Source organism: Kordia sp. SMS9, assembly GCF_003352465.1.
Classification (GTDB): domain Bacteria; phylum Bacteroidota; class Bacteroidia; order Flavobacteriales; family Flavobacteriaceae; genus Kordia.
Map to the genome: position 1 here is coordinate 4,485,073 of NZ_CP031153.1, position 115,343 is coordinate 4,600,415.

The following is a 115,343-nucleotide window of genomic DNA, read 5'->3' on the forward strand; positions in this document are numbered from 1 at the left end:
CTTTTAAGCATTTGAAATCCAAAATATAAAGAAGTCATTGCTATGATTAAGAGCAATATACCTGCAATTACAACACCAATAATAAAGCTTTGAGGCTCTTCTGCTTCAATTTTAGAAGTGTCTTTAAGTTTTTCTATAGTAGATGGTATTTGCGTAAACAATGTAATAGCGATAAACCCACCAATGCTTAACAAAATAAAACCTAACCCTTTCTTCATACAATCAAATATAGCTAATTATTTGGAGTCAAATGCATTTTTATAGTTTAAACAGAAGTATCCTTTGTAAATATAAAAACGTATTAATCCTCAAATCTAATGAAGTTTTAAGTCATTAATATTGATGTTTCGCTACTATATATTTAAAACTAGCTTTGAAATTGTAAACAACTAATAATCATAAAATTAACAATAACTATATCAAGACTATAGTTGTGAAATTGTTTTAACACAAAAAAATTATAAATCTAGAAATTATGAAAAAAAAAATACTTTTACTGATCTTAATGATCAGTTTTCATTATGTATATAGTCAATCTTTTCAAAGAATGGCTATAGCTAAAGGTGTTTACAAATTAGCGCCTAGAGCAAGCAGTAAAGTAACTTCATACTGCTTAGATTTTTCTCGAAAAGCTCCAACACGAGGAATGGATTATGGAAATATATTAAGTGGTGGAACAGAAGCTATAGTTGAAGTTGTTTCTTCATCCAATAACATTACTAGAATGCCTTTATATGAGGCAATTAAAAAAGATATTATTGAGATTAAAGGCATGAACTATTTTGATGGTCGTGGTAAAGAAGCACTAACAGAAATCGTAAGTCATGGAAAACGTCAAGGTTACGATGTTAAAGAATATGAATTTACTTTAAACATGTGGGATTTCATGACAATTTTTGAAAAAAACCAGGTAGAAAGAAATTTAGCAATCATGTCAGGGTATTCAGATGCAGGAAGCAGTTCTAGCTTAAAGTTTGTAAACAAAATAGATGATGAAGTACGAATAAAACTAAGGGATAACATACAACTATCTTCTCATAAAAATGAAACAGCAATAAAAGGCATTAAGGATATCAACATCAGCTCAAATCCCAAAAAGCAAATTGAAGATCAGGGAAGAGTGTGGGCTTCGAATGAGCGGAATAACTTATTGAAGCTAAAAAAGGTAGGAGTATATGATGGTACTACTAATGTTAATTTTAATAATGATGGACTAACCATAGATACTAAAAAAATATATTCAATAATAAAAAACAAGTATGGAATCCCTTCCGATACAAATTCTAAAGATGTATTTGATAATAATTTAGAAAAATGGATAAATCAACGACAAAAATATATTGAATCTTCTTTGAAAGAAATAGGGCTTGATGGAAATTTTGACGAACTCGTTAAATCCTATCAAAAATTTAAAGGGGAGAAAATGACTGGTAATTTTTCTAACTCTTTGGAAGTAAGGATGAAAAGAGATCTTAATAAAGGGATTTTTATCAGTAAAAAAGGAAAAGTTTACACTACTAAAAAATTAAAAATATCAAATAAAACAGAACGTGTTTTTGTACTAGAAGATAATATATATGTAAAATTTTCTAATAAAACTCACATAGATAATCTTGATAAAATACTTTCTAACAGAAAATACCTAAAGGAAGAAATAGAAGTCATTTCGTTTGCCTATGATGGTACTACAAGAGATGCTTTGAAAGAGCTTTTTCCAAATAACCATCTTGATTTTAGCATAACTTCGATGCAAAAGTTTCGAAAGAAATTAAAAGCTAGTAAAAAGAAATCAATTTTTGTTATGGGCCATATTGAACACGACGCTTTTGTAGTAAAAAATCAGTCACTAGATGATTTTAAAATTCCCTTAGATGATCTACGAATGCTAGCAAAAGAATTGGATGTCAATATTTTTCCTTTAGGATGCAATTCTGGTTCCTCTGGTACAGGTTTAGGAAATACATTTAACTCTATTGATGCATTACATAGGTTAAAACCAGCTTTTGAAAATAACAAAACCATCAAAGGCTTGTTAAGAGATCTTTCGGGTGATGACCTTAGAATTGTAATTGATGATATTCCTTTTGAAAACAAAGGATATCTAAAAGCACAAATATGTAAAGAAATAAAACTAGTCGGAACTTCAGGCTTATTAAGCGGTGGAACTCTTGGTCTTATTATATATAAAACCTTAGTAGAGAGTGATGATGATGATGATGATGATGATGAAAAATAATATACTATGGGACTAACCAATAATAAAAACGCTCCTATTAATGAAATTGTAGGTTTTTTAGAAATATTTGGAAAAAAAGAAATTCAGAAGATTAGATCACAATATCCTAACTATGAAGATATTCTTAAACCAGGAATTCTAATGGGAGATAAAGATATAGATGATGAAATAGAAGAATTAAAAGTAAGAACTCACATAAGTAAAGTAGGTATAAATATCATGATTCAAAAAGCAGATAGTGTTTTACCTAAAATCAAATCAAAATTAAAAATTCATAGTAGGATTCAGTTTATTAGTCAAATTACCTTAGCAATCAGTAGCACATTAATTCTTATATATCCACTTGAAGAAATAAATCAAATTAGTAAGTTTCTTTTAGGTATTATTACATTAGTTCCCTCTTTACTAACCATATATGTCCAACATAAGTCAGGAATTACGGGGTATAATGAAGGAAATTTATCTAAAATATTTAATGATTTGGTAGATCATAAACTGAATGCAGAACATTATTTAAGAGAGCTCATTATTCTAGACAAACTAAAACCATCTACATCAATTAAATACGCTCAAGAAACAATCAAAAAATCAAATATCATAAGCATAGAAATAAAAAAAATCATTCAAAAATATATAATATCATGAAACTAAAAACAATCATTACATTCGCGCTTTTATCTATATTATTTATAAACTGTAAAAGTGAAGAGGAGAAAATGATAGAAAAATTTCTTCAGTACACAAAAAATACAAATATTAAAGAATTAAAAAAAATTAGTTCAAAAAATACTAGAAAATACTTGAAATTAATCTATGAACCTATACTAAGACTAGGAGATAAAGATGCCAAAGAAAAACTTCAAAAAATGGCTTCTTCCATAAAGTGTACCGTTGAAGATAAAATAAGTAAATGTAGTTATGCAGATCATCAAGGGAATAAACACTCTTTTAATATATCATTTGTGAATGGATACGATTCTCAAAAAAATGAAGACAGATTATTTATTGATATTGATAAAAAATACTTTTTCAATAGTACTAATTAAAAACTTTTATTTTGTGTAAAAATTAGGAATGCTTCAATAATCATGAACTTTCTATATCTTCGCTACAATGAATACACTCGATATTAGAACGGTAAACGTAGTTCAATACATAAAACCTTTGCGCGAAGGCGGATCACTTCCTGCCATTGTCAAAGCTGACGACGATTTTTTGTATGTGCTCAAATTTAGAGGCGCGGGACAAGGAACGAAAGCGTTGATTGCCGAATTGATCGGTGGCGAATTGGCGCGTGCTGTCGGTTTAAAAATTCCCGAATTGGTCTTTATGCAGTTAGACGATTCGTTCAGTAAAACAGAACCTGACGAAGAAATTCAAGATTTACTAAAATTTAGTGTCGGACTGAATTTAGGACTCCATTTCTTATCAAGTGCCATTACGTTTGATCCTTTGGTCACTACGGTAGATGCAATCACAGCTTCCAAAGTGGTGTTGCTAGACAGCATTATTAGTAATATTGACAGAACGGTGAAAAACACAAATTTGCTCCATTGGAACAAGGAATTGTGGGTCATTGATAACGGCGCAAGCTTTTATTTTCATCACAATTGGGCAACTTGGGAAAACCACTTAACACGCACATTTCCGTTGATTAAAGATCACGTATTATTGTCTCAAGCTACAAAATTGAACGAAATTGCGGCAAATTTTAAAACTATTTTGACGGATGAAAAATTGACAGAAATCATCAATACCATTCCAGAAGATTGGCTGCTTCATGAAGCTGACGACTTTTCGCCCAACGACATGCGAACAGCGTATAAAACGTATCTCAAAGCCAAATTGTCCATGATAGATTCACTCATAAAAGAAGCAGAACATGCAAAATAAAGTGACTTTCGAATATGCCATTATACGATTCATGCCCAAAGTAGAGCGTGAAGAATTCTTTAATATTGGGGTAATTGTATTTTCGAAACGGAAAAAATTTCTCGCGCTCAAATATCATGTAGACGTAAAAAAATTGGCTGCATTTTCATGCGAAATTACTTTGGAAGAACTCACACAATATCTAAAAGCTTGGGAAGCCATCTGCAAAGGTGCGCCGCATGGTGGAAAAATGGGAACTTTTGAACGCTCTGACCGTTTCCGTTGGTTGGCCGCTTCCAAAAGTACAATGATTCTTTGTTCGCCAACACATGCAGGTTTAACGGATAATCCACAGCAGGAATTGGATGCTATTTTTGAGGAGTATGTTTGTTAGCTGTTAGCTGTTAGCTGTTAGCTAAAATACTTTTTCTTTTTACATTTAGCGTTTTGTATTTTATATTTTGAGTTTTACATTTTACATTTCTTTTTTTTGATTGTTGTGAGTTGGTCGCTTAGCTTCTGTTATGAGTTGTTTTTCAATTTAAAATTTAATATTCACAATTCAACATTATAACTTCTTTATTTGTTGCGGGTTAAATCAAAACGTAAACTACTAAACTCATAAACTCATAAACCTATAAACTTCATAAACGCATTAGATTTACTATCTTAATCAAAAAGGTGAAAAACCTAAAACTACTATATGTATTATGAAGAAATATCTCTTTTTATTCGCCGTATATTTTAATGCGATTGTTCTCTTTGCACAAGAAAAGCCTACGGAATATCCTGATTTTATGGGACAAGAACTTGCTGCAATTGAAAAAAATGAAAAATGGCATATTCTAGAGAAAGCTACTGGCGATTTGAATAATGATGCCAAAGATGATGTTGCCATTGTGATAGAATCCAAAGAAGATTTTATCGAAATTCGATGCAAAGATTGTCCAACTTCACTGAGCAAAGCACGTATTCTATTGGTTTTATTTTGTGAAAATGACACATTCAAAGTACATACACAAAACAATGTATTTATTCCACGATCAGATGAAGGTGGCATGTCGTCCATGATTGAACCCGAACTCACTATTGAAGCCAATCAATTGAAGGTATCACAACAATATACACGTTCTAATGTTTCGTATCGCTTTGAATTGCAAGAAAATCAATTTATGATTCTTATAGCAGAAAGTAACAGTGTCCACGCTGCTTCGGGAGACACTGAACATTGTGTGTTCGATTTTACAAAAAGTGAAATTATCATTACCGAAGGAAATATTTCGAATGAAGAAGAAGCGTATGAAAATGAAGAAGAAGGCAAAAAAGAGAAAACTACGGTGATAAAATTTGATAAAAAACCAAAGTCACTTGGGGAGTTTGGAGTTATGCACGAATGGGAAATTGCCAAATACAGATATTTATAAACACCTATATGCGCACTAAAAAAGCGTTATCAAATGAAGAAACAATACCAAATTTTACACTGTCTCCTACTCTGTTTCTGTGCAAACACGCTGCTTGCGCAAATACAATGGGATGAAAAAATTCAACAAGAATTACCTGCAATTCTCAAGAAACATCGCGAATTGGTGAGTATTCCTAATGTCGCTTCTGACGAACCCAATATGATGAAAAATGTTGCTTGGGTAACCGACGCTTTTGAAAAGTTGGACTTTACGGTTTCTATCTTAAAAACGTCCACATTGCCTGTATTTTTCGCGGAAAAACAGGTAAATCCAACGGCAAAAACGATTTTATTCTATTTGCATTTGGATGGCCAAGCGGTCAATCCACAAAAGTGGAATCAAAACGATCCGTTTCAACCTGTATTAAAAAAACACACTGAAAACGGCGATTGGGAAACTATTGATTGGTCAAACATTGAAGGCAATATTGATCCTAATTGGCGAGTATTTGGTCGCGCTGCCGCAGATGATAAAGCACCGATTATCATGATGTTGACTGCGTTAGACTTCTTGCGAAAGCAGCAACAAAACCTACAATACAATATAAAAATTGTGCTCGATTTGCAAGAAGAAACACGTTCCAAAGGATTTTTAAGTACACTAAAAAAATACAAAGAAACCTACGCCGCCGATTATTTAATTATTATGGACGGACCAGCGCATCCAACCAACAAACCAACGTTGACTTTTGGCTGTCGCGGAATAGCTACTATGAACATTAGCATTTACGGCGCAAAATTGCCGCAACACAGCGGACATTATGGAAATTACGCGCCCAATCCTGTGTTTTCAATGTCGCACTTATTGGCAAGTATGAAAGATGCTTCTGGAAAAGTTAGTATTGAAGGTTTTTATGACGGAATTGACTTGAATGCGGAAACACAGCAATTGTTAGCACAAGTTCCTGATGACAATGCAGAAATTCAGGAAAATTTAGGCATTGCAAAAGCAGATAATGTTGGGAAAACCTATCAAGAAGCCTTGCAATATCCGTCGTTGAATGTACGTCATATTGAAACTTCTTGGAAAGGTCCAGGCTTGAAAACAATCATTCCTGAGATCATTACGGCGTATTTAGATGTGCGTTTGGTAAAAGAAACCGACGGAATAGTACAACTAGAAAAAATTAAAAAACACATTGAAAAACAAGGCTATTTAGTATTATTTCGTGAACCGACAGCTGCTGAACGTTTGAAACATCCTAAAATCGCATCTATAAAAACAAATCCTGGTGTCAACGCTTTCAGAACCGATATCAATTCGTTCATTGGTACGAAGTTGCGTGAAACCATTGCAAACGAATTTGGCGCTCCTCCAATCATGATTCGTACCATGGGCGGCACCGTTCCGATTACACCTGCCATACAAGTGTTAGACATTCCTGCGATTATTGTTCCGATGGTAAATATGGACAACAACCAGCACAATCCGAACGAAAATATTCGCATTGGCAATATTACACAAGGAATTAAAATGTGTTTGGCAATTTTGACGATGAAATTGTAATTTTTTAGTTGTTTGTTATTTGTTGTTTGTTTTTCGTAGTTTCAAACCTAAAACCAGACACCCAAAAACCCAACAAAAAATGCCCAAAATAGAATACCGCATTTACGTCGTTGAACTTTCCAAAAAAGTATTTACCGAAAATACAAAGTTTCGCTTGGCGAATCCGCAGTTTAATGGTGTATTGGAATGTTTGTATGTAGGCATGACGAGTAAAACACCCAAAGAACGCTTCTTGCAACACAAAACCGGTTTTCGCAACAAAAAAGGACACAAATTGTCTTCTAATATTGTTGAAAAATACGGTTTGTATTTACGTCCAAGTTTATACAATCATATAGATCCGTTGCCAACACGACACCAAGCTTTACAGGCGGAAAAATGGCTTGCCATGGAATTACGAAGAAAACGATATGCGGTATGGTTTAATTAGACGTGCTTTGCTGTTATACTTGTTCCTGCGAAGGCTGGAATTATACCAATTTACTTAGACACCATTTACTTTTAGGTTATTTTCCTTCGTTTTATGAATATAAAAAAACAGCTTCAACATAATTCACAATTTCAAAGATTTACATACCTTTAAAAAACAAAACTTAAAAACTATGAGCTTATTATATTCTTTACTAGTTGGCGGCGTTGCAGGTTGGCTTGCTGGAAATTTGATGAAAGGCGGCGGATATGGAATCGTGCTTAATATCGTGTTAGGTCTTATCGGCGGAATTGTAGCCGGATGGCTGTTTAAAGAATTTAATATCAATTGGTTTTCTGGCATGCACAGCATTCTTGCAGATATTTTAAAAGGCGCGGTTGGTGCGTCTGTCGTATTATTTGTAGCAGGTTTATTCAAAAAATAAAATACAAAAACCAATAGCACAGCTTCACTTTGCGTTGTGATATTGGTTTTTTGATTACAAAGATTTATAGCTATATTTTATAACTCCATAATTTTGTATGTAACAGGAAGTTCTTCAAAATGTTGTCCTTTAAAGTTAAAACCTGCAACTCCTTCACCGTCTGCTTCTAAGCCCATATTTGCATTAAAACCAAACTCAATAGGTGTAATTGGATTGTTTGATGGAATATATCCGTTTAAAGAAATTACTTTAACAAACTGCTTAAAACCAGTAGCATATAATGTTCCTGTAACGTTTCCTTTGTATGGCTTATCGCCTGGATTTCCTAAAGTAATTTCCACACTTCCATGAACTTTATGCGTTTCTGGATCAGCAGTTAAATTAAAATTTACAATTGGGGAATTTAAGTTTACAGTACTTCCCATAGTACCTCTAATAATTAATGTTGACATGATGATTTTATTTAAAACTCCTACTCTATTTAAAAACGGCTTTTCGGATGACGCCTTTGCAATCAAAAAATGGTAGTCACTCAATTTGAATTCTTTGTTTTTGATTACATTACAAATGTCTCACGAAATACATTTTTTTTTAAGGTAGAAATTACTTGCTTATGTAAAAACGTTAAAATTGTATATAATACGCGGATTAATACCTATATGTAAAACTAAGTAGTTTTCAGCTAGAAAAAGACTTCAGTATTTAGATATCAGAATTGGGCTTTTTTAATCAAAAAAATCCTAAATATGCAGGAACAATGAATACTGTTTGATTAAGAATCCTATTTGATTTACTTTTGATGAACTGATTAAGACTAAAATATGACATGAAATATACTACAGTAATACTCTTTCTATTGTTAGTAACTTCCTGCACGAATAAAGAGTTAGAGATTCAAAAAAGATCATTTAATCTTTTGAAAAGTTTGGACAGCTTGCAATTTGATGATTTCTTAAATTCATGTTTTTCTTTGGAAAACTACAAAGCATTGGCTGTCAAAAGTAATATTGCTCAAAAGTATAAAGACGAAATACTACCTTTAACAAACGAAGAATGGAAATTTTATAGACAAAAAGACTATGAAAATTTCTTAGATAGAACTGAAGAATTCCAGATTATTTGGAAACATATTAAATTTGAAGAATTTCACTATGTAAAGAATATATCTTTTGGGATGAAATGTTTAGACGGAACTATTTTTTTTACTTATAAAAATGAGCTTTATGAAGCTAGAGTCTATACAATTGATGATGGAAATCAATATCAAATTTTTTCTTTTAAAATGTAAGAAACTAAAAATACTTCATTAAACTGATCATCATGACTGAAAGAACATTTTTATTATTTGTGAAACTTTAGTCAATCCCTTACTTTTGATTGAATGAATTCAAACGTATTACAAACTCCTATTGATTACCTAAAAGGTGTCGGTCCCAACCGTGCCGATCTGTTGCGGAAGGAGTTGGGAATTCATACGTATCAAGACTTCATCAACCTTTTTCCGAATCGGTATATTGACAAAACACGCTATTTTAAGATCAATGAGTTGCAACGGAATTCTTCGGAAGTGCAAGTCGTTGGAAAGATTGTGCATCTTAAAATGGTACAGCAAAAACGCGGAAAACGCTTGGTGGCTACGTTTACCGACGGAACTGGCGAAATGGAACTCGTTTGGTTTCGCGGTCACAAATGGATTAAAGACAGCATCAAACTGAATACGCCGTATGTAATTTTCGGCAAAACGAATTGGTTCAACGGAATGTTTTCCATGCCACATCCTGAAATGGAATTGCTAAAAGAACACGAGCAAAGTCTGCGAACCGCCATGCAGCCTGTGTATCCTTCTACAGAAAAATTAAACAACAAAGGCATTACCAACAGAGTTATCAATAAGTTGATGCAACAATTATTTATAGAATCGCGTACGCAATTTTATGAAACCTTGCCTCCTACGATTTTGGAGGAACTCAAATTGATTTCCAAAAGTGAAGCATTGTTTAATATTCACTTTCCGAAAAATCAAGAATTGCTGGCAAAAGCACAATATCGACTGAAGTTTGAAGAGCTTTTTTACATTCAGATTCAACTCATTACCAAAAACCTCATCCATAAAAGTAAAATAAAAGGCTTTCCATTTGATCAAGTTGGAGAAAAGTTTAATGAATTTTATGCCAATCATTTACCGTTCGAATTGACCAACGCACAAAAACGTGTGATGAAGGAAATTCGAAACGATTTAGGCAGCAATGCACAAATGAATCGACTCTTACAAGGTGATGTTGGTTCCGGAAAAACAATTGTCGCACTGATGTCTATGTTATTGGCGATTGACAACGATTTTCAAGCCTGTATTATGGCGCCGACGGAGATTTTAGCCATTCAGCATTACAACGGAATCATGGAATTGGTAAAACCGCTAGGATTGAACGTAAAACTGCTGACAGGTTCCGTAAAAACGAAAGACAGACGCGTAATTCATGAAATGTTGGAAGATGGTTCACTACATATTTTGATTGGGACACACGCCATTTTGGAAGATAAAGTTCAGTTTCAAAATCTCGGTTTGGCAATTATTGACGAGCAACATCGCTTTGGAGTGGCGCAACGTGCTAAATTATGGCATAAAAACACCTTTCCGCCGCATATTTTGGTGATGACTGCAACGCCAATTCCGCGAACGTTAGCTATGAGTTTGTATGGCGATTTGGATGTATCTGTTATTGATGAATTGCCTCCTGGCAGAAAAACCATTAAAACCGTTCATAGGTACGATAGCAACCGTTTGAAAGTCTTTAAATTCATTCGTGATGAAATTGCCAAAGGACGACAAATTTATATTGTATATCCGCTGATTCAAGAATCAGAACAGCTTGATTATAAAGACTTAATGGACGGTTACGAAAGCATAGCGCGCGAATTTCCGATGCCTAATTACCAAATTTCCATTGTACACGGAAAGATGAAACCTGCGGATAAAGATTTTGAAATGAATCGTTTTATCAAAGGAGAAACACAAATTATGGTGGCAACGACGGTGATTGAAGTTGGCGTAAACGTTCCGAATGCTTCTGTGATGATTATTGAAAGTGCCGAACGTTTTGGCTTGTCACAATTGCATCAGTTGCGCGGTCGCGTTGGTCGTGGCGCGGAACAAAGCTTTTGTATTCTCATGACGAGTCACAAATTAAGTGCCGATGGAAAAACACGTTTGGAAACGATGGTTCGTACCAGTGACGGATTCGAAATTGCAGAAGTCGATCTCAAATTACGCGGTCCAGGAAACATCATGGGAACGCAACAAAGCGGCGTTTTAAATCTGAAAATTGCGGATATTGTAAAAGACAATGATATTTTAAAAACGGCACGTTATTTTGCGTTGCAAGTCTTAAAAGCGGATCCGAATTTAGCCTTACCAGAACACAAAGCCGTTCGCTATACTTATGCGCAATTAGTGAAACATAAGAATATTTGGAATTATATATCGTAGACTCGTTCCCGCGTAGGCGGGAATCTCTTAGACCGCTTTGCTGCTAGAATCTAGATCGCTCCTATTAGAATCTAAATTTTAAACGTCTTTGCGAGCGTTGTACATTGAGCTTCCCGAAATGTACAATGTGTGGCAATCTGTGACTTCAAAGAACAATCACGTTATACAATACACGGACTGCCGCTTCGTAAATGCCTCAGTAACGTTTCTGAAATGTTATTCTTGAAAATAATGTATGATTCCTCTTTGCGTGGAGAGTGGAAATCTGTTTCTTAGTATTAACAAATCCAAAAAAAACAAACAAAAAAATCGTACATTTAAAACAGTCTTAAAAATAACTAACACTATACATTATGAAATTAGGTGCATTTTCGGTGAGTCTTTCCGTAAAAGACATTCACCTTTCCAAAGCTTTTTATGAAAATTTAGGTTTTACCGTTTTTCACGGAGATATCAATCAGAATTGGTTGATTATGAAAAATGATCAAACTGTCATTGGCATGTTTCAAGGAATGTTTGAAGGGAATTTATTAACGTTTAATCCTGGTTGGAATCAAGACGCACAACCTTTGGAATCGTTTACGGATATTAGAGACATTCAAAAAGAATTGAAAGGTAAAAACTTCGAATTCTCGCGTGAAGCAGATGAATCTACAGAAGGTCCCACAAGTTTAGTGATTACCGATCCAGATGGGAATGTCATTTTGATTGATCAGCATGTCTAATAGTGCAGGGTTCTAACTCTCAAATAGCGGTCTGAGGCACTCGAAGACCAACTTATTATTAAATATGAAACGTTGTTTCGAGGAAACATGATGTGGCAATCTGTTTCTAATACCAAATATAGTTTGAAACAGATTACTTCACTATCGTTCATAATGACGATTCATAGTATTTGCACAAACAAATTCACAAATCGACAAACACTACGACTTCGATCAGTGTGAACAAAAAAAGCATCTACTTTACAAATAGATGCTTTTTATAGGTGATGAATGACGGTGATTGGTTCTCATTCATATCGCAATTTTCAATTTTTATTAATTGATATCTTCTCCTTTTTTTAGTTTGTCAATATTCGCCTGAACATTTGCCTTACTTTGAGGATTTGGTGCATTTTGCAACGCTTTTTCTAAGTGTTTTATTGCCTTTTTAAAATCACCTTTGGCAGCATAACCTCTTCCCAATCCGTAATGTACTGGCCAAGTTCCTTTATGTTTTTTAGCATTGTATTCAAAAATTTCCAACGCTTTGTCAGTCATTCCTTGTCCAATAAGTTGACGACCATAACGGTGAATTTCCAATACAGTAGCAACTGGCATTACTTCGTCCATCGCAGCCAACGCTTCCGCTTTTTTGTTCTGCTTCATCAAAATGGCTGCTTTGATTTGTGTGTTGTTAAATGTCTGTTTACTGTAAAATTGCCCTGCAATGGCATTGTTGATCCAAGTCAAAGCTTCCTCCAAATCGCCACCATTGCTCAACGCAAACGAAGCGGCTTGTTCCCAGGTTTGACGATTGAATCCAGGTTGATCTCGCATTTTGTTGCGAATATCTGTTAAGACAATATTGGTTACATCAAAACTAATCGTAAACGGAATTTCTTTCTTTCCCCATTGAAGCGCTAATGTAGCCGAATCTGCTGTTACTTGAATAAAATCGAACGTTAGCAATTCCTCGTGTGGAATTTCCGTAGAAGTCACATCAACGCGTAATACGTCTTCTTCAGGTTTGTAAAAGTAGCTTCCCCAAGAAGTACTATTACTCGATAAAATAACAGTTGCTTTGTTATTTTCGTTCACAATCATGTGCAATCCGTACGTTCCTGCTTTTATTGGTTTTCCGCCGATAGTTGCATCATGCGAAAGCGTAATAACCGTATTTTCATTCGCACCAGCACGCCAAGGCGATGCTGTTGCCGTTCCAAATCCGAGATTGTTCATTCCATACGGAACTAATTTTCCCCAAATTTCACGTTCTCTAACTTTCGGTCTGGAATATTCGATCGTAATTTCGGAGGTTCCAACGGTTTGAGAAACGGTTGCTTTTTGACTTCCACGAGGCGTTGTAATTTGTGAAAATGCAGTTGTAGTGAAGAGTAAGCATATAAAAATAGAAATGCTTACAATAGGTGTGGTTGTAAATTTCATAATTCAGGTGTGTTAATTAGGTATAGTAGCAAGGTAAAATTTCCAATGAAGATCGCTTGTTATAGCTTTGTTAATCTTCCCGTTAGGAATGTTAATTAACATTTGTAAGAAAGTTGCGTTCGTACTAAAATGTTTAGTATATTTCGGGCGTTTTTGAAATACGTTTTTGGTATGAAAAAGTTATGGTATTGTTTATTATTTTTCCCTGTATTCCTATCAGCACAAATCAACGTAAGTGATTCATTAAAGCTGAAAGCTGACTTATCCATCACAGGTTTTTGGCAAGGTGGAAATGTAGATACGTTTATTTTTAGAGCAAAGTCGGAAGTGGCGTTTGTGCCATTTCGAAAGTGGGTTTTTAAAACGAAAAATTCGTATGTATATCAAGAGTTTGGCAAGGAAAAAGCAGACGCTGATATTTTAAGTTTAAATTTTTTATACCTAAATCCTAAAAAACGATTCTATCCGTTGGCGCTTGCCTTTGTAAGCACAAATTTCCGTAGAGAAATCGAGTATCGTTATCTTGTAGGTGGCGGCGTTACGTATCAAGTATTAACGCATAAAAAACGCTGGCTCAAAGTATCACTTACAAGCGAATATGAACGTACGTATTTTTCCACGACCGATTTTAATTTTGATGATTTTGATGGCAGTAGTACAATTAACACCTTGCGCGGAACGGTTTGGATTAATGGAAAATATCATTTGTTTAAAGATAAAGTCATTTTGAGTCATGAAAGTTATTTTCAACCTTCAATTCGGTATGGAAATAATTTCCGCTGGCAAGCAGATTTGGGTGTAGAATTCCCAATTTGGAAATTTTTAAACTTTAAAATCAACTATTTACGTACGTTTGAAAGTGTCGTAGTTACCAATCAACAACAGGAAGATCAGTTTTTGACTTTTGGAATTACGCTGAAGAGTTATTGATTTTTGTTGTTTGTTGTTTGTTGTTTGTTGTTTGTAAAAACTGCCAATTGATAACTAATTTTTCTTTAGTTCACTTCTTCGCATGGGCATGGAATCTACTTTTTCGAAGAGTTCTTTTTTAGTCAACACCTTGGTTTGTTGCAGCTTGATTCCGCCATCTAAACCAATAAGAATGACCTCAAATAGTTCATCTTTGTCCAAAATCCTTGCGAGTTGTCCTGAGACTTTATCTGTTGAGAATACATTTTTTGATTTTTTATAATCTATTCGTGTAAATACGTTTCCTAGAATTGTGTAGACTGTAAACTTTCGCTCCATCATTTCCTTGTTTTCACCTTTTATTTCGGCTAATTGTGCCAAGAATTGTGCATCAGTGCCATCAAACGTTTTTATGATCAGGACTCTATTTTCCCATCGATGATTCTTTAAATCTTGCGCAACTGCATCTTTACAGCATATAAAACTGAAAAGAATCAGTACCGTTTGAAACGTCCATTTTTTTGTTTTCATCATTTTCTCAATGTATCAAAAAATTTTGTACTTACCCAATATATATCTTGATTGCTGGTGTAAAAGAAATACTTGCCATCGCTAGACACATAAGGACACAGTTCATGACCTTTGGTATTGATCGTGTTGCCCATGTTGATCGATTTCGTCCAGGTGCCATCCGTATTTTTAAAACTGATATATAAATCGCCTCGCCCCAATCCTTCTGGGCGATTTGCACAAAAAATGATATATGTTTCTTTTGGATCAATAAAAACATCTGCTTCGTAATATTTTGTATTGATTGCTTCACTCAAAACGACTGCTTCTTGAAACTTTCCATCTTTAAATTCTGAATAATATATATCAAAACTTTGCTGTTTTTTTGCTGCATTTTTTTTGTTAGATGAAAAATACATCGTTCCACTTTCCGTGAAGGAAATGTAATATTCATCATTTTTTGTATTAATATTCGATCCAGCGTTGATCGGTGCTGACCATGAATTTCCTTGTTTCTCTACGTACCAAATGTCATGATCGTTCTTTGAACCTTTCCCATCAAGCGATCGTTGCGATATAAAATACAAACGCTTTTCATCTGGTGATAAAAACGGATCGTTATAGCCAAATCGGGTGTCTGATAGAATCGTTTTAGGTTTGCTCCACGTTTTGCCTACAAGTTTTGTAAAACGTATTTCAGACGTATTGCCAGTGTCAACGCCATAGTAAAACTCAGTTCCAGCTTTGTTAAACACGGAACCAAATTCGTATTCTGATTTTTTAGAAATTAAATCGGGTGCAAATATTTCTGGAGTTGACGATGGTGTTTTTTGTTTCAGATATTTGAGATTGTTCGCTGTTGTTTGTGAATATCCAACAAAAGAAATCAATAGACAGACGAAGAGAGTTTTAGAAAATAATCGCATAATTTTTTTTTGATTGCTATTGAAAGTTATATAAATATGAACTAAAAACTGACCTATTTATTGTTTTTCAAATTTCGTTGACAAGATTGATGACAACGATTATTGTTAATGTGTGGTTTCAAGTATTGTAATAGGTTTTTTCTCAACGCCCGCATAAAAAACAATGATTTCTGCAGGTTCAGTACCTTTATTCTCTCCATAATGCCATGCGTTTACAATTTCTACAATAGGCTCGCCAGCTTTTAAATGCAAAGTATCATTGGCTTTACTAATCACAGTTAATGCTCCTTTTAGTAAAACACCTGCATTAATTACTGGATGCTTGTGCCAATTCAATTTGGTTTTGGGTGGAATCACAATTTTCAAAATTGTGACTTCGGGAGTTCCGTCTGGATATGTTGGCAATGGTGTATCATTCCAACTTTTGGTTGTTTTAGTGAGTGCCGTAACTTCTATTTTAGCGTTTGAATTCGTGGTACACGCCGTGAATAGGATACATAAAAGAAAAAATAATAGTGGTGATTTGTTCATTTTGAAATGATTAGTTGCGCTGATTAAGAAGCTAAATGTAAAGAATACAGATTGAATAAAAAATTTACACTAACAGTAGTCTGAACATTTCAAAATCAAAAAAGCCTTTCACGATGGAAAGGCCTTCTTTATATTTTATTTTTTTATGAATTATTTTTTTATGAATTTCTTGGTCAAGATTTCATCACCATCGTTGATTTGTAATATGTACATTCCTGCTTTTAAGTTACGCACATCAATCGTTTTGTTTGATAAGTCGCCTGTTTTTACAACTTGTCCAATCATAGAGTGAATTTGATAGGAAGCATTTTCTTCTACAAAAATTCGTACTTCCAATTCATTAACTGTTGGATTTGGATATACGGTAAAGTCTTCATGAGAAACTTCTTCTTCATTCAAGCTATATAAAAACTTAGTTTCTGCGGTATCTTTATCTCTAGAAGAAACGATAGCTTGTCTTGCTGCTGCTCCACTTGTAATTCCTTTGATACTTACTTGATCTATATAAATTTGATCAGCATTCGCTGAAGCATCACATTGGAATCTAAAGCTTGCGTTGTTTACAAAATTGTAGGAAGCACTGTCTAAGGTTACTTTAGAAGTATAGAAGTTGTTATTTTCAAAATCTGTTCCGCTAGCATACGCTTTTACCGTTTGCCATCCAGAACCATCATTGTAACGTAACCAGAAATCTTCGTTGGTTTCCATACTGTAGGAGTAGAAAAAGAACTCCACTTCTACCGTATCGTACGGACTTACATCCACATTATTCAATGTCATGGAAGAAGCGGTACCGGAGTTGTCACGTAAACGAATAGAAAAACTTCCTTCATACGAACGAGCTCCCGAATAACGCGCACAATCGCCGCCACCATCAACCCAGCCATCTAAACCAGATTCAAAAAATCCTTCATGCAATACGGTCGTTCCTCCAGGAGTTCCGTTTCCATCAATAGTAGGCAATCCTAAGTTGGTAAATGTATCCGTAGCATACACATCCCACTCTGCTTCTGTATAGCTCGTATTTGGTCCTGTGATGCTTACTTTTCTTTGTAAAGTGACATCTTGCGCAAAGTTTGCACTTCCACCATTAAAAGTACCAATGATATCAATCAACACATCGTTTTTAAATAATCCAACAGGATCGTTTCCGTTGAAAGTGATAATAGCGCTTCCAGTCGTAATATCAGCTTTACTTTGTACAGTAGCACTCGCTGAACTGTTTGCAACGACAAATACGTCACCATCCGTCAATACTCCTGATAAACTGTATGGAGAAGACCAATCGCCTGCACCATTAGTTTGTTTTTTAATGGTGTAAATAGATAAATCTACACTATTTCCTGTAAAGTTTGAAATCTCCAACGCTTTGTTATTGGAAGAGCCTTCTATGTATTCTGAGAAGAACAAATCGTCTTCACCAAATACAGGATCCGCTAATGTACTCACATTTACACTACTACTATTTGCAGACGTATTTCCAGCAGCATCTGTGGCGCTTATGGCAAATGAATATGCTGTGTTTGGAGTCAATCCTGTAACTTGGATTGAAGTTGAAGTCGTAGAAGTTACCAAGGCTCCTGAATTGTATATTTCGTAAACACTCACACCTACATTATCTGCAGAAGCTGCCCAATTCAAGTCAACGGTAGTTTGCGTAATGTTTGAAGCTACTATATTCGTTGGAACTGTTGGTGCTGTTGTATCAACCGTAGTTACGTTTGTTCCAGCACTAGCCGCAGATGTGTTTCCTGCTGCATCTTTTGCTCTTACGGTAAATGTATATGTGCTTACAACGGTAAGTCCAGAAACATTGTAGTTTGTTAGTGCCGTGCTTCCAACAAGTGTTCCATCTCTATACACCTCGTAAGCAGTTACACCTACATTATCGCTAGAAGCGGTCCAGTTTAACGTGACATTGTTTTGACCAATGCTTGATGCTATGATATTTGTCGGAATTGTTGGCGCTTCTGTGTCAGGAGTTGTTCCACCATCAATTGTATGCGTTCCTAGATCAGAAAAAGTATTACTCGCAAACGTATCCCATTCGGAGGTGGTATAGGTAGTATTCGGATTGGTAATAGCTGCTTTTCTTCGCAATGTCTTATCTTGTCCGAACGTAGCACTAGATCCAAACACACCAATAATATCAACTAATACATCATTTTTAAACAATCCTACAGCATCATTTCCATTAAAAGTGATGGCTGAATTTGTAGTTGTTGCATCGGCTTGAGAAGTGACTCCAGTAGTTGCTGAACTATGCGCTAACACAAATACATCTCCGTTAGCTAAGGTTCCACTTAATGGATATCCTGAAGACCAACTTCCAGCTCCATTGGTTTGCTTTTTGATGGTATACTCTGTTAAGTTTACAGTACTTCCTGTAAAGTTAGCAACTTCCAAAGCTTTGTTGTATGAAGATCCTTCTACATATTCTGAAAATAATAATTCAGTGGTCGCGCCAGCCATATTAGTGGTAACATTTACACCAACACTTGTGTTTGATGTATTTCCAGCTGCATCTCTAGCACGAACTGTAAATGTATACGATGTACCCGCAGACAATCCGGATACATTATAGGCTGTGTTTGGGGTACTTCCAATAAATACACTATTTCTGAATACATCATACGATGCTACCGAAACATTATCCGTAGATGCTGTCCAGCCTAGTGTAGTTGCCGTTGTTGTTGTATTGCTTGCTAGCAAGTTTTGAGGAACTGTCGGTGCTTCCGTATCATTTCCTAAATTAAATTTGTCTTCCGCTTGTGGTCCACCCCAAATTTGTGTAGCAAACGCCGGATTGTCAATAAATGGATTACGATTTCCTTGAATTCCCGCTAATACATTGTTACGATTTTCTTCATACGCAGAAACTGGATCGTCTACATTCCATTGCAAGAATAAATCAATCATATTCGCATCAACAGTTAAAGTGGCCCCTGATCCTACATTTACAGGTAAACATTGGTTTCCGTAACGCAGATACATAAACATCACAATTCGCGCTACATCTCCTCTCCATTCATCTCCAGGATACCAATTACCAATAGGATTTATATAACCCGCAGCGCCTGTTCCAGTTCCGAATTTACGATTGTTGCGTGTTGAATTTTGTTGAAAATCACAAGCACGCAAGTTATGGGCATCGGCTCCAGGACCTGAAGTTCCCAAATTGGGATTGGCTAGTGATTTTGCAAAAACATGCTCTCTATTCCAATCACCAACGTTTCCACCGTTTTGAAATTTGTCTCGCGTTCTATCATTGACAACGCTTCCATCGGTATCATTATGCCCGTAAATTAATAATACATTGGAATTGTTACTTAAATCTACATCCGATTGTTGCAGTGCATTCCAAACACCTGGCGTATACGATAAAAAAGTCGTGTGTGTTGAAATGATCTTAGTAGCGAGTTCGTCTTTTAAATTTGTACCCGATTGCGATAAATTCACATCGTTATAATACGATGGAACTTGCGCATACGCAGTAATGCTTACGGCTAAGAATAGCCAGAGTAATCGTTTTTTCATCTAGAGTATTTTTTGGGTGGTTAAATTTTCTACTTCCTAAAAATACTATTGTTTTTGGAACTATTTCTCTATTTTTATGTTAACAAATTGTTGGCTTTATACTTAAATAGCAATTTTACGTTTATACCTTACCAATCAAGCATTTAAACCGTAATTTTTTTGTTTTTTTGCCTTTATTTTAAGACTGCTTTACGAACCTTAAACTACTTTTCTGAATATTGTATTGATATTATCTCCAATACATTATAAAGTTTTTCTGATCTATGTCGTACAGTACTTTTTTTAGGTATTGAAAAATAGTTTCTAAATCAGATTTTCTTCTAGTTTCGATTGTTTTTTGCCAAAGATTGATGAATGCTTTGTCTGGAAATTCTTCAAATTCGTAATTTTCAATGTACGCTTTATCATTTAGCATTCGATCGAGTTTTGTGTCAAAATCCAATTCAATTTTCAATATTTTTGAATAATACATGATGGCAAGATTCATAAACAACATAAGATTGTAATGAAAAAAAGGAGCGTTTTCATCTGCTTCTTTTAGATATTCATATCGACTAAATAATGAATGGATCATGTCTTTTCGCGCTTCTAGAGAGGTTTCTGATTTGAGAAAAGGAGTTTTAAAATAATGTGCTGCAATTGCTTTTATTTTTTTGATAGTGTCATTTTGATCGTATAGAATTTGTCCTTTATGAAAGTTTCGAGCTTCTATTTTTGAATTGTTGAAATAGTCTGTATTAAATTTTTTAATGATTTTTTCTTTTGTTCTTCCTAAGTACGAAAAGGAAGTGCCATTAATTTCTTGAAGTCCTTTAAATTGAAGTTCTTGATCGTCATTTAACAACAGGCGAATGTCAACATCCGAATGTTTTTTACCCAATCCGACAGCGTAGCTTCCACATAAAAGAATTCCGTTTACTTCTTCTTTTTCTTTCCAAATGTTGATGAATGTTTGTAATGCTTCTTTCATGCTGTGGTTGTTAGTAATAGACACTCGTCCCAATTTGTCGAAAATTTATTTTCCATTTGTATAATACTTAATCCCACATGTGTTAAATGGTTCCAAATACCTACAGCTGTGCCTTCAATTTGGTATGAATTGAGTGCTTTTTTGAATTGATCTTGGTAAGCATCTCGCAATTTTTGGTAGTGTTGTTGTTGCGTTTTTTGAAATACGTATGCATACGATTGATAACATACATAATAATTAGATATTGAAGCTGAACTTTCAGCAAACTGGTTTTCATCAAATAGTTGTGCAGCTTTTTCTTTCATGGAAGCTATCGACATTTCAGTGCCTACTTTCCATAAACACAATGCAGTTGCAGCGTTTTGTTGCGTGTTTTGAGAAACTTCTTTCAGTAGCAACGCACTGTAATATGCTATTAATGGGCGAACTAGCGGATCAAATGTTTTTAGAGATAATAGCAGCAGCAGAAAGTTTACAGTATTGGTTAAAACCTCCGTTTTATTGTGTGTGTGTTTAGCAAATTGTTCTGATTCAAGCGTTTTACGGATTCGTTGATTTTCCATAAAGAAAATAACCTGCGTAATATAATCTTCATAGGTTGCTTTTAGCGCAGCCGATTGGGTATGTTGAAATCGTTTTACAAAATATAAACAAAAACCTAATACACCCGAATGATAGTCAAAGTTCCCTGCAATAGCAAACGCGTGCATGCTCTCATAAATATAGTCGTCAAAAGTATGGGCAAATGCTGCGTCAATATCTATGGCAATAAAATTATTTTCATTGAGATGCTCAAGTGTCCAACCGATTCCTGAAATGCCTTCGCGTAAGTTTACACTCGAAGTTGCATCTATTCCTTCAATAGTTTCTTGTAAGAGATGAATTGCTTTGTCCGCATAGGCTTCTTCTTGAAAAAATTTATAGTAATAAAAAAAGTACAACACAATTGCGGCTTTTCCGTTGAGTCCAATTGCAGAAGTATCTTTTATAGTACGATCCAACTCAAGAGCAATGTTGTGTAGTATTGTATCTGTTTGTATTGTGTTCATATTTCGTTAATGTGTCAGTAAACATGCATCCCAGTGAAGATCATCTTCTGCTAAGAAATCAATAATAACAAGTCCAATTCCGGCAGCTCCTTCTATGAGTGAACTAGTAGATTTCCAGTGGTCAGCGTTCATTTTCCATTCGCGAACACGCGCATCGTCTTTTCCGTAATGAATCATATTGAAACCAGTTTCAAACCAAAAATCGGCCGTTTCTTTAAAGATAGTTTCTTCCGTATGTTGGTATATTCTTTTAAAAAGTAAAGCATTTCCAAAGGCTCCGTGACAGCAGGCAGCATCATTTACCCAAGTTTCCGCTTCTGTTTTTCTTTTCGCCGCATGTCTTAGTATATCAAGTACTTCATTTTTTAAAGTCGCATCTTGTAATGCTTCTGAAGCTTTTAAAAGTAACGTTCCAATACCTAAATCACCATAACACCAAGCCAATCGACTTTTACCAGTTCCTTTTTCTTCTTGTTTGATTGAATTTGGAAAGTATGAAAAGACAACTTCTTCTTCATTTTTACAGGAAAGAATGTAATTGACCGTTTGTTTTAGCAAAGGTTGTGTTTTTGTCCTAAAATCGTTATGTTGATGCATTTTGGAGAGTATTCCAATAATCCCAGAAATTCCGTGCGCAACACCTAAATTGTATCCGTTAGCATTTGTGTTTGGATTCAGTATTGAATTCCAAACAATTTTATCATCATCAATTTGTATGGCTGTTTTTGATAACAGAGAAAGAAATTTGAGCAGTATTATTTTATACTGTTCTTTAGCAGCTGCGGTTTCAGTATTTTCATAACGATTCAAAAAATAATAGGCAGTTCCTAAAGCTCCGTACAGAAACTCATAGTTTTCATTTTCAGTACTTTTCATCATGAAAATTTCTAAATTCGCGTCAAATTGAGTTAGCAAACCATCTGCATCAATTCCTATAAAATCATGTTGCTTTAAATGATCTAAAACCCAACCAAAACCTGAGATTCCATTACAATACGCCAATTGACTGAATCCGTTATTGAGTTTTTCGACACAAGTCATCAAAACTTCTGAACCTTTTTCTACTTGCTCTGAATTGTTTAGGTATCTTGAATAGTAAAAGTGAAATAGTGAAATGCCCGAAAGTCCAGCAAGTACTCCAATATTGTCTTGTTTAGAAATTTCGATAGCTATGATACGGTCAATTTCTTGTAAAGTTTCTTCTAATTGTTCTTTGACCATATTATTGACATTATCCATAAAAGCAATAGTGATGTGTATTCATAATTGTAGACTGTTTAAATAATTGATTGCTTTTTCATCTTCTTCTGGCGTATTCAATTCTAACCGAAGAATCCCTTTCCAAACTCCTTTTCTGGTATGTGTAAAAAGCTGAATTAAATCACTCACAATATCTACATGAATTATATGACTTGGCGGCGCTACAAGAATAGGATACGAAGTTTGATCGATTTTGTATTTTTCTTTGGATAATGTATTCGACACAAATTCAGGAAATACTTTTTTCCAGTGTGCTTCATTTGTATCTGGCGGACCTTCGTAAAATGTAGCGACATCCATATCGTTCGGACTTCTATTTTCGATAGCTTCAATATTTTCTGTAAAACTTCCATATAACCACTGATATCCGAGCAGAATGTTGTGGTTAAACATTGCTTTTCGGAAAAAATAAAGTCCTTTCAATATCTCAACACGTTCTTTTGAAGTGGCAAATCGTTCGCACAATTCTAATAGGGTACATTTAAATGGTGATAGGTATTCATCATGAAAATTATCCATAACATCATACCTATCAGTACGATATGGAGGTAGCAAATTATTTTCATCGAATGGTGGTATGGATGGTGACGTATTTTCGGTAGATGTCATAAATTAAAAACACTTTAATGTTATGTTAAAAATAAGACTTTATCATTAGTAAAGAAGTAAATTTATTGAAATTTAAACCATTAAATTATTTATTATGAAAAAAAATGAATTAACACTTGATCTTAAAAAAGTTACGTTATCTAAATTAAATTCTATTGAAGAAATTAAAGGTGGAGGTTCTGCTTGGTGTGGAGCATCAGCGCACATGGGAGCTACCATAAGTCGTGGTTACCAACCAGCAGGATGGGATGCTGATACAAACCAATTATGGGAACCTTGTGATAGAGAATCATAAGCTATAGTATAAAAATTAAAAAGGCTTTCTTAGTAAGTAAGACAGCCTTTTTTTTGCTTTATTTTTTATATAATTATTCGCTTTCTAATGCTGAAACAAAACTTTCAAAGTCTTTTACAAATTCAGTGTATTTGTTGCCCGTAGCTGGTCCATTAAAACCTGTATGAATGCGTCGGACGTTTCCTTTTTTGTCTATAAAAATGGTTGTTGGATAGGATAATACATGATTCAACATTGGTAATTTTTCTTGTGCTTTTTGCTTGTCGGAAGTGCCAAATTGTGCCAAAACGATCGGATATGGAATATTGAGTCGTTTTTGTAATTTTTTAATGTTGTTGAATGCTTTTTCTTTCGTTTTTGCATATTCAAAAGCTACCGCAATAAATTTTACTTTAGGATTGTTTTTTGCATAGTTGGAATAGTAGGTTGATTCATCCAAGCAATTTGGACACCATGTTCCCATAATTTGTACAATGCGGACTTTATCTTTTAAATTTTCATCGGTTAAAGAAATCATGTTGCCATCAACATCTGGAAAAGAAAAGTTGAATTCGTCATAGCCTTCTTTAATGTACGTTAGACTTTTCGCATCAGGCAATTCATAGTTTTCATTTCGTTTTGCTGTAAACGGTTCTTTCCAGTGATTTCCAGATTGAAACTCGCCAATCATCGTACTATCCGTCACCGTTGCCGTGAATAGAAACGCATGCGCACCATCAAACGTAGACAGTTGTAGTTGATTGCCATTCAGTGTTCCTTCCAAATAGCGATAATCGCCTGTAGTGGTTCTAAATGTTCCTGTAACAGTGTTTCCGTTCTGTTGAAAAATACCTTTTGCAATGTAGCGATCCGCTTCTATATTGGGACTAAACACGGTTTCCCAATTTCCAGAAATATTAGCTTCTGCATTACCTTTTGCGGTTGGAAAACGTTTTGTTTCTCCAAAAGTTGCCGTAAACGGAACAAATCTATCTAAGGAAACTTTTGCAAATTCGCCTGTGATTGTATTTTTATCTGTAAATTTTCCTTTCAACACACCTTCATATACGTCCATTTTTATCGTGATCGAATCTTCTTTGATCGTAATATCCGTAATCGGAATGCGTTCATCTGCATTGTGAATTTCAATTCCTTTTGCTGTCGTCGTGAAAATAAACGGTAATTCTTTGGCATCTTGAACCGTCAATGATACATGCCAAGAACCTTCTTTTAAACTGTAATTTTTAGATTTCGTTTCTTTCTGTCCACAGGAAATGCAAAAAATGGTGAAGAGTAGAATATGAAGTTTATCTAGATGTTTCATGTTGAAATTGTAATTGTTAAATAATTGGTTCGAAATAGCCGTAGTAAATTACAATTAATCTTGGAGAAGTTTTGTTTTAGGATTGAATACTGCAAATTCTATATTTTTTGTCACGAATTCACGAATGGTTTTTTTTGGATTGTGTTTCTTGAAATTAATTTAGATAGCAGAAATTAATTTTTTTTTAGCTGTTAGAAACGTCTTTTGGGAATTTTATTAAAATTAGTGCCAATCTTTTTCAAACGGTCAACTGAATTTTCTTAGAATAAGACTACCATGTCGCTATGCTTCTCGCAAAGACGTATCTAACAATCTGCAATCTAAAAGTGCGTCAGCACGGTCTGACTTCTAAAAGCAAAGCGAGTCTAACCACCAATTCTCCCCTTTTCATCTTCCAAACTTCCATCACGTTTTTTGGCATTTTTCACATCGCTGTTTCCAAATGAATAGCGAACATAAAAGTTGATATTTCGGCTGTCACTTCCGCCGCGACCGTCAATACGTAAATCGCCAAATTGTGTAACTCCTTGCCAAGGAATGGTGTATAAAACATCGTTCATCGTGATTTTCCCTGTCCAGTTTCCCCATGATTTTTGTACAGCAATATTTAGCGAACCTAAACTTTGCGTTTCATACGTTCCGCCCCAAATGGATGGACTGCTGTACCAACCACTGACTTCAAGTTTGATTTCTTTTGGCAATGAAAACGTCGTTTGCGCATAAAATCCGAAAGTATTTTGGTCAATGGTAATAAACGCAGGATTTGTTGCTGTGAATTTGGTATATAAACCATACACATTGGCATACGCGCGCCACCAATTGTTAACTTTGAACGGATAGGAAATACTCAAATTATACACTTCCTGATCCGCTACGTTTCGAGTATTTAAAAAGTTTCTGTTTTCACCTTCAGCTTCCGTAACTTGCGCAAAGAAATCGGAAATGTACGAATAACTGAAACTTGTCGTTAAGGTATATTTATACGTGTGTGATATTTTAAAATTGTCCGTGTATTGTGGTTGTAAGAATGGATTACCACGACTAAAACTCAATTCATCCAACTGAAACTCAAACGGATTTAAGATTTGATAGTTTGGACGTTGAATTCTACGACTGTAACTTAACGCTAATGAGTTGGTAGCATTGGCTTGATAGGAAATTCCTGCCGATGGGAAAAAGTCTGTATATTGGCGTGAAACAACTTGGTTTTGATCGGTATTTTCTGCCGTCAATTCGCCTTGTGAATCCGTACGTTCCATACGCAAACCTGCTTGAAATTTCCATTTGTCGAGCGCAAAGTTATATTTGGCGTAGAGTGCGTAAATTTTCTCATCATATTCAAATTCATTGCTTCGGTTCATATTGAGATTGTTCACACCATTGATGACATCAAAAAAGTTAAACGTATTGTCTGTAATCACTTTGGAAACCTTTGCGCCTGCTTCAAACGATCCTTTTCCCAATTTTTGTCCATAATCTACTTTGGCGGCGTAAATATTGATGTCAATTGGTGTTTCTTGATAGGTAATATTTGCATTTAAAATTTCGCCCGTTGGTGTGGTGTAAAAGTTGGGTTGATTGTTAAAACGTTCCCGCGTGTAACGTCCGTAATCTAAATCGACACTAAAACTGGTTCCTAATGTATCTTTGTAGCGATAATTCACATTGGCATTTAGATTGAAACTGTTATTTTCCGAACTGTTTGGCGCGCGCAAAATGCTATCCGTAACGCGCGTATTTCGGTCAATAATTGGTGTAACACTGTTGGAAGTTGATGCTGCATCACGAAGATTTACGCTAACTACAGTTCCGATGACGCTTTCTTTGGAAAGATAATAATCGGCTCCTGTTCGGAAATTATTAGAAAAAGCATCGTTTTCAGAATCGGTTTGTGCATCAAAAATTTTATCGCCTTGCGTTCTAAATAAATTAATGAATCCTGTGGAACGCCCAAAAAAGTTAGAATAACTTCCAAAAAACGTCCATTTTTTAAAACGACTGTTGATGGAAACCGAATTGTTGGTTCGCGCATAATCTCCCACTGTAACTGTGCTTGACACACTTCCGCGCGTTCCCAACCCTTTTTCTCTTTTGAGTTTGATATTGATGATTCCTGCATTTCCAGCCGCATCATATTTAGAGGATGGTTGTGTAATGATTTCTATACTTTCAATGGTATCTGCCTGTAATGATTGTAAAAATGCTGTTAAATCATCGCCTGCCAAGAAACTTTGACGATCGTCAATGTAGATTAGTACACCTGCTTTTCCTTCTACTACAATATTGTTGTCATTGTCTAAACGTACGCCAGGCGCTTTTCGCAGAATTTCCAATCCGTTGTTTCCTGCACTTCCCACCATACTTGCTACGTTGAATACGGTTTTATCAGGCTCAACTTGAATGATTGGTTTTTCAGCCACAACTGTCACGGCTTCCAAAGATTCAGCAGAAACACTCATGATGATTGTTCCCAAATCATTTTTTTTCGTACCAAGTGTAATTTCTCGCGAAAGCGTAGTATATCCGACAAAAGAAATTTTTAACATGTAAGTTTTCGGTGCAATGTCTTTTAGTGTAAATAGTCCGTTTTCATTGGAAATGGTTGCTTTTACCAATGCACCATCAAGCGTATTGACAAGGACATTTACAAAAGGTAAAATTTCATTGGTTTCAGATACAATTTTTCCCGTAACAAGCGTTGTTTCTTGCGTTTGACTGTTCATCCTTAAAGAGAAAAACAATAAAGTGAGTAGTGTATAAAAAGTAGTTTTAGCGTACATAATTATTTAATTTTCAACAAATATGCAGCGATCGTTAGCGCGACACAATGCAAAAGTTACGAGTGGCCCCAAATGGTGTATGAGTTGCCCAAGGGCAGTTCGTGAATCTATAAGGCGACTCGTGGAATGTTTCTTTTGTATGTATGACAATGCATGTAGTTTTGATGCAAATTAAAAAAATATACATTATGAAAAAAATACTTATTACTTTTATGCTAGCTGTATGTACGTTGGGAATGCAAGCTTCGGAACTCGATAATAGATCGTATCTTAAAATTGAATTGAACGAACAAGAATACATTAGTTATCCGCCAAAAACTGACTTTTTAGCAAAAGATGTAGACGGAAAAGTCATCCTGAACCCTAGTACTTTAGAGAAATTGAAAGTGTATGCCATAGAAAAACCAATTACGTTATATGTGTTTCCTTCTTGGAGAGATGAACCTGATGTGTATACTTTGAAAAGTGGTACCTTGTACATGAAAAAGACGGATCGCGATTATACAAAAGTTGCTAAAAAGCAAAAACATTCGCCTTCTAATGATCATTTTAGTCGCCCGACAGATGGTTCTGAGCAACAAAAAGCTTCCAAACGTATGACGAGTAATGGCGTGTATTTGGTGGGAAAACGCTTTTATGATTATGATGCAAAAAACGGTTATGATGTAAGTTTAGAGTTTTCTAATGATGTGGTTTTTACCTATAAAAACGGCTTTGTAAACGCTTGGCAATATGGGGAAGAACTCGTTATTGAAAATAAATATTTGGTAAAAACCGAACAAGGAACGTTAAAAATTAGCTACAACCCAAAAACGAAAAAGGTTTGGTGGGTTTTTGATAAAGATAAATAAGATGAATAAACGTATTTTTGGTATTAAAGTTTTCGACATACTTGCGCTACTAGGCTTGTATTTAACGCTTTCCATCATATATCATGTAACACTCTGGTTTAACAGACTTCCTAAAAATAGAGATTGGGCTGATTTGTTTGGATTGAATAGTTGGTTTGATAATGAAGGCTTGCATTACACCGTTATGTTTGTAGCTACGTGTATTGTGTGGTTTTTTATCTTTAAACTTTTCGGACATTGGAAATTATGGCAGCGTTTGTTATTGCACATCCTTGGAATTCCTTTTTTTCTCTTCTGTTCGTGGAAAGTGTTCTATTTCATTTGTGAAACTTATGGATATTGGCACATGGGTGGCACTGGACAGGTTTGGGATATTTACATTCCATTACTCATTTATTTGATTCAATTTTCCATAATGCACGCGTATGAATATTATATAAAGAATCAACAAAAGATGCGCTATCAAGTAGAATTGAAAAATACCGCATTAAAAAGTGAATTGAGCGCGATAAAAGCACAATTGAATCCGCATTTTTTATACAATGTTTTCAATACTATCAACGCCAGTGTTCCCAAAGAAATGGAAGATACACGCGAAATGATTGCCGAATTGTCTGATTTGTTTCGCTATCAACTCAAAGCGAGTCGTGAAGATTTGGTAACACTCGAAGAAGAACTTGATTTTGTAAAAAAATACCTAAAACTAGAACAGCGACGTTTTGAAGATCGACTTGAAATTAATATCAATGTTCCTAATACGTTGCTTTCGCGAAAAATTCCGCCGATGTTACTACAACCGTTGGTAGAAAACTCGGTAAAGCACGGAATTTCACCGTTGGTACAAGGTGGAGAAGTTACCATTGCCATTAAAGAACAAGGTAATAAATTGATTTTTGAAATCAACGATACTGGCGTTGGTGTAAAAGATAAAGAGCGTATTTTTGATATAGGTGTCGGAATCAGCAACACACAAAAACGTTTGCAAAAAATGTACAATTCTACCTTGCAATTCTCTGATAATCTGCCATCTGGATTAAAAGTGTATTTTGAACTATAATAAAATTACATGAAAAAGGTAATCATTGTGGATGATGAGAAATCTGGAAGAACGCTCATCAAAGAGTATTTGGAGCATCATAAAGAATTGATTTTGGTCGGTGAAGCCAATAATGGTGTCGATGCGATTAAAATCATCAATAAATTTCAACCCGATTTGGTGTTTATGGACATTCAAATGCCAGGTTTGACTGGTTTTGATGTGTTGGAGCATTTACATGAATTGCCAACCATTATTTTTAGTACTGCGTATGATAAATATGCACTAAAAGCCTTTGAAGTACACGCGGTCGACTATTTGTTAAAACCGTACACCAAAGAACGTTTTGACAAAGCTGTGAGCAAACTCAAAGACAATTCTCCAAGTCAGATTGCGCCTTTGGCAAACGAACATATTTTATCCAAACCCAACTTTCCCGATCGGATTATTGTAGAAAAAGGTACAAAATACGTAACGCTTGCTACCGAAGACATTATGTACATTGAAGCGTATGGCAGTTATTCTAAAATCTTTGATTCGGATGCAGGTTATCTCAGCAATCGCGGGATTTCACAATTGGAAGAAAAGCTCAATCCCAAACAATTTATGCGCATTCACCGCAGTATTATTGTGAGTTTAACGGCGATAAAAGAAGTGTCTAAATACGGAAAAAGCTATATTTTAATTCTCAAAAACAACGAAAAACTAAAAGTAAGTCGTAGTTATGCCAATAAGATTAAGGAGCTTATTTTGTAGACAAATTTTATGTTTTTATAAATTGTTGTAAAATATCAATTAGTCTTAAAAAAAGATATAAGCTTCATTATTTAGTTATTTTCCCATTCTCTAATTGTTTTTTTGAGAACCCAATTATCATTAATATTTTCATATACCCTTACAAATCCTTTATTCTTTTTCGACGTAGGCATTGAAAAAAATCTGATCATTAAAAATTTTCCATTTTTAGATAGTAGCGGAAGCCCAAATTCTTGTATTCCACCAATCTTTTTATTGTATAATTTATCGTAATCAAATTCTTTTTCTTTGATGAAATCACTTTCAATTTTTGCTATGAAATTAACTATTTTTTTACGTTTTATAAATTTAAATTCCTTGAAAATTCCCTTTTTTAAAAGTTTAATCTTAGCATTTCTTTTTATTTGGTCTTTATAGTAATCTATATCTTCTTTTTTAAAATATGGAGCTAGTGGCTCGAAATTTTCATCATTAAAATAAAACTTTGCTGGTATCTGTAAAGCAGAGTTGAATCCGTTAACTAATTTTAATTTTTTGTCTAGTATTGAATTGTCACCTGAAACTACTTCCAGTAGGATATTATTGATAAGTAACTCATCATTTTTCTGTTTTTTTTGAAATGATGTTAGTAAAATAAAACTAAACAATATGAACAAAGGTTTTTTCATAATAAATTTTAATAAAGTTCTACGGATATAAAATCAAAACTACAATAATTTACTTAAAATTATTCTCTATTTAAGATGTTATTTATTAAGAAAAGTATCACTTTTTAAACTTAATAATTACTGTTCTGTCTGTAATTGAAAAGTTTGATTTTAGAAATTTTACCTTTTAGGTTGTAAATCCGATTCTATTCTACAGGATAAAAATCAACACTTTCAGAGTTTTTTAAGTCATTCTGCTTTTGTTATTTAGTTTTTATGGTTAAAAAGATTATTCATTCTAAAAATCTAAAAGCAAAGCAAACTCAAAAGCGAAGCAAGTCTAAAATCTAGTAGCAAAGAGCGATCTAGATTCTAACAGCGTCAGCGGTCTAAAAACTCATCCAACATTATTTGCCAACTCTAAGCATTATCTTATCTTTGCGGACTATTCAATACTAGAACTAATGAAAATATCTTACAATTGGGTAAAGCAATTTATTCAACTTGATTGGGATGCTGATAAAACAGGGGAACTCTTGACCGACTTAGGTTTAGAGGTGGAAGGCATCGAAAAATATGAATCTGTACCAGGTGGATTGGAAGGCATCGTAATTGGTCATGTTTTGACCTGCGTACAACATCCAAATGCAGATCGCTTGAAAGTTACTACAGTTGATTTGGGCGACGGCGAAGCTGTACAAATTGTCTGTGGAGCGCCTAATGTAGCAGTTGGACAAAAAGTGCCTGTAGCAACAGTTGGTACGACTTTATATGATGCTGAAGGCAAAGGATTTAAAATCAAAAAGGGAAAAATTCGTGGCGAAGTTTCTAACGGAATGATTTGCGCTGAAGATGAACTCGGTTTGGGTGAAAGTCACGACGGAATTATGGTGTTGGATGAAGAATTAACGCCTGGAACACCAGCAAACGAAGTGTTTGATATTGAAAATGATGCGGTTTTTGAAATTGGATTAACACCAAACAGAGCCGATGCAATGAGTCATCACGGAGTGGCAAGAGATTTAAAAGCTGGATTGCTTCAAAAAGATATCAAATTAGAACTCATTACACCTTCTACCAGTAGTTTTCGCGTGGATAACAGAACGTTAAAAGTAGATGTTGATGTGATAGATAAATCTTTAGCACCGCGGTATTGTGGGGTTACGATTTCTGGAGTGCAGGTAAAACCGTCGCCAGAATGGTTGCAACATCGTTTGAAAGCCATTGGTTTAACACCAAAAAATAATATTGTAGATGTAACGAATTATGTGTTGCACGAGCTAGGGCAACCATTACACGCGTTTGACGCGAATTATATTTCGGGCAATAAAATCATTGTAAAAACGTTGGAAACAGGCACTAAATTTGTCACGTTAGATGAAGTTGAGCGTGAATTGCATGAAGATGATTTAATGATTTGTGATGCAGAAAAACCATTGTGTATTGCAGGTGTTTTTGGCGGATTAAAATCTGGCGTGACCGAAAATACGACCAATATTTTCTTAGAAAGTGCTTATTTTAGCCCAGTTTCTGTGCGTAAAACAGCAAAACGTCACGGATTGAATACCGATGCATCGTTCCGTTTTGAACGCGGAATTGATCCAAATATTACGGAATATGCACTGAAACGTGCTGCTTTGTTAATTCAAGAATTGGCTGGCGGTGAAATTACCAGTGATGTTTCCGACAGTTATCCAACAAAAATTGAAGACTTTCAAGTGCGTGTGTCTTTCGATAATATTACGAAGTTAATCGGAGAAGAATTACCGCGTGAAACGATCAAAAATATTTTATCCTCTTTAGAGATTAAAATCAATTCGGTGACTGATGGCGGTTTAGGCTTGACCATTCCTGCTTTTAGAGTAGATGTGCAACGTGAAGCAGATGTCATTGAAGAAATTTTACGTGTTTACGGTTATAATAATATCAAGTTTGATGAAAAATGGCATACGTCCATTTCCAATACATCACGATTTGAAGATTACAAATTGCAAAATATAATCGCAACGCAATTGGTGTCGCAAGGTTTCTATGAAATTATGTCAAATTCCTTGACCAATACTTCATACATTGAACTTTCGGAGCAGTTAAAAACGGAGCATAATATTACGATGTTAAATCCTTTGAGTGGCGATTTGTCTGTGATGCGCCAATCGTTATTGTTTTCTGGATTGGAAGCGATTTCACACAACATCAACCGAAAAAATAGTGACTTAAAGTTATTCGAATTCGGAAAAACCTATCACGCTTACAGCGAAGAAAATCGTGAAGAACACAAGCATTTATCAGTATTCATTACTGGAAACGCTACAACGGAAACTTGGACGCAAAGCAAACCTGTTGCAACCGAATTTTTCTATGCGAAAGGAGTTGTAATGGCAATTTTATCTCGTTTGGGAATCAATTCGTTGAAAGTTTCGCCAATTAAAAACGATTTATTTTCTGAAGGAATTGTATTGAGTTTGGGAAAAATTAAGTTGGTTGAATTTGGAATTGTGAAACGAAAAGTTGTGAAGTCTTTCGACATTAAACAACAAGTAATTTTTGCGGATTTCAACTGGGAGAACGTGATTCAAGTCGTGAAAAATAGAAAAATCAAGTTTAAAGACATTCCAAAATTCCCGAAAGTTCGAAGAGATTTTGCATTGTTGATTGATGAGAAAACTACCTTTGCAGAAATTCATACGATTGCCAAACAAAGCGAACGCAACTTGTTGAAAGAAGTGAATTTGTTTGATGTATACGAAGGAAAGAATCTTCCAGAAGGAAAGAAAAGTTATGCGGTAAGTTTTACACTGCAAGACGAACATAAAACCTTGACAGACAAGCAGATTGATAAAATCATGAATAAATTGCAGCAAAGTTTTGAGAAACAATTGGGTGCGGAATTACGATAGTATTTACACTTCGACTTCGCCCAGTGTACGTAAATTTATATACCATAGGAACGCTTTTTACTTTTGTGAGGAGCGTTTTTTTTTATTTGATTGAAAGATTAAAGATTAAAAAACTTCAACGCTTCATTGCGAACAAAGTGAAGCAATTTGCTTCAAAGAAAATAATGCATTTCATTAGAAACAGATTACCACGTCGTAGACTCCTCGTAATGACATATCTATTGCTACATTTTAAAATATAAAATTGATACATTATTACATTAAAGAAATTGTTGCATCAAACAATCACCCTTTGTATTTCGGGTACAAAACCTCCGTCACCAACTCAAACGTGAGTTCTTTGGTTTTTCCATTGACTTCGTAACGTAAAATCATTTCGCCCCAAAAATCGCCATCGGTAAAACTGCAAATTACCCATTTGTGATTGATGACTTTTACTTTGTCTACAGACATGAATTTTCCGCCTGTACCATCAAACGGAACTAAAGGATTGTTTGCTGAAGCTGAATTTTGATCGTAAATCGCATCCGTAATAATTTGAGAAAGATTTTCTGTATCAATAGCTGTTCCTTCAAAATATTCCAAGGCTTCACCATTACTTTCGAGTGAAAAGTAGCGCAAATCTGAATTTTCATTAAATAGTACATCTGCTGAATCTTTATACGCCGTTACTTCTTTCTTTAAAGTTTCAATTTTTCCACGCAAATCTTCAATTTTAGTCGTTTGCAATTCGTATTGTTTGTTAGAACTCACATACAAATACATGACTAATAAGACTAAAAAAATGATGGTATATAATAAGATTCTCTTTTTCATTGCAATGCTAATTTTTTAAATAGTAATCGTTAGGGTATCATACGCCAAAAATACGTTTTCTGGCAATTCTTTGGAAACTTCTGCATGAAAACCTAACAAATGACTAATGTGTGTTAAATAGGCACGTTCTGGCTGAATTTCTGCAATAAACGCCAACGCTTCTTCCAATGAAAAATGTGAAATATGTTCCTGAATTCGCAACGCATTGACAACCAGCACTTTTAACCCTTTTAGTTTTTCTTTTTCTGCTTGTTCAATGGTTTTAACGTCGGTCAAATACGCAAAATTATTAAAACGATACCCAAATACTTGAACTTTATGATGTAGTACATCAATTGGAGTTACGGTTACACCTTCCAATTGAAACGAATGATTGTTTTTTACTTCATTTTGAATAACGACTGGCGCACCAGGATATCTATTTTCAGTGGCAAAAATATAATCAAAACGACGTTCAAGTTCGCCATAAACACGTTTGTGGGCGTAGGTATGCACATCGCCTTGGCGGAAATAAAACGGTCTAATATCATCTAATCCTGCGGTATGATCGGCATGTTCATGTGTAAATAAAATTCCGTCAATTTGAGTACATTTGGCACGCAACATTTGCTGGCGGAAATCGGGACCACAATCAATGACATACGTGGCATTTTCCCAAGAAATCAAAATAGAAACCCGCAAACGTTTATCACGCGGATCATCACTCAAACATACAGGATGTGTACTTCCTATAATTGGAATCCCTAGTGAAGTTCCTGTACCTAAAAAAGTTACATGCATAGTTATGATGATAAATTGTTAAGAATTAGACTGTTTAACATCTATATCAGTGTGTTTAAACGATAATTCTTCAAATTTAACTGATTATTTAACAAAAAACCTCAAATATATGGTTCAAAAAAAATAATGAATGTTTATTTTTGTGTGAAACAAATTTTATTCTCACATGGCTATTGTCTACAAAGGAGATAAGGTAATGGAAAATGTACCTTCTATCAAAGCGAAAGCATTACGAATTAACTTAAACAGTCAAATTTACGGAACATTCGCAGAAATTGGTGCCGGACAAGAAACGGTGCGCCATTTCTTTCGATCTGGTGGAGCTTCAGGGACAATTGCAAAAGCCATGAGTGCGTACGATAAGGATTTTAGTGATGCAATTTATGGTGTTGAAAACGATCGTCGTTATGTAACAGAAGCCCGGTTAAAGAAGATGTTATCGCACGAAATGTCGTTGATAGAAGCACGTATTACGCGTGAAAAACATCCTGACAAAATGTACTTTAGCTTTGCAAATACGGTAGCTACGATTGATTTTGCTAAAAAATATAAAGGCCACGGTTGGGTTGGAATTAAATATCAAATTGATCCATCGCAAGACTATAATGAAATAGTTTTGCATGTTCGCTTTCAAGAAAATGATGCCAAGTTGCAACAGGAAACACTTGGTACCATGGGCGTTAATTTGATTCACGGTGCTTTTTACATGCATGACAAACCTAAGCAATTATTAAAGAGTTTATACGATCATATTGATAAAGACAAAATTGAAATTGATACCATTAACTTTTCAGGACCACAGTTTGACGAAGTAGACAACCGATTGATGAGTTTACAACTGCTCAAAAATGGCATGACAGAAGCCGTAATTTTTGGCCCTGACGGAAATAATATTTTGCCTGCACGTTTGTTGTACAAAAAGAACATTTTGGCACTTCGCGGAAGTTTTAGACCTGTAACAAAGGTGAATATGGACATGTTTCAAAAATCGTATGATATTTTTATTCGTGAAAATAAAGTAGAAGTAGAAAAAACAGTGGTATTGTTCGAAATTACGCTTTCTAATTTACGTGCCGAAGGTGAAATTGACGAACAAGATTTTATGGACAGAGCGCAATTACTCGGTTCGCTTGGACAAACGGTGATGATTTCTAACTTTAAAGAATACTATCGTTTGGTAGAATACTTCTCTAACTATACCAAAGAACGTATGGCGTTGACTATGGGCGTTAACAACTTGGTGGATATTTTTGATGAGAAATACTATCGCCATGTCAGCGGTGGAATTTTAGAAGCGTTTGGAAAATTATTCTATAGAGACTTAAAAGTGTACTTGTATCCAATGAAACGCAAGGAAACGGGCGAATTGGTAAACAGCAACAACTTAAAAGTACATCCACGTATGAAAGAATTGTACAAATTCTTTAAATACAACGGAAAAGTGGTGGATATTTTTGACTTCGACAATAACATTCTAGATATTTTCTCTCGAAAAGTATTAAAAATGATTGCTGACAATGAAGATGGTTGGGAAGAAATGCTACCCGATGGTGTTGCCGAAATCATTAAAGAAAAAAACTTATTCGGCTATTTACTAGAAAGTGAAAACGAATTGATCGGAAATAAGTAATACAAGAAAAGCTCCTTTTTTGGGAGCTTTTTTTATGTGAAATATGAAAGAATGAACCAATTTTTAGTACTACTAACACTACTTATTACTTCCCAAATGATGATACTCTTTAAATTTTCTACAAAAAGCGATCTTTCCAATTGGTATGTTGTCAATGATGGCGTTATGGGCGGATTGTCTCAAAGTACTTTTTTGTTGAATGAAGCTGGAAACGGTGAATTTACAGGAAGAATTTCGCTTGAAAATAACGGCGGTTTCTGTTCAGTTCGTTATGGAATGGAAAAAACAGGTATTACCGGAAAAACTACCGTTGTCATTCACTTGAAAGGTGATGGGAAAACGTATCAATTTCGCCTTAAAGAAAATCGCAACGATCGGCATTCATATATTGCAGAATTTAAAACTTCTGGTGAATGGGAAACGATTGAAATTCCCTTAAATAGCTTATATCCAAGCTTCCGCGGTCGTAAGCTAGACATCGGTAACTTCTCTGCCAATCAACTAGAAGAACTTGGTTTTTTGATTGGAAATAAAAAGGAAGAAAGTTTTCATTTGGAGTTGGAAACTATTGCGTTGAAATAAAAAACAGACTCCACAAAGAAATTGTAAAGTCTGTTATATGTTAAGAATGCGGTTTGAAAAAAATTATCAAATCAACACATTTTCAAATCTTCAAATTATATAAGACGTCACTTCGAGTGATTTTCTGTCATTGAGCTTGTCGAAATAAAGAAAATTGTATCGAGAAGTACTTCGAAAACAGATTGCTTCAAAGCAGTTCTCGATACAACGAATCACAGATTCGCCACTCGAACAGACGATTGGTATTTCAAAGTGATCTCGACTGCGCTCGATCAGACAAATATATTTTTAAATCATCAAATCAACACATTTTCAAATCTTCAAATTATATAAGACGTCGCTTCGAGTAGTTTCTCAGAATGAAATAAAGAAAATTGTATCGAGAAGTACTTAGAAAACAGATTGCTTCACTGCGTTCGCAAAGACGTATCAAATAAAAACAGACTCCACAAAATTGTAAAGTCTGTTATATATTAAGAATGTGGTTTGAAAAAAATTATCAAATCAACACATTTTCAAATCTTCAAATTAACTCACAAGATCCAATATCTGCGCAGCATGATCTTTCGTTTTCACTTTATCAATCACATGATCCACGACACCTTCTTCATTGACTAAGAATGTTTTACGGTGAATTCCGTCATAGATTTTTCCCATGAATTTCTTTTCGCCCCAAACACCAAACGCTTCAATGACTTCTTTGTTTTCGTCGGCTAATAGCGGAAATGGAAATTCGTATTTATTCTTAAAATTGGTTTGTCTTTTCTCAGAATCGGCACTTACGCCTAACAATTCAAAACCTTTGCTTTGCAATTCGGCATAATTATCTCTTAAATTACACGCTTCTGCCGTACAACCTGGCGTGCTTGCTTTTGGATAAAAGAAAACTACTAATTTTTTTCCTGCATAATCGGTCAAGGAAACAGCATTTCCATCTTGATCGTTTACGGTAAAATTAGGTACTTTGTCTCCACTTTTTAATGTATTCATAGCGTATCTTTTAATATTGTTTTATTTTTGTTCAAAAATACTGAAAAATGACTAAACAAGAAAAGGTTCAGTTTGTAATTGATACTTTAGAAGCATATTATCCAGAAATTCCTGTGCCACTCGATCACACAGATCCGTATACTTTATTGATTGCCGTGTTGATGTCTGCACAAAGTACCGATGTTCGCGTGAATCAAATTACGCCATTATTGTTTGAGCGCGCTGACAATCCGTATGATATGATCAAACTTTCAGTAGACGAAATTCGAGAAATTATCAAACCAGTAGGCTTATCTCCTATGAAAGCAAAAGGAATTTACGGTTTGTCACATATTTTGATTGATAAACACGATGGAAACGTTCCTAAAACATTGGAAGAACTGGAAGAATTGCCTGCGGTTGGACATAAAACGGCAAGTGTTGTCATCAGTCAAGCTTTTGGTATTCCAGCATTTCCGGTAGATACACACATTCACAGACTCATGTATCGTTGGAATTTGACCAATGGAAAAAATGTGGTTCAAACAGAAAGAGATGCCAAACGTTTGTTTCCAAGAGAAAAGTGGAACGATTTGCATTTACAAATTATATGGTACGGAAGGGAATATTCGCCAGCGCGCGGTTGGGATTTGGACAAAGATATTATTACCAAAACGATTGGTAGAAAATCTGTTATTAACGAATATATAAAGCTAAAAACAAAAAAGACTCGCAGCTAACGAGTCTTTTTTCCAAAGTTTAGTTGAGAAGCGTTTCAAACTTCATCCTTTTGTAATTAATAACACTTAAAGCTTTCGAATAGTTCAACAAAAAGCTAATCGTTTCCTTCTTTGGAAGCATTTTTTTCATTTCTGGTGAACTGGTAGTGTAATTTTTTGCCATACGATGTGGGTTATATTTAAGACAACAACGTATGATTTTTAATTTTATTGTGCTAGTTTGTTAAAACTATGTTATGTTTATCAATAACTTTTCTCAGATTGATCAATGCGTAGCGCATTCTTCCTAACGCCGTATTAATACTTACACCTGTTTTTTCTGAAATTTCTTTAAAACTGAGATCTTGATACATACGCATCAACAATACTTCTTTTTGGTCTGCTGGCAATTCATCTACCAAGCGGCGTACATCATTTTCTACCTGAGTTTTAATAATTCTGTTTTCTGCATTTAAGTTGGTATCGCTCAACACGGAAAAAATATTAAAATCGCCTTTGTTATCATACTTAGGCATTCTATTATTCTTTCTAAAATGATCAATCACTAAATTGTGTGCAATACGCATTACCCAAGGCAAAAATTTTCCCTCTTCATTGTAGTTTCCTTTTTTCAATGTTTTAATCACTTTGATAAAGGTATCTTGGAAAACATCTTCCGTAATATCTCTATCCAACACTTTCGAATATATAAAACTATATATACGTTGTTTGTGACGCTCAATCAACACGCCTAAAGCGCACTCATCGCCATTGATGTAATTAGATACCAATACTGAATCTTGCAGGATCTGTTCCATAGCATTACTTTTTTACATTATAATTATCGAGGCTGATAATTTGTCCGAGTTTTTAAAAAAGTATTTTTATGCTATACGCAGATTTGTTTGTAGTAATTTGATTAATGATCCTCAAATATAACAACATTCGTTAAAAAAATGCAAATAAAATCCAATATTTTAACATTTTCTATGAATTTACTACGCTAAAGTGGTCATTTCAAAGTCACTATTTATAATAAAAACAAACAATTCTAAAATAATCATTCATTGAAAATGATTTTATTTCAACCTTTAAAAGCAGTATCTTTGCAATTATTTTTTCCCAATGACACAAGATCTCGCTACTGTAAATCCAAAAGAAAATATCATCATTAAAGGTGCTAAACTGCACAACCTAAAAAATATTGATGTGGTCATTCCGCGCAATAAATTGGTTGTAATTACTGGACTTTCAGGTTCCGGAAAATCAAGTTTGGCTTTTGATACTTTGTATGCAGAAGGACAACGACGTTATGTAGAAAGTTTGTCTTCGTATGCGCGACAGTTTTTGGGACGTTTGCACAAACCAAAAGTAGATTATATTAAAGGAATTGCGCCTGCGATTGCCATTGAACAAAAAGTAAATTCTACCAATCCGCGTTCTTCTGTGGGAACAACGACCGAGATTTATGACTATTTAAAGTTGTTGTATGCTCGTATTGGTGTGACCTACTCGCCTATTTCGGGGAAAGAAGTCAAAAAACATACAGTTACAGATGTCATCAATTATGTGAAAACTTTTGAAGAACGCAGCAAATTATTGTTGTTAGCGCCTGTAACGGTTCCAGAAGAGCGCAGTGCGTTTCATACCATAAAAGTATTAGCGCAACAAGGTTATGCAAGAATCAAGAAGAATAATGAAATTTTTCGTATTGATGAGATTCATGAAGACTTTACAGAAGATTTCTCATTAGTGATTGATCGTATTGTGGTTGCTCATGATGAAGATTTCTACAATCGTTTAGCAGACGCTGTACAAACAGCTTTTTTTGAAGGAAAAGGCGAATGTTATATTGAAACAGTTAGCGATAAAAAAGCCGTTCACTTTAGCAATAAGTTTGAAATGGACGGGATGAAATTCCTCGAACCAAACGTACATTTGTTCAGCTTTAACAATCCATATGGCGCGTGTCCAAAATGTGAAGGCTATGGCGATGTTATCGGAATTGACCAGGATTTAGTCGTACCAAATACAGGACTTTCTGTCTATGAAAATGCTATTTTCCCATGGCGTGGCGAAAGCATGAGTTACTACAGAAATGAACTGGTAAATAACGCCTATAAATTCGATTTTCCAATTCACAAACCTTGGTTTGAGTTGACACAAGCACAGAAAAAACTCGTTTGGGATGGAAATGAATATTTTGAAGGATTACATCAGTTTTTCACCTTTTTAGAAGAAAAAAGTTATAAAATTCAAAATCGTGTGATGCTTTCTCGCTATCGCGGAAAAACCAAATGTTCCGTATGTGAAGGGAAACGTTTGCGAAAAGAAGCGAATTATGTAAAGATTGGTGGAAAAACAGTCACCGATTTAGTCGTATTACCATTAAAGGAATTGGCGTTATTTTTTGACGAATTACAACTCAACGAGCACGATCTGCAAATTGCCAAACGTTTATTAAAAGAAATCAAAAATCGGCTACAGTTTTTAACGAATGTCGGGTTGGATTATTTGACCTTGAATCGGAAGTCGAATTCACTTTCAGGTGGCGAATCGCAACGCATCAACTTGGCAACCTCGTTAGGAAGTAGTTTGGTCGGTTCTATGTACATTTTAGATGAACCGAGTATTGGACTGCATCCAAAAGACAGCGAACGCTTGATTCAAGTATTGTTGTCCTTACGTGATTTAGGAAATACGGTCATTGTCGTAGAACATGACGAAGACATTATGCATGCAGCCGACGAAATCATTGATATTGGTCCTGAAGCGGGAACACATGGTGGACATGTCGTTGCTTTTGGCGATTACAAAACCATTTTGAAAGCAGATTCATTGACGGCAAAATACCTCAACAAATCTATGGAAATTGAAGTTCCTCAACAACGTAGAACTTCCAATCAATTTATAAAAATAATAGGTGCCCGCGAGAACAATCTCAAAAATATCGACGTTACGTTTCCGCTCAATATGCTCACCGTAGTCACAGGTGTTTCTGGAAGTGGAAAAAGTTCGTTGGTAAAAAAGATTGTCTATCCTTCCATGTTAAAAGAAACTGGCGGATATGGTGAAAAACCTGGTCAATTTACCAAATTAGAGGGAAAATATAGCAACGTTAAACATATTGAATTTGTAGATCAGAATCCGATTGGACGTTCTTCGCGATCGAATCCTGTGACGTATATCAAAGCGTATGACGACATCAGAGCCTTGTATGCAAGTCAGAAATTATCTAAAATTAGAAACTACAAAACCAAGCATTTTTCCTTTAATGTAGATGGTGGACGTTGCGAAACCTGTAAAGGCGAAGGACAAGTAACGATTGAAATGCAATTTATGGCAGATGTGCATTTGGAATGCGAAACTTGTGGCGGAAAACGTTTTAAGAAAGAAGTGTTAGAAGTTGCGTATGAAGGTAAGAATATCGACGATATTTTAACCATGACCATTGACGACGCGATGGAATTCTTCACGAAACATGAGCAAACAAAAATTTACCGTAAATTGAAACCCTTGCAAGATGTTGGTTTAGGGTATGTCACACTTGGACAAAGCTCTTCTACCCTTTCTGGTGGTGAAGCACAGCGAATTAAGTTAGCGTCTTTCTTGGTAAAAGGAAATACGAAAGAAAAAGCCTTGTTTATTTTTGATGAACCTACAACTGGACTGCATTTTCACGATATTAAAAAATTACTTGCTTCCTTTGATGCGTTGATTGAAAAAGGACATTCCATCATTGTGGTGGAACATAATATTGAATTGATCAAATGTGCAGATTATATCATTGATTTAGGACCGGAAGGCGGAAAAAATGGTGGAACGCTTGTTGCTTCGGGAACTCCAGAAGAAATCGCGCAGAACAAAAAATCGTTTACAGGCAAGTATTTGAAGGAGAAATTGTAATGTTTATAAATAAATTTTTAAATCAAATTGAATCAAGTGCTGTTTGACTGAATTTAGTTTTTTGATCAACTCAATACAAGAAAAACGACACAACCCACAACAGCACAAAGGTAAACGGCACAATAAAAATTAAATAGATAAGCGATAAAAAAACCGTTTTGAAAAATGTTTTTATATATCCTTGTTCGTAAAAATGTTTCAAACTGAGCATCAAGTAAATTAACATGGAAAGAATTAAAGTCACATCAATCCAATCGGGAATATCTACAATATAATTTGATAATATGATAATACTTGACGCCAAAAAGATAAAGGCAAAATAGTAAAAACTAAACACCATGTGATGCGCAAAACGTCCTCGTTTTCGGTAGAATAGTTTCAATAATAAAGCAAAAATTGGAATCAAGAAAAACATAGAAATCGGAATCGTATCCATAAACGCTTTGACAATCCCATCACCTCTTTTTTCTTTAAATCTAATAATTTGTCTCGCCATGAATTTTGAAAACCAACCATGTGTATCCTTATCATAACCTACAGCTTTTAATTTTTCACTCATCGGTGCTCCCACTTTGTAGAGCGAGTCAAGTTTTGACGTATCAAAATTAAAACCAAAAAAACTACCTTGAATTCCATCACTTTTTTTCTTTTTGGATACTTTCTTTTTTTGTGAGCTAGAATCTGTAGTTGTAGAATCTGTTTCAGACTGGGTTTCTGCTTGTAGCATCTTCTTCATTTTGTCGATTACTACGGAATCTTTATCAGTTACTTCCACTAAATCTTTTACAGAATCTGAAAATTTTACGACCTCTTTTATAATTTCTTCCTCTTTATTTAAGGTATTACGAATGTTTTTTTCAATCGCTTGCTGCGCATCACGCGTAGAAATAGAAAAAATAAAGAAAAACACAATCGAAGTAAATAAATAAAATTGTGCTGGATGCAAATACATTAAACGCTTGCCTGATACAAACTTTTTTGCCAAATACCCTGGTCGCGATAGTAATGGAATAAAACTTTTAAAAAAACGCGCGTCCACCGAAAAATAATTCATCACCGTATTGTGAAACAACACACGCATACTAAGTTTATCATCCACTTTTTGACCACAATTTGGACAATAGTTATGATATTGTGTGAGTTGATATCCACAATTTGAACACTGTTTCTTTTCGGTTGACATATATTGGTTGACTATATTCGGTGTTACAAATATGCTAAAATCTATTTACAATTCTCTAAAATGGCATCTATAGATTCATAATAATCTAGCAAAAGCTTTTGTTTCAACAATAATATTCTCTAATCGTTCCTAAAGTATTTTGTAGTTTTTTTGAATGTGTAAAATAGGTTTTGCAAAATGCTTCTCGCTAAGTTGATGTGATGTATTGATTGCTTCTTTTCATTACATAAAAACTCTTACAACAAACATACGCATCGGTCAAAAAACTGTTATACTTTTTTTCTCTTTGTGAATTTACTCAAAAAAAAGCAACTTCAAAACACACATAAACAACTGACTGTTAATTTATTACATTTTTGGCACGAAATTGGTTTTACTAAAGTCAAATAGCGCACGCCGAAAAGCTAAAGAGTAGGCATAACCCTAAAAGTACACAATATGAAAAACTTTTATCTTTTATTCGTAGGATTGTTACTAAGTGTAACAACTACACAAGCAAATGTTATGAGCGACCAAACACACGGAAGCGAAAACGGGTTAACCAATCGCTATCGTTATGCACAACCAATTCAGTTTGTAGCGCGAGGTGTTGAATTTTTTGTTTTCCTAAATGGAGAATTCGATTTTAATACACATCCTGTCAACTACAGAAGAGGCAGAAGAAGTGGAATCAACGCTACTCATGGCGCACCAAGAGTACGAACACGTGGAAACCATTTTAACACTAGAAACATTGGTGTTAGAGTTGAACATGATTTCAACGGAAGAGTTCGAAGAATTGGAAACTTATTCATCAATTATGACCGTTTTGGGAGAGTAAAAAGAATTGGTTCTATTTACATGCGTTACCATAATAGACATGGAAAACTGAGACAAATTGGTGGTTTACGATTAAAGTACAACCGTAGAGGAAGATTGATCAGACAGTTTGGAACGGTAACCCCAATCGTAGGCTATGGAAATGGACAAGGACAAGGACATGGACATGGAAATGCTCCTATAGATGACGATTTCCAAAATGGACATGATTTTCCAGCAGATGATGAAGATTTATATTATTACAGAAATAATAAAGGAAAGCAAACTAAAATTAAGAAAGGAAGTTAATATATCTATATACAAATCCCGCTTTACGCGGGATTTGTTGTTTTTACGCTTTTTTGAAATTATATCAAGCTTAGAAAACACTCTGTATCATTTAAAAAAATAAAACCTCGTGAACTTAACACAGTTCACGAGGTTATTTTGTATAGTATAAAGAAAACGCTCCAATTATTTCTTTGCTATGCTCATATCTTTTAAAACATAAAGAGCCAACTAAACTACAAAATTTATAATATCAAACGATTATAACTAAATTCTTCATGCAATTTTTTTTACGATCATAGCGCTACTATAACGATGCTAAAATTAGGTATTTGCCATCACTTCTAAGTATGGCAAAACCATACTTTACTTGCGTTAATAAACTCGTTTGTAACTCCAATATGTTAATTTCCAGTTTTTGGCACGCTGTTTGGTTATACTTATATGAATACTAAAATCGCACGTTATGAAAAAAATACTCATCACACTTATCGGATTGTTTTTCTTGACAGCTCAAACTGTCGAAGCAAAACGGATGGAGACTACCGCAACCAATTCTTTATATATAAACAACACAGTTACCTTTGTTGAAAATGGAATTACGTTTTCAGTGTACAATGATGGAGAGTTCGATTTTTTCATCAATCGTATACACCCAAACATCAACGCGAATGTAAATGTTGCAGGATTGCAAATTACGTTCAACTCAGGATTCAACTACAATCCTTTTGTTCAGTATGATGATTATGGTGCCATTATTCAAGTAGAAAATACACCCATCTTTTACGATTATTACGGAAGAGTGTTTAGAATTGGAAACATCAATTTAAACTATGACAATTTTGGAAACTTAGTACAAGTTGGCGGATTGTTTTTATATTACGATTCCTTTGATCGCTTTTCACACACGAGAGGTTTTATAAATCCTTTCAACCAAGGCTTCAGATATCCAGTATTCTATAATGATCTTTTCTTTCGTCCAGGAATTAATTTCTGCCTGGTGAGCGTAAATCCATATAGAAGATTCTACACACCAATTCGGTATACTTTCTGTAGTCCATATAGAAATAATTTCAGATTTAGATATGCAAGAGCTCGATTTGGACATATTTACCACAGTGCAGCTAGAATCAATACGAATCGAAGAGGCATTTATAGAAATGACCGAAGAGTTGCACGTAGAAATGATGCAGCCGTATACAATACACGAAGAACGGTAACACGTACCACAAGAAATACACGTACCACGACGAGAAATGGAAACACACGTGCAACCACAAGAAACGGAAATACACGTTCCACAACAAGAAACGGAAATACACGTGCTACGACTAGAAACGGAAACACGCGTTCCACAACAAGAAACGGAAATACACGTGCCAACACACGTAACAATGTAAGAAGCAACACCAGAAATACGCGTGATAATTTGCAGTTAGGTGGCGTTCGTGCAAATAATAACAACAATACACGAATTGATCGTGGAAACACTAGAAACACCCGAAACAATAGTGTTCGTTCCAGTTCAACGAGAAATAATACGAGAGCTACACGCGGTAATACACGCTCCACGCGAGAAGTAAGAAGCACGCGAAGTACGCGAAACAACAATTCGGTACGAAACAATAGAAGTTCTAACAAAAGAACGATGACAAAGCCACAGCGAAGCAATTCTTCCAGAGCTACAAGATCAAACAGTCGTTCTTCAAACCGCAATTCAGCGTCACAACGTTCTAGTCGTTCACAAAAGAAAACAACGAACAGTAGACAAAGAAGTTCACGAAAAAGAAACTAAGACAGCGTTTCGCAACGATTCCAAAACCTTACTTGATGTAAAAATTAAGTGAGGTTTTTTCTTTTAAACTTGTTTACAAACTGTACAAAACTTCCGCTAATTTCTTTGTTAACGCTTTGCGCGAATATTGCTGTAATCCAATCGGTGAAGTGTGCAATTTTTGTTGCTGAAATGCTTCATAATACGCTAGGATTTGTGTTTTGAGTTTCGCTTTATCAGTATATAAAAAATACGTTCCTGTATTGGTCTCTTGAATGATCTTAGCGATATCTGCATCTTTAGGACCAATACCGATAATCGGTCGCTCCGCTGCCATATATTCAAATAATTTTCCAGCAATAATTCCTTTGGTTTTTTCGGAATCAATTTCAATGACTAATAAAAGTTGTGAAGCACGTTGTAATTGCAAGGCTCTTTGATGCGAAACGTAGCCAAAATACGTTGTATATACATCCAAACCAACGTCGCGAATGGCACGTTGAATACGCTCACTAATCACACCTGCAAACTGCAATTGAAAATCGTTGGCAAAATCTTCTCGCAATTGTATCAATTCTGATAACACTTCCCATAAAACTACAGGATTTCGCTCTGAAAGTAAAGATCCAATGTGCGATAAGGTAAACTTTTCATCCATCGGAGTTGGCGAATATTTTTCTACATCATAACCGTTGGTAATGACTTCAATGGGTTGTTGTGTAAGTTTTGAAAATTCTTCTTTCGTAGTAAAACTTGTCGTTACGACTTGATCGGCAGTTTGCAACACTTCCGATTCTAGCGCCAAATGTTTTTGCTGCGATTTCTTCGTCAACCGTAACTTTTCATGATAGCCAATACGTGTCCAAGGATCGCGGAAATCTGCCAACCATTTAATGTTCAATTGTTTTCTCAGGCGAAGTCCAATCAAATGCAAACTATGTGGCGGTCCTGTGGTAATCAGTGTTTCGATGTTGTGTTCTTTCAAATAGGTTTTCAAAAACTTTACCGAAGGTTTCACCCAAAATTTTCGTGCATCTGGAATAAAAAAGTTTCCGCGAATGTAGAGCAATACCTTTTCTACAAACGATTGTTTTTCTTTGGCAATGATTCCTTTACTGATCTTTTTTGTTTTCTTTTTTGAGAACAATTGCGCAAACTCGTACGGTTCAAAAATAGGTTGTTTTATAATCGTAATATCCTTTGGAATATCCTCAGAAAAAGTTTCATCAATCATAGGATAGCTAGGATTTTTCGGGATAAAAACAACAGGTTCTATATCAAAATCACGCAAATACTTTACAAATTTCAACCAGCGCTGCACGCCTGGTCCACCTGCTGGTGGCCAGTAATAGGTAACAATAAGAACTTTTTTTGCCATAATTTCAGGGGAATTATGAGAGTTATGCTTTTGCTACTTTCTTCTTATACACGAACTCATAATAGATTCCGCCCAGGATTAATAAAAATAGTAAGATGCTACTTGTTAGCGAAACTGTGATTCCTTTCTCTACGATTGTAGGTTCAAACTTAAATTCGACGGTATGTTTCCCAGCGGGAACTTCCAAACCGCGCAACACGTAATTTACACGATAATGTGGCACTAATTCGCCGTCAATGTAAGCATTCCAGCCATACGGATAATGAATTTCTGAAAATACGGCAAATCCGTTTTCTGAATTTTCGGAAACATATTTTAAATTGTCTGGTTTGTAATTTACCAATTCGATATTGGCTAAAGAATCTTTTCCATACGTGTCGCTAATTTTTCCTTCTATTTCTTGTTCCTTACGGAAAACAACTTCACTTCTAGTATCCAGTCCGTACAATGACAACATTTCGTCGTCAGCAGTTTCTACAAAATTCACTTTGTTAATAAACCATGCATTTCCGTTTGGATATGGATTTCGAAGCGCTATGGCTCCTGCGCCAGCCTGATCTTGTTCACCTTCCAAATCTTTGATGATATACTTTACATTCAACATATTGATAATGTTGATGTTTCGCTCGTTGACTTCAAATTTTCGTTCGTAATCTAAGTAAAAATCATATAACTCTTGAAATTGTCTTGGCTTTGCTGCATGATATCCGCCAAGTGTATTGTGAAAGAATGCTGTACGTCCATTTGCTAGTCGCAATCTAGGCTCAAAAACACGGTAATGCCCTTTATCTTGCAAAATTTGCTTGTCAACTTCAAGCGTTTTATATGGATATTCAAACTGTGCTTTGCTTACAAACTCTTCTGTATTAACATATCTTCTAGCAACAGAAATCAAATCAAATAACAGTAATCCCGCAATAATTAGAATAACGATATTTTCTTTGAATTTTCTTTTCAAAAATGCAATTAAAACACCCGCAGTTAATACAATTAAAATAATAGCACGATACCCATCTTTAGCTAACATTGCGGCTCTGTCTTCTTTGATAATATCCAAAAACTCAGCTCCTAAAATTGTTTGAGAATATTGATATCTGTAATAGTCATCATTAACACTATTAAATTCAAATAAAGAGGATTTAAAAGCAATCAAACTTAATACTACAACCACAAAACCTGCGGTACAATAATAAATAAGCTTTTCGGTTGGTTTTTGCTCGTTCTCCAGTGTTTCCTTTCTGAATAAATAGGCTAAAGTTAAAATTCCCAAAATAGGAATACACAACTCCAAAATAACTTGCATGGATGAAACTGCTCTAAACTTACTGTACAACGGAAAATAATCAATCATGAAGTCCGTAAGGAAACTGAGATTTTTACCCCAAGACAACAATAAAGACAGTAAAATTCCGCCTACAAGCCACCATTTTGCTTTTCTTTTGACTAAAAATAATCCTAAAAATGCCAAGAAAAAAATTACAGCTCCTACGTAGGCTGGCGCAGCAATAATAGGCTGGTCGCCCCAATATCCTGGAAGATACCTTACAAATTCTCGCGCCTGTCCAGGAGGTATGCCTTTCTGAAGTGCGTATGTATATGCTTTGGAGTCTGTTCCAAAATCTTCCGTATTTCCACCACCCATAAAGCGCGGCATCAACAGGTTGAAGGTTTCCATTTTCCCGTAACTATATTCGGTAATATATTCTTTGGAAAGTCCTTTGCGTTCTTTTTTAGTTCCGTCAGGTTTAATCGTCAATTCACTTTCGCCACGAATACTCCAATCTGCATATTCTTTGGTAGTTAGCAAATTTGTACTATTGACACCAATACTTAACAATACAGCAACGATTAGCAATCCAACAGCTTTAAAAAAGTGTGGTAATTCTTTCTTTTTGTAGAAATCTATACAGTATACAATTCCTAAAACAGCTACCAACAGCATTAAATAGTACGTCATCTGTGGATGCGCCGTCATGATTTCTAAGGACATGGCGACCGCCGTCAGTAAAAATCCCCAAATATATTTCCGCTGAAAAGCGAGTAAAATTCCAGAAAGTACTAATGGAAAATAGGCAATGGCGTGTGCTTTGGCGTTGTGACCAACGCCGAGAATAATGATAAAATACGTGGAAAAACCGAAAGCAATGGCGCCCAAAATAGACAATCGCCAATCAACTTTCATGATGAGTAACAGTATATAAATACTAAAGAAATATAGAAATAAATAATCTGCTGGACGCGGTAAAAATCGGATGGTTCTATCCAATGTTTTTATGTATGAATGTGGATAGCGCGCTCCTAACAAATAGGTTGGCATTCCGCCATATGCATTGTCTGTCCAATACAATTCTTCGCCTGTTTTTTCGCGGTAATCATTCTGTTTTTTTGCCATGCCAGCATACTGAATGATATCCTGTTGTTGCATTTTTTTTCCTTGAACTACAGGATAAAAATAGGCTAATGACATTCCTATGAATAGCAGTATTGCTATGACATGTGGGATAAATTTTTTGATATCTAAATTCACTTGGTGTAATTTTTAAGCGTGTACAGATGGAAAGCAATATACTAAAACCTTTTGGGAACGATTTTTTTAAGGTGTAATTCGTAAATTAATTAATCTACTTCTTCAAAATCTATATATTCTCCGACGTCTTTTGATGGCTTTCTATTCGGCATTTTATCAATAGTAGTTTCTCCTTCTTTGGTGCGTTGCTGTTGTTGATTTCTAGCTTGTTGTTTGTATTGTTCTGAAAAACGCTTTTCCGCTTTCTTGGCAACATAGCGAACCATATAAGGCGCAAATAATCTTCCCAATATGCGGAGTGCATACATGACTAAAATTATGATTGCTACTGTTCGTAATAAATTTATCAACATATTTCTATAAACCTATATTTTTTCAAAAATACAATTTATGCAGATTTATTATCGTTTTTACTAGATAAAAAACTATAATTTTATGTAGTTTTGGCTTAACCTGTTAAAATTTTAAGAAAAATACGCGTCGCTCCGTTTCTATTTAGCGAGTGCCTAATTTTGACAACTATTTTCTTAAACATTTTTAAACAACTTATTACTGATATATGAAACGAACATCTTTCTTAGCAATTTTTGGTTTTTTATTTTTCTCAACTGCTGTATTTGCACAATATACAGATGTGATCAATTCCAATCGACCTGGCGCTTCTGTTGGTGCTTATGCTGTTGGTAAAAATGTATTACAGTTTGAAACTGGTATGTTTGTAGATTTTCAAGAACATAAAAAACTCAATACTCAAGTAGATGCGTTTGGACTTGATTTTGCGCTTCGTTACGGTTTGTTTAAAGAACAATTGGAATTACGCTGGGAAGGTGCCTATCAGTTTGATACCTTTACGAGCAATACCACAAGTCCCGCTTTTGAATTTAATAGAAATGGTTTTTTAACACATACCATTGGTGCGCATTATATGCTTTATGATCCGTATTTAAAGTCCGAATTGGAAGAACCAAATTTATACAGTTGGAAAGCCAACAATTCCTTCCGATGGAAAGATTTAATTCCTGCTATTGGGATATATGCAGGTGCAAATTTTGTATTTTCAGACAATCCTTATTTTCCAGTGACGGAACCTTCTATAAGTCCAAAAGTAACCATCGCTACACAAAGTCACTTTGCAGGTCGCTGGGTATTTGTATCTAATATTACGTACGATCGTATTACTTCCGATTCTAAAGAATTGAGCTATATTTTGACCTTGACACATGCATTTGACAATCCAAAATGGTCTGCGTTTGTAGAGCATCAAGGAATTGACAGCGATCAATATGCAGATGCCCTTTTTAGAGCTGGTGGCGCATATTTATTAGGAGATGATTTTCAGTTAGACGCCTACATTGGTGCTGGTGTGAAAAATACGCCGACACGAATTTTTGCAGGTTTGGGACTTTCGTACCGAATTGACATGTGGCATGAAGATGAGCTGATTCCGATTGATGAACAAGATCCAAAAGAGGAAGAACTAAAAAATAAGAAGAAAAAAGATAAAGAAGAAAATGACGACGACGATAACGACGACGACGGTAACGAAAACTAATCTTTTTACCAACCAAATTTCCTAGTTAATGATTGACGTTCGAGAAGTAACCAATAAAAAAGAATTAAAAGCCTTTGTAAAATTTCCGTTCAGCATTTACAAAGATTCTCCATATTGGGTTCCACCAATTATCAAAGACGAATTAGAAACGTTCAATAAAGATAAAAATCCCGCTTTTTTAGATGCAGATGCACAGTTTTTCTTAGCGTATAAAGATGGGAAAATTGTTGGTCGTGTAGCAGCTATTGTCAATTGGATTGAAGTGAAAGAACAAAAATTGTCCAAAATGCGTTTTGGCTGGTTTGATATGATTGACGATTTGGAAGTTTCAAAAGCATTGTTGGAGAAAGTAGCTGAAATTGGTCGTTCACACAAGTTAGAATATATGGAAGGTCCGGTAGGATTTTCAAATTTAGATAAAGTAGGTGTCTTAACGGAAGGTTTTGATCATATTGGCACCATGATTACTTGGTACAATCATCCGTATTATGAAAAACACTTGATTCATCACGGATTGGTAAAAGAAAAAGAATATTTAGAAAATAAGTTTCCTTTTGAAAATGTAAAACCTAAGTATTTTGAGCGTGTTCAAAATTTGATCAAAAAGCGCTATCAACTGCGTCCGCTCAACTTTACAAAGACGAAAGACATTATGCCGTATGTGGATGAAATGTTTGATTTATTCAACGCTTCGTATGCGTCTTTGGCATCTTTTGTGCCTATCAATGACATTCAAAAGGAATATTTTAGAAATAGATATATCGGATTTATCAATCCTGAATTTATAAAGTTTGTGGTTGATAAAGATGACAAATTAGTCGCGTTTGCGATTGTGATGCCCTCTTTCGCTAGAGCATTACAAAAAACAAAAGGCAAGTTATTCCCTTTCGGGATTTTTCACATGTTGAAAGCTCGAAAAAAGCCAGAAAACATCACGTTTTACCTAATTGGCGTGCATCCGGAATATCAAAACAAAGGATTGACCGCGATTATCTTCATGGAATACTACCTTACTTTTACCGAAAAGAACATACAGGAATGCATTAGAACACCCGAATTGATTGAAAACACTGCAATTCATCAACTTTGGAAACACTTTGATCCTGTAACGCATAAACGACGTAAGACGTATAAAAAAAATCTTTAGATTTTTTTAGATGTTAGACCGCTTCACTTCGGCTTCGCTCAGTGTAAACGCTTTTTGGCTCTTGGCTCTTGGCTCTTGGCTCTTGGCTCTTGGCTCTTGGCTCTTAAAAAGAATGTTTTTAATGTTAAATGTTAGATTTTAAATGTTGAATGACTCCGTTCTAACAAACTTCTGTACTTCGATTCTCAAATCGTCACTTCGAGTGAATTTGTGCAATAAATTTGTATCGAAAAGTACTCTAAAACTAAATTACTTGTTAGCTCAAAATACTTTCATATTCAGAATATGATATTCAAAAATCACAGACTGTTATAGGTTCTTAGATGTTAGACCGCTATTAGATGTTAGATCGCGCTTTGCGCTGTTAGATTTTAAATGTTGAATGACTCCGTTCTAACAAACTCCTGTACTTCGATTTTCAAATCGTCACTTCGAGTGAATTTGTGCAACAAATTTGTATCGAAAAGTACTCTAAAACTAAATTACTTGTTAGCACAAAATACTTTCATATTCAGAATATAATCTTCAAAAATCACAGACTGTTATAGGTTCTTAGATGTTAGATCGTGCTTTGCGCTGTTAGATTTTAAATGTTGAATGACTCCGTTCTAACAAACTCCTGTACTTCGATTTTCAAATCGTCACTTCGAGTGAATTTGTGCAACAAATTTGTATCGAGAAGTACTTTGAAACTGAACTTTTAGTGCTTCAAAACACTTTTACATTTAAAATTCAGCATTTAACATTTATAATTTCAAAATGCCGTCAACACTTCATCAAATGGAACTTCCAATTGTGTACCGTTTTTCATGTTTTTGACAATGCACGTGTTGTTTGCGAGTTCATTTCCTCCTATGATGATTACATACGGAATATCGCGTTTATTGGCATAATTCATCTGCTTGTTAATGTTTTTATTGTCTGGAAATAACTCTGCACTTTTTCCAGCTTCTCGCAATACTTTGATGAGTTTTAAAGACGCTAAGGCTTCTTTTTCGCCAAAATTTACACACAACACCTCTACTTTATCGGAAACCGTTTCTGGAAATAAGTCCAATTCTTCCAAAACCAAGTAGATTCTATCCAAACCAAACGAAATTCCCACACCGCTCACATCTTTTAAACCAAAAATGCCTGTTAAGTCATCATAACGTCCGCCGCCGCCAATAGAACCCATTTTTACACCTTCTGGCGCCGCTACTTCATAAATGGCTCCTGTGTAATAATTCAATCCTCTAGCAAGTGTAACATCTAAGTCCAACGTGGCTGTTTCTAAACCTAAGACTTCAATGGCTTCAAAGACAAATTCGAGTTCTGAAATTCCCGTCATGCCTTCTTCCGAAGTAGCTAAAAGCGCTTTTAGCAAGTCTAGTTTTTCATCCAGATTTCCAGAAAAACTGAATAATGGCTGTACTTTTTCGATCGCTTCCGCAGAAATGCCTTTTTGCATCATTTCATTTTTCACTCCATCTTCGCCAATCTTATCAAGTTTGTCTAAGGCGACTGTGAAATCAATCAGTTTATCTTTAGCACCAATGACTTCCGCCAAACCTGATAGTATTTTACGATTGTTAATTTTGATCGTGACGCCATTCAAACCTAACTCTGAAAAAACTTTATCATACAATTGCACAAATTCCACTTCTTGCCAAAGTGAGGTAGAACCTACGACATCCGCATCACATTGAAAAAATTCTTGAAATCTTCCATGTTGCGGTCTATCAGCACGCCAAACTGGCTGAATTTGATAGCGTTTAAAAGGAAACGTTATATCATTTTGGTGTTGTACCACATAGCGCGCAAAAGGAACCGTTAAATCATACCGCAAGGCTTTTTCGGCTAATGAATTTGAAAAACGCGCTAAATTCCCTTCTTCCAAAGCTTTTAAGTCTGCTTTTCGCACCTTTTCTCCAGAGTTCAAGATTTTAAAAATCAAGCGATCACCTTCTTCCCCATATTTTCCTAACAACGTACTTGACTTTTCAAACGATGGTGTTTCAATCGGTTGAAATCCAAAGCTTTGAAAAGCTGATTGTATGATGTTAAAAATGTAGTTACGTTTTGCAACTTCTATCGGAGAAAAATCGCGTGTTCCCTTTGGTATGCTTGGTTTTTGTGCCATGATTGTGAATTGTGCCGCAAATATAAGTCTATTTTTTTGTGATTAAAATTTAAAATAGTCTCATGTCGATAGATTATTAGTATTGGCGATTGAATTTTGTGTTTGTAGGCAAAAAGCGTACTTTGATTGAATAATTAAACCAACCAACTATATTATTTTCTTATGAATCAAATATCTATTCCGCCATTACGCGTCAGAATTCAACAAGTATCTCTGTGGCAATCTGTAGTTGCTGCATACGCAGTGCAACACGCTAAAAAATTACAAAAAGCTCAAACTCCTGTGAATTTAACGCATGTACAAGAGCATTTCATGGTTTCAGGAACCAGTCATTTAGCCGCTCAATGTGAAGCTAATAATTCCATAGAAACCCACACATTTATACCAGAACCCACAGAAAATTCCACGGACGATGAATTTGGCGCTTATTTTTCTTCTTTATTTTTTCAAAAAGCTATGACTGCGACGGATGCTGATAGCGCTTCAAAAGATGCTTATAAACTTTGTGAGGAACTGGCAGCACGTTGGGGCAAGAAATTTAGACGATACAGCGATGCTGATGATTGTGGCTGGGCATATTGTTTGGAAGAGTATCTAAAATTTAAAAAACAATATAAGAGTGTAAAAAAGTATAACGATTGGACGAAAAATGGAGGACTCAATTTTGGAGTCATCGATTATAAAATTCCAAATGATGCTAAAGTCGCAATTATTGGCGATTGGGGAACAGGCATGCAAGATGGCGAATATTTATTGGAAATGATTTTGAAAAATCATCAGCCAGATGTAATTATTCATCTTGGAGATATTTATTATGCAGGAACACCTGACGAATGCGACGCTAATTTTTATGATATTTTCCAAAGATTGTTTGCGAAATATAAACAAATTCCTGTGTTTACCATTCCTGGAAACCATGATTATTACAGTTTTGCGTATGGATATTACCAAATGGTAGCCAAGTTAAACACTGGATTGAAAAGTAAAGGAATCAACGCTACACAAGAAGCCAGTTACTTTTGTCTGCGTACCGAAGATAATGGTTGGCAATTTTTAGGAATGGATACTGGATATTGTGACGGCGGTCCTTTAAGTGCCCGCTTCCCTAAAGATGGTCCTTTTTTGCATCCAAACGAACCTGAATGGCATCAAGATAAACTTGATAATTTTAGTGGTGCTTCTATTTTATTATCACATCACCAAGTATTTTCTGGAAATGCTGAAATCAACGGCCTTACTGGAACTTATGGTTCAATTCCGTACCTGAATAAAAACTTAGTTGATTTTTTTCGTCCGTATTTTGGCAATAAAGTAGCAGGCTGGTTTTGGGGACACGAACACAATCAAGTAAAATATCAAAATAATTTGTTTGGATTACCAATTGGACGTTTGGTTGGTGCCAGTGCCTACGAAGAACCAGAAAGTGAAACACCTTATAAACAAACATTTCCTGAAGTTCCTTTTTCCACTGATTCAAACGCAACGTTAGACGTTGAAAATGAGTTTTTTAACCACGGTTTTGCCATTATTGATTTTTCACAACGATCACATCCTACAGACGCAGTAACTACGCAATATTTTCAATATCCTTCTTGGGGAAAAACAGCTCCAAATCCTATTCCACAAAAAACATGTTTTATGTGGTCAGAACCGTTTGCTTTACAACCACAAACAAAAGGCAAAGAAGTTCAGTTTGGGCAATACATTCATCTAAATTTAGAGTTAGGAAATGCCTTTGTAGGTCCAGAAGTAGAACATTTTGAAATCTCCAGAGAAGAATACCTTCCCACAGTTCGTACAAATCCAGTTGTGTTAAAAATTTCAGATGCTTCCAATAGTTCAAATGTCGTACAGGATGGCGATACTATTTATCTAACAACACAAGAACCCAAAGTTGGCAAATACAGTCATTTGGGTGCTTGGGATGGAATTACAACCTATGAAATCTATTATTACAAGTATTCGCAAGCAGATGATAAAAATATGCGCTGGAAGATTAAAAAAGTAATTCCAACACCAAACGATCCTACGATTCATGAAAATGAAGCGGTATATATATTCAGTGAAAAGTTTTCTGGCAAATACCTGTGTCCATATTTATCTATTATAAATGAAAAAATATCGACCTATACATATTTGACGGTAAGCGATACGATGAATTCAAATTGGTTTATTCAAATCCAACAGTCTCATTCTGATGAAGAAGTAGCTTTGGAAAGCACCTCTGAAAAAGAAGGCGAAAACCTCTCTTTTATTGAAAAAATGATTGCATTTATTAAATCATTATTTTCAATAAAATAACATTCAATATATTTTAATTAGAAAAGGCATTGTGAAAATTTTCGTGATGCCTTTGTTATTTTAGCAAATAGTCATTTACGCCAGCATCGCTTCAAACCACTGGAAAAGTTGTCCTTTGGTAATGTTTGAACCTTGTTGTATCAGTGCGAATTTATCCGCGTTTCTGTCTTCCGAATAGCCTTTGTTTGCGGTTAAGATTTCAACTTCTTCGGAAGTGTAATTGTCTCGCAACCATTGAAAACCTTCTTTCGTTGTAATGTCGACGGCTTCATTTAAGATTTTAACAGCAATTAATTTCATTTCATCTTCACGCAAGTGAAATAAATAAAGATGCTGCGACGAAATATTTTCAAGGAATTTTGCTTGTGTTAGCACACCTTCCCACACTAAATCGCTAAATACATCTATTTCTTGTTCGGCTACTTCAGGTTTTTCTATTTTTAAAGTTGCCCATTCTTCTGCTGTGATGGATTGTGTCGCCAAAAAGTTGATGAATTCTTGGTGTAATTCTTCTAATTGTTCTTTGGTGAGTCTTGAATATTTCATGTTCTTGCGTAAAAAAGTGTGCAAATTTACAATTAATGAACCTGTTTCCATAAAAAAAGCCACTCAAATTTGAGTGGCTCATGACATAACGAAATTCGTTATTATTTTGCTTCTGCAATTACTTCAAAAGGTAAGTCTACTACAACACTTCTGTGTAATCTTACTTTTGCTTCGTATTTACCAGTTCTTTTTACGCTTCCACCGATCACTTTGATGAATTTCTTCTCAATTGTGTGACCTTCTTTGCTTAAAGCTTCTGCTAAGTCGATGTTATTTACTGATCCAAATAATTTTGTTCCAGCTCCTGTTTTTGCAGTAATTTTAATTTCTAAGCCTAACAATGCTTTTCCAGTTGCGTTAGCCTCATCTACTAATTTCTGTTCTTTATATGCTTTTTGTTTCAAGTTTTCTGCTAAAACTTTTTTAGCTGAACTTGTTGCTAATGTTGCAAATCCTTGAGGAATTAAATAATTTCTTCCGTATCCGTTTTTCACAGTTACAACGTCATCTTTAAATCCTAAGTTTTCAACGTCTTGTCTTAAAATAAGTTCCATAATCTGTCTCTATTTTATTTTAACATATCGCCAACGTATGGCATTAATGCTAAGTGACGCGCTCTTTTCACAGCTACAGACACTTTTCGTTGATACTTTAATGAAGTTCCTGTTAAACGACGTGGTAATAATTTTCCTTGCTCGTTTACAAATTTGAATAAAAAATCTGGATCTTTATAGTCAACATATTTGATACCTGACTTCTTGAAACGACAATACTTTTTAGCTTTTGTAGTTTCAATGTTCAAAGGAGTTAAATACCTGATTTCTCCTTCTTTCTTTCCTTTTGCTTGTTGTTCAATTGAAGACATAATTTCTTAAGATTTAGCGGTTTTTCTATTTCTTCTTTTTTCTGCCCAAGCGATTGCATGCTTGTCTAAACGTACCGTTAAATAACGCATAATACGCTCGTCACGTCTAAACTCTAACTCATACGGAGTAATTACTTCTCCTGGAGCTTGGAATTCGAATAAGTGATAAAAACCACTTTTTTTGTGCTGAATTGGGTATGCTAACTTTTTTAGTCCCCAATCTTCTTTTGAAATCATTTTGCCACCTCTAGAAACGATGAAATCCTCAAATTTCGCTACTGTTTCCTTTATCTGAGTTTCAGATAAAACGGGATTTAAAATGAAAACAGTTTCATAATGATTCATAAATACTATTTTTAATTGAAATTGGGCGCAAATGTACTGTTTATTTATTTTAATACAAACTATACTTCCCCTTTTTTTTCGATAAAATGATTAATAAATCCGCTAATTTGTTGTGGTTTTGATTTATTTTTTATAACATTGCATGTACCCAAATTACAAAAAATCGCTAGCACGCTTATGAAGCTTAACTGTATTATCGTAGATGATTCTTCTATTCAACGCATGGCTGTTGCCAAGTTGATATTGAATCATCCTTCTTTAAATTTAATTGCCGAATATAGTAACGCCATTGAAGCGAAAAATGGTTTAAAAACTAACAATGTCGATTTGATCTTTCTCGACATTGAAATGCCTGTTTTGAATGGATTTGACTTGTTAGAGTCTTTAAAAAATCCGCCACAAGTAATCATGGTTACTGGTAAAACTGAATATGCTTTTAAAGCTTTTAACTACGATGTTACCGACTTTCTACACAAACCTTTAACGAAAGAACGCTTTGACAAAGCAATTGCGCGTGCGTTAGATAAATCTAATTACGGTGCAAAAAGCAACGAAGACGACGATCATATTTTTGTAAAAAGTAATTTGAAAAAACGCAAAGTTATTTTAAATAGTATCAAATGGATTGAAGCTTTGGGTGATTATGTCAAGTTAGTGACGGACGAAAGTAATATTGTTGTACTTTCTACCATGAAAGCTTTTGAAAAGCAACTTCCTGAGAATAAATTTCTGCGTATTCACAAGTCTTACATCGTGAATTTGGACAAAGTAGATCGTTTTAACAGTAAAAATGTTGAAATTGACGGTCAATTGATTCCGCTGAGTAGAAACAAGAAAGTAGAATTATCTGAAGCACTTTCTAATATTTAGTTTTCGACTTTGCTCAGACTACAACTACAACTATTTTACTTATATTATTACTCTTTGATTAGACTACTATTCATTTCCTAAAATATAAAAAAACAGATTTACAAGTCCATATCAATACAATTTTCTTTGAAAATTACTCGAAGCGACGCATGTCTAATGTAGTAATTTGAAAATATGGCAATGTGTCAATTACTTTCTAATACCAATTACAGACAAAATAGATATTGTGAATTCGTGGTAAAAAAAGAAACGTCTTTGCGATCTTCAACTTGATTGGAGAGTAGCAATCCCGCTCTTCAAATAACGAAAATTATAGGTGATAGTGAGATTACCACGCTTTCGCTCGTAATGACGTTTCAGAGATTTTATCAAAATCACTTGCCTTTGTCATAGAAATCGAAGTGATGTGTTGTGAAGTTGAATTTTGAAATGTCATTACGAGGAAGCATAACGAAGTAATCTGTTTCTAAAATATTTCCAAATTGACTTTGAAAAAATCTCAATACTAATAGCTCAATTCTCAATACTATATCAAACCGTATCCACATCAATAATCACACGAACGCTTCTGTATTCAGAAATAGACAAGAAACTGATTTTGATGCGTGAAATGACTTCTTTGGTTTTTCCGAGTGATTGTTGCTTGGGAATTTTTAGCAAAATATGTTTTAGATATAAGTTCCGAATGCGTGCGATTGGTGGAAATTCTGGACCTAACACGTTGTCACCAAAGCTGTTTTTCAAGGATTTTGCAAACCACGCCGCACTATCGTTCACACGGTTATATTCCTTGTGTTTCAGCGTAATTTTGATCAATCGGTAAAAAGGTGGATAGTGAAATTGTCGTCGATCGTTCAATTGGTCTGTAAACATTCCTTGATAATTTCCTACAGAAACCTGTTGTAGTATTTGATGATACGGATTGTAGGTTTGCACAATGACTTTTCCTCGCTTTTTGGTTCTTCCGGCGCGACCGGCAACTTGTTGAATGAGCTGAAAACTACGTTCATGCGCTCTGAAATCGGGAAAATTCAACATACTGTCTGCATTCATGATTCCAACCAAATTCACGTTTCTAAAATCCAACCCTTTTGTCAACATTTGCGTTCCCACTAAGATTTGAATTTCTTGCTGTTCAAACGACGAAATAATTTTTTGATACCCGTATTTTCCACGTGTCGTATCTAAATCCATTCGCCCTACTTTTACATCAGGCAATAGTTCGTGTAGCTCCTGCTCTATTTGCTGCGTTCCAAAACCTTTGGTATCCAATTCGTGACTTCCACACGCCAAACATTGTTGCTGCATGGCAATGTGGTGACTGCAATAGTGACAACGCATTTGGTTTTTGTAGTGATGATACGTTAAACTCACATCACAGTTGGGACATTGTGGCGAATGTCCGCACGTATTGCACTCAATAATGGGCGCATATCCACGACGGTTCTGAAATAAAATGACTTGTTCTCCATTTTCCAACGTTGCTGAAATTTCTTCTAACAAACGATCGGAAAAATGACCTTTCATGCGCTTTTTACGATGCTTTTCTTTGATATCGACTAATTCCATATCTGGCATGAGAACATCACCGTAACGTCTTGCAATCGTTGCTAAGGCGTACTTTTTAACTTGTGTGTTATAATAACTTTCCACACTTGGTGTTGCCGAACCTAACACGATTTTTCCACTGTGAATTTTTGCCAATACAATTGCAGCATCACGAGCGTGATATCGCGGTGCAGGATCAAATTGCTTGAAGGACGTTTCGTGTTCTTCATCCACAATGATCAATCCTAAATTTGAAAATGGCAATAGTAACGAAGAACGCGCGCCAATGACAATTTGTGCTTTTGGTTTGTTGTACAACACATTATTCCACACTTCTACGCGTTCGTGAACAGAATATTTGGAATGATAAATCGCCACTTTTTCCCCAAAGTATTGTTGCAATCGTGTAATGAGTTGTGTGGTTAAGGCAATTTCTGGCAACAGATATAATACTTGTTTTCCTGTATTGATTATTTTTTCAATGAGCTTCACATACACTTCCGTTTTTCCAGAAGATGTAACGCCATATAACAAGCAAACATCTTGCGTTTTAAAAGCGTTTTCAATGGTTTTATACGCTTCTTCTTGGTATGGATTTAATTGTTTTGAAGCTTCCGTTTCGTCACCGTTATATTCTATTCGATCTTTTTGAATGTAGTATTCTTCCAGAATATTCTTGTCGATCAGTGCTTTGATAACTGCTGAACTTGTATTGCTTTGTTTGGTGAGTTCTTTGACAGAAATTGGACGTTTTGTGCTTGCCGCGATTGAGAATAACGTAAGAATGACTTCCCGTTGTTTTTTGGCTCTGTTAAGTGAATCTAGTAATGCTTGAAGATTTTCTTCGCGCGTGTAATCCGTGTGAAGCTTGACGTAGCGAACCAATTTCGGTTTGTACTGCTCGTAGATTTCTTCGTATACTTGAATGACTTCTTTGTCGATCAATCGTTTTAAAACGGACACTACATTTTTTTTCCCAAGAATGCTGCTGATTTCTTGAATTTTCAATAACGATTGATGCTGTAAGGCTTCAAAAATTAAGAATTCATCGTCTTTTAACCGGCTTTCGTCCACATTTCCACCTTCATATTTAGAAATAATGGTTTCACTTTCTAGTAAAAACGCGCTCGGAACTGCCGATCGGAATACTTCACCCAAACTCGCCATGTAATAACTGGCAATCCATTCCCAATGTTTTAATTGTTGTGAAGTAATTATAGGTTGCTCGTCCAGAATTTGCTGAATGTCCTTAGCTTCGTAGACTTCTGGAGGCGTTTGATGAATTTTGTAGACCAACGCCGTATATACCTTACTTTTTCCAAACGGAACGGCCACGCGCATTCCTTGTTGCAGAAATTGTGCTTCGGCTTCTGTAATGCTATACGTAAACAGTCGCTGTAGCGGAATGGGTAATATGACATCAATGAAATAAGCCATTATTCAAAGGTACATACTTTGCATAAAAAAACCACTCCTTTTCAGCAGTGGTTTTTTAAGTTTGTTTTTTTAATTATTCTACGCGATACCAATGTTGAGTTCGGTAAAAAAACGCAACATATCCACGCACATAGAGTTTGTCTTCATTGTCTTCATCGAGCCAGATTTTACATTTGTATTCTTTTCCTTTTTCAGGATCAAGAATTTTTCCATCCGAATATTCATCATCGTCTTTTGTGAGTCCGTCAATGATTTCCATTCCTAAAACAGGCTTGTTTTTACGACTATCTTTACATTTTTCGCACAATCCATCACGTTTTGAAGCATCTATAATATCTACAACTTTTCCGTATATTTTACCGTTTTGCTGGTAAATTTCTACAATTGATTTGGCTTCGCCCGTTTCATCGTCAATGGTTTTCCATTTTCCAACAACGCTTTGCGCTACACACAATTGCATCGAAAAAAGTACTCCAATAATCCAAATTGCTGTTGATTTCATGTGAAGTGACTTTTATTCGTTTCCTAACATTCCGCTTTTCAAGCGTTTGTCGGCTGGTTTTGTTCCTAACCAAATTCCGAACAATGCTTTTTTGAATTCGAATCCAGGAATTACGCCTTTTTCAGTACCATTTTTATACACAATTACACCTTTATCTTTGATGTATGCAATGTCAAAAATATCGCCGTCGTTAATTTCATCACTAAAAAAGTTCTTGAACGTTTCAATTTTAGTTGCGATAGGCGCTGTTTTTCCTTTTGTAGATTTTTCAAAACCTTCATCTACGGCATTGATCATTTTCTTACTAGAAATCATACCGGAAGTGATGTGTAATTTAATCGCCATTGACTCATCAGCTGTTCTGATGTCATACGCATTCCCTGATTTTTGTTTCAGGTACAATCCGCCAGAATACAGCTTAAACCATGCTTTTTTACGTATACCAGCGCCGTTGTATATCAATTCTTGACCTTCAAACGTAACCGTGTTTGGCAAGGTTGCTGCTCCGACTTCATGTTGTGCACTTACCGCACTGATTCCTACGATTAAAAAAGCGATGAACGCATAAATTGTCTTTTTCATTTTCTATTGGGTTTATTTATAATTTTCGTTCGTAATATACTACTTTTTATTATGCAAACATAATAAATTAGGTAGTGTCATTTTTCATTTTTAACATGTCTATAGCAGCATTTAATTCAAATCCTAAGAGTAATATATTCGCGTTCAGCCAAATATATAACATGAGTATAAGCAAAGCTCCTATAGAACCATATAGTTCATTGTACTGGGAAAAATTGGCAATGTATATTCCGAAAAGGTACGAAGTAACTACAATTAGTATCGTAGTCAGTAACGCGCCTGGAGAAAAGAATGTTGCTCTTCTTCCTTGATGTGTTCCAAAATAATACAAGATCGCTGTTCCTATGTATACCATCGAAATTAAGAAGAAGAATTGTGCAATGCTAATGCCGAGTTCTGTACTTGAGTTTCCTCCTTGTCCTGTTAAGTATGGTATGTATATTTCTACGTATCCTAATACAGCAATGGTAAAAATCAATAATAGTGCCAACATGATTCCGATGCCTAATGCGATGAGATATTGCCTGAAAAAGTTTCGCTTTTTTTGAATGTAATACGAGTTTTCAAACCCTGCAAAAATAGCGCCTACACCATTCGCCATTAAGAATATAGAGAGAAAAAATGTGGAAGAAAGCAATCCGCCACGTTTATTTTTTACAATGTCTACAATGATTTCATTTAAAAAAACTCCTGATTCTTCTGGTAAAAAGGAAGTAATCGTGTTGATAAAATCTGCTTGAAAGTTTTCGATAGGAACAAACGGAAGTAAGTTTAGAAAGAATAGTAACGATGGAAATATTGCCATAAAAAAACTAAAAGCAATAGCGCCAGCACGCGCTGTAAGTGTTCCATTGATGATTCCTACAATGTACATTTCTAACAAATCATAGAGCGACAAACCTTCGAGTCCCGGAAGTTTTACCTTTTTGAGCAACATCACCAAGATGTTGATGATGGGAATTTTGTCAAGTTTGTCTTCGATGTCTTTGGACATTATTCTACGGCTTTTAGACTTAAATCTAAATTGTATACAGAATGTGTCAATGCGCCAGATGAGATATAATTGACACCACAAAGTGCGTATTCGCGAATGGTTTTTTCGTTGATGCCACCTGAAGATTCCGTCAAACATTGCTCGCCAATCATTTTCACGGCTTTTCGTGTATCTTCATAATTAAAGTTATCAATCAAAATTCTGTACACACCTTCTGTTTGTAATATTTCAGCAATTTCTTCCAAGTTACGCGCTTCCACAATGATTTTTAAATCCAGCTCGTTTTCTTGTAAGTAATTCTTCGTTTTGGTAATTGCTTGCGTAATTCCGCCACAAAAATCAATATGATTGTCTTTTAGCATGATCATATCATACAATGCAAAACGGTGATTGACGCCGCCGCCAATTTTTACAGCCCATTTTTCCAATGCTCTAATGCCTGGCGTAGTTTTTCGGGTATCGAGAATTTTGGTGCCTGTTCCTTCTAGCAATTTCACAAACATATTCGTTTTTGTCGCAATGGCGCTCATGCGTTGCATAGCATTCAACACCAAACGTTCTGCTTTAAGAATGGATTGTGATTTTCCTGTAACATAAAACGCAATATCACCATATTTTACCGAACTTCCATCTTCAATCAAGGTTTCTACGTTCATGTCTGCATCCACGTAATTGAACACCATTTTGGCGAATTCAATTCCTGCAATAATTCCTTCATCTTTTACTAATAGTTTCGCTTTTCCTTCTGCTGTAGCTGGAATGCATGCTAATGAACTGTGATCGCCTGTACCGACATCTTCACGAATAGCATTGGAGATAATTAATTCTAATTCTTTTTGAAATTGCGCTTCTGAAATCATTTTGTGTCTATCGTATTTGTTTCAAAATTGCGAAGTTTATATTGTATATCCAAAATGTGAGGAATAATTATTAGAAAATAAAAAAGCATCACCTAAAAAAGATGATGCTTTTGTATGTTATAATGCAGTAAACCTGTATTAAAAAGGACAATCAAAACTATCGCCAGATGAACACCAGCATTCGGAAGCGATGTCTCTTGACTCTGTCCAACAAATAGTTTCAATAGTAAATGGTTCTGCAGGTCTGTCTGGCACACAATCGAAACTTGTTGGCGGTCTTCCACCTGTAAACGAAGTTAAGTTTCCAATTGTTTTTTTAGATAGACTAAGTTTTCCTAATTCTTTTCTTTTTTTCATGATTTAATTTTTGTGATTAATTTTCAAGTTAAATTTACAATCTAATTCCCTAAAAAACAGAATTTTACATATTAATAAAAATTATGAAATCAATTATATTTTTTTATGATTGAAGTGTAATATCACATTTATCAATCTTTTTTATTGGAAAAAAGTGGAACTAAAAAAACATCACTTCGAAAAATGATGCTCTTATTGTTTGTTGTGATTATATTTTTTTGGAAGATGTATTACACCTTTTTTTAAAATAATCAATTCATTTTACAAATTATCCACAAGTACACGATAAGTTGAATGTCAGTTGACAGTTTGCTCTGATTATTGAGAAAGGTTCACATCCAAGTGATGGCACCGGACATTCTGTTGACGGTTGACACGCTGTACCACTTATTCCACCTTTTACATTGTCATTTCTAAATTCAGAAACAATACTTTTTCCAATACTTAATTTTTTTAAACTTTTCTTTTTCATGATTTTAATATTTTTTTTCATTTCAAACTTACAACCTAATTAGCTCAAAAACAGAATTTTAAAGATTAGTAATTATTATATAAATCATTTCTTTTTCTTATGAAGGTTGTTGTAAATTCTTAAAATCAGCCGTTTAACCACTAAATTCATTCTCAAAAATTCCTTTATTTTTGCGATATGAATATAAAATTGCTCGCTATTGGACGAACGGATGATAAACAATTGCAACAATTGATTGATCAATATGTGAAACGTTTGTCGCACTACATCAAATTTGACTTGGAAATTATTCCCGATCTAAAAAACACGAAGAATTTAAGCGAAGCGCAGCAAAAAGAAAAAGAAGGCGAATTGATCTTAAAAAAACTCGCTCCAACAGATGTTTTGGTATTGTTAGATGAGAACGGAAAGCAGTTTTCTTCTGTAGAATTTTCAAACTATTTGCAAAAGCGGATGAATTCGGGTATAAAAACCTTGGTATTTGTTATTGGCGGACCGTATGGTTTCTCTGAGAACATTTACGCGAAAGCGCAGGGAAAAATATCTTTGTCCAAAATGACCTTTTCACACCAAATGGTGCGTTTATTTGTCGTAGAGCAATTGTACAGAGCGTTTACAATTTTGCGAAATGAACCGTATCATCATCGATAAAAAACAAAACACATGAAACTCGTATTTGCCACCAACAATCAAAATAAAGTCAAAGAAGTACAATCGTTATTGCCTGAAATAATTTCCGTTTTAAGTTTGAAAGATATTGGTTGCGAAGAAGACATTCCCGAAACGCAACCCACGATTGAAGGAAATGCCATTCAAAAAGCACACTATGTAAAAGAACATTACGGGTATGATTGCTTTGCCGATGATACAGGTTTGGAAGTAACTGCTTTAAATGGAGAACCTGGCGTTTTTTCCGCACGTTATGCAGGTCCGCAACGAAATGCAGATGATAATATGAACAAATTACTACAAAATTTGGAAGACAAAGAAGATCGTTCTGCACAGTTTAAAACGGTTGTTGCGTTGATTCTCAATGGTGAACAATTTACCTTCACGGGAATTTGTAAAGGAACGATTATCAATGATAAACGAGGCGACAAAGGTTTTGGCTACGATCCTATCTTTATGGCAGACGGATTTACAGAAACTTTCGCACAAATCTCACTCGAAGAAAAAAATCGCGTCGGACATCGTGGAAAAGCGGTGAAGCAATTGATTGCATTTTTAAACAAAACCACTTAAAATCAACAAATTACCACAATACTAGATTATTCAAAATAAAACACTACCTTTGCGGCTTGAAATCCCAGAGCGGGATGAAGTTATGCAGCGTCAGGGTATTTTAATTTTATTAGGTCGTAACGCTCCATGTAACTTCTCAATACAGCAGAAATATAAAGCTGTACGAACCTTTTAAAATTACAATATGACAAAATTTGAAGAATTAGGTCTTCAAGATTCGCTATTGCGCGCAATTCAAGACATGGGCTTTGAAACGCCAAGTGAAGTTCAAGAGAAAGCAATTCCATTATTACTTAACGAAGAAACTGATATCGTGGCACTTGCCCAAACTGGGACAGGTAAAACAGCCGCTTTTGGTTTTCCTCTGATTCAAAAAATAAATGCAGACAGTCGCACCACGCAAGGACTGATTTTATCGCCTACGCGAGAATTGTGTTTGCAAATTACCAACGAATTAAAAAATTACTCCAAATACGAAAACATTAATGTAGTTGCCATTTATGGTGGTGCCAGCATTACTGATCAAGCAAAACAGGTGAAAAAAGGCGCACAAATTGTGGTTGCTACACCTGGCCGTATGCAAGATATGATCAACCGTCGTATGGTGGATATTACCAAAATAGAATATTGTGTGCTCGATGAAGCTGATGAAATGTTGAACATGGGATTCTATGAAGACATTACGTCCATCCTATCGCACACGCCAGACGATAAAAACACATGGTTATTCTCGGCTACGATGCCAAAAGAAGTATCGGTCATCGCGAAGAAATTCATGCACAGTCCACAAGAAATCACAGTAGGTTCGCGTAACTCTGGAACTGATACGGTAAGTCACGAATTCTATGCAGTTAGCGGACGTGATCGCTATTTAGGATTAAAGCGTTTAGCAGATGCAAATCCAGATATCTTTTCAGTAGTATTTTGTAGAACGAAACGCGATACCCAAAGTGTAGCTGAGAAACTCATTGAAGACGGATACAGCGCTGGCGCATTGCATGGCGATTTAAGTCAAAATCAACGTGATTTAGTGATGAAGTCCTTCCGAACACGTCAAATTCAAATGTTAGTGGCTACTGATGTGGCGGCGCGTGGAATTGATGTTGACGATATTACACACGTCATCAATTACCAATTACCTGATGAAATAGAAACCTACACACACCGAAGTGGTCGTACTGGTAGAGCTGGAAAAACAGGAGTTTCTATGGTCATTGTGACCAAAAGTGAAATGCGCAAAATCAAAACGATAGAGCGTAAAATTCAGAAGAAATTTGAACAAAAACCTATTCCAACAGGAATGGAAATCTGCCAAGTGCAATTATTTCACTTAGCCAATAAAATTCACAATACGGAATCTAACGAGCAAGTGGAAGAATACTTGCCAAAAATCATGGAAATCTTCGAAGATACTTCGAAAGAAGAATTGATCAAACGCATGGTTTCAGTAGAATTTAATCGCTTCTACAATTACTATAAAAATAAGCGTGATCTCAATCAGCCAAAAGGCAATAGTGAAGAACGTTCTTCTCGTGGATCAAGCAATGAACACAGTACACGTTACTTTATCAATGTTGGAGAAAAAGATGGATATGATTGGATGCGTTTAAAGGATTTCTTAAAAGAAACCCTGAGTTTAGGACGTGACGATGTCTACAAAGTGGATGTCAAAGAAAGTTTTTCATTCTTTAACACAGACAAAGAACAAAGAGAAAAAGTACTCGCACACTTTACTGATTTTAAAGTAGACGGACGTTTTGTCAATGTAGAAGAATCAACCAATACTGGTGGCGGTGGCGGTGGCGGTCGTCGTAGAGATGGCGGCGGTGGAAGACGCGACGGCGGTGGCGATCGTAGAAGAAGACGTAGAAGTGATAACGATGGAGCTTCTAACAGTGGAAGACGTCGCAGAAGTGATGGCGGAGGCGGAAACGAACGATTCCGTGGAAGATCAAGAAGAAAATAACAACATTATTGTTAATATTAAGTAAAAAGTGTGCTTCGGCGCACTTTTTATCGTTTTGTTTAGTATTTTTATGCTACAATTAGTCAATACGACTAATTTTACAAAAATTGCATACATGAAAAAAGTATTTACTTTTCTACTTTTATTTTTAGCTATTACCTCACTTTCCGCTCAAGAAACGAAAAAGTTGTATGCTAAAGTTGTCAACGATGCCGACGATAAACCGATGAAAACGGTGCATGTCGTGAATTTGACAACAATTAAAGGTGTAATTACCAATGAAAAGGGAGAATTTGAAATTACAGCGAAGGCAGATGACATGCTATTCTTTTCTTTTTTAGGGTTTAAATCGATCAAAGTTCGTGTTACCAATGACATGTTAAAATACAAAGGTTCTTCTACCATTAGAATGACCGAATTGGCGTTTGCGCTTGAAAAAGTCGTGTTAACGCCTTATCAACTTACAGGATATTTAGATATTGATGCTAAAAATGTGCCGCTTCGTCCTAATTATCGCTATCGTATTGCAGGACTCTCTACAGGGTATGAAGCTGGAGAAAAAGCACCTGGCGCCATTTCTTCTGTACTAGGAGCAATCTTTAATCCTGCTGATTTCTTACAGAATCTTTTCGGGAAAAAACCGCGACAAATGCGCAAATTGCGCCAAATGAAAGAAGATGATAAAATTAGAGACTTATTAGCTTCTAAATTTGACCGACAAATGCTGCGCGAATTACTGCAAGTTGAACGTGTGGATATTGACGAAATTTTATCGCTCTGTAATTATTCCAAAACATTTATCACCAACGCTAACGATCTTCAAGTATTGGATGCAATTAATGATTGCTATGAAGAATATAAAGTGTTGAGTAGACAAAAGAAAAAGTAAGCATTCTTCAAAAAACGATATAAAAAGCTTTTTCCGGTTCACAAAAACATAAAAATCTACGCTCTTTTTTGATTTTTTCTCAAGAAAAGAAAATAAGTTATTAAGAAAATTAACAACTCAATCGTTGTAGTATCTCTTTTTTGATTCGATCCGAATTTTTCAATATGAAAAAAGCAACGTAACCTTTATATTGCAATAGATTAACCAAAAATTTAGCCGCAATATGAAGCAATTATTCGTCTTATTATGTATTTTCTCTTTCCTTTTTGGATGTAAAACAAAACCATCTGAAACTGCTAAAAAAACCACTACCGAAGCACACCCTTTTGTATGGGAAGCTGCCAATGTGTATTTTATGTTGACAGACCGTTTTAATGATGGAAATGAAGCAAACAATCTTAATTATGATCGTACCAAAGAACCAGCAACACTGCGCGGTTTTATGGGTGGCGATATGGCAGGAATTACACAAAAAATAAAAGAAGGATATTTTGACAATTTAGGCGTAAATGCAATATGGTTTTCACCTGTATTAGAGCAAATTCACGATAGTACAGATGAAGGCACAGGAAATACGTATGCGTTTCACGGGTATTGGACAAAAGATTGGACACAGTTTGATGCTAATTTTGGAACCGCAGCTGATTTTGCAGCATTGATGGAAACTGCACATGAACACGGAATCCGTATTTTAATGGATGTCGTAATGAATCATACAGGTCCCGTAACGGAAAAAGATCCTGTTTGGGATAATAATTGGGTGCGTACAGGTCCTGGATGTACCTATAAAGATCAAGATTCTGCCGTGAGTTGTACACTCGTAGAAAATCTTCCAGATATATTAACAAATAGTAACGAAGTGGTTTCTTTACCTACGCCATTAGTAGAAAAGTGGAAAGCAGAAGGTCGTTATGAAGCGGAGATGAAAGAATTAGAAGATTTTTTCAAGAAAACTGGCTTAGAAAAAACTCCAAAAAACTATATCATTAAATGGTTGACAGATTATGTACGCGAATATGGTGTGGATGGTTACAGAGTTGATACCGTAAAACATGTAGAAGAAGAAGCATGGAATTCTTTGAATGCGCAAGCACAGATAGCGTTTACAGATTGGAAAACGGCAAATCCTGATGCTGTATTGGATGATACTGCCTTTTTTATGTTGGGTGAATTGTATGGCTACGGAATTGATAACAAACGTTTTTATGATTTTGGCGATACAAAAGTAGATTATTATGCCAATGGGTTTGATAATTTGATCAATTTTCAATTTAAGTATGATGCGCGCGGAGATTATGAAAGTATCTTTTCAAAGTACGATCGCATTCTTCATACTGATCTAAAAGGAAAAAGTGTGATGAATTATATCAGTTCGCACGATGATGGCGATCCATTTGATAAAGCACGTACCAAACCGTATGAGTCTGCAACCAAGTTATTGCTGACGCCAGGAATTTCACAAATTTATTACGGAGACGAAACGAAACGTCCGCTAATCATTGAAGGAACAACTGGCGATGCAACTTTACGTTCGTTTATGAATTGGGACATGATGAACGATGCAGATACCAAAAAACTGCTCACACATTGGCAAAAACTAGGTCAGTTTAGAAAAGTACATCCAGCGATTGGTGCAGGAACACACAAAATGATTTCAGAAAGTCCATATATATTTTCTAGAACGTACAATAGCGATAAAGTTGTCGTAGGATTGGATCTCCCAAAAGGAAAAAAAGAAATTTCTGTAGACAAACAATTTGTAGATGGCGAAACAGTTACCGATCATTATTCTGGAAAAACGGCGACTGTTTCCAACGGAAAAGTAACGATTGATTCAGAGTTTTCGATTGTGTTATTGCATCAATAAAATTGGTATCACAAATAGTAATGCCAGTTCAAGTGCAGTTGAGAACACGTATGGAATGTAGAATTTCCAATAAATCTCGATAGCTTCGCTAGGTATTTTCAATCAAAATATATTTAGATTTCAATAATGCTCGATTTGACATTCTCACTTTTATAAATGATCTAATTTTTCGAAAACAACGCAATTCTGTTGCCTTCCGAATCTATAAAAACTGCCATATAGCCAGTATCAGGTGAAATCTGTGTTTTCCCTTGCACAACTGTTCCTCCAGCTTTTGGAATGATTGCTAATTCTTCATCCACATCTTCGGAAGAAAAATATACCAAAACTCCGTCAGTTGTACTTGGAATGTACGATTCATATTGTATCAACGCGCCTGTACTATTTTCCGCAGCAGGTTTTGGTGGAAACCAACCATACAACAAGCCACCAAGGTTTTGAACTTTGATAGATACTTTGAACACAGTTTCATAAAATTTTTGAGCGCGCTCCATATTCGTTACCGGAATTTCAAACCAGTTTACCATAATGTTCTATTTTATTTTTTCTAAATGTGCTTTTAGATGTTTTAGATTGATTTTGAAGTAAAAAGTTAAGAATTTATATGATATGATTGTACTTTAAGCACAATTTTATAAGTTAATTCCAATGTTAGGACGAAATCTGGTTTTGAAATATTTTAAATTATTTTCAAAAAATAGTACATTTAAACACCTAAAAAACAAAAAAAGATGAAATACGTAGCAAATTCTGTAGAAGCTTATATTGATCAACTTCCGGAAGAACGCAAAGAAGTGATTGCAAAGTTAAGAACGATTCTACAGGAAAATTTGCCCGAAGGATTTTCTGAACAGGTAAATTACAACATGCCATCTTTTGTAGTTTCACATGCTGTGTATCCTGGCGGTTATCACTGCGATCCAAAATTGCCATTGCCTTTTATCAGTTATGCTTCACAGAAAAATTTTGTAGCCTTATACCACATGGGAATTTATGCTAATAAAGAATTGATGGACTGGTTTGTGGCAGAATATCCAAAACATTGCAAATACAAATTGGATATGGGGAAAAGCTGTATTCGTTTCAAAAAAATGAACGATATTCCGTATGAGTTGATTGCTGAACTAGCGCAAAAAATGTCGCCAAGCAACTGGATTGATTTGTACGAAACCAATGTTATGAAAAAATAGAAACAAATACTTTTCTTACAAAAAGTGCAGTTTATCAGATATTAAGTGCTTCATAACTGAACTTATAATTCTTTGATTTTCTCATTCTTTGATTGCTTATTTTTTTTATTCCTTGAAAAAGAATTCTTAAAAAATTTCAATTATGGGACATTTAAGCACAAAGGATCGTATTATTACTTTTTGTATTTTAATTCCTTCCATCATCACCTCTGTAGTATGTTTGGTGTATACTATTTATTTATTGGTGAATTTGTAATTATACCAATTTACACATAAAGTGATGTTTATAAACTCGTTTATTTGGGATGTAACGCGTAATAGCGTTTCAAGATATCGTCAATACTACGAATTGTTTTTTTGCACCAATCAAAACGTTTTTCTAGCGTTTCTTCTGCTGTCAATTGCCAAGCTATATCAGAGTTTCTTAATTTGTTTGTTACATGTTGAATGGTGATTGCTGCCGATACCGAAATATTCAAACTCTCCGTAAAACCTACCATGGGAATTTTTAAAAATTCATCTGCTTCCGATAATACTTCTTCGCTCAAACCTTCGCGTTCTTTTCCAAAAAAGAAAGCTGCTTTTTGCGTAATATCAAACTCTTGTAAATATTGAGAATCTTCATGCGGAGTCGTCGCAATAATTCGATATCCTTGATCTTTTAAATGTGCAATGCAGCTTTTAGTATCATTATATCTGTGAATATCTACCCATTTTTGTGCGCCCATCGCAATTTCCCTGTCCATCTTTTTTCCTAAACGTTCTTCTATTACATGTACATCTTGCACGCCAAAAACATCACAACTTCGCAACACAGCACTTGTATTGTGCAGTTGATACACATCTTCTACAGCGACTGTAAAATGCCGTGTTCGTTGGGCTAAAACCTTAGCAAACAACTCTTTTCTTCGTTCTGTTAGATAGCTTTCTAAATGGCTTACTACATCTATATCAATCATCTTACAAAACTATCATAAAAACACAAGCAGACAAAATAGTATGATGATTTACAAATGCATTGTAAAAAGAGGGATAAATTGATTATTTTAGTAGTTCTTAAAGTTTTTTACATGAAGTTTAATTTCTTTTGTCTCCTCTTTTTGTATTTCTCATCGGTTTTTTCACAGGAAACTGACGAAGTATATGCTAAAAATGTGGATGCTAATGATGAAAAAGTAATTGAACTTGGGCAAAATTTGACAGATTCTTTTTATGAAGAAGATTCCTCTTTTTTTATGGATAATTTTAATGTAGAAAGTTTTGCTAAAAAAGTTATCTCCGTAAACAAAGATATTTCTGAAAATGCAGTGATGCGTGAATTTAACCGCACATTTAGAGATGGTATTTTTTTTGATAAATTTCATAAGTTTCCAGATAGAATTCGTGCCATGATTGAAGATGGAGCTTCGTACAGTATTGTGAATTATTATTATCATTTAGACGAACGAAAGTATCATTTATTATTTCGAATGTATGCTGAAAATATCGGATTAAACTATCATGACTATCAATTGAGTTTTGAAGATGGTACATTTCAGCTACAAGATATTTTTATATATTCCACAGGACAATATTTAAGCGAAACCTATCAAGATTTATATCAGTTGAGTATTCCAGGAGAAAATATAGAAGTTAATAGAGAACGTTTGAAAAGTATGATTTTCTTTGGACAATACAAGACATTAGCACGGCAAAAAAAATACAAACAAATTTTTGACTTGATGCGAAACCTTACGGGAGAATTCACAACGAAAAAAATATATTTCCTCACAAAGATTAAAATTGCTGCTAAAATGAATCAAGTATTTCACCTAGAAGCGATTGATGAATTGTTACGAAATTTTCCCAATGATCCTACTACCAAACTCATGGCAATTAATTATCATCTTATGCTGAAAGATTACAATACTACCATGCAACTTTTAGATGAAATTCAAGCAATTACAGAAGATGTTTTTATAGAATATATTCGTGGCAATGCTGCATGGCAATTTGAAGATTTTGAGTCGGCTGAAAAAGCATATGCGTATACAATTCGCGAATATCCAGATTTTGAAAAAGCCAAACTTAATTTGATGTATTTGTATGATTTTTTAGAAAAACACGAAGATAATATTGTACTCTTAAACAATATGATTGAGAATGATGAATACAATAAAAAAGACCTCATCGACTTTATAGATGACACTTCAAACGAATTTATACATTTACCAAACGCACGTATTTATAATAGATGGAAAAAGAAAAAGTAGTTGTATTAACTGGTGCTGGCATTAGTGCCGAAAGTGGCATTAAAACGTTTCGTGATGCCGACGGATTGTGGGAAGGACATGACATTATGGAAGTAGCTTCGCCAACAGGTTTTGAAAAAAATCCTGCGTTGGTGTTGGATTTTTACAATCAACGCAGACGCCAATTGAAAGAAGTTGTGCCAAATGAAGGACACAAAGCCTTAGTTTTACTGGAAGAACAATACGACGTTACGATTGTTACCCAAAATGTGGACAACTTGCATGAACGTGCAGGAAGTTCAAAAATTATTCATTTGCATGGCGAATTGTCTAAAATGCGCGGCGTTCAGTATCCTTATAAAATATATGATTGTTCAGGTGATATTTATGTAGGCGATGTATGCAAACGCGGTTCGCAATTGCGCCCACATATTGTTTGGTTTGGCGAAGATGTTCCTATGATTGAAACCGCTATAGCAGAATGTACTCAAGCAGCTATTTTGATGATTATTGGAACGTCTATGCAAGTATATCCAGCCGCAAGTTTGATTAATTTTGTACCACAAAGCACACCAATTTACTTCATTGATCCAAAACCTTCCGTAAACGAAAGTGCATATCAAAATTTAACGGTTATTGCCGAAAAAGCTTCTACGGGAGTAGCGAAAGTGATTGAGGAATTGGTCGGTTTTTAGACTATTTGGTCTTGGCTTCTAGATCGTTTTCCTTTTGGGGTGTCTGATATCAGTTATCTTATTTAGCCTTTAGCAAAAAAATAAAACTAACAACCAAAAAACTACTTCGCCTGTTCAATTTCTATTGCTAAAAAGGTTCTGGCTTCTTTTACCCAAGCATCAATTTCTTTGATTTGTGCCTCCGACAGTTTGGCATCGTCATGTGTCCATAAATACGAAGGAATTGGCATGTGTCCTTTTTCAATTTCTTCGATGACTTCCTCTAATTTATGATCTTTTCGTTTTGCAGAATATGAACTCCATTCAGAGAAGTTTAGCTCTTCTTTTCCATGTTCTACATGTTCTGCCATCCAGTACGAAATTGGTTCTATATTGCTGTACCAAGGATAACGCGTATTGCTAGAGTGACAATCGTAACACGCTACTTTTAAAGATGCTTGTACAGAAGCAGGTGGATTGGTTTCTGTTAAAAACGGTTTTAAATCTGCTACATCACCTACATTTTTTTCAGGTCCAAAAAACTGTAAAATTATCAATACAATTAATGCTAAAACTGCAAACTTTTTAAGTATCTTCATGACGTTATTTTTATTTGGCTTAAAAGTATAAAAAGTATGACATTTGAACAACTCTACAGTGAGCTAAATTATGTAAATCATTCACGCGAGAAACGAAATTACTATGCCAACATTGTTTTGGGGAATTTAAAATTGTTACCTACATTACTCGACGTTGTATTTACAGTTGATGATAAAATTTCGGCAAGAGCCGCTTGGTTATTTGAGTTTGTAGCGAGAGAACGTTTGGATGCAATTCTCCCTTATTTAGATAATTACACAGAAAAAATGCACACTGTACATATAGATTCTGCCGTACGTCCTGTAGCAAAAGTTGCGGAGTATTTGATAGAAGCGTTTTATCACAAGAAAGAAAATTGCACACAAAAAAAATTAACCAAAAAACACCGTGAAAAAATTACTGAAACGTGTTTTGATTGGATGATTAGCGATCAAAAAGTAGCGGTAAAAGCATATTCGATGCGTTCTTTATTTTTATTGGGAAGTGAATTCGATTGGATTCACGATGAATTGTACCTGATTTTAGAACGCGATTACGCTTCGCAAAGTGCCGCATTTAAAGCCAGAGCAAGAGAGTTGATGAAACGTTTGAAAAAAGGACGAATTTGAAGTCGTAAAATTTTACTACATCCATCGTAACAAGTATATTTGTGTGCTTAAAACAACAACACACATACAATGAAGCTTACTCCGCTTAACGCAATTTCTCCAATTGATGGAAGATATCGCAGTAAAACCATCGCTTTAGCTACTTATTTTAGTGAAGAATCACTGATTAAATACCGCGTTTTAGTCGAAATTGAATATTTTATTGCTTTGTGCAATCTTCCATTGCCACAGTTGGAAGATTTTGATGCTTCTTTGTATGATGATTTACGTGCGATTTACGAGAATTTTTCAGCAGAAGATGCACAAGCCATCAAAGACATTGAAAAAGTAACCAATCACGATGTAAAAGCTGTTGAGTATTTTATTAAAGAGAAATTTGACCGACTAAATATTTCATTGTACAAAGAATTTATTCACTTCGGACTTACCTCTCAAGATATTAATAATACCGCAATTCCGCTCTCTATTAAAGAAGCCATTCAGCACGTATATCTTCCAGAATTGATTACAGTTTTAGAGAAATTGAAAGCATTGGCAAACGAATGGGCAGAAGTTTCCATGTTGGCACGCACGCACGGACAACCTGCTTCGCCAACGCGCTTGGGAAAAGAGATTGAAGTGTTCATTACACGTATTGAAGCACAAGTAGAAATGATGGCGGTGATTCCGCATGCAGCAAAGTTTGGTGGCGCTACCGGAAATTTTAATGCGCACAAAGTGGCGTATCCAACGATTGACTGGAAAGCATTTGGAAATGATTTTGTAGAACGTATTTTGGGCTTACACCACTCGTTTCCAACGACGCAGATAGAACATTACGATCATGTAGCCGCCATTTTTGACGGCATGAAACGTATCAATACGATTGTTATTGACTTGGATCGTGATTTTTGGACGTACATTTCCATGGATTATTTTAAACAAAAAATTAAAAAAGGAGAAGTTGGTTCGTCTGCGATGCCACATAAAGTGAATCCGATTGATTTTGAAAATAGTGAAGGGAACTTAGGCATTGCCAATGCTATTTTTACACACTTATCTGCAAAACTCCCAATTTCAAGATTGCAACGCGATTTAACCGATTCTACCGTATTGAGAAATGTAGGTGTTCCTTTTGGACATACGTTGATTGGTTTTCAGTCAACTTTAAAAGGTTTGCACAAGCTTTTATTGAACAAAGCGAAGTTTGAAGAAGACCTAGAAAATAACTGGGCAGTCGTTGCAGAAGCCATTCAAACCATTTTGAGGCGAGAAAATTATCCAAATCCCTATGAAGCTTTAAAAGGTTTAACAAGAACCAATGAAAAGATCACACAAGCTTCAATTGCCGATTTCATTGACACTTTAGCAGTTTCTGACGCTGTCAAACTGGAATTAAAACAAATAAATCCAAGTAATTACACAGGAATTTAGCAAATAATAGCTCTTCACATTGTTTTTTTCTTAATTTTGCAACGCCAAGAACTAACAAAATAAACACAGTGACGATCAAACTCACACAATCGCAAGACGATAATAGTTTTGATGATGCGCTACAAAAAGGAAGACTCCAAGTTAAAAAAAGAGTCTACAACGCAGCTTTTAAAAACTTTATTAACGATAAATACGCTGAAGGAATTCATTTCGGAAACATGAGCAGTAATCTGGAAGAAATCTTGAAAAATTTGTCGTTAGATCACCTCATGGTAGGCGTTGTCAAACTTCCAAGACTTGATGCAAGCACTTTATCTGTGATCAATGAAAAATACAATGAGTTTTCTGATTTTGATTTGTTTGAGAGCTTTGAGTGTACGCTTTTAGCAAAAGACAATGTGAGTTCTAAAGATTTCAAGGAAGGAATTGAAAAATTCCATACAAACTTTTTGGAACTTTATAATCAAAAAGCACACGAAGAAGTGATGGAGCGTGATTATGAAAATCGTTTACAAATTAAGAAAAGAGAGATTCAAGAAATCGTATTCTTTACAGTTCTTGCAGTTATTGCATTGATACTAATTTACTTCTTTATAAATAGGTAACTTTTATTGGTAAGATATTAAGATATATGGATACACGTAATATACAACATGTATCCATATTTTTTTAATTGGTGCCCATTAACTTTGTAATACTAGTTAAATCAAAATTTAGTGGCGTATTTCTTTGTTGCGTTAATTTGTACAATTCCATAAATTTTTCAATCGTCATATTGTCACCAATAATACGAGTCACGGCAAAACCCATTTCTTGATTGGATAAGAAAATTACAATTTCGTCCATGGCAGTATCAGTGCCAATATACTTTACAACACCTTTATTGCCCAAGTTCATTAATTCCTCATACTTCTTGTTTTTAAGGATCGTTTTAATGTTTTTTCTTTCTGAGGTAAATTCCGTTTGTTTTTCAGGAGTTGTTCTGTAAAATAATAAGTTGATGCGATCTATGGCATCTAAGGCTTCTTCTTGCTTTTCTGATAATTGAATGCCGTCTTGTCGTAACAGACTTATGGGAATGGTACTGGATGAAAACCCTGATTGTTCTGCGTGATCGATAAAGTAATTTTGCAAACTGTTTTTATCGGAACAACTTGTGATTGCGACGCCAATACATAACAGCAGTAAAAATGATGAAAATGTTTTCATAATGATTGATTGTTTTTTGATGTGATGAATATATGTATAAATGCGTCAACGAACAACTATTGTTCATTGACGCATTTTGTAAACAGTGTATGTATATTAGTTTTTCTTAACGTTCTTTAAGTGTTCGCCACCAGGAATGTTCATTTGGCTGGTCAACTTGGATACTTGCGTCAAATCAATATCTCCAAGCAATGAAACCACCACCGTATTGATTTTACGATCTTTCATTTGTATTTTATCTTCTAATCCGGTAATGTACATTAAAAGTTCTTTAACATGCGTTGGGCTTTTGCCTTCTTTCACATAAAATTTTACACGTGTATCACCGTCTCTTACTTGCATTAACTCTTCTAACTTTGAAGAACGTTTTCCAACCCAAGTTTTCAATTCGGCTGAAATTCCTTTATCTTCCGTAGCTAACACTTGCAAGCTTTTCATGCTATTTACCATTGCCAAAAATTCTTTGGCTTCAGGATCGTCAGCGTCTATGCCCATATCTGCAAGCATTTTAAACATTCTAGGTTTAATAGATACGTACGTTACGTTGTCATTATCTGCATATTTCTCAAAAATATTTTGTCCAAATGTAAGTACTGGCAGTGCCAATAACATTACTAATACTATAAACTTCTTCATTTCTTAATTGTTTTCTGTTCTAAAAATTTTGTTCGTTGTTTCTTCTAATTGTGTTAAATAGTTGATATGACTCGCTCCTGTATTGAAACTTTCAGACACGAGTGACATGGTCATTCTAAAATCTTGAAAAGCTTCTTCAGCTAGTCGTTGTTTTTCCCATTCATTTACGAATAGACTTGTTGTGAGAACAAATACGGCAGCAACAGAAATCCATTTTAAATAGTTTTTTCTAGGTTTTAATGGAACGTTGCGAGTAGACTTCTCGGCTTTTAGATCGGTAAAATATTGAAACATCGGTTGGTATTGTTCTAAATGCGGCGCCACATTTTTTTGTGAAAAATACACTTGCAACTCTTGTTCCTCTTGAACGGTTGCCGTTGCTTCAAAATACTTCTCTATTAGTTTTTCTATGTTAGCTAACTCCATAGTTGTGTTTTTTAATAAGTTCTTGTCTTATATATTTTCTTGCTCTTGATAGTGCTACTCTAATTGCGGTTGGATTCATGTTGACTACTTTGGCAATTTCCTCAAAATCATACTGTTCTACATCTCTCAATTGTATGATAATTTTTTGTTGCTCTGGCAGTTGTTCCATAATCTGATGTACAATACTGACACTATCTTTTAATTCTACTTCTTTCTGTAATGATGTGTTTTCGTCTTTATAATTGCTATGAACTAATTTTAAATTACTTGCTTGTTTTGATTTTAATTTGTCTAAACAATAATTTTTCGTCATCGTCATGGCAAAAGCTTCCACATTATTATACGCTTCTATCTTCGATTTTTTAGACCATAACTTTAACAATACTTCCTGTGTAGCATCTTCTGCTTCTTCGTTTGAAACTAGCAAACGCTTTGCCAATCGGTACAATTTGTCTTTAAAAGGCAATACAGTATGTAAAAATTCTGCCTGTTTCATTAGTATGATCTATTAATTTCGGTTAGTTATAAGGAAGACGAACGAGTTACGAATTTGTTACAAATAATTTTTATTTTACAATAATGTCGCTATTTTTAGTGTTTATAAAAGTAAACACAAACTATGATAAAGAAAATTATGAATGTAAAAAAATGGCTATTCCTATTTGTGGCGGTTTCTACAATGCTGACAAGTTGTACGGATCAAGATGACAATTTGTTTAGTGTCCCCGCAAATATTGAAGTTCAAGATTTTGTATGGAAAGGATTAAATCTGTGGTATTTCTGGCAAGGAGAAGTCACAGATTTGGCAGATAGCAAGCTAGATGATGCAGAAGGATATATTGCTTTTTTACAAAGTTTCCCGAATCCAGCAGACTTATTTGAGCATTTGAACCATCCTGACGATCGTTTCAGTGTTATTGTAAGCGATTATGATGCATTACAAGATTCACAACAAGGAACCTCAGATACAGATGGTGCAGACATTAGCTATATTTTCCTCAATAGCGGAAGCAATGAAGTGGTAGGTTATGTGCGTTATATCATTCCAGGATCTGATGCAGCTTCAAAAGATATTCGTCGTGGAGATATTGTATATGCTGTTAACGGACAAAGCTTATTTTTTAATTCAGAAACCGATAATAATTTAGATTTGCTTGATGCGAATTCGTACACATTCAATTTGGCAGATTTAACGATCAATAGCGGCGTACGATCTATTACACCAAATGGTAGAAATATTGATCTGACAAAATCAAACATTACAGAAAACCCAATTTTAATAAATACTACATTTGATGTGGGCGCTAAAAAAGTAGGGTATATCATGTACAATCAATTTGTGTCTAATTTTGATACACAGTTGAATGGAGTTTTTGCAGATTTTGAAGGACAAGGAGTTACAGAACTCATTTTAGACTTGCGTTACAATCCAGGTGGATTTGTAAGCAGTGCCATCAATCTTGGTAGTATGGTTACAGGACAGTTTGACGGACAATTATTTACCAAATTCCGTTACAACGATAAAATTCAGCCACAGCTAACGGACGAACAAGAAAATCGTTATTTTAGAAATACATTGAGTACAGGTGCAGCAATTAATAGTTTAGGCTTAACCAAAGTATATGTTATTACTACAGGAAGTTCTGCTTCTGCCAGTGAATTGGTCATCAACTCATTAGATCCTTATATTGATGTTGTACAAGTTGGTGCGACCACTAGAGGAAAAAATGAGGCTTCGGTATCTTTATACGATTCACCATCGTGGACGTTTACGGACGATCAGTTAAACCCAAATCACAAATGGGCGATGCAACCACTCATTTCTCGCCTAGAAAATAGTGCTGGCTTCTCTAATTATACAGACGGATTGAATCCTGAAGTTGAACTTTCGGAAGATTTAACAAATCTTGGTGTGTTAGGTGATGAAACAGAACCTTTATTGGCTGCGGCTTTGGCAAATATTGCAGCGGCTGGAAGATCACTCAACTTTAATAGCAATAAAAATATTCCTATTGATTTAATTACGGATACAAAATTACGCAGAATCACTGCAGATCGTATGTATATTGACTTAAAAGTGGGCGATAGTGATGATGCATTGCAAAATCATAAAGTGATTATAAACGAATAAAAAAAAGTGTCGTTTCTCACTACTTGAGAAACAACACTCACTCGTAAAACTAGTGTAAAAGCTGTTTCATTGTAGATAATGAAACAGCTTCTTTTTTTTATGCTAATTTTTGAATAGTGACAATAGCACCAGTTGCATTTTTGTTAGCTAGTGTAGAATCACTTTGCGTGACATCGTCAAATGCAAACGCATAATCATCTCTATGAATAGCATTTGCATGAATAACACCTGCGTAGACATTATAACATTCAATATCAATTTTTTTAGCTGGATTAGCTGGATCAGGAATCTGAATTGTATTGTTATAAAAATTTGATTTGTACGAAGTCCAATTTTTACCGTTTGGAGACAGTGTTGACGTTGGTGGCATTAAAGACAAAACTGCGTCAGGAATGCTCTTATGTGCTAAAATTCCAACATTAAAAGCAGCTCCTAAATTTTTTGCAGGAACCGACGTAGGCGTATTATTGGGTGCAGCAAATAGATTGGCACATCCAAAAATACTATCCTTTATTAGATCGCTTCCTACGGGTTTAACAAAAGAAATAGCTGGAAGTGGATTTCCTTGTGCGTCTTTTCCAGAAAACACAAATTTTCCATTGCTTACAACACCTTCAAAAACAACATTTTTATATTTAGGGTTTGCTTTTGAGATTTCAGACATATCTACTTTAATTGATTTTCCGCTTCCACTTTTATAATAATCCCAAACATGATCTACATAATGTTGAAACAACGAAGCATCAAATTTATGACTCACTGGCGGTTGTTCCACCAAAGCTTTGTTGGGTGCAATGACCCGTAATACTTCAAATTTTTGCGTGGTGGTATTCTTAATTTCTTGAATAATGGCGCTCCAATTGTTGGCTTTCAAATTAGAACTAAAACTAGTAAACACCGTTGCTTGATCTACAGAAAAACCTTTAGGTCCATTTTTAGTACCATTTGATAACGTTTCCTCTAATTGTAAAGGAACACAGAAAAAATCAACATTTGTGATATCTATATACGGGAATCCATCAGTTGGCAAAAAAGAAATTTCGAATTTGTCATACGTAATATTAAAATTCGGATTGGAAGGATTGGCAAAATCTGGCGGAACAAGTCCACTAAACGTAATCGCTTTTCCAAAAGAAAGATATACAATACCCGAATTAATATGTGGCATGTTTATAATGTTTCCTTTTGGGCTTGTGCTTGAAGGCAAACTAGAAAGCTTTACAGCTACCGCAGAGTTTCCCCACTTCTTATTGGCAAGGTCATAAAACTGTTGCTTTTTATTATTTGGAATAGAAGCGTCAATTCCTTTAATGATGATAAAAACATCTTTTAAGGAAGCTGAATTGTTTACAATAGTAACTGGAAACGGAACAGGAGAAGTGAAAGTCCTAGCTTTACTTCGTTGAAATGGTTGTAACATGGTGGTCTGTTTAATTTTCTTTACAAGATAATGCAAGTCCTAGAAACTTATAAACGTATAAACACCTAATTTTCAACAATATCAAAAAAAGCCATTGGTTTCCCAATGGCTTTCAACTTATAATAACGTCAGTTTGATATAACTTTATTTACATGTAACTGATTTTTAATACTTTGCTAAAAATGTCAAATCGAGCGCAGTCGAGATTCAATTGAAATTCATGTAATTCTTATGTTCTCGACTGCGCTCGAACTGACAAATAATTAATATTTAATGCTTTATGTTCAATATTAATCATTCCTACGTCGAATTCATGTTATAATAGGTATTATATAAACGTTTATAGGTTTAAAGAAAAGCCAATGCGAACATTGGTTCCTCTTGTTGTAAATCCTGTAATTTCTGTGTAATCTTCGTTAAAAATATTGTCTATCGTAACAAATCCGCTCCAGCGTTTGTTAAACTGATGATTCAAGTTTGCACCAACTAAATTGAAGGCATCCAAGGTTACATTTTGGAATGTTGAGAAGTCAGTATCCAAACGATCCGAAGTGTACTGATACGTTACTCCTGCATTGGTTTTATCAGAAAATACATAACCAACGTTTACGTTTGCTTTGTGTTTTGGAATACGCAATACATCCACATCTTTCTTCTCCGTAAATGTATAATTGGCATTTACCGTTAAATTTTCAATTGGTGTCGCAAAAACTTCTACTTCTACACCTTGTACTGTAAAATCTGTTTGTACGTTTTGATATTCGCCTGCAAACGTATAAAAATCAGTCACTACGTAATCAATAAAATTTTCCTCTTCTCTGTTAAAATATACCGTGCTTACGCGTAACTTTTCAGACAACTTTACTTCTACTCCACCTTCTAACGTAGTGTTTTCTTCAGGTTCTAAATTTGGATTTGGTCCAAAATTTCCGAATAATTGCGATAATGATGGCGCAATAAAAGACGTACTATACGAACCAAATACTTTGGCATAACCTTCTCCTAATTTCATTCGGTATGAAGGATTCAAATTGTATGTAAAATGTGTTCCGTATTCACTGTGGTTGTTGACACGAACTCCAGCATTTACGTTCAATCCAAAATCAGACACATACACAACATTTACATACGGATCTACAATAGAAGACGATTCATTCCCTGTAAAAGTCGTTTGGTTGTCAATATAATTAAGTCCTACAACCGTGTAGAATTTATTGCTAAAATTGTATTTATTAAAAATATCTACTGCAATTGTTTCTCCTTCAAAAGCAGAAGGAAAGTTTGAGAAAAACTCACGATCAATAGTCGTATACGCAGCATTCATGGTAACACTTCCGTTTTTGTAGGTGTACTTTGGAGCAATTCCAAAACGGTATTGGTCAGATACACTTTCATATTCTGCATCTATTCTTGGCGAAGAACTATCAAAGCCATTTCTAAATTTATCTTGCGAACCAAAAACACTCACATTGAATGCGTCAGAGAATTTATAACCCACACGTACATTGGTATTGACACGAGAAAAACGATCGCTTTCTTCTCCAATCACAGCAGATAAACCATCGGTACTTTGGTGACCAAAACTAACGGCATACGTTACATCGTCTACAGTTCCATCAATACGAGCACTGTTTGAGAAATCGTTTACATTATACTCTTGATCGTCTTGTGATTGATTGGTTCCAAAAGAACTATTTACACGCAAAGCAATCGTGTCTTTTGAAGCTTTTTTAGTGGTAATATTAATCACAGCGGTTGCCGCGCCACTTCCATAAAGCGTACTTGAAGCGCCTTTTATAATTTCAATCGATTCAATTTGATCTAAAGCAATCAAACGCAAATCAAAATCATTGGCAATCGAAGAAGGATCATTTACTTGAATTCCATCAACCATGATCAATACTTGACGGTTGTTTCCACCGCGAACAAAATAACTGAGGTTTTGTCCTGCATTGCTTCTGCTTCCCAAAATTTCAATTCCACTTTTGGTATTGATAACTTCGGCAACAGTTCTTCCTTGATTTCTTTTAATTTCTTCGCTAGAAATGCTAATGACCGTTTTTCCTGAATTTTCACGTTTCAATGCGTGACGTGAATCTGAGATTACAACCTCATCTAATTTTTCAGTGTCTTCTTGTTCTTGTGCAAATACGGCAGTACATGCCAAAAACAAAGCACTAACAGATAGTACTGTTTTTTTCATTTAATTTTCGTTTTATGGGAATAAAGCATGGGTTTTCCATACGCAAACTTTTATCCCGAAAGTTTGACATTAATTACGAAAAGTGGCAGGTCTCCTGACTTGCAATTTGCTATATACCTTCCCGAAAATTCAGTGGTCATGTAGTTATAGCAATTCATTTTTGAAATGAAGTACTGCATACGCAGCACATGCTTACAGTTGCGGGAACAGTTCAAGACTGAAGGCGTGTTGCCTCTTCACTTGATTCCCTTTTAATCCGAGAATACTAACGCATGCTCGAAACCAAAATTCGCTACAAAAATAAACATTCTTTCATATCAATCTACATAAAAGTGGAAATAATAGTACTTTTGAAAAAATTAGGAATCATATCCATGCGATCAATCAAATCATTTTTTTGCCTTTTATTCGTAATATCCATCCTTAGTTTCTCGTGCAAAACGGAAAAGAAAGCACCTCAAAAAGAGACACTTCCATCTATAGAAAAATCTTCAACTACCACTGAAAATTTACGGCATGCTCAAAAGTTTGCTATTGAAAAAACAGGTGATATTACATTGATTACGGTATTTTCGCCTTGGCCAAATGCTAAAAAAGATTTTAAATACGCGTTGATTCCGAGAGAGAAAGCCGCTGCAATTACGTTAAATCGTGACGAATATGACGCAATTGTGTTGACGCCTATAGAACGAATCGTCGTGACTTCCACCACGCACATTCCAACCTTAGAAATGTTAGGTGTTGAAAATACCTTGGTTGGTTTTCCACAAACGAATTATATTTCTTCTGAAAAAACACGTTCCTTAATTGATGCCGGAAAGGTGAAAGATATTGGTCAAAATGAGCAAATTAACATCGAATTGCTAATTGATTTACAGCCCGAACTCGTCATTGGTTTTTCCATCAACAATTCCAATCCAACCTATAAAACCATTCAAAAAGCGAATATTCCTGTGGTGTATAATGGTGATTGGACAGAAAAAACGCCGTTAGGAAGAGCAGAATGGATTCACTTTTTTGCACCATTTTTTCAAAAAGAAGCCAAAGCAACAAAAATTTTTACTGAAATAGAAAAAGAATATTTGGAAGCCAAAGTCTTAGCACAAAAAGCAACTACCAAGCCAACCATTTTAGCAGGTATTATGTATAAAGATATTTGGTATTTGCCTGCGGGCGAAAGTTTTCAAGCGACATACTTGAAAGATGCAAACGCTGATTATATATGGTCTGAAACGGAAGGAACTGGAAGTTTGTCACTCAGTATTGAAAGTGTGTTAGACAAAGCTGTTGATGCCGACGTATGGATTGGTCCAGGACGCTATAAAAGTTATGAAAACTTGAAAGAAGCGAGTCGATTGTATGCTGAATTTGAAGCGTTCCAAAACAAAAAAATATTCAGCACTGCCAATACTGTTGGAAAAACTGGCGGCACTATTTATTATGAATTGGCAGCAACACGACCAGATATTGTGTTGAAAGACATTATTAAAGCCATTCATCCAGAAATTTTGCCAAATTATCAACCTTTCTTTTTTAAACCTTTGCACTAATTGGCGGATCAAAAAACATATCGTGTTACGTTTATCATCTTGATTTTAGTCTTGATTGGATGTTTTTTGATGAATATTAGTTTGGGTTCGGTTACGATTCCATTAGAAGGTATTTTTGATGCGTTTACTGGTGGCGATATTGAGAAAAAAACCTGGCGAATCACCATTTTAGACATTCGTTTGCCAAAAGCCATTGCCTCTATTTTAGTTGGTTTTGGCTTGTCGCTCAGCGGTTTGTTGATGCAAACACTTTTTCGAAATCCACTTTCAGGACCTTTTGTCTTGGGATTAAGTTCTGGTGCCAGTTTGGGCGTCGCTTTATTAATTATGGGCGCTTCAGCATTTGGTGGCTTTTTTGGAACTTTACTACTATCTAGTTATAGTTTGGTGATTGCAGCAAGTTTGGGAAGTTTTTTGGTATTGTTGACTGTGATGGTAGTTTCTACGCGTGTAAAAGATACGATGTCTATTTTGATCATCGGATTGATGTTTGGAAGTATCACCGCAGCGATTGTAAGCGTACTGACCTATTTTAGCGATGCAGAAGAATTGAAACAGTTTATGATGTGGACCTTAGGTTCTTTAGGGAATTTAAGTTGGCAGGAACTTGGAATTTTAGCGAGTTTGATTGTTGCAGGAATCTTATTAAGCATTGTTTCCATAAAATCTTTGAATGCGTTTCTGTTGGGTGAAAATTATGCCCGAAGTCTCGGAATTGATATCAAAAAAGCACGTTACACCGTAATTATTGCAACAAGTGTGATGGCAGGAAGTTGCACGGCGTTTGTAGGACCAATAGCTTTTATTGGTTTGGCAATTCCACATATTACACGTTTATTTTTTAACACAACCAATCATAAAATTTTAGTGCCAAGTGTCTGTTTAATTGGTGGAATTTTAATGTTGGTGTGCGATAGTATTGCGCAAGTCCCGTTTTATGATATTACCTTGCCTATCAACGCGATTACGTCTATGATTGGTGCGCCTGTGGTGATTTGGTTGTTGGTGCGTAAACGGAAGATGATTTTTTAGAACGCTATCGCTGTTAGATCGTTTCACTTTAGACTCGGTTTCGCTCTTAGACTTGTTCCTACGAACGCAGAAACTCACAAACTCACAAACTCATCAACTCATCAACTCATCAACTCATAAACTCATAAACTCATAAACTCATAAACTAAAAAAATCGTACTTTTAGCATTCCAAAATAAAACATATTTCAACAACAAACACATATCCAGTTTTACAAGCATTGTCGCTAAGTATTGGCTATCAAGAGAAAGCGAATACGAAAGTGATTGCCGAAGCGATTGATTTTAAGATTTCGAAAGGGAAATTAGTCGCTTTAGTTGGTGCTAATGGAATTGGAAAATCTACATTGTTGCGAACGCTGGCAAAGATTCAAGAACCGCTTTCGGGAGAAATTATGCTGCAAAATAAGTCGCTTCACTCCTATTCGAATGCGGAATTGGCTAAAGAAATCAGTTTGGTGTTGACTGAACAAATTCCTTCTAAGAATTTAACTGTTGTAGAATTGATTGCACTCGGTCGTCAACCATATACCAATTGGATTGGGAATTTGTCTAAGAATGATCACACAATAGTGGAAAATGCTTTAGAAAAAACCAATTTACACGAATTGAAACATCGCAAATGCTATACATTGAGCGACGGACAACTTCAAAAAGTAATGATTGCACGCGCATTGGCGCAAGATACTTCTATGATTATTTTGGACGAACCTACGACACATTTAGACATGTATCATAAAGCTTATGTGTTGAATTTGTTGAAAAAATTAGCACACGACACCCAAAAAACCATGTTGTTTTCTACTCATGAAATTGATTTGGCGATTCAGTTGTGTGATGAAATGATTGTGATGAATGCTGGTAATGTATTTTCAGGAACGCCATGTGAATTGATTGCACAAGGGATTTTTGAACAATTATTTCCAAACGATTTAATTGCTTTTGATGCGAGTTCAGGAAGTTTCAAAGTGAAAAATTAAATCTACTACAACCAAAAAAACGCCTTATCCGAAGATAAGACGTTTCCATAAAAACTAACCAACCAAAATGTAATACGACTCTTTTACGCAAGTAACCAGCTCTTTGTACTGTCATCATCGTAATACACATTATATAAGACAATATCTGTGCCAAAACGTTACAGAAACCCTTAAAAGAATTCGTTTTTTGTTAAAGATTTTAGAAAATTGTGTTCATAAAAAAAACACCTCACAAATGTGAAGTGTTCTTTTAACTAAACTAACCAACCAAAATGTACTTGACTCGCTGTACGCAAGTAACCAGCTCTTTGTACCGTCATCATCAAAGTACATATATTACAAACCAACTTCTGTGCCAAATATTGTATTACAGGTGAAATTCTAACATAATTTTAGCATTTATTGGGTTCTTTACTATAAGTTGGTTTTTACTTTTTCGTATTGCAATCTTGGTAGTACTATTTTATATTCTTTTTCTTCGTTCTTATCATACCAAAACACTAAATATTCAACAGAACCTGCAATCAATTGGTATGTATCTTTTTCAAAAACGACATGCTTTTCTGTTAGAAATTTTTCGGAAAATAGTAAGATATTAGCTGTATTCAAGTTCGCTAAGCCTAAAGCTTCATTTGTCTTAAATTGCACAATGTCTTTTTGTAACTTTTCTCCTGAAATTAATTTTGAAATTAGGTGCGGAATATTTCTAAACTTTATGGAATTTAAATTAATTTCTTCATGATTCAAAACAACTTCAAAAGATGAAGGTTGCTGTGTAGTTCCTTTAAAATGAATGGTTTCCAATGCATTACTTTCAAATTCATCAAAGAAATTGCTGTTGCAGTGCAATTGTAAACTGAGTTTTGCTCGCGAACAAGCTACATATAATACGCGCTTTGCTTCTGCTGTATTGAATTTATAATCTTCCAACAATACATATACGTGATCAAATTCTTTTCCTTTGGTTTTGTGGATGGTAGCAATTACTATCACATTGCTGTCCGCATTGACTGCATCTTGCATGTTAATTTCATGAATGTAATCATACCAATCGACAAGTAATTTGTGATTGGGATAACTTTTTTCAAATCTGGAAATGACAGCTAAACAAGTTTCTAAATGAATGCTATGTTGGTGTGTGTTTGCAAAAGCTTTTTTCGCTTCTTGCCAAACAACATCCAGAATGAATCCGGCTTCATTTTTTTTACTTTTTACATCGTTTGTAAACGTTCGTATTTCATATAAATCGGAAAGTCGGAAGCCTTCCAGTCCTGTGATGAGTTTTGTTTTTTGTCCTGCGCTTTTTAAGAACGTTTGTACCATTAACGCTTGCTTGTTGGTTCTTACCAATACTGCTCTGGTTCCTGTATAATCATCGGAAATCAGCCTGTTCACCAATGATTGTTCTAAATAATTTGAGGTGTAGCGGATCAATTGAATCGAAGCATTCAGTGCTTCCTTATGCGCAATCAAAGTTTTTGTTTTGATTCGATTTGGAATCGTTGTTAAAAGTTCATTGTTAAAAGTTACTATTTCTGAGCCACTTCTATAATTTTTAATTAAAGTATAAGGTTTGGCATTGTAATTTTTATGAAAATCGCGCATGTGTTTGTTTGACGAACCTCGAAATTCATAGATATTCTGGTCGTCATCTCCAACTGCAATCACTCTAATATTCTCTGCCTTTTTGATAATTATTTGTATCAATTCCCATTCATCTGCATTCACATCTTGAAACTCGTCCAACAACAACACACTTTTGTTTTCTATGGCAGCAATGTCTATTTCATCATTTTTAATGGCTTCTACACAATCTTTGATGATGTTTTGCGATTTTTCTAAATCTCCCAATTGTCCCAATAACTGAAAACAGAACCCGTGAAATGTTGTTATTTTGATAAATCGTGCATATTCAGGTACCAATTTTGTGGCTCTGTCTTTAAATTCTAATGAAGCTGCTTTGGAAAATGTCAACATTAAAAATTGTTCAGGTTTAATGTCTTCTAATAATAATAAACTCGCAATTTTGTGCACCAACACTCTGGTTTTTCCACTTCCTGGACCTGCCAATACGAGAATATTTTTTGATTTCCCATCGTTGACAATTGCAGCTTGATCTGTGTCTAATTCTTTTAAAATTTGTTTGAAGCGTTTTGGACTCAAACACCTACTGATTTCATTTTTCCTTCTCGGAAAATATTTCGCCAAAAATTGTTCATAGGGCAATTTAAAATACCGATCAACAAACGATAAGGCGTCTTTGTAGTTTTGAAGTCTAGATTTTGCATATTCGCCTACAATATGAATTTGTTGCGTTTTATGCAGGTAATGCGTTTCCATTTTTTCATAATTCTCTTTTGTATATCTTGGAATAGAATCATCAATATTTTCTACATTCAATCGATTGTAAAACACCATAAAACCACCTTCTAGTTGAATGGATTTTATTTGATTGAGGAACAACAACGTACGCTCATATTGCTGTATTTTATAATTTTTATTTGTGCTAAAAAGTCCAGCACCTTCATTTTTTGCTTTCAGCTCCAACATCGAAAAACCAACTGGCAAATCTCGTTTTTCATCATCGGTTTGCTGTTCCTTTTGTTCTTGATAAAGTTGCACCAAAATTTCTAGCGTATCAACTGCCAATTGGTGTCGCCATTCCATATCTTTTACAAGAGTTTCATATTCTTTTATGGTGATGTTGTACGTTTCTGTTTCTCGGTGAATACGATTTTTTTTGATGAAGTTTCGAATTTCCCAATAATTGAGAATATTTTTAATGTCACTTACGGATGTTTTTTCCACATTCGCATCAATCATTTTCTGATTCAGTTCTCGCAAGGAAATTTTAATATCTTTTTGAAGGAATTGAAGTAATGTTTTTTCAAGAATTAAATAGCGTTTTAAGATATTCTTTGAACCATATTTAGATTGTACTAAACTGATAAATGCTGTCAAATCTTTAGCATCACCTAAAATTTTCAGTTCTCTTAGGGTGTTGATAACATTAGAAACTTCTCTAATAGGCAACCCTGTTAAATCAGCCAAATAATCCACTCTACACTCGTCGTGCTTGTACACATATTGCAACACTCTAGCACATTTTTCTTTTTCATGGTCTAAAATAATACTGTCATTGATGACTTCTCTGGCTTTGTCTAATTTTGGATACAACAAACTATTTGCATACACACGAGGAGAATTCTGTTTCCGCTTCAAAAACCCTTGATCTTCCAATGCAGCAATCGACGTTTTTACTTTCGTTTCCAAGTCTTTAATTTCGGTATCCCAACCTGCTTTTTGTGCAATTTCTAATGCAGACTTGCTAATGTTTTTATTTGTTCTATATTTTGATAGAAACTTTAATGCTTGCCAGACTTGCTGAATTTCTTTTTGATTGATTTTTGTTTGTTGCAATAAACTAAAATGCTTGTTTAAGTCATCTTCATTAAATAATACATAACATTTTGCTTCAATTTTTTCGTCTCTTCCAGCACGACCAGCTTCTTGTACATAGTTTTCCAAAGAATCTGAAATATTGTAATGAATCACCGATTTTACATCGTCTTTGTCAACACCCATTCCAAAAGCAGAAGTTGCTACAATGATTTCTTTTTCATCATTCATAAAAGCATCCATCTGTTGTTTTTTTACATCTTTGTTGAGTTTTCCATGAAAAAAAGTGACTTCGAATCCTTTTTCTTTTACCGTTTCATAAATTTCCTCTACTTTTTTGGTGCGCGAAGCATAGATAATGGCTGGTTTTTCACAGTCTTCCAACAACAACAATAATTTGCCCATTTTTTTGCCAGAATCTTTAATGTCAATCACTTCATATTTTAGATTTACACGACTTGCTCTGGTCACAAATTCTTTGAGTCGAATGTTTAATTTTGATTGAAAATACGCTTTGATGTCTTTTATTACTTGTGGTTTTGCCGTTGCCGTAAAGCAAGAAACAGGAATGTTGCCTGAAACTTCTTTGGACTGTAGTTCTTTTATAAACTCCCCGATATATAGATAATCGACTCTAAAATCTTGTCCCCACGAAGAAAAACAATGTGCTTCATCAATGACAAAACGTGCAATGGATCGTTGTTGTAAAATTCTCAAAATGGTAGGTGAACGCAAGGATTCAGGTGAAATGTAGAGCAATTTTGCATCGCCATTTTCTACACGTTCAATGGCGTCTTGCCGTTCCAAAGGCGATAATAATCCGTTGATGGCGACTGCTTTTGTAATTCCGAACTTTTTTTCCAAATTATCTACCTGATCTTTCATTAAAGAAACCAATGGAGAAATTACTACCGTTAATTGTCGCGCCAACGCACCTTTCATCAAAGCTGGCAATTGAAATGTGAGTGATTTTCCGCCACCAGTGGGAAACACTGCTACGAGAGAATCTGAAGTTAATCCAGCTTGTACGGTTTGTTCTTGCAGACTGACTATCGCATCAGCATCAAAACTTCTAAAATTATCATAGCCGAAATAGGTTAGTAACGCTTTCCGCGGATGTAACTTTGAATTGCAATACTGACAACTCTCATTTCCGCAATATTGAAAACGTATTTTATCTAAAATTTGCTGTGTTTTCGGATATGTTTTACGAACCCAATTGGGTAAGATAGAATTTTCATTCGCCGTAATTAATGCGATTACGTATGCGAATTCAATTGGACTTTCTTCAATAATGGTTTCAATATCAGACAGGTCGCATATCGTATTTTTTAAAAAGTGAGATAGCGAATTGTTTGAAACTGTTGTTGGTTGAAAGTCAACTACCTGTAAAAACCCATTGTAATCTTCAGATGTGTAAAGTAAGCTTGCAAATAGTTGCTTTTTTTCTTCAGAAAGTAATTTGAAGGCATTTTGTTCATCGCTTAATAGTTCTTTCGTAAGGATACAATCAGAAAGTGGATTATTATAATCATTTTCATTGAGAATTTTATACCCTTTTACTAATTTATGGTATGGGTTTTCATTAAACAAAATTGGCGACCAAAGTAAGGTATCTACTAATTTTTTATGTTTAAATATTTCATCCCCAAGCACTTTTTTCAACAACGGAATGTCGTGCGCTATGATATTATGTCCGCAAATATACTCGGCTTCTATTATCCAAGGTTTCAATGCTTCTACTGCTTTGGTATGTAATTTTCGATCGCCTAACAACGCACCAACATCTTTGATTTTGCCTTGTTGTGTAGTTTCAATATCTATGTACAGTAGTTTCGTATTCATATAGTATATTCGGCACAAAACTTTCAACATTTTGTGTGGCAAACTATCTGTCTAGGGTTGACATTGGGGAATTGACAGTGTTTGTATTTTGGTTATTATTTTACAAATCGTAAGACAATTTACTAAAAAGAAGTGAATCTCCTATTTAATAGAAAGAATTTTCGATCGGAATGATATATTGTATTTCTCTAAAAATGATACATAATACCAATTTACATTTAAAATGGTGTAAGAGCAAAATACTAAAAAGGAGCTTCTGTAAAGTTGCAAATTCTGTTTTCTTTAAAAACAAGAAACACCTCACAAACGTGAAGTGTTTCTTTAAAACTAACTAACCAACCAAAAATGTAATCACGACTCTTTTATTTCGAGTAACCAGCTCTGTATAATGTCTACATCGTGTTACGCTTATTGTAAAACAAGTACCGTGCCAAAACGATTGGAATGTTGTTTTTTATTTGTGTTTTAATTCGATAGCTTTACTTAATAATCGAGATTTTGTGTACAAAGGCTTGCTGCTTTATAGTTACATGATTTCTTTGTAAATGTCTTTAGACTTTTTTTAAGGAAATTTACTTTTTTAATAGTTGTGTTTTGAAAACAATACTAGAAACTGAACGCTTGCGTTTGCGCGAGTTTTTATTAGATGATCGTGAGTTCATTTTGAAATTAGTGAATACACCTGGATGGATTGAATTTATTGGTGATCGCAACATTAAAACGCCTGGAGTTGCCGAAGAATACATTCAAGATAACTTGCAAACAGGCTACGCTAACAACGGTTTTGGATTGTGGTTGATTGAATTGAAAGCAACGAAAGAACCGATTGGTATGTGCGGTTTGGTGAAGCGGAAAACATTAGAGAATGTTGATATTGGTTTTGCGCTCTTACCAGAATATGCTCGCAATGGATATACCTATGAAGCTGCAAAAGCGACACTAAAGTATGCGAAGGAGCAACTAAAGTTAGACAAAATAGTTGCTATAACGGATCAAAAAAATGTAGCTTCTATCGGATTGCTGAACAAAATAGGGTTGCATTTTGAAAAAAAATTAGAACTCACCGAAAATGATGCTGTACTTTTATTTTCGTAATAATTTTCTTATATGAAAAAAGAACTTATTTTTATTTTCTTCATTCTGTTAGTATTCTACGGAATTCATGGCTTTCCTACTAGCATGGAAAGACTTGAAGGCGTTTCCACCATTGATATCAACGTGTACGATACGTATTATGTAATTTCTAGTAAATATTATTGGATACTCACCTTATTATTTGCGTTTTCCATGAGTTATTTGGTGAGAATCTTGGTCACAAAATTTCGAAATCGCATTGCGAATTATATATTTTTGATTGTAAATGCACTATTTATTGTTTCATTAGTATACGTCATTCGTTTTTTCAATACAATATTGCGCGATTTTAAAGAACGAGCTGTTGCTATTGATCAAGCTTTTTACAACTTTTTTTACATTGCGACCGCATTTTTTGTATTTACCATTATTTTTGAAATCTATGTGTTGTTTAAAATGCAGCAACAAAAATAGTGTTGAAAAAGGCGTGAAAACTTTCTCCTTCTCAGGCTATATTTTACGTTTAAAATTCATACAAAATAGTATCTTTACGCAAAATTCAATTCATGTCAGACATCGTCATTTATATTGTGCTTATAGTCGTATTTTTAGCTGTTGGTATTTTCTTGGGAATGTACATTGGAAACCTAAAAATTGAAGCAAAACAAGAAGGTATCCGCGAGCGCAATCGCCAGTTACAAGCACAGTTTGATGATTTGAAAACGCAAATGCATGCCGAAAATGCGAAACAAGACGAGACGTTTCAAGAGCAATTGAATGCAATCAAAGGAAATTTAACCAAAACGGAACAGGAACGCGAAGAAATTAGACGTGAAAAAGATTTTTTAAATATTGAATTGGCACGAAGAAATTCTGAATTTGAAAATTTACAGAAGCAATCTGTGGAAAGTGACGAAGCGCTGAAAAAACAGCAAGAACAACTACGCAAAGATTTTGAATTGCTCGCCAATAAGATTCTCGACGAAAAATCAACCAAATTTACCCAACAGAATAAGGAAAATATCAAAAATATTTTGACACCACTTCAAGAAAAGATTCAACTTTTTGAAAAGAAAGTGGAAGACAGTCAAAAGGAAAATATTAGCATTCATTCCGCTTTACGCGAAAAACTATCAGAGCTGAGCAAAGCCAATTTGCAAATCAGTCAAGAAGCTGTGAATTTGACAAAAGCCTTGAAAGGTGATAGTAAAATGCAAGGAAATTGGGGCGAATTGGTGTTGGAGCGCGTATTGGAAAAAAGTGGATTGGAGAAAGATCGCGAATATGTAGTACAACAAAACTTCACTCGTGACGATGGTTCACGCGTGTTGCCCGATGTAATTATCAATCTGCCAAACAACAAAAAAATGGTGATTGATTCCAAAGTTTCGTTGACAGCCTACGAACGCTATGTAAATACTGAGTACGAAGAAAGAGATTTGAGTTTGAAAGAACATTTAACGTCTATCAAACGACATATTGAACAGTTATCTGATAAGAAATACGAAGATTTATACGAAATTGAAAGTCCCGATTTTGTATTAATGTTTATTCCGATAGAACCTGCATTTGCCATTGCCATAAACGAAGATTCTACTTTGTATAGCAAAGCTTTTGAAAAAAATATTGTCATCGTTACGCCAACTACTTTACTTGCTACGTTACGTACCATTGATACGATGTGGAACAACGAAAAACAGCAGCAAAATGCTATTGAAATTGCCCGTCAAGCTGGTGCATTGTACGACAAATTTGAAGGTTTTATGAGTGACCTCATCGGAATTGGAAAAAAGATTGATGCAACAAAATCGGACTATTCTGCAGCGATGAACAAATTGTTTGAAGGACGTGGAAATATCATTCGAAGCATAGAAAAGATTAAGAAAATGGGCGCAAAAGCTAAAAAGTCACTTCCAGAATCTATTTTAAAGCGTGCTGAAAACGAACCAGAAAACGATGCTGTTGCAGACAATGAAGAACCGCGACAGTTGTTGTGATTTTAGCTTTTAGCTTTTAGCTTTTAGCTTTTAGCTTTTAGCAAATTTTATTTATATTATATTCTTACAAAGTATAAATTGCTAAACTTATAAACTACTTTTTGTCGCTTTGCTCCTGTTGTCAGTTAAGTTATTTACTTTTTTTTCTTTTCATAATTATAAACTTTTAAACTTCATTAATCAATTTAAACTTGCTTGTTTTTTAAGGATTTGTTAATTTGCAGATACTGAATTTACCAAAGTTTATCATATAGTAAACCACTTTGGGTAATATTGTAAAGAATTCACGTATAATATCAAAACAAGCCTCGAAGCATTTACATCTCGATTATTGAGGGAAAACTAGAAGCTAGCATTTTATTAAAACTAAACGGTTGAAAAAAACACAAATTAGCATCTTAGGTTGTGGATGGTTAGGCTTGGCACTTGCCAAAAATTTCATTGCGCAACACTACAAGGTAAAAGGTTCTACGACTTCGCAGGACAAAGTAGCAACTTTGCAGGAAGCTGGTATTCAACCATACGTATTTACTTTGGGAACTACGAATGATGCTACTTTGTTTGCTGATTTTTTAGCTAATAGTGATGTAGTGGTGATTAATTTTCCTCCAAAAAGAGTTGCTGATATTGTAAATATGTATCAAGAACAAATCCGTGCGATTTTACCTTTTATTAAGGCGGAACAAAAAGTGGTTTTTGTAAGTTCTACTTCGGTGTATCAAAATACCAACGATTGGGTTTCGGAAGAATTGGAGAATCATCCTGAAAAGGAATCGGGAAAAGCGGTGTTTGCGGCAGAAAATCTACTGAGATCAACATTGCAAAACCGTTTGACGATTCTGCGTTTTGCGGGACTTTTTGGATATGATCGCGTTCCTGGACGTTTTTTGGCGAATAAAAAAGAGCTTTCCAATGGAAATGCTCCTGTGAATATGATTCACCAAGATGATTGTATCGGGTTGATTATGACTGTCATTAAAAGAAAAGCATGGGGCGAAATCATTAATGGTTGTTCTGATGTGCATCCACTCCGAAAGCGTTTTTATGTATTGGCAGCTAAGAAACTCGGACTTACACCTCCAGAATTTAAGAAAGAAGATTCAGTTTCGTTTAAAAAAGTATCGAATATCAAGAGTAAAATGTTACTTCATTACACATATAAACGTCCGAATCCTTTGGTGTTTGTGATGTAGATTTAGCGCTTTTTGCTGTTTAGAATACCTTTTTTATTTAAAAGTTAGCATTTTTCCGTTTCCGTCTAAATCTTCGTAAGCTAATCTTATGTATCCTAAGTGATTTTTGTATTGATAGGTGTAACTAAATCCGCTGATTTTCCCTGGTTTACCAACTACAAATTGTGGCTCTATATAGCCTTCTTCAGTGTTAAAGAACGTAAGCACAACATCTGATTGCCCTTGAGAATTTCCTCTTTTATAAATATAATTCCCAGCGGAATAGGTATGTGTTGTCCCTGTAAACTGAATATCATTCACTATTTTTTCAAGTTAGACTCCGCTTACATAGTAAATGTAGGAAATGAGAACGTCACTTTTTAAAATATAAAAAGCTATTCCAAAAATAGTTCGGAATAGCTTTTATAATTTTAGATTTTTATTGCTTACTAGGGTTTGCTACTAGTAGATACTAGTAAGCTGTAGTACGATCTGTATACATATCTTCACGGAAATAGTATAAAAAACTTACTTTTGAAGAATCATTAATAACTTCATTAAAATTAAAACAAGCAATCCATTTACTTGGTAAATAAGCCACTTTTGCCCAACCTTCTATATCAATGATTTCAGCATTTGAACTTACTTTCTTCACATCTTCATAAGTTGAACCAATTTTTATGTTATCAGATGTAACGTAATTCTTATCATTCACAAATATATAATCAATTATTGAATCTTGCCTTTCATTATAACAGATCAAAAACTCAATACCCTTGTAAATTATTTCATCGCAATCTTTAGTTTGTGAAGGATTAACTAAAATTATTTTCTTGTTCTGCGTTTTATGGTCGCCCAAATTAATTAATTCATAAGGAGTATTTTTTGACTCATTAGTGCAACAAAACAATGAAGTTAGTAATATAAAAAACACAATTTTTTTCATAATTCTAATATTTAATTTGTTTTTGGATAAACTTTTTGTCTTAATTTATCTATCTCTGCAGCAGTAAATACCTTATTAGGTACAACTCGTCTATAAAACTTGTTTATCATATCAATGCGATTATTATATGCTCTTTCCATTATTTTTTCTGTTTCTTAAATAGGTTTACCAGAGATCTGTTTGTGAGTCTGCTCCACTAGGATCTGCCCAAAAAACAGGATTATTATCAAATGCCTGATACGGAGAATAGTCAAAATGTTACAGGATCAATCACTACCCAACGTGCAATGGCAGGATCGTATTGACGTAAGTCCATTTCCAGCATGTTGTTACCTAATTCATTACTTTCCTCAATACCATTATAACCGTAGTTATGATCGCGTCCGATGATCTGAGAATTAAACCCTTTCATTTTAAGCCCAAAAGGATACTAATGATTCTCTTCTTTGATTTCTGTTAATGGATCAATAGTTCCGTTTCCGTCTAAATCTTCGTAAGTTAATCTTATGTTTCCTAAGTGATCTTTGTATTGATAGGTGTAACTAAATTCACTTATTTTTCCTGGTTTTCCAACCACAAATTGTGGCTCTATATAGCCTTCTTCAGTGTTAAAGAACGTAAGCTTTACTGGTGTATTGACTCCTGCATTTTTAGTATATATGTAATTTCCTGAATAGTAGGTATACTTCGTGTTATCAAAACCAGCTTCGGGGTATGTCATACTATCATTATCCTCTATTAATTAAAAATAACACCATCTTTTATTACTTCTTTTATATTCCCTCCTTTATCTAGTAAAAATATGAAATAATTTATTTCACTTTCATTTAATTCATAATCTCTAGTTAGCATTGTATTCTTTACTTTTCCAATATTTCTAGAGAAATATCCAATAATCATATCATTGCCAATCCCTGAAAAACCCATAATATATGAACTTTCGTTACAAGTAGATAAATTTTTCAAGTCCCTATTATACTTTTGAAAAAAATCTTTATTGATACTACTCTCTATTTCTTTTAGATCAGCTTCTGGTATACTCAATTTTTCTAATAAAATTTCATTTATTTCATTTGAGTAATTTGAAAGTGAAAAATAATTAAAATATGGATCAATTATATAACAATCTTCTTTAATAAACTTCTCAATATAATTAATACATGTATTAATTATATTAGATTCTTTTTTTGTTAATTTTTCATGAAAATCTGTACAACTGAATGTCAATATTAAAATACTAAACATTATAAATATATTTTTCATATTATTGATTATTTTAACTTAGTAAATTTGTTTTTGTAAACAATAATTACAGTAACAGGATTACCATTTTTTTCAAAAACTATACTTCCTAGGTTTTTTTTTATCCCAAGAAGAATATGATAAACGACGAGACATTGACTTTTGACTTCTAAATACATTAACTCTTTCTACTGTTGGACCTCCATTATCTAGAAAGGCACCTTGTGTATCTATAAAACGACCATACCTATCCTTATCTCTTTTATCTTTTTTGTTTTTGTAAAAAGAGGCGCCAAATTTTGTGTGTAGTGTCTCGTGAAGAAAAACAAATCCTGTATTCATAGTATCTCCATCGATTCCTACTGCGTTTAGAGACTCTTGAAAACTATTAATTTGATTAGCATCCAAGTAAATATCTCCATTTGCATTAGCCCGAGATCCCTTGTCTCTATTTTTTCTTCCTGATCTTTTATCTACTGTCTCATCTCTACTATTATTCTTTACTCTTATCGTACTACTATCATCATTAATCAAATTAGAGATATAACTACTGGCTGCAGTACTACTATTACAATCTTCTATACAATCTCCAGTTGTTAAAACTGTATTACCATTTTCATCTTTTCTTGTTGTTATTTTCTTTCCTGAGATTTCAGATAAGTTCATCATCAACTGGATTAGCAGCCATTTATCTTCATCAGTTCCACCATTCATTAAATCACTCACATCAACTGTTTCGCCATTTGGATCAATAAAAAATACTGGATTATTTAATGTATAATTGTAAGCTGATTTATCATAGTATTTTTCAGCAAGCGGATCAATATTCATCCAGCGTCCGAGAGAAGCATCATAATTCCTAGCACCATAATCACTCCAATTCAAGAACAACTCATTCTGTTCTTCCTTCCCATTATACCCATACTGATGGTCACGTCCAATAATTCCATTATTGAATCCTTTCATCTTCAATCCAAAAGGATAATAATGATTTTCTTCTTTGATTTCTGTAACAGGATCAATGATTCCGTTTCCGTCTAAATCTTCATAGGAAAGACGAATGTTTCCAAGATGATCTTTGTATTGATAGGTATAACTAAATCCAATGATTTTTCCTGGTTTCCCAACTACAAATTGTGGTTCTACATAGCCTCCTTCGGTGTTAAAGAACGTAAGTACAACATTTTGCTGTCCCTGAGAATTTCCTCTTTTATAAATATAATTCCCAGCGGAATAGGTATGTGTTGTCCCTGTAAACTGAATATCACTCACTATTTTTTCAAGTTTGACTCCGCTTACATAGTAAATGTAGGAAATGAGAACGTCACTTTCTAATTTATTAAAAAAAGAATCCTATATCGTCTGTTTCTAAAATAGTATGATCTTCTTGGTAATTTTTAGCACTTGAATATTTCCAATCAATTGGATTTGTAACAAAACCACTTTCTACAGGATTGTTATGGATATACTGTATTTTTTGTTTGATTACTTTTTCACTCCATAACTCTATTGGTTGGTTATGATGCTGCCAAAACTGATGTTTACTTGTCGTTGCATTCTTTTTACCTGCTCGTTCAAACATCCATAATAGCCATTCTTTTCTGCTTTCTTGCGGGTTATTTTGAATGGCTTCTATCACATTTTTTGATGTATGTCGCTTAAAATCTCTTAGTAATTCTGATGGTTGACCTGTACTTGAACGAAAGATAAAATGTACATGACTTGGCATAAAACAATAACAATATAACTCCATGCCTTTTTCTGCTCTGCAATAATTTACACTAGCTGCTAACACATCAAAATACATTTGCCGTGTAAATACGTCTATCCAATTCACTGTTGCAAAACTTACAAAATATAAACCATTCTTGTTATAAAACTTATAATTCCTACTCATATCCCAAAATACAAAAAGCTATACTAAAAAATTAGCACAGCTTTTAATTCTTATTGCTCACTCGTACCCGCCACTAGCTATAAGCTAGCGGGAGCAGGGGTATCAATTTTGTAAGCATTATAATTATAGCTTCTTTGAAAACTGTGTTTACAAGCCTTACAATAATAACGTTGCCTGCCGCTTGATTGTTTGCCATTTTTAACTGCTAGACCTTTACAATTCTTACATTTCATATTTTTCTATCAACTAATTTGAACCACTAAGATCAAAAAAACATATTTTAAAGCCTTTAAATGCCTTAAAAAAGAAAAGGATGAACATTATGTTCATCCTTTTACAATATAAATCTATTTTTAATTTATTGTTTTACAAATATTTATGATTCAAAATTAGTTCATCAACTATTCTATACCATTACCCATTTAAGTTAATCACTGTCTTTCAGTTATTTATATTTCAGATTAAAGCTATGCCCTAATTTACACCATTACCGATTATGGTTTAGATTAGAATTATATTCTAATTTATATCATTATTAAGGTCAGCCAAAAATGACAGAACCTTCGTCAATGACATATTTAATATCACCCATTTTGTCAATGAAGAATATAAAATATTGATATTCCATTGGTCGTTGCTTATCATCACCCTTTTGTAATTGTTTTTTAGTTATTTTATTGTGGTAATATGATTGATAAACAATAACAATTTCATCACTTATTCCAGAAAACCCAATGATATTATTAGACTCTTCACATGATGATAAATCATCCAATTCTTGGCTATACTTGGATAAATATTTTTTGTCTATGTCACTTTCAATTTTTTGAATCTGTTTTTTACTTTTTGATTTAAAATACTCTTTAAGGTATTTATCCTCCGAATTAGAATATTCAGAAATATCGAAAGAGTAAAATTTTGGGTTAATTAAATAACAATCTCTTTTACTTTTTTCTTTTATATAATTTAAACAGTTATTTATGATTAAAAATTCTTTTTCTGATGATATTTCTCCAGAATCGTTGCAGCCTATTATTACAAATAAAAAGCTAAAAATTATGAATAGTTTTTTCATTAAAATAATTTTTTTGAATTTAAAAATTTAATGTGATTTACAATAGGAACATTAATTTGGTTTCCATTTTTTTCAAAAGTTATACTTCCTGGATTTTTAGGATCCCAAGATGAATAAGATAAACGACTAGACAATCCCTTTTTTTCACTTCTGAACGAATTAACTCTTTTTACTGTAGGGCCTCCATTATCAATAAAAGCTCCTTGGATATCAGGAAAGCGACCATAATTATCTTTATCAATTTTGTCTTCGTTACTATTATAAAAAGATGCTCCAAATCTAGTATGGAGTGTCTCATGAAGAAAAATAAACCCTGTATTCATAGATCTGTCATCAATCCCAGCTGATTTTAGAGACTCTTGGAAACTATATATTTGGTTAGCATCTAAATAAATATCTCCATTAGGATAGGCTTGTGAACCTGAATCTTTAGCATTTTTTATTTTGCCATTTTTATCTTTGTATTTTATTTTATTTCTACTATTATTCTTAACTTTTATTACACCACTATCATCACCAAGTAAATTATTAATATACCCATTAGCTGCCGAACAATCCTTAGAATTATCACTACAACCATCTGTTGTTAAAACTGTATTACCATTTTCATCTTTTCTTGTTGTTATTTTCTCTCCTGAGATTTCAGATAAGTTCATCATCAACTGGATTAGCAGCCATTTATCTTCATCAGTTCCACCATTCATTAAATCACTCACATCAACTGTTTCGCCATTTGGATCAATAAAAAATACTGGATTATTTAATGTATAATTGTAAGCTGATTTATCATAGTATTTTTCAGCAAGCGGATCAATATTCATCCAGCGTCCGAGAGAAGCATCATAATTCCTAGCACCATAATCACTCCAATTCAAGAACAACTCATTCTGTTCTTCCTTCCCATTATACCCATACTGATGGTCACGTCCAATAATTCCATTATTGAATCCTTTCATCTTCAATCCAAAAGGATAATAATGATTTTCTTCTTTGATTTCTGTAACAGGATCAATGATTCCGTTTCCGTCTAAATCTTCATAGGAAAGACGAATGTTTCCAAGATGATCTTTGTATTGATAGGTATAACTAAATCCAATGATTTTTAGTGGTTTAGCAGGATCAAATTGCGGTTCTATATAACCTTCCTCACTGTTAAAGAACGTAAGCTTTACTGGTGTATTGACTCCTGCATTTTTAGTATATATGTAGTTTCCTGAATAGTACGTATACTTCGTGTTATCAAAACCAGCTTCAGGAACCACAGTATTCGTATATACACTTTTTTCAAGTTTTACTCCAGTTGCATCGTAAATGTAAGAAATAGTACTGCCATTGTCAAATGTTATTTGCGTTGGTATGTTTAAGTAATTGTAACTGATGCTACTAATTCCTTTATTTTTATCCTTGACCATGTTTCCATTGTCATCATAGCTGTAATCATTGTTCGCATTGGTTGGATCGGTACTTGATGCTACGTTTCCATCGTTAAATCCAAAACTGACACTACTTGCATCGGTTACATTGAGCAGTTGATTTCCATTGTATTGATACGACAAGTTGTCCATGATACCAAAATCGGTAGCCGCTGCATTTTTGTGTCCATCTCTCATTAAACTGAGTATGTTTCCATTACGGTCGTAATTTATATTACTCAAATTGTATGTATTGGTATTATCAACGGCTCCTTTTATTCTATTAAGGGCATCATACTCATATACATAGTTTTTTAGTGAACTGTCTTGTCCTTTGGTTTTCCAAAGTGTACTACTTATGTTTCCATTGAATAATTGCTTTGTTGGATCAGCAATGTCATTGTATTTGATGGCAAAACTGAATAAATCATTGTTTTGATCATTTACATTATTGATTCCTTTTAACCATCCGCGTACGTTATAGGTAAAATCAACTTCTTGCAATTCTTTTTCTAAATCGACAAGGACTACATCTCCAATTTTAGCATTAGGACTGTAAATAGAAATATCTCCCATCAGCGGATTGATCGTACTTGATCCGTTAGACACATAAAAAATTACTCCATTTTTCAGGTAATAGATTTTTGTTCCTCTGCGCTCAATCTTAAAGATATCTCCTGTGAAATAGGTGGTTTTATCGCCTAAGTTTGTGCCACTTTCATATATTTGAACATCTCCCCAAGACGTCATATACATTGCATAATCCATACTACTGTAACTATTGTCTCCTGCCGTTTCTGCAAGTCCAATGATTACCGCAGCGTTGTCTTGTGGTATTTGATAGCTTAGGTATCCGTCTCTTGTAATTGTTGAAGTTGTTGTAAGTGCGGCATCCCAAGCATTGGTAGTTCCTGTTTTGGTAATGGTATTTCCGTTAGCAGAAATATTTACCAAGTTTGTATATGTACTGATACTTGGCAATGTTCCGCCAACTTGCTTCTTTTCTAGTTGTCCAAGTGCATCATACTGGTGTCTTGCCATCAATTCCTTACTTCCACCATTGATTTGCTTAGTTTGATACAGCAAACGAGAATTTTCATCATATACATACTCGTCAACGGTTACGATGGGACTGTTATTCGCTTTGACATGCGTGGTTCTACTTTCTAATACTTTTCCTGTAAAGTCTAAATGCATACTTACTGCATCTTGCGTATCTAAATATTCATTTTTTGATGTAATATGAACCGCTTGTGCCTTTTCATCGTAATACGATTCACTGATTGTCCAATCGTTAGTACCAATCGTACGCACTTTTCCTCCTGTTGGAAGTCCTTTTACATTCTGTGTAAACGCTTGTCCGTATACGGCATATCCAATATGAATGTTTTCAATGATTGCATTTTGATCAATGATACAACCACTCCCTACAAGTGTTCCTGTATAATCTGATGTAATTACATGGAAAGTAACTCCGTTTTTCTTGAATAGAATTTGATTACCGTAACGCTCTACTCGCATGGTATCTCTTTCTAAAGCGTACATTACAGGAATTGATTCAAGATTTGAACCATTGTATACATATATACGATTTCCATTAGCTCCCGTTGATATTCTATAATTAATAGAAGTATGACTCGTTTGTGAAGCCATCGCTTGATGCGAAAGTCCTACCATCATACGTTTGTCTGAAACTCCTAACGTATATTCAATGTAGCCGTCACCTTCAATAGTACCATTGGTGATGAATCCTGCATTGGTCCATGAATCAGAAAGTTGTTTTTCATAAGCTGTTTCTTCTGTATTTAGTTCCAATCCAGTTTGACTAATTTCATAGTTTGCTTCCAATGAATTTTGAGTTTCCCACAAATAATCATCATAATAGTTCACCGTTAATACAATAACTGAATTATCATTTGGATAATTGAAATTGGTATAAAATGTAGATGTACCTCCAATAGCACTTATACTATTTGTTCTAGTCTCATAGGTACCAGTAGCATCCATTTGTGATTGAAGCGCTGCACGATCTCCTGTATTGATAACGAGTCCTGTGTAAATTGCTCTCCCAAGAATATCATATTTGGTAAATAACCATTTGTCTTCTGCACGTAAGTTTGCATCTTGTGTGAGTACTGGACGATCTAGCTTGTCATACACAATGTATTCTTTTTCTTTTGCCGGTATTTCCTTTTCAATCAGTCTGTTTCTATGGTCGTATTTGTATTGATAACAAAGCTTTGTCAGTTCATCAGCTGATACACCATCTGATAAATCGACTAATGGTGGCAATACATAGGCTAAATTTCCATAATCATCATAAATATAATAAGTGTCATGACGTTCCTCTTCATTATACGCTCTCTTTAAAACAACACGCCCTAACTTATCCTTAAACTCTTCTATGGTATGGTCTTTAGGATTAGCACCACTAGTTGCTGGTTGCCAATTTTCATCTTTTACAATAGATTTGTACAACTCACCTTCAAGGTAATATCCATCTTCGTTTAAGGTAACATTCGTAAATCCTGTACTTGTATACGTGACACTAAAACGTTTTACATTGTCAAAAGCCATGTCCGTAAACACACCGTTGTGGCTATTGGTTTGATAGTCCATTTTGATGGTATGATCGGTATCTACAGCGGCATCTAATTGCCAAGCAAGTCATGGAGCACCTTGCTCTAATACTCTTGAAAGTGGTGATTTTTCAAATGACTTTTCACTGTATGGATTGGTCGTATTTTCATATTTGGTAGTATTGTAAAACGCTGCTTGATCGCTAAACATATTTGCATGATAGCTTCCGTTTAGAGAAGTAGCTGCATACGGTAAAAACTCTTTCACTTGTCTGCCCAAATCATCATAATCAAAAGGTGTGACAATATCTTCTCCGTTTCCTCCTTGTCGAATGCCAATAGCTTGTTCTGCTCTTCCCAAACCATCTGCATAATTGATAGTTTCAATCTTATCCCAATTTCCAAGGTTTAGACCATTTAAGGTTGCTTTTTGATATAGTGTTGATTTTACGTAATTGCGTAAAGAATTATCGCCATTGGTATAAAAGTATTCGTTAGCACTTAAAATATTATTTGCTGCATCTTTTACTTTTTCAAGTCTGTGAACGTCATCATATTCAAAATAACTTGTGTATCCTCTTGGATCTGTAGTTCTAGTTACGCCAACCATTGGATTGTACGTTAATGTTGTTACCATAGCATCTGGAAACGCACTTCTCAATGCTTCTAAAGTGGTTTCCAACGCTTCTTCAGAAGGAATATCTGTATCTGCATTAGAAGCCAAATATACATTTGCAAGTGCTGTGGTTTGTTCACTAGTCAAGTTAGCATAGGAAGCATTTTCAAGTTTTGCAATTGGATACATGCTATTATAGCCCCAAACATAGCTAATATGTGTTCCATCTGTTTGTGATACTTCAATAGGTTGCCCATAAATAGTATAGTCATGAAATTGTACTCTTGATTGTTTTTGTGTATCCGCTTTGGCACTTTTAATTTCTGACACTTTGATTACATTTGGATGAAATTCTTTAAAAAAGCGTTGTGTATCATAGATCAGCGTTCCGTTTTTATATTGCTTGGTTTGAACAGGCGATTCAATTTGATTGAGTGAGACCATCTTATTCAAATATGTTTGCTCAGTTGTTGAATATTCATAAGTCCAATAATCGTATGGATAACGAATTTCCTCTTTATAGATCGTTGTATTTCCACCTTCAGCAAACTCCGACGTCTTTTCTCTAATTCTATTTTTATAATTGTAGATAGATTTTGTGGTAGTAACTGTTTCCGAAGCCACATCATTTTCATCATAGAAAAATTCTTTTCGAGTAGTTTCACTTGGCAAAAGAGTTCCTTTTATATAATCAAAAGTGGTATAGCTTACATCTGTTCCTGTTCCTGCAATTGGATCAGGATTGGAAGAGTGACAGGTTCCTACACTTGGCTCTTGAGATAAATTTACATCACAGATAGCAGATGGATTATCAACAGTTCCTGATGCATACGTGCTAAAAGAATTGTAAAACTGATCCCATGGGCAATCTACATTTTGAAGTTCAAACATGGTATGTGAAGTTTCTGCAATACTAGATACATCTGTGTATTGATATACTTCTTCTATAAGTTTTTTTCCAGATTCATCAAAAACTTCTTTTTTCTCAACAACGCCACGTTTGTAATCCTTATTTTCTACAGGAGAAAACGGATAGTTTGTATTACTCAGCGTTAATATCTGTACATCTCTAGGTGATATAAAGGTATATAGCTCATTGCCCGAATTTTCTTTGATAACGGACACCTTTTTATAGCCTACATAATTTCCTTTGGTTGTCGGAGTTAATACTTCATTTATATCCCTAATCACTTGATATTCTACCAGTTCAGGAGTCCGAATAAAAGTATTATCATACTCACCACAAATATAATGATATATAAACGGATGCATTTTTCCCTTGGTATAAGTTCTACTGTTTAGATTGGCTTCATACGAACCACTAGATTTCGCTAAATCTGAAGAACGTATGGGTTCGATATCGCCTTCAAATTCTTCTTCAATATCTTCGTAATTGTAGGTTGTTTTTTGCTTTTCATCACCGTTATCCGTAAAGGCTACTTCTTGAATACGAAGTCCGCCACCTTTCATTATTTTAGTAACAAGATTGAATTCGGTGAATTTTAAATCAACAGTAAGTGACACACCGGTTTGAGAAAAATCACAATCGGATAACTCTACTCGCGGAGTTGTTAGCTCTATAAAATACCAACCTGAAGATATTACTGGATAATCATCTCCGTTTTCTACATCAAACGTAAAGGCAAAATTACTTGCGGCATGTTCAAAATCAGACACATTAAGTCCTGTATAATTTCCATTTGTTGGTGGTGTTACAGTAACTCCAGCTCTTGGAACCGCTCGTGATAGTGAAAGTCGATGCTTACTCGTATTTCCACAAATATCTACTGCTAAACCACTTTTAAAAATTTGCACTTTTTGAGCTCTATCAATATACAACAGCAATTTATTCGCAGAGTCATCTTCATCAAGTTCAATATCTAAAGTTCCGTAACGGTTGTATATCTGTCGATTATCAGAAATTTTCGTGTAATCATAATTCGCAGCTCCTTGATAACTAAAATCATTACTTTCAAAAGTAAATTCTTTTTTTCCGCCAAGCGGATAGGTAATGGACGCTAGTGTTCCCGTTGTAATCTTCAAAGGGTTTACAGCACGTGAACTAATAATCAAGCTATTGTTATTAACAGGATCGTTGTTATTTCCATTGTAATATCCCCAAACATCTTTCAAATCACTACCAAAACCAGGAAGTTCCTCCATATTTTCATAGTCAAGATCATATTGTAAGGTTTTTGTGCCAAAAACTTCGGTAACGCCCGTTAAAAACAAACGGTTATTGACAGAAGTTGTAAAACTAAAGTTGATACGCTTATGCAAGTCTCCATTAGTGTCAAAAATTTCAATATGGTTTAGTTTTGTACCTGAATTATTATTAGTGTAAATTCTATGTGCTCCAAACTCAGGATGCCCTAAAGTCAAATGATACTTAATCTTAGAACCATCGCGCATTGTGACTTCGTCTACGTATTTCTGATTTCCTTGAATTCGTTGTGATGAATTAATATATTTAGGGAGTAACATTCCTTTGTTAAGATCTGATACTTCACTCGCTCCAAAGGCAGGACTTCCTAAAAATAAGTTTTTTGTCGTTGAAGTTGGCGTACTATAATTTTCTTCTACTTGTTGATACGTAAAACTACAAAGAACTGTATTATTTGGTAAAAGTACTTCTTTTAAGTGCCACGCATTTGTGGTACCATTCCCCATTGTTGTAGAACCTGTTGAACTACTCCCAAACTGACTTGTTGTTATAGTTTCATTATAAATAGCACTAAAGCTTTTTTCTTCAAAAACATACACATATCCGTTAGTGTCTGTTACTTCAAATTTTGTAATTTCAAAACTTGAATTGTGGTAAATAGTAATCTTATCATTCGTATCACTACCAATAATTACAGGCGTTAGTTGTCCTAAAACATTTTTGATGATGAAACGACCGCTTCTACCAAAAAAATTATACTGATACAAGTCATATTGGGAATCATATTTTTCAATCCCATTGGCTGTTTTCCATAAAAACTCTTCTTTATCTGTCAGTGACAGACTGGCGAAATTTTTATAACCATTGTGTAAGACTCCAAACCCTAGTGCTTGAGAGTTATTTTCATCTGGAATACCACGAACGGTTCTAGAAATTACGCCTCCTGTTGCCATGGAAAATCCTGTTCCGAGCCAGCCCGAACGCTCATCAATACGAACACCTTGTGTGTTGTATTGTATGCCAATAGAATAATTTAGCATATCAGAAATAGCGACTTGACCTAAAGGAATACCAATAGTTGCTTGTCCAGAATATAAATCTACTGGAACTTCTTCAAATCGCATCAAACTTGCTACTGTAGGCGAAGGTGGAACGATAGTTGGCAGTGCAATATCGTCTTGTCCATTAGGGGAACTTTGTCCGCCACTATTTGGAACACTTATTTGTGCATACATAAAGCCAATGCTTAGAAACAAACACAAACATGCAATACATTTTTTCATAAATTTTTAATTTTTGTTTACGTATTAGTTTTTTATTTAAGTAAGGATGTATTTATACCGCCACTCGAAATGGCGTGTTAAATTCTTGG

102 protein-coding genes and 1 riboswitch (2 of these 103 only partly in view) are annotated in these 115,343 nt (G+C 34.7%); of the genes, 47 read left to right on the plus strand and 55 right to left on the minus strand.

Annotated features, from left to right (window positions below; all coding sequences use genetic code 11):
• On the minus strand, positions 1-218 hold the 5' portion of the coding sequence (locus KORDIASMS9_RS19005) for a hypothetical protein (RefSeq protein WP_114904371.1). 52 nt of this gene lie to the left of the window's left edge; 218 of the gene's 270 nt are visible here — the first part of the coding sequence; the start codon lies at positions 216-218; its stop codon lies beyond the left edge, outside the window.
• A gap of 257 nt (positions 219-475) precedes the next feature.
• Here KORDIASMS9_RS19005 and KORDIASMS9_RS19010 point away from each other — a divergent pair, with 257 nt between their 5' ends.
• From KORDIASMS9_RS19010 to KORDIASMS9_RS19050, 9 genes are all read left to right on the plus strand, one after another.
• On the plus strand, positions 476-2,236 hold the full coding sequence (locus tag KORDIASMS9_RS19010) for a hypothetical protein (protein ID WP_114904372.1): 1,761 nt from the start codon (positions 476-478) through the stop codon (positions 2,234-2,236).
• A gap of 6 nt (positions 2,237-2,242) precedes the next feature.
• Positions 2,243-2,881: a hypothetical protein gene (locus KORDIASMS9_RS19015; RefSeq protein ID WP_114904373.1), complete on the plus strand. Its 639-nt coding sequence runs from the start codon at positions 2,243-2,245 to the stop codon at positions 2,879-2,881.
• A complete protein-coding gene (locus KORDIASMS9_RS19020) occupies positions 2,878-3,282 on the plus strand; it encodes a hypothetical protein (RefSeq protein ID WP_114904374.1) in 405 nt (134 codons plus the stop codon). Before KORDIASMS9_RS19015 ends, KORDIASMS9_RS19020 begins: the two co-directional genes overlap by 4 nt.
• Positions 3,283-3,349: 67 nt before the next feature.
• Positions 3,350-4,129 carry a HipA family kinase gene (locus KORDIASMS9_RS19025; protein WP_114904375.1) on the plus strand — a complete coding sequence of 260 codons (780 nt, stop codon included), beginning with the start codon at positions 3,350-3,352 and terminating at the stop codon, positions 4,127-4,129.
• Complete coding sequence (locus KORDIASMS9_RS19030) at positions 4,119-4,502, plus strand: DUF3037 domain-containing protein (RefSeq protein ID WP_114904376.1); 384 nt, start codon at positions 4,119-4,121, stop codon at positions 4,500-4,502. Before KORDIASMS9_RS19025 ends, KORDIASMS9_RS19030 begins: the two co-directional genes overlap by 11 nt.
• A 316-nt stretch (positions 4,503-4,818) precedes the next feature.
• On the plus strand, positions 4,819-5,532 hold the full coding sequence (locus KORDIASMS9_RS19035) for a hypothetical protein (protein WP_162820055.1): 714 nt from the start codon (positions 4,819-4,821) through the stop codon (positions 5,530-5,532).
• Positions 5,533-5,565: 33 nt separating this feature from the next.
• Complete coding sequence (locus tag KORDIASMS9_RS19040) at positions 5,566-7,080, plus strand: M20/M25/M40 family metallo-hydrolase (RefSeq protein ID WP_114904378.1); 1,515 nt, start codon at positions 5,566-5,568, stop codon at positions 7,078-7,080.
• Between the two features lie 79 nt (positions 7,081-7,159).
• Entirely contained in the window at positions 7,160-7,510 is a 351-nt protein-coding gene (locus KORDIASMS9_RS19045; RefSeq protein WP_114905293.1) for a ribose-5-phosphate isomerase, read from the plus strand.
• Positions 7,511-7,682: 172 nt separating this feature from the next.
• Positions 7,683-7,934, plus strand: a complete 252-nt coding sequence (locus KORDIASMS9_RS19050) for a GlsB/YeaQ/YmgE family stress response membrane protein (protein WP_114904379.1) — start codon at positions 7,683-7,685, stop codon at positions 7,932-7,934.
• A gap of 77 nt (positions 7,935-8,011) precedes the next feature.
• Here the strand turns inward: KORDIASMS9_RS19050 and KORDIASMS9_RS19055 are convergent, their stop codons facing one another.
• Positions 8,012-8,386, minus strand: coding sequence for a DUF1842 domain-containing protein (locus KORDIASMS9_RS19055; RefSeq protein WP_162820056.1), 375 nt, complete (start codon positions 8,384-8,386; stop codon positions 8,012-8,014).
• A gap of 374 nt (positions 8,387-8,760) precedes the next feature.
• On the opposite strand from KORDIASMS9_RS19055, the gene KORDIASMS9_RS19060 reads away from it, so the two are divergent.
• The 3 genes from KORDIASMS9_RS19060 to KORDIASMS9_RS19070 all read left to right on the plus strand — a co-directional run bounded on the left by KORDIASMS9_RS19060 (position 8,761) and on the right by KORDIASMS9_RS19070 (position 12,146).
• Entirely contained in the window at positions 8,761-9,222 is a 462-nt protein-coding gene (locus tag KORDIASMS9_RS19060) for a hypothetical protein (protein WP_114904381.1), read from the plus strand.
• A gap of 93 nt (positions 9,223-9,315) precedes the next feature.
• On the plus strand, positions 9,316-11,421 hold the full coding sequence (gene recG, locus KORDIASMS9_RS19065) for an ATP-dependent DNA helicase RecG (protein ID WP_114904382.1): 2,106 nt from the start codon (positions 9,316-9,318) through the stop codon (positions 11,419-11,421).
• Between the two features lie 353 nt (positions 11,422-11,774).
• Entirely contained in the window at positions 11,775-12,146 is a 372-nt protein-coding gene (locus KORDIASMS9_RS19070) for a VOC family protein (protein ID WP_114904383.1), read from the plus strand.
• Positions 12,147-12,461: 315 nt separating this feature from the next.
• Here KORDIASMS9_RS19070 and KORDIASMS9_RS19075 read toward each other — a convergent pair whose 3' ends face one another.
• Complete coding sequence (locus KORDIASMS9_RS19075) at positions 12,462-13,571, minus strand: DUF2911 domain-containing protein (RefSeq protein ID WP_114904384.1); 1,110 nt, start codon at positions 13,569-13,571, stop codon at positions 12,462-12,464.
• Positions 13,572-13,742: 171 nt separating this feature from the next.
• On the opposite strand from KORDIASMS9_RS19075, the gene KORDIASMS9_RS19080 reads away from it, so the two are divergent.
• Entirely contained in the window at positions 13,743-14,501 is a 759-nt protein-coding gene (locus KORDIASMS9_RS19080) for a DUF481 domain-containing protein (RefSeq protein WP_114905294.1), read from the plus strand.
• Positions 14,502-14,555: 54 nt separating this feature from the next.
• On the opposite strand, the gene KORDIASMS9_RS19085 is transcribed toward KORDIASMS9_RS19080, so the two are convergent.
• The 8 genes from KORDIASMS9_RS19085 to KORDIASMS9_RS19130 all read right to left on the minus strand — a co-directional run bounded on the left by KORDIASMS9_RS19085 (position 14,556) and on the right by KORDIASMS9_RS19130 (position 23,872).
• A complete protein-coding gene (locus tag KORDIASMS9_RS19085; RefSeq protein WP_114904385.1) occupies positions 14,556-15,014 on the minus strand; it encodes a DUF4174 domain-containing protein in 459 nt (152 codons plus the stop codon).
• Complete coding sequence (locus KORDIASMS9_RS19090) at positions 15,011-15,916, minus strand: PD40 domain-containing protein (protein ID WP_114904386.1); 906 nt, start codon at positions 15,914-15,916, stop codon at positions 15,011-15,013. The genes KORDIASMS9_RS19085 and KORDIASMS9_RS19090 overlap by 4 nt, the downstream gene beginning before the upstream one ends.
• 105 nt (positions 15,917-16,021) lie before the next feature.
• A complete protein-coding gene (locus tag KORDIASMS9_RS19095; RefSeq protein ID WP_114904387.1) occupies positions 16,022-16,447 on the minus strand; it encodes a cupin domain-containing protein in 426 nt (141 codons plus the stop codon).
• A gap of 150 nt (positions 16,448-16,597) precedes the next feature.
• Positions 16,598-19,984, minus strand: a complete 3,387-nt coding sequence (locus KORDIASMS9_RS23885; RefSeq protein WP_240321085.1) for an endonuclease — start codon at positions 19,982-19,984, stop codon at positions 16,598-16,600.
• 229 nt (positions 19,985-20,213) lie between these two features.
• Positions 20,214-20,954: a nucleotidyltransferase domain-containing protein gene (locus KORDIASMS9_RS19115; protein ID WP_114904388.1), complete on the minus strand. Its 741-nt coding sequence runs from the start codon at positions 20,952-20,954 to the stop codon at positions 20,214-20,216.
• Positions 20,951-22,003: a lanthionine synthetase LanC family protein gene (locus tag KORDIASMS9_RS19120; RefSeq protein WP_114904389.1), complete on the minus strand. Its 1,053-nt coding sequence runs from the start codon at positions 22,001-22,003 to the stop codon at positions 20,951-20,953. The genes KORDIASMS9_RS19115 and KORDIASMS9_RS19120 overlap by 4 nt, the downstream gene beginning before the upstream one ends.
• Positions 22,004-22,009: 6 nt before the next feature.
• Positions 22,010-23,242 (minus strand): lanthionine synthetase LanC family protein, encoded by a 1,233-nt coding sequence (locus KORDIASMS9_RS19125; protein WP_114904390.1) that lies wholly within the window; start codon positions 23,240-23,242, stop codon positions 22,010-22,012.
• 21 nt (positions 23,243-23,263) lie between these two features.
• Positions 23,264-23,872, minus strand: coding sequence for a hypothetical protein (locus KORDIASMS9_RS19130; protein WP_114904391.1), 609 nt, complete (start codon positions 23,870-23,872; stop codon positions 23,264-23,266).
• Between the two features lie 94 nt (positions 23,873-23,966).
• Between KORDIASMS9_RS19130 and KORDIASMS9_RS19135 the strand changes: the two genes are divergently transcribed.
• Positions 23,967-24,167, plus strand: a complete 201-nt coding sequence (locus tag KORDIASMS9_RS19135) for a hypothetical protein (protein WP_114904392.1) — start codon at positions 23,967-23,969, stop codon at positions 24,165-24,167.
• 73 nt (positions 24,168-24,240) lie between these two features.
• On the opposite strand, the gene KORDIASMS9_RS19140 is transcribed toward KORDIASMS9_RS19135, so the two are convergent.
• Together KORDIASMS9_RS19140 and KORDIASMS9_RS19145 are read right to left on the minus strand one after the other, a co-directional pair.
• Positions 24,241-25,470, minus strand: a complete 1,230-nt coding sequence (locus KORDIASMS9_RS19140) for a TlpA disulfide reductase family protein (protein WP_114904393.1) — start codon at positions 25,468-25,470, stop codon at positions 24,241-24,243.
• Positions 25,471-25,835: 365 nt separating this feature from the next.
• Positions 25,836-28,250: an outer membrane beta-barrel family protein gene (locus KORDIASMS9_RS19145; RefSeq protein ID WP_114904394.1), complete on the minus strand. Its 2,415-nt coding sequence runs from the start codon at positions 28,248-28,250 to the stop codon at positions 25,836-25,838.
• Between the two features lie 188 nt (positions 28,251-28,438).
• Between KORDIASMS9_RS19145 and KORDIASMS9_RS19150 the strand changes: the two genes are divergently transcribed.
• From KORDIASMS9_RS19150 to KORDIASMS9_RS19160, 3 genes are read left to right on the plus strand one after another with little or no spacing between them, the layout of a single operon-like run.
• Positions 28,439-29,101 (plus strand): hypothetical protein, encoded by a 663-nt coding sequence (locus KORDIASMS9_RS19150; RefSeq protein WP_162820058.1) that lies wholly within the window; start codon positions 28,439-28,441, stop codon positions 29,099-29,101.
• Between the two features lies 1 nt (position 29,102).
• Positions 29,103-30,158 (plus strand): sensor histidine kinase, encoded by a 1,056-nt coding sequence (locus KORDIASMS9_RS19155; RefSeq protein ID WP_114904396.1) that lies wholly within the window; start codon positions 29,103-29,105, stop codon positions 30,156-30,158.
• Between the two features lie 9 nt (positions 30,159-30,167).
• Positions 30,168-30,893, plus strand: coding sequence for a LytTR family DNA-binding domain-containing protein (locus KORDIASMS9_RS19160; RefSeq protein WP_114904397.1), 726 nt, complete (start codon positions 30,168-30,170; stop codon positions 30,891-30,893).
• A gap of 71 nt (positions 30,894-30,964) precedes the next feature.
• On the opposite strand, the gene KORDIASMS9_RS19165 is transcribed toward KORDIASMS9_RS19160, so the two are convergent.
• Positions 30,965-31,561: a hypothetical protein gene (locus KORDIASMS9_RS19165; protein ID WP_114904398.1), complete on the minus strand. Its 597-nt coding sequence runs from the start codon at positions 31,559-31,561 to the stop codon at positions 30,965-30,967.
• Between the two features lie 443 nt (positions 31,562-32,004).
• Between KORDIASMS9_RS19165 and pheT the strand changes: the two genes are divergently transcribed.
• Positions 32,005-34,437 carry a phenylalanine--tRNA ligase subunit beta gene (gene pheT / locus KORDIASMS9_RS19170; protein ID WP_114904399.1) on the plus strand — a complete coding sequence of 811 codons (2,433 nt, stop codon included), beginning with the start codon at positions 32,005-32,007 and terminating at the stop codon, positions 34,435-34,437.
• 285 nt (positions 34,438-34,722) lie between these two features.
• On the opposite strand, the gene KORDIASMS9_RS19175 is transcribed toward pheT, so the two are convergent.
• Together KORDIASMS9_RS19175 and KORDIASMS9_RS19180 are read right to left on the minus strand one after the other, a co-directional pair.
• On the minus strand, positions 34,723-35,253 hold the full coding sequence (locus tag KORDIASMS9_RS19175; protein WP_114904400.1) for a hypothetical protein: 531 nt from the start codon (positions 35,251-35,253) through the stop codon (positions 34,723-34,725).
• A 15-nt stretch (positions 35,254-35,268) separates the two neighbouring features.
• Positions 35,269-36,033, minus strand: coding sequence for an MBL fold metallo-hydrolase (locus KORDIASMS9_RS19180; RefSeq protein ID WP_114904401.1), 765 nt, complete (start codon positions 36,031-36,033; stop codon positions 35,269-35,271).
• A 166-nt stretch (positions 36,034-36,199) separates the two neighbouring features.
• On the opposite strand from KORDIASMS9_RS19180, the gene KORDIASMS9_RS19185 reads away from it, so the two are divergent.
• Together KORDIASMS9_RS19185 and KORDIASMS9_RS19190 are read left to right on the plus strand one after the other, a co-directional pair.
• Positions 36,200-37,663, plus strand: a complete 1,464-nt coding sequence (locus KORDIASMS9_RS19185) for a TonB-dependent receptor (RefSeq protein ID WP_114904402.1) — start codon at positions 36,200-36,202, stop codon at positions 37,661-37,663.
• A 51-nt stretch (positions 37,664-37,714) separates the two neighbouring features.
• A complete protein-coding gene (locus tag KORDIASMS9_RS19190) occupies positions 37,715-38,245 on the plus strand; it encodes a CIA30 family protein (RefSeq protein WP_240321086.1) in 531 nt (176 codons plus the stop codon).
• A 528-nt stretch (positions 38,246-38,773) separates the two neighbouring features.
• On the opposite strand, the gene bcp is transcribed toward KORDIASMS9_RS19190, so the two are convergent.
• Complete coding sequence (bcp, locus tag KORDIASMS9_RS19195) at positions 38,774-39,235, minus strand: thioredoxin-dependent thiol peroxidase (protein WP_114904404.1); 462 nt, start codon at positions 39,233-39,235, stop codon at positions 38,774-38,776.
• A gap of 47 nt (positions 39,236-39,282) precedes the next feature.
• On the opposite strand from bcp, the gene nth reads away from it, so the two are divergent.
• Positions 39,283-39,954 (plus strand): endonuclease III, encoded by a 672-nt coding sequence (gene nth / locus KORDIASMS9_RS19200; protein ID WP_114904405.1) that lies wholly within the window; start codon positions 39,283-39,285, stop codon positions 39,952-39,954.
• A gap of 215 nt (positions 39,955-40,169) precedes the next feature.
• On the opposite strand, the gene KORDIASMS9_RS19205 is transcribed toward nth, so the two are convergent.
• Positions 40,170-40,751 carry an RNA polymerase sigma factor gene (locus KORDIASMS9_RS19205; RefSeq protein WP_114904406.1) on the minus strand — a complete coding sequence of 194 codons (582 nt, stop codon included), beginning with the start codon at positions 40,749-40,751 and terminating at the stop codon, positions 40,170-40,172.
• A 307-nt stretch (positions 40,752-41,058) separates the two neighbouring features.
• Here KORDIASMS9_RS19205 and uvrA point away from each other — a divergent pair, with 307 nt between their 5' ends.
• A complete protein-coding gene (gene uvrA / locus KORDIASMS9_RS19210; protein WP_114904407.1) occupies positions 41,059-43,839 on the plus strand; it encodes an excinuclease ABC subunit UvrA in 2,781 nt (926 codons plus the stop codon).
• Positions 43,840-43,909: 70 nt separating this feature from the next.
• Here the strand turns inward: uvrA and KORDIASMS9_RS19215 are convergent, their stop codons facing one another.
• Positions 43,910-45,022 (minus strand): DUF3667 domain-containing protein, encoded by a 1,113-nt coding sequence (locus KORDIASMS9_RS19215; RefSeq protein WP_114904408.1) that lies wholly within the window; start codon positions 45,020-45,022, stop codon positions 43,910-43,912.
• 438 nt (positions 45,023-45,460) lie between these two features.
• On the opposite strand from KORDIASMS9_RS19215, the gene KORDIASMS9_RS19220 reads away from it, so the two are divergent.
• The gene (locus KORDIASMS9_RS19220) at positions 45,461-46,129 is read left to right on the plus strand and encodes a hypothetical protein (protein ID WP_162820059.1); all 669 of its coding nucleotides are present in this window, start codon (positions 45,461-45,463) and stop codon (positions 46,127-46,129) included.
• Positions 46,130-46,574: 445 nt separating this feature from the next.
• Positions 46,575-47,903 carry a hypothetical protein gene (locus tag KORDIASMS9_RS19225; protein WP_114904410.1) on the plus strand — a complete coding sequence of 443 codons (1,329 nt, stop codon included), beginning with the start codon at positions 46,575-46,577 and terminating at the stop codon, positions 47,901-47,903.
• A 73-nt stretch (positions 47,904-47,976) separates the two neighbouring features.
• Here the strand turns inward: KORDIASMS9_RS19225 and KORDIASMS9_RS19230 are convergent, their stop codons facing one another.
• From KORDIASMS9_RS19230 to KORDIASMS9_RS19240, 3 genes are all read right to left on the minus strand, one after another.
• Positions 47,977-49,260: a glycosyltransferase family 4 protein gene (locus tag KORDIASMS9_RS19230; RefSeq protein WP_114904411.1), complete on the minus strand. Its 1,284-nt coding sequence runs from the start codon at positions 49,258-49,260 to the stop codon at positions 47,977-47,979.
• Positions 49,261-49,282: 22 nt separating this feature from the next.
• A complete protein-coding gene (locus KORDIASMS9_RS19235) occupies positions 49,283-51,787 on the minus strand; it encodes a YfhO family protein (protein ID WP_114904412.1) in 2,505 nt (834 codons plus the stop codon).
• Positions 51,788-51,876: 89 nt separating this feature from the next.
• Positions 51,877-52,140, minus strand: a complete 264-nt coding sequence (locus tag KORDIASMS9_RS19240; RefSeq protein ID WP_114904413.1) for a DUF4834 family protein — start codon at positions 52,138-52,140, stop codon at positions 51,877-51,879.
• A 206-nt stretch (positions 52,141-52,346) separates the two neighbouring features.
• Between KORDIASMS9_RS19240 and KORDIASMS9_RS19245 the strand changes: the two genes are divergently transcribed.
• Together KORDIASMS9_RS19245 and KORDIASMS9_RS19250 are read left to right on the plus strand one after the other, a co-directional pair.
• Entirely contained in the window at positions 52,347-53,339 is a 993-nt protein-coding gene (locus KORDIASMS9_RS19245) for a transporter (RefSeq protein WP_114904414.1), read from the plus strand.
• 28 nt (positions 53,340-53,367) lie between these two features.
• Entirely contained in the window at positions 53,368-54,486 is a 1,119-nt protein-coding gene (locus KORDIASMS9_RS19250) for a GTP cyclohydrolase (protein WP_114904415.1), read from the plus strand.
• 754 nt (positions 54,487-55,240) lie between these two features.
• Here KORDIASMS9_RS19250 and hisS read toward each other — a convergent pair.
• Positions 55,241-56,608, minus strand: coding sequence for a histidine--tRNA ligase (gene hisS / locus KORDIASMS9_RS19255; RefSeq protein ID WP_114904416.1), 1,368 nt, complete (start codon positions 56,606-56,608; stop codon positions 55,241-55,243).
• 162 nt (positions 56,609-56,770) lie between these two features.
• Between hisS and KORDIASMS9_RS19260 the strand changes: the two genes are divergently transcribed.
• Entirely contained in the window at positions 56,771-58,909 is a 2,139-nt protein-coding gene (locus KORDIASMS9_RS19260; RefSeq protein WP_114904417.1) for a metallophosphoesterase, read from the plus strand.
• Positions 58,910-58,984: 75 nt separating this feature from the next.
• Here the strand turns inward: KORDIASMS9_RS19260 and KORDIASMS9_RS19265 are convergent, their stop codons facing one another.
• The 4 genes from KORDIASMS9_RS19265 to rpsF all read right to left on the minus strand — a co-directional run bounded on the left by KORDIASMS9_RS19265 (position 58,985) and on the right by rpsF (position 60,665).
• Positions 58,985-59,455: a DUF6495 family protein gene (locus tag KORDIASMS9_RS19265; RefSeq protein ID WP_114905296.1), complete on the minus strand. Its 471-nt coding sequence runs from the start codon at positions 59,453-59,455 to the stop codon at positions 58,985-58,987.
• Between the two features lie 101 nt (positions 59,456-59,556).
• A complete protein-coding gene (gene rplI, locus KORDIASMS9_RS19270; protein ID WP_114904418.1) occupies positions 59,557-60,009 on the minus strand; it encodes a 50S ribosomal protein L9 in 453 nt (150 codons plus the stop codon).
• A gap of 14 nt (positions 60,010-60,023) precedes the next feature.
• Positions 60,024-60,323: a 30S ribosomal protein S18 gene (rpsR, locus tag KORDIASMS9_RS19275; protein ID WP_205318082.1), complete on the minus strand. Its 300-nt coding sequence runs from the start codon at positions 60,321-60,323 to the stop codon at positions 60,024-60,026.
• Positions 60,324-60,326: 3 nt separating this feature from the next.
• The gene (rpsF, locus tag KORDIASMS9_RS19280; RefSeq protein WP_114904420.1) at positions 60,327-60,665 is read right to left on the minus strand and encodes a 30S ribosomal protein S6; all 339 of its coding nucleotides are present in this window, start codon (positions 60,663-60,665) and stop codon (positions 60,327-60,329) included.
• Positions 60,666-60,842: 177 nt separating this feature from the next.
• Here rpsF and KORDIASMS9_RS19285 point away from each other — a divergent pair, with 177 nt between their 5' ends.
• Positions 60,843-61,535: a LytTR family DNA-binding domain-containing protein gene (locus KORDIASMS9_RS19285; protein ID WP_114904421.1), complete on the plus strand. Its 693-nt coding sequence runs from the start codon at positions 60,843-60,845 to the stop codon at positions 61,533-61,535.
• Positions 61,536-62,066: 531 nt separating this feature from the next.
• On the opposite strand, the gene priA is transcribed toward KORDIASMS9_RS19285, so the two are convergent.
• The 7 genes from priA to KORDIASMS9_RS19320 all read right to left on the minus strand — a co-directional run bounded on the left by priA (position 62,067) and on the right by KORDIASMS9_RS19320 (position 68,287).
• A complete protein-coding gene (gene priA / locus KORDIASMS9_RS19290) occupies positions 62,067-64,520 on the minus strand; it encodes a primosomal protein N' (protein ID WP_114904422.1) in 2,454 nt (817 codons plus the stop codon).
• A 73-nt stretch (positions 64,521-64,593) separates the two neighbouring features.
• A complete protein-coding gene (locus KORDIASMS9_RS19295) occupies positions 64,594-65,022 on the minus strand; it encodes a DUF2147 domain-containing protein (RefSeq protein ID WP_114904423.1) in 429 nt (142 codons plus the stop codon).
• Between the two features lie 12 nt (positions 65,023-65,034).
• Positions 65,035-65,604 carry a chalcone isomerase family protein gene (locus KORDIASMS9_RS19300; RefSeq protein ID WP_114904424.1) on the minus strand — a complete coding sequence of 190 codons (570 nt, stop codon included), beginning with the start codon at positions 65,602-65,604 and terminating at the stop codon, positions 65,035-65,037.
• A gap of 67 nt (positions 65,605-65,671) precedes the next feature.
• On the minus strand, positions 65,672-66,598 hold the full coding sequence (locus KORDIASMS9_RS19305) for a YihY/virulence factor BrkB family protein (RefSeq protein WP_114904425.1): 927 nt from the start codon (positions 66,596-66,598) through the stop codon (positions 65,672-65,674).
• Positions 66,598-67,458 (minus strand): carboxylating nicotinate-nucleotide diphosphorylase, encoded by an 861-nt coding sequence (gene nadC / locus KORDIASMS9_RS19310; RefSeq protein WP_114904426.1) that lies wholly within the window; start codon positions 67,456-67,458, stop codon positions 66,598-66,600. The genes KORDIASMS9_RS19305 and nadC overlap by 1 nt, the downstream gene beginning before the upstream one ends.
• Before the next feature lie 138 nt (positions 67,459-67,596).
• Positions 67,597-67,815: a hypothetical protein gene (locus KORDIASMS9_RS19315; RefSeq protein WP_114904427.1), complete on the minus strand. Its 219-nt coding sequence runs from the start codon at positions 67,813-67,815 to the stop codon at positions 67,597-67,599.
• 268 nt (positions 67,816-68,083) lie between these two features.
• Positions 68,084-68,287 (minus strand): hypothetical protein, encoded by a 204-nt coding sequence (locus KORDIASMS9_RS19320; RefSeq protein ID WP_162820060.1) that lies wholly within the window; start codon positions 68,285-68,287, stop codon positions 68,084-68,086.
• Positions 68,288-68,464: 177 nt separating this feature from the next.
• On the opposite strand from KORDIASMS9_RS19320, the gene rlmH reads away from it, so the two are divergent.
• The 5 genes from rlmH (at position 68,465) to KORDIASMS9_RS19345 (ending at position 74,251) form a co-directional block, all read left to right on the plus strand.
• Positions 68,465-68,938 carry a 23S rRNA (pseudouridine(1915)-N(3))-methyltransferase RlmH gene (gene rlmH / locus KORDIASMS9_RS19325; protein ID WP_114904429.1) on the plus strand — a complete coding sequence of 158 codons (474 nt, stop codon included), beginning with the start codon at positions 68,465-68,467 and terminating at the stop codon, positions 68,936-68,938.
• Positions 68,939-68,950: 12 nt separating this feature from the next.
• On the plus strand, positions 68,951-69,529 hold the full coding sequence (locus KORDIASMS9_RS19330) for a non-canonical purine NTP diphosphatase (RefSeq protein WP_114904430.1): 579 nt from the start codon (positions 68,951-68,953) through the stop codon (positions 69,527-69,529).
• A 184-nt stretch (positions 69,530-69,713) separates the two neighbouring features.
• The gene (locus tag KORDIASMS9_RS19335) at positions 69,714-71,495 is read left to right on the plus strand and encodes a DEAD/DEAH box helicase (protein ID WP_114904431.1); all 1,782 of its coding nucleotides are present in this window, start codon (positions 69,714-69,716) and stop codon (positions 71,493-71,495) included.
• 115 nt (positions 71,496-71,610) lie between these two features.
• Entirely contained in the window at positions 71,611-72,384 is a 774-nt protein-coding gene (locus KORDIASMS9_RS19340) for a carboxypeptidase-like regulatory domain-containing protein (RefSeq protein WP_114905297.1), read from the plus strand.
• 223 nt (positions 72,385-72,607) lie between these two features.
• Positions 72,608-74,251, plus strand: coding sequence for an alpha-amylase family glycosyl hydrolase (locus tag KORDIASMS9_RS19345; RefSeq protein WP_114904432.1), 1,644 nt, complete (start codon positions 72,608-72,610; stop codon positions 74,249-74,251).
• Positions 74,252-74,412: 161 nt separating this feature from the next.
• Here the strand turns inward: KORDIASMS9_RS19345 and KORDIASMS9_RS19350 are convergent, their stop codons facing one another.
• Positions 74,413-74,778 (minus strand): VOC family protein, encoded by a 366-nt coding sequence (locus KORDIASMS9_RS19350; protein WP_114904433.1) that lies wholly within the window; start codon positions 74,776-74,778, stop codon positions 74,413-74,415.
• Positions 74,779-74,982: 204 nt separating this feature from the next.
• Between KORDIASMS9_RS19350 and KORDIASMS9_RS19355 the strand changes: the two genes are divergently transcribed.
• Positions 74,983-75,441: a DUF1801 domain-containing protein gene (locus KORDIASMS9_RS19355; RefSeq protein WP_114904434.1), complete on the plus strand. Its 459-nt coding sequence runs from the start codon at positions 74,983-74,985 to the stop codon at positions 75,439-75,441.
• Positions 75,442-75,737: 296 nt separating this feature from the next.
• Here the strand turns inward: KORDIASMS9_RS19355 and KORDIASMS9_RS19360 are convergent, their stop codons facing one another.
• Positions 75,738-76,400 (minus strand): RNA methyltransferase, encoded by a 663-nt coding sequence (locus KORDIASMS9_RS19360; protein WP_114904435.1) that lies wholly within the window; start codon positions 76,398-76,400, stop codon positions 75,738-75,740.
• Positions 76,401-76,511: 111 nt separating this feature from the next.
• On the opposite strand from KORDIASMS9_RS19360, the gene KORDIASMS9_RS19365 reads away from it, so the two are divergent.
• Positions 76,512-77,693 (plus strand): lipopolysaccharide assembly protein LapB, encoded by a 1,182-nt coding sequence (locus tag KORDIASMS9_RS19365; RefSeq protein WP_162820061.1) that lies wholly within the window; start codon positions 76,512-76,514, stop codon positions 77,691-77,693.
• Positions 77,675-78,367 carry a Sir2 family NAD-dependent protein deacetylase gene (locus KORDIASMS9_RS19370; RefSeq protein ID WP_114904437.1) on the plus strand — a complete coding sequence of 231 codons (693 nt, stop codon included), beginning with the start codon at positions 77,675-77,677 and terminating at the stop codon, positions 78,365-78,367. Before KORDIASMS9_RS19365 ends, KORDIASMS9_RS19370 begins: the two co-directional genes overlap by 19 nt.
• Before the next feature lie 101 nt (positions 78,368-78,468).
• On the opposite strand, the gene KORDIASMS9_RS19375 is transcribed toward KORDIASMS9_RS19370, so the two are convergent.
• Positions 78,469-78,945: a heme-binding domain-containing protein gene (locus KORDIASMS9_RS19375; RefSeq protein ID WP_114904438.1), complete on the minus strand. Its 477-nt coding sequence runs from the start codon at positions 78,943-78,945 to the stop codon at positions 78,469-78,471.
• Between the two features lie 36 nt (positions 78,946-78,981).
• On the opposite strand from KORDIASMS9_RS19375, the gene KORDIASMS9_RS19380 reads away from it, so the two are divergent.
• The 3 genes from KORDIASMS9_RS19380 to KORDIASMS9_RS19390 all read left to right on the plus strand — a co-directional run bounded on the left by KORDIASMS9_RS19380 (position 78,982) and on the right by KORDIASMS9_RS19390 (position 81,572).
• On the plus strand, positions 78,982-79,554 hold the full coding sequence (locus tag KORDIASMS9_RS19380) for an adenylosuccinate lyase (protein WP_114904439.1): 573 nt from the start codon (positions 78,982-78,984) through the stop codon (positions 79,552-79,554).
• A gap of 69 nt (positions 79,555-79,623) precedes the next feature.
• Entirely contained in the window at positions 79,624-80,967 is a 1,344-nt protein-coding gene (purB, locus tag KORDIASMS9_RS19385; protein ID WP_114904440.1) for an adenylosuccinate lyase, read from the plus strand.
• Positions 80,968-81,035: 68 nt separating this feature from the next.
• Positions 81,036-81,572 (plus strand): hypothetical protein, encoded by a 537-nt coding sequence (locus KORDIASMS9_RS19390; protein WP_114904441.1) that lies wholly within the window; start codon positions 81,036-81,038, stop codon positions 81,570-81,572.
• A gap of 64 nt (positions 81,573-81,636) precedes the next feature.
• On the opposite strand, the gene KORDIASMS9_RS19395 is transcribed toward KORDIASMS9_RS19390, so the two are convergent.
• From KORDIASMS9_RS19395 to KORDIASMS9_RS19410, 4 genes are all read right to left on the minus strand, one after another.
• Positions 81,637-82,176, minus strand: coding sequence for a DUF4252 domain-containing protein (locus tag KORDIASMS9_RS19395; protein WP_114904442.1), 540 nt, complete (start codon positions 82,174-82,176; stop codon positions 81,637-81,639).
• 96 nt (positions 82,177-82,272) lie between these two features.
• Positions 82,273-82,812 (minus strand): DUF4252 domain-containing protein, encoded by a 540-nt coding sequence (locus KORDIASMS9_RS19400; RefSeq protein ID WP_114904443.1) that lies wholly within the window; start codon positions 82,810-82,812, stop codon positions 82,273-82,275.
• Between the two features lie 3 nt (positions 82,813-82,815).
• Complete coding sequence (locus KORDIASMS9_RS19405; protein ID WP_114904444.1) at positions 82,816-83,238, minus strand: hypothetical protein; 423 nt, start codon at positions 83,236-83,238, stop codon at positions 82,816-82,818.
• Entirely contained in the window at positions 83,225-83,734 is a 510-nt protein-coding gene (locus KORDIASMS9_RS19410; RefSeq protein ID WP_114904445.1) for an RNA polymerase sigma factor, read from the minus strand. The genes KORDIASMS9_RS19405 and KORDIASMS9_RS19410 overlap by 14 nt, the downstream gene beginning before the upstream one ends.
• Before the next feature lie 123 nt (positions 83,735-83,857).
• Between KORDIASMS9_RS19410 and KORDIASMS9_RS19415 the strand changes: the two genes are divergently transcribed.
• Positions 83,858-85,369 carry a S41 family peptidase gene (locus tag KORDIASMS9_RS19415; RefSeq protein WP_114904446.1) on the plus strand — a complete coding sequence of 504 codons (1,512 nt, stop codon included), beginning with the start codon at positions 83,858-83,860 and terminating at the stop codon, positions 85,367-85,369.
• Between the two features lie 97 nt (positions 85,370-85,466).
• On the opposite strand, the gene KORDIASMS9_RS19420 is transcribed toward KORDIASMS9_RS19415, so the two are convergent.
• Complete coding sequence (locus tag KORDIASMS9_RS19420; RefSeq protein WP_114904447.1) at positions 85,467-86,789, minus strand: beta-1,3-glucanase family protein; 1,323 nt, start codon at positions 86,787-86,789, stop codon at positions 85,467-85,469.
• Positions 86,790-87,129: 340 nt separating this feature from the next.
• On the minus strand, positions 87,130-88,992 hold the full coding sequence (locus KORDIASMS9_RS19425) for a TonB-dependent siderophore receptor (protein ID WP_114904448.1): 1,863 nt from the start codon (positions 88,990-88,992) through the stop codon (positions 87,130-87,132).
• A 66-nt stretch (positions 88,993-89,058) separates the two neighbouring features.
• A riboswitch (cobalamin riboswitch) is annotated at positions 89,059-89,294 on the minus strand.
• Between the two features lie 48 nt (positions 89,295-89,342).
• On the opposite strand from KORDIASMS9_RS19425, the gene KORDIASMS9_RS19430 reads away from it, so the two are divergent.
• The 3 genes from KORDIASMS9_RS19430 (at position 89,343) to KORDIASMS9_RS19440 (ending at position 92,553) form a co-directional block, all read left to right on the plus strand.
• The gene (locus KORDIASMS9_RS19430; RefSeq protein WP_371412747.1) at positions 89,343-90,542 is read left to right on the plus strand and encodes an ABC transporter substrate-binding protein; all 1,200 of its coding nucleotides are present in this window, start codon (positions 89,343-89,345) and stop codon (positions 90,540-90,542) included.
• Complete coding sequence (locus KORDIASMS9_RS19435; RefSeq protein ID WP_114904449.1) at positions 90,543-91,574, plus strand: iron ABC transporter permease; 1,032 nt, start codon at positions 90,543-90,545, stop codon at positions 91,572-91,574. It begins immediately after the preceding gene.
• 220 nt (positions 91,575-91,794) lie between these two features.
• Complete coding sequence (locus KORDIASMS9_RS19440; protein WP_240321087.1) at positions 91,795-92,553, plus strand: ABC transporter ATP-binding protein; 759 nt, start codon at positions 91,795-91,797, stop codon at positions 92,551-92,553.
• Positions 92,554-92,967: 414 nt separating this feature from the next.
• Here KORDIASMS9_RS19440 and KORDIASMS9_RS19445 read toward each other — a convergent pair whose 3' ends face one another.
• A complete protein-coding gene (locus KORDIASMS9_RS19445; RefSeq protein ID WP_114904450.1) occupies positions 92,968-97,797 on the minus strand; it encodes a RecQ family ATP-dependent DNA helicase in 4,830 nt (1,609 codons plus the stop codon).
• Between the two features lie 594 nt (positions 97,798-98,391).
• On the opposite strand from KORDIASMS9_RS19445, the gene KORDIASMS9_RS19450 reads away from it, so the two are divergent.
• From KORDIASMS9_RS19450 to KORDIASMS9_RS19465, 4 genes are all read left to right on the plus strand, one after another.
• Positions 98,392-98,892: a GNAT family N-acetyltransferase gene (locus KORDIASMS9_RS19450; RefSeq protein ID WP_114904451.1), complete on the plus strand. Its 501-nt coding sequence runs from the start codon at positions 98,392-98,394 to the stop codon at positions 98,890-98,892.
• Positions 98,893-98,904: 12 nt separating this feature from the next.
• Positions 98,905-99,345: a hypothetical protein gene (locus KORDIASMS9_RS19455; protein ID WP_114904452.1), complete on the plus strand. Its 441-nt coding sequence runs from the start codon at positions 98,905-98,907 to the stop codon at positions 99,343-99,345.
• Positions 99,346-99,437: 92 nt separating this feature from the next.
• Positions 99,438-100,868, plus strand: a complete 1,431-nt coding sequence (gene rmuC / locus KORDIASMS9_RS19460; protein ID WP_114904453.1) for a DNA recombination protein RmuC — start codon at positions 99,438-99,440, stop codon at positions 100,866-100,868.
• 374 nt (positions 100,869-101,242) lie between these two features.
• A complete protein-coding gene (locus KORDIASMS9_RS19465; protein WP_114904454.1) occupies positions 101,243-102,061 on the plus strand; it encodes an SDR family oxidoreductase in 819 nt (272 codons plus the stop codon).
• Between the two features lie 33 nt (positions 102,062-102,094).
• Here the strand turns inward: KORDIASMS9_RS19465 and KORDIASMS9_RS19470 are convergent, their stop codons facing one another.
• The 11 genes from KORDIASMS9_RS19470 to KORDIASMS9_RS19515 all read right to left on the minus strand — a co-directional run.
• Entirely contained in the window at positions 102,095-102,361 is a 267-nt protein-coding gene (locus KORDIASMS9_RS19470; protein WP_114904455.1) for a hypothetical protein, read from the minus strand.
• Between the two features lie 151 nt (positions 102,362-102,512).
• A complete protein-coding gene (locus KORDIASMS9_RS19475; RefSeq protein ID WP_114904456.1) occupies positions 102,513-102,986 on the minus strand; it encodes a hypothetical protein in 474 nt (157 codons plus the stop codon).
• A gap of 250 nt (positions 102,987-103,236) precedes the next feature.
• Positions 103,237-103,398: a hypothetical protein gene (locus KORDIASMS9_RS23470; RefSeq protein ID WP_162820062.1), complete on the minus strand. Its 162-nt coding sequence runs from the start codon at positions 103,396-103,398 to the stop codon at positions 103,237-103,239.
• A gap of 18 nt (positions 103,399-103,416) precedes the next feature.
• Positions 103,417-103,707: a hypothetical protein gene (locus KORDIASMS9_RS19480; RefSeq protein ID WP_114904457.1), complete on the minus strand. Its 291-nt coding sequence runs from the start codon at positions 103,705-103,707 to the stop codon at positions 103,417-103,419.
• A 17-nt stretch (positions 103,708-103,724) separates the two neighbouring features.
• The gene (locus tag KORDIASMS9_RS19485) at positions 103,725-104,249 is read right to left on the minus strand and encodes a hypothetical protein (protein WP_114904458.1); all 525 of its coding nucleotides are present in this window, start codon (positions 104,247-104,249) and stop codon (positions 103,725-103,727) included.
• A gap of 72 nt (positions 104,250-104,321) precedes the next feature.
• Complete coding sequence (locus tag KORDIASMS9_RS19490) at positions 104,322-105,500, minus strand: RHS repeat domain-containing protein (RefSeq protein ID WP_114904459.1); 1,179 nt, start codon at positions 105,498-105,500, stop codon at positions 104,322-104,324.
• Positions 105,501-105,567: 67 nt separating this feature from the next.
• Positions 105,568-106,125, minus strand: a complete 558-nt coding sequence (locus KORDIASMS9_RS19495) for a transposase (RefSeq protein ID WP_114904460.1) — start codon at positions 106,123-106,125, stop codon at positions 105,568-105,570.
• Positions 106,126-106,666: 541 nt separating this feature from the next.
• Positions 106,667-107,200 (minus strand): hypothetical protein, encoded by a 534-nt coding sequence (locus tag KORDIASMS9_RS19500; RefSeq protein ID WP_114904461.1) that lies wholly within the window; start codon positions 107,198-107,200, stop codon positions 106,667-106,669.
• Positions 107,200-111,231, minus strand: coding sequence for an RHS repeat domain-containing protein (locus KORDIASMS9_RS19505; RefSeq protein WP_114904462.1), 4,032 nt, complete (start codon positions 111,229-111,231; stop codon positions 107,200-107,202). The genes KORDIASMS9_RS19500 and KORDIASMS9_RS19505 overlap by 1 nt, the downstream gene beginning before the upstream one ends.
• A 48-nt stretch (positions 111,232-111,279) precedes the next feature.
• Positions 111,280-115,254 (minus strand): DUF6443 domain-containing protein, encoded by a 3,975-nt coding sequence (locus KORDIASMS9_RS19510; RefSeq protein ID WP_162820063.1) that lies wholly within the window; start codon positions 115,252-115,254, stop codon positions 111,280-111,282.
• Between the two features lie 52 nt (positions 115,255-115,306).
• Positions 115,307-115,343: the 3' portion of a LytTR family DNA-binding domain-containing protein gene (locus KORDIASMS9_RS19515; RefSeq protein ID WP_114904464.1), read on the minus strand. It continues 365 nt past the right edge of the window; only the last 37 of its 402 coding nucleotides appear in the window; the start codon falls outside the window, past its right edge; it ends in the stop codon at positions 115,307-115,309.

Excerpts from the sequence above, each read along its gene's own strand:
- rpsF (WP_114904420.1), bottom strand. The coding sequence starts at position 60,665 with ATGAATCATTATGAAACTGTTTTCATTTTAAATCCCGTTTTATCTGAA.
- KORDIASMS9_RS19025 (WP_114904375.1), top strand. The coding sequence starts at position 3,350 with ATGAATACACTCGATATTAGAACGGTAAACGTAGTTCAATACATAAAA.
- KORDIASMS9_RS19500 (WP_114904461.1), bottom strand. The coding sequence starts at position 107,200 with ATGAAAAAACTATTCATAATTTTTAGCTTTTTATTTGTAATAATAGGC.
- KORDIASMS9_RS19285 (WP_114904421.1), top strand. The coding sequence starts at position 60,843 with ATGAAGCTTAACTGTATTATCGTAGATGATTCTTCTATTCAACGCATG.
- KORDIASMS9_RS23885 (WP_240321085.1), bottom strand. The coding sequence starts at position 19,984 with ATGAAAAAACGATTACTCTGGCTATTCTTAGCCGTAAGCATTACTGCG.
- KORDIASMS9_RS19150 (WP_162820058.1), top strand. The coding sequence starts at position 28,439 with ATGAAAAAAATACTTATTACTTTTATGCTAGCTGTATGTACGTTGGGA.
- nth (WP_114904405.1), top strand. The coding sequence starts at position 39,283 with ATGACTAAACAAGAAAAGGTTCAGTTTGTAATTGATACTTTAGAAGCA.
- KORDIASMS9_RS19340 (WP_114905297.1), top strand. The coding sequence starts at position 71,611 with ATGAAAAAAGTATTTACTTTTCTACTTTTATTTTTAGCTATTACCTCA.
- KORDIASMS9_RS19355 (WP_114904434.1), top strand. The coding sequence starts at position 74,983 with ATGAAATACGTAGCAAATTCTGTAGAAGCTTATATTGATCAACTTCCG.
- KORDIASMS9_RS19375 (WP_114904438.1), bottom strand. The coding sequence starts at position 78,945 with ATGAAGATACTTAAAAAGTTTGCAGTTTTAGCATTAATTGTATTGATA.
- KORDIASMS9_RS19185 (WP_114904402.1), top strand. The coding sequence starts at position 36,200 with ATGGCTATTGTCTACAAAGGAGATAAGGTAATGGAAAATGTACCTTCT.
- KORDIASMS9_RS19250 (WP_114904415.1), top strand. The coding sequence starts at position 53,368 with ATGATTGACGTTCGAGAAGTAACCAATAAAAAAGAATTAAAAGCCTTT.
- rplI (WP_114904418.1), bottom strand. The coding sequence starts at position 60,009 with ATGGAACTTATTTTAAGACAAGACGTTGAAAACTTAGGATTTAAAGAT.
- KORDIASMS9_RS19420 (WP_114904447.1), bottom strand. The coding sequence starts at position 86,789 with ATGTTACAACCATTTCAACGAAGTAAAGCTAGGACTTTCACTTCTCCT.
- KORDIASMS9_RS19135 (WP_114904392.1), top strand. The coding sequence starts at position 23,967 with ATGAAAAAAAATGAATTAACACTTGATCTTAAAAAAGTTACGTTATCT.
- recG (WP_114904382.1), top strand. The coding sequence starts at position 9,316 with ATGAATTCAAACGTATTACAAACTCCTATTGATTACCTAAAAGGTGTC.
- KORDIASMS9_RS19395 (WP_114904442.1), bottom strand. The coding sequence starts at position 82,176 with ATGAAAACATTTTCATCATTTTTACTGCTGTTATGTATTGGCGTCGCA.
- KORDIASMS9_RS19190 (WP_240321086.1), top strand. The coding sequence starts at position 37,715 with ATGAACCAATTTTTAGTACTACTAACACTACTTATTACTTCCCAAATG.
- KORDIASMS9_RS19260 (WP_114904417.1), top strand. The coding sequence starts at position 56,771 with ATGAATCAAATATCTATTCCGCCATTACGCGTCAGAATTCAACAAGTA.
- KORDIASMS9_RS19360 (WP_114904435.1), bottom strand. The coding sequence starts at position 76,400 with ATGATTGATATAGATGTAGTAAGCCATTTAGAAAGCTATCTAACAGAA.
- KORDIASMS9_RS19010 (WP_114904372.1), top strand. The coding sequence starts at position 476 with ATGAAAAAAAAAATACTTTTACTGATCTTAATGATCAGTTTTCATTAT.
- KORDIASMS9_RS19145 (WP_114904394.1), bottom strand. The coding sequence starts at position 28,250 with ATGTACGCTAAAACTACTTTTTATACACTACTCACTTTATTGTTTTTC.
- KORDIASMS9_RS19295 (WP_114904423.1), bottom strand. The coding sequence starts at position 65,022 with ATGAAATCAACAGCAATTTGGATTATTGGAGTACTTTTTTCGATGCAA.
- nadC (WP_114904426.1), bottom strand. The coding sequence starts at position 67,458 with ATGATTTCAGAAGCGCAATTTCAAAAAGAATTAGAATTAATTATCTCC.
- KORDIASMS9_RS19215 (WP_114904408.1), bottom strand. The coding sequence starts at position 45,022 with ATGTCAACCGAAAAGAAACAGTGTTCAAATTGTGGATATCAACTCACA.
- KORDIASMS9_RS19175 (WP_114904400.1), bottom strand. The coding sequence starts at position 35,253 with ATGAAAAAGAGAATCTTATTATATACCATCATTTTTTTAGTCTTATTA.
- KORDIASMS9_RS19090 (WP_114904386.1), bottom strand. The coding sequence starts at position 15,916 with ATGCGATTATTTTCTAAAACTCTCTTCGTCTGTCTATTGATTTCTTTT.
- KORDIASMS9_RS19220 (WP_162820059.1), top strand. The coding sequence starts at position 45,461 with ATGAAAAACTTTTATCTTTTATTCGTAGGATTGTTACTAAGTGTAACA.
- KORDIASMS9_RS19055 (WP_162820056.1), bottom strand. The coding sequence starts at position 8,386 with ATGTCAACATTAATTATTAGAGGTACTATGGGAAGTACTGTAAACTTA.
- KORDIASMS9_RS19415 (WP_114904446.1), top strand. The coding sequence starts at position 83,858 with ATGATAAAGAAAATTATGAATGTAAAAAAATGGCTATTCCTATTTGTG.
- KORDIASMS9_RS19245 (WP_114904414.1), top strand. The coding sequence starts at position 52,347 with ATGAAACGAACATCTTTCTTAGCAATTTTTGGTTTTTTATTTTTCTCA.
- KORDIASMS9_RS19230 (WP_114904411.1), bottom strand. The coding sequence starts at position 49,260 with ATGGCAAAAAAAGTTCTTATTGTTACCTATTACTGGCCACCAGCAGGT.
- bcp (WP_114904404.1), bottom strand. The coding sequence starts at position 39,235 with ATGAATACATTAAAAAGTGGAGACAAAGTACCTAATTTTACCGTAAAC.
- KORDIASMS9_RS19095 (WP_114904387.1), bottom strand. The coding sequence starts at position 16,447 with ATGAACAAATCACCACTATTATTTTTTCTTTTATGTATCCTATTCACG.
- priA (WP_114904422.1), bottom strand. The coding sequence starts at position 64,520 with ATGGCTTATTTCATTGATGTCATATTACCCATTCCGCTACAGCGACTG.
- KORDIASMS9_RS19205 (WP_114904406.1), bottom strand. The coding sequence starts at position 40,751 with ATGGAACAGATCCTGCAAGATTCAGTATTGGTATCTAATTACATCAAT.
- KORDIASMS9_RS19130 (WP_114904391.1), bottom strand. The coding sequence starts at position 23,872 with ATGACATCTACCGAAAATACGTCACCATCCATACCACCATTCGATGAA.
- KORDIASMS9_RS19075 (WP_114904384.1), bottom strand. The coding sequence starts at position 13,571 with ATGAAATTTACAACCACACCTATTGTAAGCATTTCTATTTTTATATGC.
- KORDIASMS9_RS19140 (WP_114904393.1), bottom strand. The coding sequence starts at position 25,470 with ATGAAACATCTAGATAAACTTCATATTCTACTCTTCACCATTTTTTGC.
- KORDIASMS9_RS19015 (WP_114904373.1), top strand. The coding sequence starts at position 2,243 with ATGGGACTAACCAATAATAAAAACGCTCCTATTAATGAAATTGTAGGT.
- KORDIASMS9_RS19265 (WP_114905296.1), bottom strand. The coding sequence starts at position 59,455 with ATGAAATATTCAAGACTCACCAAAGAACAATTAGAAGAATTACACCAA.
- KORDIASMS9_RS19335 (WP_114904431.1), top strand. The coding sequence starts at position 69,714 with ATGACAAAATTTGAAGAATTAGGTCTTCAAGATTCGCTATTGCGCGCA.
- KORDIASMS9_RS19480 (WP_114904457.1), bottom strand. The coding sequence starts at position 103,707 with ATGACATACCCCGAAGCTGGTTTTGATAACACGAAGTATACCTACTAT.
- pheT (WP_114904399.1), top strand. The coding sequence starts at position 32,005 with ATGAAAATATCTTACAATTGGGTAAAGCAATTTATTCAACTTGATTGG.
- uvrA (WP_114904407.1), top strand. The coding sequence starts at position 41,059 with ATGACACAAGATCTCGCTACTGTAAATCCAAAAGAAAATATCATCATT.
- KORDIASMS9_RS19455 (WP_114904452.1), top strand. The coding sequence starts at position 98,905 with ATGAAAAAAGAACTTATTTTTATTTTCTTCATTCTGTTAGTATTCTAC.
- KORDIASMS9_RS19180 (WP_114904401.1), bottom strand. The coding sequence starts at position 36,033 with ATGCATGTAACTTTTTTAGGTACAGGAACTTCACTAGGGATTCCAATT.
- KORDIASMS9_RS19510 (WP_162820063.1), bottom strand. The coding sequence starts at position 115,254 with ATGAAAAAATGTATTGCATGTTTGTGTTTGTTTCTAAGCATTGGCTTT.
- KORDIASMS9_RS19050 (WP_114904379.1), top strand. The coding sequence starts at position 7,683 with ATGAGCTTATTATATTCTTTACTAGTTGGCGGCGTTGCAGGTTGGCTT.
- KORDIASMS9_RS19370 (WP_114904437.1), top strand. The coding sequence starts at position 77,675 with ATGGAAAAAGAAAAAGTAGTTGTATTAACTGGTGCTGGCATTAGTGCC.
- KORDIASMS9_RS19085 (WP_114904385.1), bottom strand. The coding sequence starts at position 15,014 with ATGATGAAAACAAAAAAATGGACGTTTCAAACGGTACTGATTCTTTTC.
- KORDIASMS9_RS19330 (WP_114904430.1), top strand. The coding sequence starts at position 68,951 with ATGAAACTCGTATTTGCCACCAACAATCAAAATAAAGTCAAAGAAGTA.
- rmuC (WP_114904453.1), top strand. The coding sequence starts at position 99,438 with ATGTCAGACATCGTCATTTATATTGTGCTTATAGTCGTATTTTTAGCT.
- KORDIASMS9_RS19445 (WP_114904450.1), bottom strand. The coding sequence starts at position 97,797 with ATGAATACGAAACTACTGTACATAGATATTGAAACTACACAACAAGGC.
- KORDIASMS9_RS19320 (WP_162820060.1), bottom strand. The coding sequence starts at position 68,287 with ATGAAAAAGAAAAGTTTAAAAAAATTAAGTATTGGAAAAAGTATTGTT.
- KORDIASMS9_RS19425 (WP_114904448.1), bottom strand. The coding sequence starts at position 88,992 with ATGAAAAAAACAGTACTATCTGTTAGTGCTTTGTTTTTGGCATGTACT.
- KORDIASMS9_RS19120 (WP_114904389.1), bottom strand. The coding sequence starts at position 22,003 with ATGAACACAATACAAACAGATACAATACTACACAACATTGCTCTTGAG.
- KORDIASMS9_RS19035 (WP_162820055.1), top strand. The coding sequence starts at position 4,819 with ATGAAGAAATATCTCTTTTTATTCGCCGTATATTTTAATGCGATTGTT.
- KORDIASMS9_RS19365 (WP_162820061.1), top strand. The coding sequence starts at position 76,512 with ATGAAGTTTAATTTCTTTTGTCTCCTCTTTTTGTATTTCTCATCGGTT.
- hisS (WP_114904416.1), bottom strand. The coding sequence starts at position 56,608 with ATGGCACAAAAACCAAGCATACCAAAGGGAACACGCGATTTTTCTCCG.
- KORDIASMS9_RS19160 (WP_114904397.1), top strand. The coding sequence starts at position 30,168 with ATGAAAAAGGTAATCATTGTGGATGATGAGAAATCTGGAAGAACGCTC.
- KORDIASMS9_RS19070 (WP_114904383.1), top strand. The coding sequence starts at position 11,775 with ATGAAATTAGGTGCATTTTCGGTGAGTCTTTCCGTAAAAGACATTCAC.
- KORDIASMS9_RS19350 (WP_114904433.1), bottom strand. The coding sequence starts at position 74,778 with ATGGTAAACTGGTTTGAAATTCCGGTAACGAATATGGAGCGCGCTCAA.
- KORDIASMS9_RS19505 (WP_114904462.1), bottom strand. The coding sequence starts at position 111,231 with ATGGACTATCAAACCAATAGCCACAACGGTGTGTTTACGGACATGGCT.
- KORDIASMS9_RS19400 (WP_114904443.1), bottom strand. The coding sequence starts at position 82,812 with ATGAAGAAGTTTATAGTATTAGTAATGTTATTGGCACTGCCAGTACTT.
- KORDIASMS9_RS19030 (WP_114904376.1), top strand. The coding sequence starts at position 4,119 with ATGCAAAATAAAGTGACTTTCGAATATGCCATTATACGATTCATGCCC.
- KORDIASMS9_RS19475 (WP_114904456.1), bottom strand. The coding sequence starts at position 102,986 with ATGAAAAAAATTGTGTTTTTTATATTACTAACTTCATTGTTTTGTTGC.
- KORDIASMS9_RS19115 (WP_114904388.1), bottom strand. The coding sequence starts at position 20,954 with ATGAAAGAAGCATTACAAACATTCATCAACATTTGGAAAGAAAAAGAA.
- rlmH (WP_114904429.1), top strand. The coding sequence starts at position 68,465 with ATGAATATAAAATTGCTCGCTATTGGACGAACGGATGATAAACAATTG.
- KORDIASMS9_RS19345 (WP_114904432.1), top strand. The coding sequence starts at position 72,608 with ATGAAGCAATTATTCGTCTTATTATGTATTTTCTCTTTCCTTTTTGGA.
- KORDIASMS9_RS19225 (WP_114904410.1), top strand. The coding sequence starts at position 46,575 with ATGAAAAAAATACTCATCACACTTATCGGATTGTTTTTCTTGACAGCT.
- KORDIASMS9_RS19045 (WP_114905293.1), top strand. The coding sequence starts at position 7,160 with ATGCCCAAAATAGAATACCGCATTTACGTCGTTGAACTTTCCAAAAAA.
- KORDIASMS9_RS19305 (WP_114904425.1), bottom strand. The coding sequence starts at position 66,598 with ATGTCCAAAGACATCGAAGACAAACTTGACAAAATTCCCATCATCAAC.
- KORDIASMS9_RS19080 (WP_114905294.1), top strand. The coding sequence starts at position 13,743 with ATGAAAAAGTTATGGTATTGTTTATTATTTTTCCCTGTATTCCTATCA.
- KORDIASMS9_RS19060 (WP_114904381.1), top strand. The coding sequence starts at position 8,761 with ATGAAATATACTACAGTAATACTCTTTCTATTGTTAGTAACTTCCTGC.
- purB (WP_114904440.1), top strand. The coding sequence starts at position 79,624 with ATGAAGCTTACTCCGCTTAACGCAATTTCTCCAATTGATGGAAGATAT.
- KORDIASMS9_RS19165 (WP_114904398.1), bottom strand. The coding sequence starts at position 31,561 with ATGAAAAAACCTTTGTTCATATTGTTTAGTTTTATTTTACTAACATCA.
- KORDIASMS9_RS19485 (WP_114904458.1), bottom strand. The coding sequence starts at position 104,249 with ATGAAAAATATATTTATAATGTTTAGTATTTTAATATTGACATTCAGT.
- KORDIASMS9_RS19380 (WP_114904439.1), top strand. The coding sequence starts at position 78,982 with ATGACATTTGAACAACTCTACAGTGAGCTAAATTATGTAAATCATTCA.
- KORDIASMS9_RS19495 (WP_114904460.1), bottom strand. The coding sequence starts at position 106,125 with ATGAGTAGGAATTATAAGTTTTATAACAAGAATGGTTTATATTTTGTA.
- KORDIASMS9_RS19315 (WP_114904427.1), bottom strand. The coding sequence starts at position 67,815 with ATGAAAAAAAGAAAAGAATTAGGAAAACTTAGTCTATCTAAAAAAACA.
- KORDIASMS9_RS19125 (WP_114904390.1), bottom strand. The coding sequence starts at position 23,242 with ATGGATAATGTCAATAATATGGTCAAAGAACAATTAGAAGAAACTTTA.
- KORDIASMS9_RS19240 (WP_114904413.1), bottom strand. The coding sequence starts at position 52,140 with ATGTTGATAAATTTATTACGAACAGTAGCAATCATAATTTTAGTCATG.
- KORDIASMS9_RS19155 (WP_114904396.1), top strand. The coding sequence starts at position 29,103 with ATGAATAAACGTATTTTTGGTATTAAAGTTTTCGACATACTTGCGCTA.
- KORDIASMS9_RS23470 (WP_162820062.1), bottom strand. The coding sequence starts at position 103,398 with ATGAAAGGGTTTAATTCTCAGATCATCGGACGCGATCATAACTACGGT.
- KORDIASMS9_RS19405 (WP_114904444.1), bottom strand. The coding sequence starts at position 83,238 with ATGGAGTTAGCTAACATAGAAAAACTAATAGAGAAGTATTTTGAAGCA.
- KORDIASMS9_RS19410 (WP_114904445.1), bottom strand. The coding sequence starts at position 83,734 with ATGAAACAGGCAGAATTTTTACATACTGTATTGCCTTTTAAAGACAAA.
- KORDIASMS9_RS19040 (WP_114904378.1), top strand. The coding sequence starts at position 5,566 with ATGAAGAAACAATACCAAATTTTACACTGTCTCCTACTCTGTTTCTGT.
- KORDIASMS9_RS19300 (WP_114904424.1), bottom strand. The coding sequence starts at position 65,604 with ATGAAAAAGACAATTTATGCGTTCATCGCTTTTTTAATCGTAGGAATC.
- KORDIASMS9_RS19020 (WP_114904374.1), top strand. The coding sequence starts at position 2,878 with ATGAAACTAAAAACAATCATTACATTCGCGCTTTTATCTATATTATTT.